Genomic DNA, 103,081 nt, shown 5'->3' with positions numbered 1-103,081 from the left:
TCATGTCGTGTTGCTCCAGCCGGACAGTCCGACGGGTAGCAATTTACGCGAGGCAACAGCTCAACACGGGTAGCAATTCAGCTGAGTCAATGCGGCGGTCAAGATAGTTGACGTCGACCAGACTAGAAATATACGGCTCTGGAAACAGGCGACGATACGAACTCAAGTTGTACAGCCAAGAAGCCCCGACCACCTGTACGTCGCTGCCCAACGTCGCAACTTGTGAAAGAAGCGTGGTGAGTTCCCTTCTGCGCAAACTCTCGTTCGCAATTGAAAGTGGTGATTCCAAAAGATGAGACCCAGCGTGAAAGTGAAGACGAACGCGGTTTGGCCCGAAATGTGCATACGAAAAGCAGCCGACTGAGGCAGCAACTTCGGGGCCTGTAGGCAAGTGGGCGCGCCGCCGGTGGACCTCGTATGTCCACGCCGTAGGATTGCGCGCCGTAGCGAGGGCGGAGACGTATTCGAGCCAATCGGGATTCGTGTGATCAAGCCGTGGCCCCATGCCTAACCGCACGTAGATGTTCGTGTGGCTGCCCACGGTTTCGGTAAACGGCAAGCCCGACAACTCAGCAACCTTGGCAGCGAAACGAAGTTGCAGATCGAAGAAGTCCACGCTGTAGAGATCGGCATTCAGCATCGGATGACTCGCATGCTGGACTGTGACGCCTAACGTGAAAATAACCGCGCCGCAGGCTGCGTGTTGATTGTCATGTTAAACAGTTTGGGGCCATTTGATTTGCACTTTGCGGCTAGTGGTAAGACAGTCACGCAAGTACAAGTTAATGAGACTCTGATACGGAACACCCGCCTCATCGGCCATTCCCTTGAAATATTCCACAACATCTTCTGACAGTCGCATCGTGACGGGCTTCTTCAGCTTGGATGCGTACGGGTTCTTGCGTGACTTCAGTTTGGAGAGATCGTATTCTGCTTTCATGGCTTTGCACCTCGATAGAACGCGCTTTCACGCTTGGTTGCCTTGCGGGCCGAGATGATGCGAATAACTGCACCCTGCCCCCGCTCGCAATGACAGACGATGAGCAACTTTGCCCGCGAGCTCATTCCAAGCATCAGGAAACGCTCTTCGTTGGATGAGTGATCCTCATCGAAGAACTGAACGCCAAATTCATCGAAAAAAATCGACTTGGCTTCTTCAAAAGATATTTGATGCTTCTTGAGATTTGCAGTGGCTTTGGGCTCATCCCATTCGAACTTAATCATAAGTACATTGTATTTATGAGATTGAGCAAGTCAAGTTGCAAAAAGTGAAGCTGTTTAACGTTTGAGTTAAGCTGGCACCGACGGTTTGGCACGCTGGACGGCATGCGCAAGATGGGCCGCAGGCCCAGCGCATGATGGCCGGTGCGACAAGCCGTTGGCGCTCAGCTTGAACGAGGGGTTAGGCCTCACGAAGCTCGCTGCCGACGCTGTTGAGCAGGTGACTACATTGCTCACCTAGCGGCCGGCTGCAGCTTCTTCGGTTTTCCTCGCGCCTCTGATGTTGAGCGCGAACAGCCCGACTTGGAGTGCGATTAGAGCGAAGGCACCGTCGTGCCAGCCCCACAAGACCCACAGAACGTTGCTTGCCATGAAGCACCAGAACGCTCGTTCGCGAGATCGTTCGTTTGAGGACGCTACCAACCATGAAGCCAAGAGCGTGACTGCCATGGCTGGCCATTGAATACCGTCTAAAAGTAAATCCATAAATTGACCGATCTGCATGTAGGTTCCGCCTATTCTGAGGCCCGCCTTGATTGCTCGTGTGTAGCCGGTCTTCCAGCCATCTGCGGGCGTCTCGGATGGGTGTTCCGAAGAGGCGTGTCCTGTGAGGCCTAACGTTGGAGGCCACCGGACGCGCGCAGGCGGGCAGAGCCCGCCGTTGCGCGGTCCGCGTGGGCCGACTTGTTAGACACCATTCCTAGTTGCCTGCCCATACGCCGGAGTCGTACATGAGCCGCATTGTGTAGTTAACTTGAAGGGTGCCATTGACCGGACATCTTATTTCGCTTTCTTTTCCAGATCGAGCGGGTTTCGATACACGTATGAACGACCCTCCCCTCAATGGATCAACAAGGGTGTACCCGTACCCATTGCTCACGAACTCGACAGATGCGTCGCCGTTACCAAAGGAGTTGTAAACGAACGAGCCTAAGGGCGTCTTCTTCTCCGCGGGATACATGAACACGACCTTGCCGCGGCTAAAAGCACGGTACTGCATGTAGCCTGACGTGCGAGTCATGGCCTGAGAAGAGCATAGAGAGTAGACGCGCTTGCCCGTTTGACAGCTCCACAACGTTATCTCGTCCTTGTTGCAGATTGGGGTTTTTTGATACTCGGCACGGTACTACTGCCATGTGGCATCAGTGATGGACGAAACAGGAGTGCGCTCGTGCGCGAGTAAAAATGCAGTAGCTAAGACTAAGGCAACGGCTACGATCTTCATGGTGTCCAACGTAATGTATACCGCAAAACCTGTGCTGGAGATCGACTTGCCATGGCTCACGGAAATCAACCAGCCGACCCGGACCCGGCGCATTCCGTCTGTATTGACCAAAGATGAAGTGGCTGGCCTGCTGGCCGTGATGGAAGGCGAAACCGCATTGCTGGCGCGTTTGTTGTACGGAACCGGCATGCGGCTCATGGAAGGCATGCGTTTGCGGGTGAAAGATGTCGAGTTTGACCGCCACGTGATCATCGTCCGCGAAGCCAAGGGCAACAAGAATCGGGTGGTGATGTTGCCCCGCTCGCTAGCGCCTGCGCTTCGTTTGCAAATACTGGCGGCACGGGCAAGTTGGGAGGCCGACCGGCAGGCGCAGCGCGCCGGTGTGGAGGTGCCCGATGCGTTGGCGGTGAAATACCCCAAGCTGGGGCAGACCTGGGGATGGTGCTGGATGTTTCCGTCGCCCACCTTGTCCATCGACCCACGTAGCGGCATCGAGCGGCGGCATCATCTGTTCGAAGAACGATTGCAGCGCGCGTTGAAAAAAGCGGTTCCGCTGGCGGAGATTGTGAAGCCGGTGTCGGTTCACACCTTGCGGCATAGTTTCGCCACCCATCTGTTGCAGTCGGGTACCGACATTCGCACCGTGCAGGAGTTGCTGGGCTACAGTGACGTCAGCACAACGATGATTTACACGCATGTGATCAAGGCAAGCACAGGCGGCACGGCGAGTCCGCTGGATGCATTGGTTGCGTAGTGATCTTTCCGCTATATTTTTAATAGCTACCAACGCACGTTTTACCTCGGCTAACGGCCTATTTGGCCTGTTAAGACAGCCGAAACAGCGGTTCTAACGTTACCCGCCCCGCGCCGCAATAATCGGAATCACCGTCTGCAGCCGATGGTATTTCTCCCACAGCGTTTCCTTGCTCTCGACGTTTTTCGGATCGACCGGAATGCACGCTACCGGGCAGACCTGTACGCACTGCGGTTCGTCGAAATGGCCGACGCACTCGGTGCATTTCTTCGGGTCGATCTCGTAGATTTCCTTGCCGAGAAAAATCGCCTCGTTCGGGCACTCGGGCTCGCAGACGTCGCAGTTGATGCATTCGTCGGTGATCAGCAGGGCCATGCTCAGGCTTCCTTTGCAGCCTGATGGGCTGCGGCCAGTGCCGAGGCGATGGACGGGCTGACCATCTGGCTGACGTCGCCGCCCAGCTTGCTGATTTCGCGCACCAGCGTGCTGCTGATGCATTGCACGCTCGCGTCGGGCAACAAGAACACGCTTTCGACCTGCGGACGCAGCTTGCGGTTCATCGCGGCCATTTGCGCTTCGTAATCAAAATCCGTCAGGTTGCGGATACCGCGCACCACGGCGCGGGCTTGGTGTTCAGCGCAAAAATCCATGATGAGGCCGTCGAAGCGCAGCACCCTGACGCCGTCTATGTCTCGCGTAGCGGCCTGCACCTGATCGACGCGCTGTTCCAGCGAAAACAGCGTTTTCTTGTGGTGCGCGACGGCAACGGCAATGATGAGCTGGTCGAACAGCCCGGCGCCACGGCGAACCACGTCGTCGTGGCCCAGCGTGAACGGGTCAAAAGTGCCGGAATAGACGGCAATCCGTGGGGTTGGCGGGGTGGTCGACAGGGGGATAGCCATGCCGGAATTATGCGCCGCAGCGCCTGCGCGTACCGGCAGGCCCGCACGGCAACACGGACATTACGGGGATATTACGTGGACATCACGAGTTCAAGTGGCAGGCACGTTCAGTGGCGCCGGCTGCGGCGTTTCTGGCATTTTCGGCATTTCCGGCGTTGAATCGTTTCTGGCCAGCAAATGGAAATGCACGGCGCCAGCCTTGCCGCTGCGGTGCACGCGCAGGCCCAGCGGCTGCAGCTCCGCGTCCTGCCAGGCTTTGGGCGCCTCCAGATACACCAGTCCGCCGGGCGCTATGGCCAGCGCGGCGGCGCTCAGGGCCGACTCAAACAGCTTGGAGTCAAAGGGCGGGTCCAGCAGCACCAGCTGCATGCTGCCTGCGCTCAGGCGACGCAGCAGGCTCACACCGTCGCCGCGCTCTACCTTGACCATGCCGGCCTGCAGCCGCGTCTGCACGGCTTTGAGCTGCAGCACCAGCGCCGCGTCCTGCTCGCACAGCACGACCTCGGTGGCGCCGCGCGAAGCCGCTTCAAAGCCGAGTGCGCCGGTACCGGCAAACACATCGGCACAACGCCAGCCCGTCAGGTCTTGCCCAAGCCAGTTGAAAAGGGTTTCACGCACGCGGTCCGGCGTGGGGCGCAGGCCGGGCTTGCTGGGCACCGGCAGCTTGCTGCGCTTGTACTGCCCGCCAATAATGCGGATTTCGCCGGGCGGCTTGAGGTGCGCCGTACCCTTGGGCTTGGGTGACGGTTTAAAAGCTGGTTTATCGACGGGTGCGTCGGCGGGTTTCGCGGGTTTGAGAAGGGTGTATTTCATGGTGCGGCGCCGAGTATGACAGTCACCATCTTTTCGGGCTGCAGCTTGCGCGCGAACGCCGCCTTGACGTCGGCCACGCTCACTTTATTGACCTGCTCGGTCCAAGTGTCGAGGTAGTCGAGCGGCAGGTTGTTCCACGCAATGCTCGATATGTTGTCGAGCAGCTTGCGGTTGCTGTCGATGCGCAGCGCAAAACCGCCCATCAGGTTGTCCTTGGCGGCTTTCAGTTCAGCCTCGGTCGGCCCTTTCGCGACAAAGTCCTTCACCACCTGGCGCACCAGTTCGACCGCCTGCGCGGTCTGGTCGGGCCGGGTTTGCAAGCCCACGGTAAAACTGCCGGCATGCAGGCCGGGCGCGAAATAGCTGCTCACCCCGTAGGTCAGGCCGCGTTTTTCGCGCACCTCATTGGTCAGCCGCGACACGAAGCCACCGCCGCCCAGAATGTAGTTGCCCAGGGTCAGCGCGAAATAGTCGGGGTCGGCGCGTTTGTAGCCGGGCTGGCCTATCAGCACATGCGCTTGCGCCGAGTCAAAGGCAATGCGCTTTTCCACCGCCTCGGTCAGCGGCGCGACCTCTGCCACGACGGGCGTCGGTGGCAAGCTGGCGCAGTTGACTTGCGGCAGGCGCGACAGCAGGCGCGCGGCAATCGCATCGGCCTGCGCGCGCGTCACCGCCCCCACCATGCTGATGCGCGCGCGGCAGGCGACCACGCCCGCACCATGCGCCGCCTGCATATCGGCCACGCTGATTTGCCCCAGCGTCGCCTCAGTGGTCTCGTAACCATAGGGGTGGCTGCCGTACACTGCCGGGCCATAAGCGCGACCGGCCAGCGTGGCGGGGCGGGTAAGAGACTCCTTGAGCGCCGCCTGCACGCGCTGGCGTTCGCGCAACCAGATGCGCTCGGGGAAGGACGGCTCGGCAATCTCGCGTGCAGCCAGCGCCACAGCCTTGTCCAGCAGCGCCGGGTCGGTCAGCGAACGCAGTGAAAAGTTCATGCGGTCCGCACTGGCGCTGGCGCCGAATTGCGCACCCAGATCAGCCCAGGCTTCGCTCAACGCGTTTTCATCCAGTTCTGGCGCGCCATCCTTGGCCAGCACGCCTTTGTCCAGCATGTCCGCCGTCATGCTGGCCAGGCCCGCCTTGCCGACCGGATCGCGCCGGCTGCCTGCGTCAAAATCGATCTGCACGTCAAGCATGGCGATGGCCGGACTTTGCACCAGGTAAACCTTGGCGCCACTGGCCTGGGTCCAGTGCTCGATGGGGATTGCCGCCATCGCAAAAAATGGAACAAAAAGGCCTGCAGCGCATATAAAACGGGCGCGAGCAGCTATGGTTTTAATAGCAATCATGGGACCTGACGATGGGCTAAAGGATGGACCGAATAGGGTCATAGGTGGGGCGGGGCGGGGCGGCTCAATGGCGCAGCGGCACGGCGGACTTGCGTGGCTTGCGGTTCGGGTCTACCGGCTGCGGCAGCAAAGTCGCCATGCTCAGCTGGTCGTCGCCGAAATACCTGGCGGCGACCGCCTGCACTTCGGCGCCGGTGATGCTGCGCAGCCTGGCGATCAGGCGCGTGCTGGCATCCAGCGGCAGGCCCAGGGTCCAGTTCGATCCCAGCTCACGCGCCTGGCTGAACACCGAGTCGAGCTTGTAGGTTTCGCTGGCGACCCACTGGGTTTTGACGCGATTGAGTTCGGCCTCGCTGACGCCCTCACGCGCAATCAGCGCGACCTGCTGGCGCAGCGCGTCGGCCACCTGCTGCGTCGTTTTGTCCTCGGCCGGAACGCCGTCCAGCGTGAACAGCTGCGGCCCGCGGCCGAGCAAGCCACTGGAGGCGCCGGCGCTGTCAGCGACGCGGCCCTCGCCCTGGATCAGCGCGCGCTCCAGCCGGGCGCCGCTATAGCCGTCCAGCACTGCGGCCAGCACCGTCAGAGCCAGTGCCTCACGACTGGCTGCCGCGGTAGGCAACGCCTCGCTGCCCTCCGCAGCGGCCAGATCCGCCGCTTCCAGCCTGGGCACCTTGAAAGCCATGCTGACATAGGCCTGGCTGGCCGGCGCCTTGAACTCCATACGCCGCATGCCGGTCTGCTCAGGCTCTATGCGCGGCTTGCGCACCGGCACCGGGCGCGCGGCGATGCGGCCATAGTATTTCTCGGCCAGTTTCCTGACCTGCGCCACCTCCACATCGCCGGCCACCACCAGCGCGGCGTTGGCCGGCACGTACCAGCGCTTGTAAAAGTCGCGCGCATCGGCAGGCGTCATGGCGTCCAGGTCGCTCATCCAGCCGACGATGGGGCGGCGCTGCGGCGCGGCGACGAAGGTCATGGCCGACAGCTGCTCATACAGCATGGCGCGCGGCGAGTCTTCGGTACGCATGCGGCGCTCTTCCTTGACCACTTCAATTTCGCGCTTGAATTCTTCATCAGCCCACTGGTTGTTGGCAAAGCGGTCCGACTCCAACCGCATCACGTCTTCCAGTTTGGCGGCTGGAATCTGCTGGTAAAAACCGGTGTTGTCGCGGCTGGTGAAGGCGTTTTCGCGCCCGCCCAGCGCGGCCACCCGCCTGGAAAATTCGCCCGCCTTGACCGTCGGCGTGCCCTTGAACAGCATGTGTTCCAGCACATGGGCCACGCCCGATGTGCCATCGACTTCGTCCACCGAGCCGACGCGCACCCACAGCATGTGGGCGACGGTAGGCGCGCGGTGGTCGGGCTTGACGATGACCGTCAGGCCGTTGGCCAGCGTGAACTGCTCGACCGGAATGGCGGCGGGGGTCTGTGCCAGAGCGTTGGCGCCAACGCAAAGCATCAGCGTGGTTAAAAGCAAAGGGGAAAGGCGGGGGGAAAGGGATACTGAAAGCTTCAAGAGGAGTGCCCCAGGGTGTTTCATAGAATAGGATGACTCCACAAGCATACCCAATGTTCAGTTTTTTCAAAAAAAAATCCCCCACTCCAGCGCCAACGCCAACGCCGGCTGCAACGCCCGCAGCGGAGTTCCTTGCGCCAGCGCCTGCAGCTGCGCTGCCGATCAGCCCGCCAGCTAGCCCAGCGCGCCCGAACAATAGCGGCGGCGGCCTCATTGGCAGCGCGCTGGTCACGCCGATTGCCATTGCGGAGCCCGCTGCGCCGGGCACGGTGCCGCCCGAGCGCGAGCGCTGGCTTGGCAAACTGCAAGCGGGCCTGCGCAAGACCGGCGCCAGCATTTCCGGCGTTTTTACCGGCAGTCGCATTGACGACGCGCTCTACGAAGACCTGGAAACCGCGCTGCTGATGGCCGACACCGGCGTGCTGGCGACCGAACACCTGCTGGCCGACGTCAAGCGCCGCGTCAAGGAAGGCGGCATGACGCATCCTGTGGCCGTCAAAAATGCGCTGATCGAAGCGCTGGCACTGTTGCTCAAGCCGCTGGAAAAGCCCCTGGTAATAGGCCAGTACCAGCCCACGGTGATTATGGTCACAGGCGTCAACGGCGCCGGCAAAACCACCTCGATAGGCAAACTGACGCGGCATCTGGCCAACGAGGGCGCGTCGGTGCTGCTGGCCGCTGCCGACACTTTTCGCGCCGCCGCGCGCGAGCAGCTCAGCGTCTGGGCCGACCGCAACACGGTCGAGATTGTCAGCCAGGCAGGCGGCGACCCGGCGGCCGTCAGCTTTGATGCCGTGACCGCCGGCAAGGCGCGCGGCAAGGATGTGGTGCTGGTCGACACCGCAGGGCGGCTGCCGACGCAGCTGCACCTGATGGAAGAGCTGAGAAAAATCAAACGCGTGGTGCAAAAGGCCGACGCCACCGCCCCCCACGAGGTGCTGCTGGTGCTGGACGGCAACACCGGCCAGAACGCATTAGCCCAGGTCAAGGCCTTTGACGACACCTTGCAGCTGACCGGCCTGATCATCACCAAACTGGACGGCACGGCCAAGGGCGGTGTGCTGGCCGCCATTGCACTGTGGGCGCGCGAGCGCGCGCTGACCAGCCCGCAACTGCGCCCGCTTTCGGTCTACTTTATTGGCGTAGGCGAAAAACTCGAAGACCTGGAAACCTTCAACGCGCGCGAATTTGCCCAGGCCCTGCTGGCTTGACAGGTCAAAAAACCCTCCTTTTTGGAGGATGTGTGCTGCCTCTGGACCGGCCCGCTGTATGTTTTAGTCAGGCTGGTTGCTCAATTGTCTGGTCGCCGCTAATTCAAAGCAGCACGGGAACCACCGCCCCGCTTTGCGCGTCTGACTTGAAAACCGCGCCGCCCGCCTGCATATAAACACCTTAAAGGATTCATACGTGCCCAGCTTTATCAGCAGCGTCTTGCGATTTGTTCTGAAACTGGTTTTCGGCCTGCTCGCCGCCCTCTTTGCCCTCAGCCTGCTGCTGGCGGCCATGATTTACGTGGCCTTCAGCCTGCTCATATCGCTAATCACGGGCCGCCCTTCGACGCCGGCCATGATGTTTGGCCAGTTCCGGCGCTTTCAGCGTTTCTCACCCCAGGGTATGTGGTCAGGCGGCCCTGCCCGCGAAACCTCCTCAGTCAGCCCCGGCACTGGCGAGGTGGTGGACGTCGAAGTACGCGAAGTGCGCAGAGACAGGCGCCTGCCCTGAGGGCTAGGCGTCTGGCTTGACAGGTGCGGGTCTTTTAGAAAGAAAGACGCGCCAGCGCTCCGTCAGTAGGGCTTCAACTGCTTTTTTGTTCAAGAAACAGGCCGCATCGGTGTGATCGGCCTGATCAGTGTGCGCGGTCATCGCGTAAACCATGGGTAAAAACTCAAGATATAGGCACCTCTTTCGTATACGATATTACAAATCCCTTTTTAAAATCCCATGCTGCCCTGGCTCACCGAATCTTCAGCCGCCCGTTTTAACGATGTACGTGACACCTCGCTGTGCAAGCTGGTGCGCGACGACATGCTGGCGCTGATTCTCAAGGGCGTGCTCAAGCCGGGTCAGCGCATCAATGAACCCGATGTGGCGAGCCGGCTGCAGGTCTCGCGGGTGCCGGTGCGCGAGGCCTTGCGCGAGCTGGAAAGCTCGGGGCTGGTGGTGTCGCGCAAGCATTCGGGCGTTTTTGTGCGCCAGCTTGATGCCGCCGAGATTCGCGACCTGTACCAGCTGCGCGGTCTGCTTGACGGCTTTGCCGGACGCTGCGCTGCTGGCTTGCCCGCCGCCCGGCGCGAGCCGCTGCTGGCGCTGCTCGACAGCGCGATGCAGGCCATGCGGCAGGCCGCAAACGATCTCGATGTGCCGCGCTACTACTCCGAAAACCTGCGTTTTCACTGGGCGATTGTCGAGTCGGCCGGCAACCACCAGCTCTCTGACAGCTACCGCGGCATCGTGCAGAAGCTGCATCTGTCACGCCTGAAGAATCTGGCGCAAGACATTGGCATGCAGGCTTCGGTGGCCGAGCATGTCGAGCTGGTGCAGGCCTTGCGCGATGCCGATGCGGCGCGCTGCGAGGCGCTGATGGCGCGCCACGTCGGCGACGCCTACGAGCGTTTGCTGCAGGCCGCGACTTTGAATACGGCCGCCGCGTAAGAAGTCAAAAAGTCAAAAAAAAGGAGACAAATCATGAAACGACGCAGCCTGCTGCGCGCCGCTCCGGCGCTGATGTATGCCCCCAGCCTGGTGTTGGCGCAGAGCGCTCAAGCCGGTTACCCGGCCAAACCGATACGCTACATCGTGCCGGTGGCAGCCGGCGGCGGCAGCGACATGGTGGGCCGCACCGTGACCGAGCGCTGGGGCGCTCTGCTCAAGCAGAGTTTCATCGTCGACAACCAGGGCGGCGGCGGCGGCGTGATTGCCGCGCAGGCCACGGCACGCGCCGCGCCCGACGGCTACACGCTGATGCAAGGTTATGTCGCCACGCACGGAACCAGCCCGGCCACACGCAAGCTGCCTTACGACGCGGTCAAGGACTTCACGCCGATCGGCATGATAGGCGGCACGCCCAATGTGCTGGTGGTCAACGCCGCGCTGCCAGTCAACAACGTCAAGGAATTCATCGAGTACCTGCGCAAAAATCCCGGCAAGGTGAGCTACGGCTCAGCTGGCGCCGGTTCGCTGACGCACCTGACGATGGAGCTGTTCAAGCAGCAGATCAACTCCTTCATGGTGCACATTCCCTACCGCGGCATAGCGCCTGCCTTCACTGACCTGATAGGCGGACAGACCCAGGCCATGTTCCCGGGCCTGGCTGCCGCGCTGCCGCATATCCGCTCGGGCCGGGTGCGGCCGCTGGCCGTGACCGGCATGCAGCGCCACCCGCAGTTCAAGGATCTGCCGACGCTCGACGAGTCCGGCTTCAAGGGTTTTGATGCGCAGCAGTGGTACGGCGTGGTCGGCCCGGCCGGCATGCCGTCGCCAATAGTCAAACAGCTCAACGAGACGCTGGCAACCGTGCTCAAGGCGCCCGACCTGCGCGAAAAACTGTCGGTGGAAGCGGTCGAGCCTATCGTCATGTCACCGGAACAGTTCGGTGAATTCATACGGGCCGACATTGCCCGCTGGAGCAAGCTGGCGCGCGAGCGGAACATACAACTCGACAGCTAACGCGCCAGTCCCCAGAATTTGGAAAAATATTGGCTGCAGCCCATATAGAACGGGCGCAAGCAGCTATGTTTTTAATAGCAAATATTCACTCCTGGCAAGACGATTGCCGAAAGACACCATGGCCCGCAATACCCAGGTCGCTGCCGACCACAACGCTCCCCTCGTCACCCAAATCCTGGCCGAATTCGTTGCCACGCACCCCGGCTATCGGGCCGGCGGCTGGAGCGCTGCGGTGGACCACGAAGCACACCGCACCTTCATGAACTGGCTGGGCTGCGCCGTCGGTGCGGCGCGGCACGAAGCGCTAGAGGCGGCGCTGGCGGCCGTTAACCTGCTGCAGCCGGCGGCGCAGGCCAGCGTACTGGGCCGGCCCGAGAAGGTCGACATGGCCAGCGCGGCGCTGCTCAACGGCATCAGCTCGCACACCTTTGACTTTGACGACACGCACCTGAAAACCATCATCCACCCGGCCGGGCCGGTGGCATCAAGCGTGCTGGCGCTGGCTGAGCACACCAAGGCATCGGGCCGCGATGTCATTGACGCGCTGGTCATTGGCATTGACGTGTCTTGCCGCGTCGGCAACGCGATGTACCCCGAGCATTACGACCGCGGCTGGCACATCACCGGCTCGACCGGCACACTGGGCGCCGCCGCCGCCTGCGCCCGCCTGCTCAAGCTCGATACGCAGCAAACCGCCATGGCGCTGGGCATCGCGGCCTCGCAGCCGGTCGGCATGCGCGAGCAGTTTGGCACCATGACCAAGCCGTTTCACCCCGGCGCCGCCGCGCGTGCCGGCTTGATGTCGGCGCTGCTGGCCAGCCAGGGTTTTACCGCCAGCCCGAAAGCGCTGGAGGCGCCGCGCGGCATGATGCAGACCGTCTCGACCAAAAACGACTGGCTTGAGATCACCGGCGAGCTTGGCCAGCGCTTTGAAATCTCGTTCAACAGCTACAAGCCTTTTGCCTGCGGCATCGTGATTCACCCCAGCATTGACGCCTGCGCGCAATTGCGAGAAATATTTGCCAAAGAAGGCATCGCGCCCGAGCAGGTCGAGCGCATCGAACTCAAGGTGCATTCGCTGGTGCTGGAGCTTACCGGCAAGAAGGAACCGGTCGACGGCCTGCAGGCCAAGTTCAGCGTGTACCACGGCTGCGCCGCCGGCCTGACCTTTGGCCACGCCGCCGAAGAAGAGTTCTCCGACGAGATCGTCAACCGCGCCGACATGGTGACGCTGCGCCGCAAGGTCGTCGCCACGGTCGATGACTCGATTGACGAGGCCAGCGCCGACGTGACGGCGGTGCTGAAGGGCGGCCGGCGCGTGCATGTGTTCGTCAAGCACGCCATCGGCTCGCTGGAAAACCCCATGACTGATGCCCAGCTGGAAGCGAAATTCCATGGCTTGACGGACGCGCTGCTCGGTGCAGCCCGGAGCAGTGCGCTGATCGGCGCCTGCTGGGCGCTTGGTGACTCTGCCGACGTGACTGCCCTGGCTGCGCTGGCGACAGCGCGCGCATGAGCTCGCCTAGGCAATCCAGCCGCCCGCAGATTGTCATCGTCGGCGCTGCCGAGCAGGCGCTGCGCCGCCTTGGCGACTGGCGCGCGATCGAGGCACAAGCTGAGGTGACGATTTACCCCACCCGCTGAGCGGCCAGGCGCGGCTCAACGCTGGTCCGGCCCGCCTATGTCTGCGCACGGGGCAACGGCCAATATATCGAGCAGCTCATGGCGCTGGGTGCGCAGGATGCGGGGGTCTGGCACCTGGCCCAACCAGTCCATCAGGCCCGGGGGCGCTTTCTCGATCCTGCAAGGGCCTTTTTTACAGGCTGTTTTGACGCTGTATGGTTTGCCTCTGGCCGACTCCTCCTTGCTCAGTCGCTTTTAACGGTCTTGAATTTAGCTGCGATAGCCCTGGATTTGAAACGAGTCTGCTATTTAATTAATAGCTGTTGGCGCCCGTACTGTATGGGCTAGAGGCATAAAACACCTTCAAATATCGGTTTTGGTGCGGCGCTGCGGTGTGAGGCTGCCAGCGCGTCAGGTTTACTGGTCAACCCTGACCTGGTACGTCACCGAGAACTGCGCGCTGGGCGCCAGCGCCCCGGTGAAGGTCCATTGCAGGGCGCCCGGCGCGCTTGCTGCGGGAGCGCTCACGGCGGTGCAGATCAGTCCAGCCGGCAAGCTCACGGGACAGAGCGCCGAAGCGCCGAAGTAGGTGGTAAAAGCGGGCGTAGCGTCGCTGATAAGCAGCGGCTTGATCACAGTCGCGTTCAGCGCCCGCGTGCCGTTGTTCACTGCGGTCAAAGTGTATTGAAGCAGGTCGGTCGGTTTGGCATTGACGGCCATGGCCGGCGCGCTGCCTTGCGTGAGGTTGGCGACCAGCTTGGTCAGCAGCAATTCATCTGGCGCCCCGACGCTGGTGATGTCGGTGGCCGTCAGCGTACTGGACAGGGCCGGGCTGGCGCCGGTGTAGCTGAAGGCGGCGCTGAGCATGACGTTGTTCTGCGCGCCCAAGGCGGCCGCCGCGGGAACGAACTGCTTGACGATGAGACATAGCTTTTGTCCTGCCGTCACGCTGACAGGCGCGCTGATCTGCGGCTCGCCGGCATCGAGCACGCCGTTGCAGTTGCCGTCTTGATAAAGCACCTGGCTCCAGGCTGGTGCGGTCGGAATGGCGCTATTGGCCAGACTAAAGGTGACCTGCCCCACGCTTCCGGCCTGCAAGGTGTGGTCATAAAACAGCACGGTGCCGGGAAGCGCGCTTTGGGCGCCGTTGGGCGTCAAGGTGCTAGGCGGCACCAGGCCGAAGTTCACGGCGCTGTAGCTTTGCCCCGCCACTGGTGTGAAGCTCACACCAGGCCGGGTGTAAGTGCCACCCGTGCTGCCAGGTGAGCCGCCGGTGGCCAGATCGCCGCCGGGTGCAGCGGGGGTGACGATAACCGCGCCGGGCGTGGTGGCAGGCACCCACAAGGTGTAGCTGCCATCACCAGCGGTAACGGCGCTTGCAACACCGGCGCTGGCGTTAACGGTCACGCCGGCAATACCGGGTTCCGTGCCGTCTTTGCTACCGTTGTTGCCAATGCCCGCGCCTGCGCCGGTGTCGGCGAACACAATCCCGCTCACGGTTGAGCCGTTGTACCTGCCAAAATTCTGCGCTGGCGGCGGCGAGGTGCCAACATTGAGCTGGATCACGCCGCTGGCGTTTTGCGTGCCAATCCAGCCGGCCGGAAAACCGGCGCTGATATCGGACAAGCTGCTGTTGGTATCCAGAATCAGGCAGTAGCTGCCTTGGGCCACGCTTGGCAAACTGTAGGCGCCGGTGCCGCTGTCGACCGGCACCGCTGCAAAGGCAGGGCTCGAGCAGCTTGCGCCCGAAGACGGCGCCAGCTTGACGAACAACCCAGCCACGCCCGCTCCGGTTTCTGCGCCGTCCTGGCTGGCGTTGTGGTTGGCGTCGGCATACACCGTTCCCCTGATGGCCAGGTTCACGGCGCTGATGACCGGCGCAGCGCAACCGGCGCTGGGGGTGTTGGCCGCCGTGCAGGCAGATGCGTTGGGCGGGCTGGCCGAACCCTTGGGGTCCACGGCCGCGTAGTTGGTCACCGTGGCGTTGCTGGTCGGCGTCACGCTGATCACCACGACTGAGATGCCCGTGGCCGGAGCGATCGTGCCGCTAAAGGTGCAGGTCACAAGGCCCGCTGCGTTGCCGCAACCCCAGTTGCTGCCCACACCGCTCACATAGGTCAGGTTCGCCGGCAACTGGTCCTGGATTGTGGCGGTGTATGCGGGCGTCGTTGCGGTATTACTGACCGTCAGCGTGTAGCTGCTGTTAGAGCCGACCAGCAGCGCCGGGCTGGGGGATGATTTAACCAGGCTCAAGGTGGGCGATAGCGGCGTGATGACCACCGAGCCATTGCTGCCGGGCTGCCCGCCATTGGCTAGGTTCGACGGATCTCCCGGCGCACCCGCGCCACCCGCGCCACCAGCCCCTGCAACGATTGAAAAATTACTGACCAGCGATGCATTTGGGCAGGAGCCTCCCGCGACCGCTGGTAGGCCACTTGGGGCACCCGTTTTGTCTACATGCACATCTCCCCCGGCACCTCCCGCACAGCCACCGCCGCCGCCGCCGCCGGCGCCGCCGTCGGTAACAAAAGAGGACCCCACGCCTCCAGCAGATGCCGCCGCGAGTCCCCCCTGCGCGCTTGAATTCAAGGCCGTGTTGGGTGCGGACATCCAGGATCCGCCCTGACCGCCAGCACCGCTGCCAGCCACCACAAGAGTCACGTTGGCAGCGTTGGCAATTACGCTGGCGCCGCCGCCACCACCGCCGCCGCCAGAGTAGCCTGAGCACCCCGGGGAGCCGCCTACACCACCTGCGAAGCCACCGCTGCCGCCCGCGCTGCCCGCCACACCGGCGGAATCAGTACAACTGCGGCCAAAACTGGAGGTAAAGCCACGCCCACCACCGCCACCCACATAAACTTTGACGACCGTGCCGGGGGGGCCGAAGAAGGTTGCATTGGCCACTGCGCCAGCGCTGCCCACACCGCCTGCCCCGGTGAATCCATTGCCCGACGCATCGCTGCCGCCACCGCCGCCGCCCGCGCCCAGAGCGCGTAGCTGTATGCCGCCCGCGCCAGCTGGAATCGTGTAGGTCTGGACCGCCCCAGTGAAACTAAAGGTGGTCTGCGCGTTGGCGACGCCCGAAAAAGTGAGCTGCAAGCAAACGAACCAGCCAAAAGCCAGCGCTTTCCAATGCCGCGCAAAATCGGGGGATGCAGCGGGCATGTTGGAATAGGTGCGGGCAGATGTCATGGTTTGACTGCAGCGGCACTCGAAACTGGCGAGAGCTGGGCCTTCTCAAGCAAGGTTTCATCAAACTTGTAGCGCATGCGCAAGTACAGGCCGCGCTGCGTGTAGGCCTCGCCAGCCAGCTCGGCAGCCTTGAAGCCCTTGATGTTGTAGCCCACTGAGAACCACATGTTTTTCCAGGCCAGGTAGCCGACTTCCAGCCCCACGGCGGTTTCGGCAGCGCCGTTACCCCAGGTGCGGTAGCCCTGCAGGCCGATATCCCAGCGCTCGGTGAGGTCCCAGGTGGAGCGAGCGCCTATCAGCTGGGTGAAGGCGCGGCTTTCGATGCCGCTGGAGCGGTCGGTGGCCCATTTGGCGGCGTAGCGCCCGCTCAGCAGCCAGTGACGGCTCGGCTGGACATTGACATGGCTGGAGAGCATCCACGAACTCTCGTCGCGGTTCAGCCCAGCGCCCAGCGTGCTGTCCAGATTGCGCTTGTATTCAACCCGGCCCAGCGCATTCCAGACAGCGGACTGTACCGGGCGGTAGGCGAAGCCCGATTGGGCGGTGATCAACTCGCGCTCGCCACCCGTTTGAGCCAGGTTGGTTTGCACGCTGTAGAGGCCACGGTTGAGCAGTGTCCAGTTTTCATCGAGTTTGCCGGCCGTCGCGACGCTGAAAAGCCAGCTGCGTGAGGTGGTCGAGGTCTGCCATTGCGCCTGGCTGGAAGCCTTCCAGTCGGCCGCCGCGGTGTAGTCAACGCCCACCGTGACTGCACTGGAGTCGTCGATGACCACGCCGGACAGCGGCTTGATGCGCTGCACGCTGCCTGACAAGCCGACCCCATTGGACAGACGCAGCAGCCGGCGCAGACCGACGGCCGCCTCGCTGTTGCGCCCGTCGATGCTGTCCCCCATGCGGTATTCGTTGAACAGCTGCGTGCTGTCAGACAGTTCGGTGTTGATGCCGGCCACCGTGCTGTATTGCGATACCTCCGGATTGAGGGTGTAGGGGCCATTCAGGCTGTTGATAAAGTCATGCCGCAGGTACAACTTGGTAGCCGGGTTGACGGCATAGTTGCCGCCTATGCCTATTTCGTGTCCGCCACTGCCGTCAATCGCATATTCAATCAATCCATAGACATCGGCCTCGGGGACGTTGGGCACCGGTACGGTCAGCTTGACACGAGCACTGGTGTAGCCGGCCTGGGCTGCGTTGGCAACCAGTCCTGCGGGTGAGGGCACTACCGGAATCGAAGCGCCGGGCAACGGCAACGCCGACAGCACCGAATAGGCATTGGCGCTGCTGTAGCGTATTCCGACCTCCAGTTTGGCATTGCCCGGCAGGCTGTGCTCCAGCTTGAGCTCGATGCCGGTCTGATCGGCACCCGTCACGCTGTTGGAGGTTTTCAGGCCCTCTGCAACCAGCCGGTTTTTCTCATCAACGTTATAGCCAAGCTTGGCGCCGTACTCCACCTGACCGGCCGACTGCAGGCTGTTGGGGTTGTAAAAACCTTCATCGGTGCGCACGCCCCAGAGCCGCGCCTGCACCTTTGCGTCCTCATGGCGAATCTCGATACGCTGGCCGGAGCCGCTGCCCTTGAGCTCGCTGCTGCTGCGGGCGACTTCGACGGTAGCGAGCGTCTTGTTGCTCAGCTTGACCGTCATGTTGACGCCGCGCAGATTGAGTTCATTGGCTGGGTCGGCATCGCGGATAGCCGTCGCGCCCAGCGTCACCTGATCATTGAGCTGGACGCGCACGTCTGCGCCCGCGACCGAATGCTGGGGTCCGCCGGAATCGACGGAATAACTGACCCGTATAAACACCGGGTTGAGGTCACTGTCCACACTGGGAACCGGGCTCTTGAGCAGAAGTTGGCCGGTGTAGGGCTCGATTTCGTAGTCGATAAATCGTGCCAGCGGCGTGTCTTTGACGATCACCGAGGGCTGGTTGCGGTCGCGCGTGAGCACGTCGACCTGCTGGCTGTTGACTACTCCATTGAGGTTGAGCCGAAACGGCCCCGAGGTGCCGTTGGCCCGGAATTCCTCAATCACCTGCGTGGCAGAAGTACGGCTGGCAAAGCCCTCAACCGTGAGCGCTCCTTTTTGAAGGCGCCCCTTGACGCCGTTGAGCGCGCGCGCGTACTGCGTCAGCTGGCGCGACGGGTTGTCACTCAAGGTGGAATAGTCACCGAGCAGCGCGTAATTGCTGCCGTTTTGCAGCATCACGTACAGCTTGCCGGTGGACTGGGCATCAAAACCGCGGGCCGACGAATCGCCATACACCGGGTAGAACTGGTTGGGCTGGATATCGCGAAACAGCGCGGTGTCTGACGGCTTATCCGAGTCGTAAGCCAGGGTCATCAGGGTAGAGCCAAGCACTTTGCCTTTGAGGAACAGCGCTGCTCTCGCGGCCGCATCGCCTTTGCCGCCGTCAAAGCTGCGCGAGGCCGTCTGTATCTGGCGCTCAAACACGTCGCCGCTCTGGCTCGGCTGCAAGGCCGCAGGATTGAGATTGCGCAGATTGATGGTCCCTTCAATCAGGCCCGCGGCGATCATGGGTCGTAAATTTGGAACGAATTCAATCAGGGTGATGACCTTGACCTTGCCATTGATGGCGCTCAGTTCGCCCTTACCGGGCTGGCTGGGAGGCAACAGCAGGAAACGTCCTTCGCCGCCTTCGACAAATACCTGGGTGCCAGGCTGGTTTGGATCGAGGTCGGGCGTTTGCCACTGACCCAGACTGGCCTGCAAGGTCAGCTGGGTGCGGGCGGCGACCGGCAGTCCTTGCGCATCGCTCAACGAGATGTGTACCGAGATGGCGCTGGCGCCATCGGCGAGCGGCTGTTGCGGCGCAATTATCTGTATCCTGGCAAGAGGGCCAGGCGCGAGCACGGTGATTTGCGCATTTCCCCGGGCGACGCCGAAGCCGTCCTGGGCGCTCACACTTAGCGTATTGCGTCCCGGTTTGAGGTTGATACCGATGTATTCCCAAGCCTGCGTTCCGGTCTTTTCCAGGCTGCTCTTCTTGCCGACCTGACTGACGGACACCGGCTGGCCGTTCACCAGAAGGGTAAATGTGGTGCCCAGCGCGCCTTTGACGCGCACGCGCGTTTGGTCGCCAGCTAGCACCTGGTCATTGCGCAGTCCGATGAAGCCGACCTCGGGGCCAAGCTCAGGCAACAAGTCTTCCAGCGGCTCGGCCATGGCTGCAGTTTCTGGCTGCGCTGCAGCGGCTGCTACTTTCGGCTGCGCAATGTTCGGGAGGTAAAGCGGTTCGGGCAGACCCTGCGCATTCGGCGCGTAGGGTCCACCGATGTCGCTCACTGCGCCCAGTCGGGCTGCAGGCGCGAATGGGGCGATCACGCCGGGAGCAGGTCGTGTTGCATTGCCTGCGCCGCCGGCCGCCAGCGCCCCCGGCAAACCGATGGCACCGCTCGACGGCAAGCTGCGAGCGTCTGCAGTCGCCGCGCCACTGGTGGACGACAGCAAGGCAGCAGCAGCCTGCAGAATTTCGGAAGGGTTGACCAGTGCCTTGCGACGTGCGGCGACCTGCTCGCGAATTGCCGGGCTGCATTCGGCTACGGCGAAATCAACCTTGTGCAGTACGCCATTGGTCAGGTCGGCAAACTGACTGGCCGGGTCCATCGCGTTGCGGTTGTTCAGCACCTCCAGCGTGGCCCCCGGTGGCAGGGTGGTGCTGTCGACCTTGGCAACATGGGTACGTGCAGTCAAGCCATACAGGCTGTACTTGCCCTCCTCGTCGGTCACCGCGTAGGTGCCGTCCTCAAGGTAAATCCGCACGCCCGGAATACCTGGGTCGCCCACCTCCTGCACGCCGCGCTGGCTGCAGTTGGCATACACCTTGCCGATGAGGTAGCCCTTGCTGGAGAACACGCCATCCACAATCTGCACACGCACGCTGGATCGGTTGGACTGCACGCTGCCGCTGACCGCCTGCGCTGTATTTATTCCGTTGCCGCCCTGGCTACCCACGCCAACGCGAACGCGGTAGCTCAGGGCAGGCTGGCTGCCAGCCGCCACGCTTCCCAGCGTGAACTGCAGGCCAGGACCAGCGCCTCCAGATGGATCGGCCTGCAGCGCGCCGTTCAAACGGGCGCTGCCGCGCACATAGGCAAAACCGGCCGGCAGGCGGTCGCTCACCACCGTGCTGGGCAACGTAACCGCCGTGGCGTTGTTGAATTTGATAAGGTAGTCAACGAAGTCGCCCACTTCCGCAGTCGCTTTGTTGGCGGTTTTCTGTATGAACAGACTGCCCGTCTCGACGGGATCGAGCGGCACGTCAAAATGCACGGGCGCGCTGCCGACACCGCCCACGACAAAGAGACCGCCGAAAGAGCCTTGGGCGTCGATGACACGACCTGCGGGCTGAAGAGCCGTTGGCACCCTGGACGGAAATGTATAGCCCGTTGGCGTGGTAATCAGCAGTTTGTAAGTGCTGGACAACACCAAAGGAAATTCGTAGCTGCCGTCTGCGCCCGTCACCACCAAGCTCGGTGCAGGGGTTGTACCGTCGGGCTGAAACACGATGGCCGGACCGCCGGCGTTGCCGCTATTGCCTGCGCCCGTCACATCAATCAGTTGCACGCTGGCACCGGCCACGGGCCGGTTGGTACGACTGTCGTAAACCACGCCGCTAGGGTCTATCAACAGTAAGGTGGTGGCTGACACTGACACCCCGCCGCAGGCCGAAATAGTGGCGGTAACCGTGTCGTTGCGCAGCACTTCGAGTATTCCGTCGCCCGAAGCCACGATGTGGGTGGCCGCGTTGGCGGTCGGCACGTTGGGCTGAATGCGGTACACACCGGTATTGGCGCCCGTCTCCACTGCGGTAAAGGTTTCGGTGTCACCAGTGAGCTGACTGACTACCGTGACAGGCACGGTGTCGGTCTGCGCCAGACTGGCATTGCAGGCCGCAGCGTCTACCTGCAAGAACATGGGATTACCGGGCGTGGTTTGAATCGAAGGGGAGGCGTAATTGGTGCCGGTAAAGAAAGCAATGCGGGCTGGGTACGCGGGCAGTGTCAGCACCACGGTATTACTGGCAATGCTCAAGGGGGCGTTCTGATCGGTCCAGTCGACATAGCTGGTCGCGGAAATCGCGCCGGATGCGTTGGAGTTGACCGTGGCGCTGAACTGGGCCTGCAGGCCGCCGCCTGGGGGCAAGCTGATGAGGCTCCAGACCACAGCGTCGACCGCTGCCCCCGAAGGCACGACGGTGACATAGCTGTTGACCGCGCCACCGGCCAGGTGATAAAGCGTTTGCGCACCCGCATTCGTCGAGGCTTGCGCCGAAGCGATCGTGACATTGGGTGGCACTGGAATACGCAACACCAACAGATTGGCAGCCGCTGCGTTGACGGTCACGGCGCGGGGTGCCGCCGCCGCATTGCCGTTGTTGACTGTATTGGCGAAAAAACTGACCGTCGCTCCGGGTGTTGCCGTGGCGGAAGACGCTGTCAAAGTCACCTGAACGGCAGCACCGTTGGTGAGATTCACGTTGTCGGTGTTGCTTGCAGAGGTGCCCTGCAGCTGGCTCACCGCGCCAATGAAAATCTGCGCGACTTGACCAAGCGTCGCGGTGGCCGGTGCTTGACCTGAAACCAGCAGGTTCGCACTGGCGCCAGGTGCCAACGTCATGAGGCCGCCGCTGGCGATGACAGGCTCACCCGCATCGACACGGCCGTTGACGTTGACATCCTGCACCACCCGAAGATTGAGCGGCGCAAAACCGCTGGCGGGCGCAATGCTGGCCGTGATGAGGTAGCTGGTGAGCGCATTTCCCGTATTCGTCAGCGTATGGCTGATCGTGAACGCCCCCCCGGCGGCAATCAACACGTTCTGGCTGGCCGTCATGGTAAGCGCTTCAAGCGCAGTGACCGCAGTGCTGACCGTGTTGGAGTTCAGCCGAACCGACAGCCCGGTCACTGAATCGACAAAAGTGGCCGTGGCGGTGTTTCGGATCACCGTGCCTGCTGGCGTAGGCGCCCCCTGCGCCGCCGCCCAACAGAGCAGCAGCGGACACAGCGGTAACAGTTTGCGCAGCAGGCGAAACAACATCAGGTTCCGGTTGATTGAGATGGATCAGCGCCAAGCTGTTTTTGCTGCAGCCGCTTTTCGGAAGCCGCAGAAAGGGCGGCGGATTCTGAAAAGCGGAGGGAGGCTCGCGTCCCCCTCCACTAAAAGCGCAGTGCCGTGTTACGGCGTGATCTTCACGCCGAAGGTCACCGCAGCCGTCTGGCCGGGGGTTAGCGTGCCGATGTTGGCGCTGATCGTTCCCGTTGCATTGACGGCCGGACCGGTGACAGTACCCACAGTGGTGGTCGGCGCACTGCTCAGCGTTGTGAAGGCCGGCGTCGAGTCCGACACGACGACCGCGCTAGCATTGGCTGAGCCCAGGTTGGTCGCCGTGATCTGGTAAAGCACGCATTGCCCTGGCTTGGCGCTCAGGACGGCACCGCTATAAACCATGGCGGGGACAGGCCCGGCACAAGTGGCATCGAGCGACTGGTTTTTGGTCAGGCTCAAGTTGCCGGCGACTACCGTGGTGCTGTCAGTGGCTACAGCCACTGCCGGTACGCTAGAAACATAGCTGCCGTTGCTGGTGCTGACCGTGATCGTTGTCGCATTCACGGCACCTGGCACCGCACCGCTGGGAGCGGTCACCTTGTCAAACAAGGTGACGAAGGCGCCCGGGGCCAGGCCAGCTGCCAGAACCGCATTGAGACTGCTGGTGATCTGCGGGTCAGTCGCATCAAGCACGCCGTTGTTGTTCGCGTCGTAGTACAGCACTGAAGTCCAGCCGGGCTGGTTGTTGGCGGTTGACGCAGTGATGGCGCTGACAGGAATGACCAAGCCATTCGCCTCAAGCACGTTACCGGTGTTGGTCAGCGTGTGGGTATAGACAAACGAGCCACCAGGGTAGGTTTGACCGATGCCCGGTGGCGTAAGACTGATGGACCGCACCGCATTGACCGTCAAGGCATCGTGCAGGATGTCGGCAGCGCCCGAGGTAGACGACAGCACGCGGAAGTACAGGTCTGCGGTGCCTGCGACATAACCCGCCGGCACGCTGACCACTGCGCAGACGTTGACCGCATTGACTGCACCCGGCTGCACCGTACCGGTGTTGCTAATGGTGGCACCCGTGGTGGCACAGCTACCGCCGACAGCCGCCTTGAAGGTGACCGTCCAGCCGGCTGGCAGAGCCGCGCCACTAAAGTTGGCAGCAAGATTTGAAGCTAAGTCATAGCTGTCAGGCGTTGCGCCGGAGTTGTTGGCGACCAGCGTGAAAACGGTTGTGTTGCCGGGGTTCACCACGTTGGTGACGGCTACCGCGCCGGGGCCAGGACCAACGCCAGGACCGCCAACGATGTTATTGCTCAGATCAACAGAAGCGCCGGTGATGGCACTCAAGGTGTCCGTTGCCGTCGCAGTCTTGCTCGGATCAATCACCGAGGTCGCCGTCTTGCTCACACTGGAAGGCGTGGCGGTGGCGGGCGCATTCGGTGGCAACGTGGCTTTGAGGATCACGTTGTAGGTGGCGCCAGCGGCCAGCGGCCCCGTGTCAACAATGCCGTCGCTATTTGTATCGACCAGGGGCGTGACGCCATCGTTCTTGAACAACTGGAAGGTGGTTCCCAGCGGGAAGCTGCCAGCTGCCAACGTGATGTTGAAAGTATCGGTGCCATTTCCGGCATTGGTCACCAGGTTGGCGAAGCTCGCCGTAGAACCGGCTGCTGCTGAAGGCGTGGCCACCGGACCCGTGAAAGTGACCGCCGCGGTTTGCGTCACGGTGAAGGGAACCGTGTTGGACGATCCAGTCACCGTGGCAGCGCCATTGTTGTAGGACGTGGTCGCCGTGTTGTTCAAATTGCCCGGCGCGGTACCTGCTGCCACATTGACCTGAAAGCTGATGGTGCCCGACTGGCCAGCCGTGACTTGAGCCATCGTCGCCAGGACAATTTTGCTCCCTGGCGTGTACAAAGAGATCAACGTGTTGGGGGAAGTGCCGGAAGTGCCGCCCGCATCGCTTAGCGCCGTGGCGCCGGTCACGCTCCATTTGCCCGAGCCGGCGACGTAGGCCATGCCGCTCGGAATGACGTCGCTGATTGCGACGCTGGTAGCCGTGCTGTTGCCGGTATTGGTGTAGGTCAGGGTATAGGTGTAGGGACCGGAGCCTGGCGCTCCGCTTGAAGCGCTGACAGCCTTGGTCAAGGTGACAACCGCATTGACAGTCACGGTGGTGACGTCAGTATTGACGGCGGTTTTGCTGATGTCGGTCACGCTCGTTCCCGTCACGGTCACTATATTGGTTTGCCCTGCCGTCGCCGTGGCAGGCAGCGTGTCGACCACGATGAACTTGAAGGCCGAGCCTGCTGGCAGCAAACCGGTAGAGGTGAGAGCCGGGCCGGTAGGCTGACCACTGCCGTTGTCAGCAAATATCTGCACATTGGACATCGTGAAACCACCGGTATTGACAGTTGTGAGGCTGAAGGTGTCAGTCCCGTTGCCAGTGTTGGTCAGCGTGTGTGGGTAGTACGTCACGCTGCCCGCATTGGCGTTCTGGGCGCCGTTCGCGGTCAAAGTCAAGCTGGACACCTGCAGCACCGTGGTTTGCACCACGTTGGAAGTGACCGTGCGCACCACATTGGAACCGTCGGTGTAAGTCGCCGAAGCCTGGTTGCTGATGGACGTGCCCGCCGGTGGCGGTGCGGCATGCGCCGCAAAGCCGGTCAGAACCAGCATCAAAGCAGCTACAAATCCCACGATCCAGTGGGTGAAAAAGTGCGGCAGCCGCAAGGACTGGGGACTCGTGGGATTGGCGTACATGACGGGTATTTCTCCTGATTCAAAAAGATGAATTACGAACAAAAACGAATAGCAAAACCGGCCGGAACCTCACTTGTGATTCAGCGCGTCGGCTCTGAAAAAGGGACAGCCTCAGGGCTTGGCTGCAGTTGCCGCCGTCAGGGGCGCATCGATACGCACACGCAAACTGACGACGGCCATACTGTCAGGGGACAGCGTGCCGACTTCCCAGCGCACGGCGCGGTAGTCGGACAGCGGCACGGGTTCCTTGCGCTCGCTGCCGTCGGACTGTCTGACGGTACGAATCAAAGGCATGGGCGCGAAGCGCGTGCCGTCAGTGGAAGCCTGCGCCGGGGCAGGGTTGCTGCTGCCAGCGATAAAGCTGGTGCCGACGGGCACGGGGATGGTGGCCAGCAGTTTGTCCACTGCCACCGTGCCGCCATTGCGGTAGGTGCCGCTGTATTCGATGATCTCGCCTGGCTTGCCCTCGCCGGCAGGCTTGACGACCGCTTTGCCCTCCCCCATCTCGACGCGCTGGGCGACCAGTTTGGAGGTCACAGCGGTGCCTTGAGCGATGGCAGGTTGCCCCAAGCCCAAGCCCAGGCACACGGCAAAAATACAAAAATACAAATTTGGTTTCATGGGTCGCATCCAGTTGTCAATCGTTCGGGTTGGCCAATTAAATATACATTTAGTTACTTTAAGTGCAAGCACCACTTCTCTCAGCTCCACATGTCTCATCCTTGAAGAATGCGAGTTTATGTTACTTTATGCTACAACAATAAGTAAATTGTAAAAACAAGCTAAAAATTTGTACTACTTTCACTGCAATATTGGTTTTTTATTGGAAATTTTTAGCTCGATTTTCTTAACAAAAAAATGCACCTAGTGCGAGTTGTAACAATAATGCAGAAAATGAACATCAAGAAAACCACGAGTTTCATCGTGTAAAATACATTTAGATACACTTGACACGTGAGCAAATAAAGTTTTTATCGAAATACACCGTCCCGCCTGGTGCTGAGGCCCGGTTAGATGGTCAAGAAGTTGCACAGCGCCAGGCACCCCAGGATCGGCGGGTCTTTTGGCTTTGCGATTGCTGACCCGAACGGGAATTGCGCTTCGCGCAGTGGCAAAACCCGATAGCTAGCGCAGCCAACTCGCTATTAATTCAATAGCTTGATAAGCCTGTATTCATTGCGCAAGAGATAGAAACAGGCTTTTTATGCGGGCACTTTCACGCGGGAAGGGAAAGACCATCACCATGGGTCGCAGCGCGCTTGCCGGAAGGCGCTCAACGGGATTGCTGAACTCACTCAGGGTTCAGCTGGGATGCTGCACTGCTGGCCAGCCGACAGCGTTTGGCTCGCCGCCAGCGTTTCTTACTTCCGCCCGAACGTGTCCAGCGATGGCTGGTTCATTCTTGAAAGTCCAGCACTGCGTTGCGCAGGCCGGAGGTCGTGCGTATGCGTTTGTCCGGCTGGATATGGATTCCGTATATGTCGCGATTCTGAAAGTTCAGAGGAGCAGTAGCAGTGAAAATGTGATGGCTGCTCGGCTGTGGATGACCTCGGCGTAATCGGCGCTCGCAGGCCGCGTCAGGTTCGTCTTCGCCCACCCGAAGAAGCACCCGCCCTCGTCTTCGCCCATCAAGCTCAGTAATTTTTCCAGCGAAGCGACCTGCGGCGCCGGATCGTAACGATGCCATTTCAGCTCCGCTCGCTGCCGGTAGACATTCCAGAGCACGCGGGTCTTGACGTAAGTGGCCTTGGCCACCGGAAGTTCTAGTTTATTTTCCGGCTTGCCCAAACGCGGCCGAATCCCGAACAGCTCCTTGCTCTGCCCATTCATCCGGCCGCCGAGATGCAGCTGCGGCCGGATGTGCGGCGGCGGCCTATGATTTCGCAGGAACACATCCAATGCCTTCTGCGCTTTTTTTTCAAACTCACGCAAGTCCACGGAAAATCGTGTGTCGGTCCGCCCCTGAAAACCGGCGCGCCCGGTCGATGGTGGATGCGCAGCCTGCGCCCCGTTTCGGCGCACATTGAATCACGCCGTCACGAGAAATACCAACCTTTTCAATGGCAGGAAAGCCCTGCGATGCCAGCATGCGAGCGCTTCTGGCATTCCATGCGTTGGGCATCAGAAAGACTTTAGGGCCCGTGTGGAAGGTCGCGCAAGCGCAGGGCTTTGATTCTCTGCGTGTCCATCGCCATCAAGTAGTCGCCATTGCCAGCCCGCGAACCGCCCAGGCACGCGCCATCAGGTCAATCGAGCCATCGCTCGCCATGGGAAGCTTGCCGCGAATCCGCTCTCGCAGGGCAGCACGCCGCTCTTCGCTTAGCGACATCGCGTAGCCAGGCGCAGGACCCTGGCCACCGAGAAACGGCGCCCAGTAATCGTCGAAATCGCGAAATCTGGTCGTCACGTCGATGGCAAGAAGCTGCACCTCACCCAGGCCTGCCTTCGTGAACAGTTCAGCCAGAGGCCCGGGCTGGCAAAGCGGGAAGCGGCGGCCTTCGTCGAGCTCCAAGGCAGCGCTATCTAGTTCGACCGCCGCATCCCAGAAATAGCGCATCAGCTCCATTTTTCCGGCGTAGTCCCAGACGTAAGCGGCCAGCACGCCGTCAGGTCGCACTGCACGCGCCATTTCGCAGACAGCGTGCAAGGGATTTGGCACGAAATTGAGCATCAAACCAGTGACGGCCGCGTCAAACCGCGCGGACTCCACGGGCAGCGACTGCGCGTCAGCCGTGTCAAACGTGACGCGTGGATCGGTGATATGCGCCCGCGCATGCGCGACGAATCCCGCTGAAGCATCGATCCCCACGACTGAGCGCGGCCGGGTTTGCTGAACGATGACCTCCGTCAGCGCACCCGTTCCACATCCGACATCCAGCCAATCCAGGCAGGGCGGTGCCTGCAGCCAGGCCAGAAAATCCTTTGCCACCAGGCGACTCCAGCGCCCCACGTACGGTTCGTAGCGTTTGCCCGCGGCCCAGTTGTCCTTGCACCTTACGCTCATGCGGCCCCCAGATGAAGAGGCCACAGCGGGGCGAAAAGAAGCCTGGCGCACGTTGACGCACGGTTTTCTGAAGTCTCGCGGCCAGCCGCCCTGGCCTGTTGTTTGCCCCGTTGTTTTCATGCCTGACATCGTAGTCACCGCCCTGCCTGCTTGTCAATTTCACGCGTAGCTGGCCATATTCGCTCAAGGCAGCATGGGCGAAAGGGCGCAGCCGGCGTCTGTACAGACGATCTGCGCATCTCGCTGCAAGCGCGCAATCCAGGCTTCAATTTGCCTTTCCAGCGCGGCGCGGCGCACGGGCGTCAGGCTTCTGATGTACTGGGCGTCGTAAGCGAACCATTCGCCGCCATAGCGTTCCATCTCGGCAATCGCGTCTTCAATGCTGGCGCCATTAAAAACCCGGTAGGCCGCAACCATGACGCCGGTCCGGTTTTTTCCTGAGCGGCAGTGGACATAGATGGGTTTGGCTTGCGTGCGCGTGATCGCCAGGAAGTGCGCCACATGCACGTCGACCAGGCCGGGCGCAATCGCCACCAGCGGCTCCCAATCACGAACCCGAAAATAGTCAATTTCCCGCCGGCCGACAGGCGGCACCACCGCATTCTGAAACGCCGGCCGGTCGTCGTGCAGCCATTCAAGGTTGACGATCGTCTTCACGCCAAGCTCGATCAGTTTGGCGGCAGCAACGGCGTCCGGCTTGGCACCTCGCCACAAGGCCTGTGGCGTCACTACGCAAGAGTTCTGGACGGCTGGATCAAGCGGAGTCTCGCATGCGGGGCGCCCGTCCTGGTTGGGCGTTGCAGCGCAGCCAAGCAGCAAGACGCAACAGAAAGCCGTAGTCGCCCAGCTTGCCTGAGAGGATAGGGATAGCGTGCGCATCTTCATCTCCTGCTAAAGCCTGACGAGGCTGTATCCAACCCCGAACTGACACATCAAGCATCCGACCTTTTTCAGTCCTGTCTGGTCTGCCTGCGCCGGCGAAAAAGCAGCGCCAGCAGAGCACAGCCTAGCGCAAGAAAACCCAGTGTGCCAGTGATGTTTTTTGCAAGGGTGACAACGCCGGCGGCGGCCGCCGCCAGTGGCAGATGACCAGGGTAGTTGTGAAGCAGTGACAGCAGCAAGGCATCTTCGGTGTAGTCAAGGGCCATGTTGGCCAGCGGCAGCAAGCCGAGGTATTTCCAGTAAGCACCGGAGAAATTGAGCCGGCGAAACAGCAGCGTGATCGACACACCCAGCAAGCCGCCCAAGAGCGCAGGATAGATGAGGTCGCCCATCAAAATTTTGAAGTAGACCGCCCTACCCTGCGCTTCAAACAGGGCAAGCCGCTGGTAGGCCTGCTCCGCGGTATAAAACAGTTCAACATCCAGAATGCTCGTTCCCTGGGCATACGGTTTGATTCTGCTCAGCCCGAAAGGCACGTCGGCAAAGAAGAAAACGGGCATATAGAAGCCGTAGGCCACGAGCAGCCACAAAAGGCTTTTCCGGCTGGAAAATTGCTGCAGCAGATGATTCAGTTTTTTCAGCACATTCAGGCTCTTTGGTACGGCGTTGCTGACAGGAAACCGGTTGCCCATCGTTTGAGTTGAGCACAGGAGTGCACAAGCTTAATGCTCAGTGCCCTCATAAATCCACATGGCCTGGGTCTGGCCCGCGCGAACGAAACCCAGGGCTTCGTAGAAGCCGACGGCCTTGCCATCGGCGCTCAGCATTTGCTGGTGAAAGCCAGCGTACCTTTCGAGCAGGGCAGCCATTATTTTTTTTCCGACGCCCTGGTTTTGAAACGTGGGGTGCACGAGCAGGTGAGGAAAGTACACAACCAGATGCCCGTCGGAAATGGCGTTGCCAATGCCAATCAATTTCCCCGCACTGCGGACCGTGACCAGGCTGTGCGAGTTGCGCAGGGCTGCCAACAGTTCGTCGGGCTTTTCGGCGGATGACCACTGGTTGGCTTTGTAGAGATCAACCACTTCCTCAATATTGATCGCGTCACTCAGGGATATTTCGATGGGCATGTCCGCTTCTTTTCGATCGTGGCTAAACCAGTGGCGCCAACCGGCCTGCGCGGTTTTATTACGCAGGTCCGGTTGAGCGCAGGCGGCTTGGAAGACCGCTTCAAATAAATCTCAACGCGGGGAGCCGAAACGGAAACCCTTGCTCTGCATGCAATCGGCAATGAGATCCTTCTGCTTGTCGTCGGCAATCTTGTTCAGTCCGACTTGGTATTTGCATTCTGAAAGAGCATTGGTTGCGCCGTCTGGCGCTACGCCGTCCTTGCTCCAGGAAGATCGATTAAAAGCGCAACCTGCCGAGACGGTGAGCAGTGCAACAGCGAGAACGGAAATGAACTTGTGGGACATAAAAACTCCTGGGAGATGTGGATAAAGGCAATCGCTGACAACGAATGCATGCCGAAAAACCAGGGGTTTGATCCGGCGGCTGCGGTTTGATCCAGAGCATGGAATGCTCCAGAAACTGGTTGCCTGCAGGCCTTTCGGTATTTGCAATCCACCGCTGCTGGACCAGGTCCGCGCGCGTAAGCGCTCCTTGCACTATAGCCCTGCCACCGAGCAGCACTGTCTGCAAAAGCCTGGCTTTCTATTCGCTCGCCGGGTTGAGGCCTGCGCAGCAGGCATAACCCATTGCGACGCGCGCCACTTCAGGCCTGGACCAGGGTCGTCACCCGCCGTCGCGTGCGCTCGCGCAGCGAGCATTCGCGCAAAGTGTCGGCCAGCGACTCCAGATTCGGGATGCCAAGAACCATGACTGTTGGAAAGCTGGTGTCTGATGAGCGCAGGTGGAGCACGCATTGACTGACCAGCCGCATGCCCAGCGGCTTGTGCAGGTCGAAGTGGTCAATGCGAAACAACTCGACATTTTCTTTCGCCTTCGAGAAGATGCCGCGTTCCACCCGGACGCGCTGCGTGGTGATCTCGTAGTTTGTCGCGAGGCTGCGGATCCAGTAGAAGACGTAGGCAATGCCTAGCGTGAAAATGACAGCTACCCATTGCCCAAAACTGTAGATGACCACTGGATGGCCGGCGAACAGGGTTTTCTCGATCTCGGCCTCTTTCGCGGCCGCGTAAGCGGACAGATCGGTATTGCAGAACCGGCACTTGATCGCCGCCGACCTGATGTTTTCGCCACATACCGGACATGCTTTTGTTTCATCACTCATCTGTGTTTGCGCCTTACTCTGATCGGGTTGCTTGATTGGATGCATGGCAAGCATAACTAGGACGACATACAGCAGGCGCCGGCTGAACGCCAAGCACCCGAACACGCTATGAATTCAATAGCTGCTTACGCCCGTATTCATTGGACTATAGGCTCAAATCACATCAAACAACGGACAAAACTGTGCTTTACCGCATGCCAGGCGCTGCTAGCGGCCGCAGCAGACTGGCGAGCAGCAGCAGATGAGCGCAGCGTCCGCGCAGGCTCGGCAGGCTGCGAACGATGGAGGAAAGAAAAGCAGCCCGATCCAGAGTGTTGCTGTGCTCGATGCCGCTTTTGCGCAAGGGCTGGGCACGGGAGAAATTGCCGTGCTGTCTTACGCGGCAGAGCGTGCGCTGCTGGCCTTGATCGACGAGCGCCGCGCCCGAGCCATCGCCCTGCGCCTGCGTGTACCCGTCATCGGCAGCGGCGCACTGCGCGCGCAACTCAAGCGTCATGGTCTGATCAACAGCGTCCAAGCTGTTTTTGATGCCTGGAAACTGTACGGCTACTTTGTATCGCAGGCGGTACAAAACGACATTCTGCTGCGCTCCGGCGAGGGATAGACCAGCCCAAAAAATTCAATATGGAAAGCTCATTGACTTCTGGAGTGCAACCGTGACGCTACAGTTTTAATAGCTGCTGACGCACTTACCACATGGGCTACAGGCCAAAATGACCTGGGAAGCGGGCAATAGCCTGCTTTACCGCGTCTGGCAAGCACGCCGGCAAATTTTGGAGGGTCCACTTTCAACATTTGTGCTTACACGGTTTTATGCAATTTGGCAGACCCGACCCCAAACTTTCCTCGATCTCAGGATCAGCTATGCGACAAGGCGGCGCCAAGCCAACCTACTTTTGAAGGCCCGGACGCGACTTCTACACCAGCTCACTTCACCGCATCGCGCAGCCGCGCAAACACCTGCCAGAACGCCGCCTCCTGCGTCGTCGCGAAGTTGATGCGCATCAGGGTGCTGGGCTGGCGCGCTGCGTGAAACAGCGCGCCGGGCGCCAGCAGATAGCCTTCGTCGAGCATGCGCTGCGCCAGGGCGTCGGTGTCCACGCCGGTCTCGACCCAACCAAACAACCCGGCCGGCTCGGCGGCAAAGCTGCAGCCGTGTGCCAGTGCCAGCTTGACGCTGCGCCCGCGCGCCAGATCGAGCCGGGTGCGTATGCGCTCGGCATGGCGACGCAGCTGGCCTTGGTCTATGCACCAGGCCAGCGCTTTTTCAAGCAGGGCGGGCGTAGTCAGGGTGGCGAGCAGTTTGGTGTCCAACAGGCGTTCGACCAGATCGGGCGGCGCGGCCAGAAAACCAACGCGCCAGCCGGGCGCCAGGATTTTGGCAAAACCGCTGACATAGATCGTGCGCTGCAGGCCGTCGAGCGCGCACAGCCGCGTGGCGTGCTCGGGTGCGAGGTGACTGTAGGTGTCGTCTTCAACGATGTGAAAGTTGTGCTGATTGGCCAGCTGCAGCACGCGGTGCGCGCTGCCGGGCGTGAGGCAGTAACCGGTCGGGTTGTGAAACACGCTGACGCTGACAAACAGCTTGGGCTGGTGCGCTTCGCAGTAGCGCGCCATCACTTCCAGGTCGGGCCCGGAGGCAGAGCGCGGCACGGGCAGGATGCGCATGCCGAGCGCTTCAAGCCGGGCAAATTCAATAGCCCAGCCGGGTTCTTCGACCATCACGCAGTCGCCGACGCGCAGCAAGGTGCGGCTGACGATATCCAGCGCGTGGGTGGCGCCTACGCTGGTGATGATCTGTTCGGGCTGCGCGTGCACATGGAGGCTGGCAAGTTTTTTGGACAGCGAACGGCGCAGCCCGCTGTCGCCGGCCGGCTCGCCGTACCGCAGCGAATACTCAAGCAGCGCGCGCGTGCTGGTGACGCGGCGCACCGCTGCGGGCATGAAGCTGGTGTGCAGCCACTCCGGCGGAAACACGCCCATGCCGGGTTGCGGCTTGTCACTGCTGCCGTGAAACATGCCGCGGATCAGCGCCGTCGCATTGACCGGCTTGTGGCCCGGCTCGGCGCTGCCGCGCTGGCTGCCATCTGCTACTAAATAAATAGCTGCTTGCGCCCGTGGATATTGGGCTTGAGGCCTATTTGTCACTGAAAACTCGCGCACGAAGAAGCCCCGGTTCTTGCGCGCCTCAAGCAGCCCCTGCGCCAGCAACTGGTCATAGGCGGCGACCACTGTCGACGCGCTGACGCCTTGCTGCTGCGCGCACTGCCGCACCGAAGGCAGGCGCGCGCCGGGGGCCAGCAGCCGGTCGCGGATGCGCTCGGCAAAAAGCGCGCAGAGCTGCTCGGTCAGGGATTGCGAAGCGGTTTTCATCAACATGGCGCTACCTTGGGTCAGATTGGATGAACTTGGGTCAACTTCGCTCGCCTTAGGTCAGGTGGCCGCACGCTGTGTGCTGCCAAAGTTAACAATACAGTTTGCAAATTTGTACCCTGGTCTGTATTGGTGCTGTACTGCTTTCAACTATAAAGTCATCCACCATGAACTGGCAAGAATTTACTGCGCTGCTGATCTTGACCCTGGCGATGAGCTTCTCGCCCGGGCCCAACACCACGCTGGCAACAGCACTGGCGGCCAACCACGGCATCCGGCGCACCTTGCCTTTCATTTGCGCCGTGCCGGTCGGCTGGGCAGCGCTGCTGGCAGTCTGCACCTTGGGCATTGGCGCGCTGGTGCTGGCCGTGCCGCTATTGGCCTGGGCCGTCAAGCTAGTCGGCCTGGCTTATCTGCTTTGGCTGGCCTGGAAGATTGCCCGGTCGCACCAGCTCAGGGCCGCTGTGGCGCCGCTGCAAGTCACCTTCTGGCAAGGCGCCGCGCTGCAGTTTGTCAACATCAAGGCATGGATGCTGGCACTAGCCATCGTCAGCGGCTGGATCGCGGGACGCGCTAATCCGGGCCTGCGCTTTGCCGTGGTGCTGGGCGTCATGCTGGTCTTTGCCTTTTCCAGCAACCTGAGCTATGCGCTGGCCGGCTCGCTGCTGCGCGACTGGCTGGCGGGTCCGGCGGGCAGCGGCCGACGACTGATGTGGTTTAACCGCGCCATGGCCGCCGTGCTGGTGGCGACTGCCTTCTGGATGCTCTTTGTATGAAGCCGAACCGCCAAATCACCAAAGGCCTGTGGCTGGGCTTGTTGGGCATCGTGATTTTTGCTGCGACGCTGCCCATGACGCGGCTGGCCGTGGGCACACCCGACGCGCCGCAGATGGCAGGCATCTTTGTGGCGATGGGCCGGGCCGTGGTGGCGGCGGCCTTGTCTGCCGGGTTTTTGCTCGCCACGCGCGCGCCGCTGCCGCAGCGCCACGACTGGTGGCCGCTGGCCATTACCGCGGGCGGCGTGGTGTTTGGCTTTCCGCTGTTCACTTCGGTCGCCATGCGGTATGTGGAGGCGGTGCACGCCAGCGTCATCGTCGGCATCTTGCCGCTGGCAACTGCCGCCGTAGGCGCGCTGCTGCACCGCCAGCGCCCGTCCGCCGGCTTCTGGGGGTGCGCCGCGCTGGGCAGCGCGCTGGTGGTGGCGTTTGCCCTGCTGCGTTCGGGCAGCGCCGGCCTGTCGATAAATGCTGCCGACGCGCTACTGCTGGCCGCCATGCTGTGCGCCGCTGTTGGCTACGGCTACGGCGCACGACTGTCGCAGCATATGCGCGCCGAGCATGTGATCTGCTGGGCGCTGCTGATGGCGTTGCCCTTGAGCCTGCCGCTGGCCGTCATCAGCTGGCCGGCCGCGCCGCTCAAGGCCGGCGCTTGGTGGGGCTTTGCCTATGTGGCGGTGTTTTCGATGTGGCTGGGCTTTTTTGCCTGGTACCGCGGCCTGGCATTGGGCGGCACGGTGCGCGTCAGCCAGGTGCAGCTGGTGCAGCCGTTTTTGTCCATGCTGTTTGCGCTGCCGCTGCTGGGCGAAAAGCTGGACGCGCTGAGCCTGGGCTTTGCACTGGCGGTAATTGCCACGGTGTTTATCGGCAAGAAAATGCCGGTCCATGCGCTGGCGGTGCGCAAGGCCGTGTGAATATCGGGAACAATGGCAAAAGCCAGGGCTGCTGCGCATCGGCAGCGCAGAGCGCGAGACGATTAATAGTCGACTGAAACAGTGAAACAGACAAAGGGGAAAGCACTATGAATTGGCAAATGGCCGCACGCGCCCAAAAAATGAACCCCTCGGTGATCCGCGAGATCCTGAAGGTCACTGAAAAGCCCGGCATCATCAGCTTTGCCGGTGGCCTGCCCTCGCCCAAGACCTTTCCGATTGCCGCGTTTGCCGAGGCTTGCGCCAAGGTGCTGCGCGAAGACGGCCAGGCCGCGCTGCAGTACGCCGCCAGCGAAGGCTTTGCGCCGCTACGCGAGATGGTGGCGGACATGTTGCCGTGGCAGGTAGACCCGGCCCAGGTGCTGATCACCACCGGCTCGCAGCAGGGGCTGGACCTGGTCGCCAAAATCCTGATTGACGCGGGCAGCCGCGTTCTGGTGGAAACCCCGACCTACTTGGGCGCGCTACAGGCCTTCACGCCGATGGAGCCCGACATCATCAGCGTGGCCTGCGATGACGAGGGCGCAGACCTGGCCGACCTGACGGGCAAAGCCAGCGGCGCCAGGTTTTTTTACGTGCTACCAAATTTCCAGAACCCGACCGGCCGCACCATGAGCGAGGCGCGCCGCGCTGCGCTCAGCGACCAGGCCGCGTGCCTGGGCCTGCCCATCGTTGAAGACAACCCCTATGGCGATCTGTGGTTTGACACGCCGCCGCCATTGCCCCTGACTGCGCGCAACCCGGATGGCTGTGTCTATCTGGGCTCGTTCTCCAAGGTGCTGGCGCCCGGGCTGCGGTTGGGTTTTCTGGTGGCGCCCAAAGCGCTGTACCCCAAGCTGCTGCAGGCCAAGCAGGCGGCCGACCTGCACAGCCCGGGCTTTAACCAGCGCATGGTGGCCGAGGTGATGAAGGACGGCTTTCTGGCGCACCATGTACCGACCATACGCGCGCTCTACAAGTCGCAGCGTGACGCCATGCTGGTAGCGCTGGCGCGCGAAATGCCCGAAGACGTGCACTGGAACAAGCCGGCCGGCGGCATGTTTTTGTGGGCGCGTTTACCGGAAGGGATGCGCGCGGTCGAACTGCTGCCCAGGGCGGTTGAGAAGAATGTTGCGTTTGTTCCAGGCGCCGCTTTTTACGCCGACCAGGCCGACGAACGCAGCCTGCGCCTGTCGTTTGTGACGGCCAGCGTGCAGCAGATCAATACCGGCGTGGCGGCGCTGGCAGCGGCGATTCGGGAAAGTCGGCCAAGCCGGGCCAGCCCGGCGCAGGAACAGGACGAACGCAATGCAGCCACCGTGGGGGCCAAATAGATGTTAAAAATTTGGGGGCGCATGAGCTCCATCAATGTTAAAAAAGTGGTGTGGACGGCGCAGGAGCTCGGGCTGGACTTTCAGCGCACCGAGGCCGGCGGCCTGTTTGGTGTGGTCAAGACGCCTGAGTACATGCGGCTCAACCCCAACTCGCTGGTGCCGGTGATCGAGGACGAGGACTTCGTGCTGTGGGAGTCCAACGTCATCGTGCGCTACCTGTGCGCCAGGCATTCGAGCAGCGAGTTTTACCCCACCGAATTGCGTGAGCGTTTTAGCGCCGAGCGCTGGATGGACTGGCAGCAGACCACGCTGAACCCGGCCAGCCGCCCCGGCTTCTGGCAGCTGATACGCACGCCGCCCGATCAGCGCAATGCCCAGCTGATTGCCGATTCGAACGCGGCAGTCGAAGCGCTGATGGCGACGCTGGACGCGCACCTGGCGCGCCACGCCTTCATGGGCGGCGAGCGTTTTTCGATGGCCGACATTCCGGTGGCCTGCGAGGTGCACCGCTGGTTCGGCCTGCCGCAGCAGCGCCAGAGCCGGCGCAACATCGAGCGCTGGTACGAAAGCCTGTGCGCCCGGCAAGCCAGCAAGGGCGTGCTCGATCTGGCGCTGATCTGACATTTTTTATTAAGGACGCCGTGACGATGAAGCTCAGATCTTTCAAGCAGGTTGACGTGTTCACCGCTACGCCCTACTTCGGCAACCCGCTGGCCGTGGTGCTGGACGGCGGCGGCCTTGATGACGAAACCATGCAGCGTTTTGCGCGCTGGACCAACCTGTCGGAAACCACGTTTTTGCTGCCACCTGCCGATCCCTCGGCCGACTACCGCGTGCGCATCTTCACGCCTGGCGGCGAACTTCCTTTTGCCGGTCACCCGACGCTGGGCAGCTGCCACAGCTGGTTGCAGGCCGGCGGCCAGCCGCAGGCCAAAGACTTTATCGTGCAGGAGTGCCAGCAGGGCCTGGTCAAAATTCGGCGCGAGCCGCCCTACCTTGAAGGACAGCGGCTGGCGTTTGCCGCCCCGCCGCTCAAGCGCTCGGCGCCCAGCCCGGTACTGCTGGCCCAAGTCGCTGCGGCCCTCGGACTGACGGAACAAGCCCCCACGTTCGGCACTGCGAGTGCCTCCAACGGTGCGCTGCCCCATTTACAAGAAGAAAGGGCTAATTTTTCTGAGGGCGGTCCGTCGGAAAAATATCCGCAAATCATCGCCGCACAGTTGCTTGACAACGGCCCGGTCTGGTTCACGTTGCTGCTCGACAGCCCGGAGACCGTACTGCAACTGATGCCCGACCATCTGCAGCTCAAAAAACTTGACGTCAAAGTTGGCGTGGCGGCAGCCTACCCGCGTGAGGAGGCGCCGCCGCTCATAGGCCGCGCAAACCGCGAAGCACGCGCTTTTGACACGCGCAGCCCGACTGCTGCGGCAGCCGACGAAACGCCTGATTTTGAAGTGCGCGCCTTCGTGTCGTCCGTCGGCGTCAACGAAGACCCGGTGACCGGCAGCCTCAACGCCGCTCTGGCCCAGTGGCTGATGGCTGAAGGCCACGCGCCCGAGCGCTATCTGGCCTCGCAAGGTGTTTGCCTGGGCCGTGCGGGGCAAGTGCACATAGAGCGCGACGCTGCCGGCCAGGTCTGGGTAGGCGGCGAATCGGTGACCTGCATCGACGGCCAACTGGCGCTATAAGCCATGAAAACCGCCGCCCCCTCCGCAGCCGAGCGTGCGCCCCTGACGGCGCAGATCGACCACTTGGTGGTGGCCGCCGCCAGCCTGGCCGAGGGCGTGCAGTGGTGCGAAAGCGTGTTGGGCATCACCCCCGGTCGGGGCGGCGATCATGCGTTGATGGGCACACACAACCGCCTCTGCACACTCGCCTGCGCAGACTTCCCGGCGACTTACCTCGAAATCATTGCTATACATTCAGGAGCACCTTGCGCCCGTGCTACTTGGGCCCGACGCTGGTTTGATCTGGATGACCGGGAATTGCAGGGGCGCCTGGGCAAGACCGGGCCGCAACTGATTCACTTCGTCGCGCGCACGGCGCGGCTGCAGGCCGGCGTGCGCGCGCTGGCCGCCCTGGGACTGGACCGGGGTGAGGTGCTGGCGGCTTCACGCCACACGCCGACCGGTTTATTGAGCTGGAGAATCAGCGTGCGCGACGATGGCCAGCGGCTGTTTTATGGCGCGCTGCCAACGCTGATCGATTGGGGCGGCGATGGCATGGAGCACCCCACGCACAGCATGGCGCCCTCAGCTGTCACGCTGCAGTCGCTGCAGGCGCAGCACCCGCGTCCCGACGCGCTGCGCGCCGCTTACAACGCAATCGGGCTGAGCGGCGTCGCGCTGTCCAGCGGCCCGCCCAATCTGATCGCCACGCTGCAAACGCCGCGCGGCCTGGTCACACTTGAATCCAAAGGAATCTGAATGCTCCAAACCCGGCCGCCCCGGCTACCCAGCCTAGAAGACATTGAACAGGCGGCGCGCGTGGTGTATCGCCAATTCCAGGCGACGCCGCAATACCGCTGGGGCCTGTCGAGCCAGCGCCTGGGCACCGACTGCTGGATCAAGCATGAGAACCACACCCCGGTGGGCGCCTTCAAGATTCGCGGTGGCCTGACTTATTTTGATGCGCTAAAAAAGCGCGGCGCGCTACCCGCGCAGGTCATCAGCGCGACGCGCGGCAACCACGGCCAAAGCATAGGCTGGGCCGCGCGCAGCCACGGCGTGCCCTGCACCATCGTGGTTCCGCACGGCAATTCGCTGGAGAAAAATGTCGCCATGCGCGCACTCGGCGTGACGCTGATCGAGCACGGACGCGACTTTCAGGAAAGCCGCGAGTTTGCCATCGCGCTGGCGGCCGAACGCGGCGCCCACATGGTGCCAAGCTACCACGCTGATTTGCTGCTGGGCGTGGCGACTTACTGGTGGGAGTTCATGCGGGCGGTGCCGCAACTCGATGTGGTGTACGTGCCGATAGGCCAGGGCTCGGGCGTCTGCGCGGCAATTGCCGCCAAACTGGCGTTAAAGCGCAGCCTGCGCATTGTCGGCGTGGTCAGCGCGCATGCCACCACCTACGCTGATTCGCTGGCGGCCGGACGCGTCGTGGAAGCGCCGGTCAGCACGCAACTGGCCGACGGCATGGCTTGCCGCATCGCCGACCAGTTGGCGCTAGCCATCATCGCGCCGCACATCGATCACATCGTGCAGGTCACTGATGACGAAGTGGCGCAAGCCATGCGCCAGCTGTATGCCGACACGCACAACGTGGCCGAGGGCGCGGGCGCTGCCAGCTTTGCCGCCGCCATGCAGCAACGCGACACACTCAAGGGACAGGTGGTGGGCACCACGCTGTGTGGCGGCAATGTAGACAGCGCCACGCTGGCCAGGGTGCTGGGCGGCTGAATCCCCCATTACTCACGATTAAGAATCATATTGGCCTGTAGCCCAATGAATACGGGCGCAAACAGCTATCTATTTGATAGTAATACCAACTTCCCGCAGAGCGTCGACCGGCTGAACCCTATCGGCCTAGCGCAGATTGCCGGTATGGCCCAGCGAATAACGGCCGGGCTGCGGCCACACCGTCAGGCCATGCGGTTCACGGCCAACCTTGATTTTGTCGACCGCGCCCGACTGCGTGTCGATGCGGTAAATCACGTTGTCATAACGCCCTGACAGCCACAGGTGCTGGCCATCGGCGCTGACATTGCCCATGTCGGGGCTGCCGCCGCCGGGGACGGGCCAGTTTTTGACGACGCTGCGGCTGGCGAAATCAATCACAGAGATACTGCCCTTGCCCAGCGGTTTGCCGCGAATCTGGTTGCTGCCGCGGTTGGCCACATACAGGCTTTTACCGTCCCGGCTGGGGTACAAACCGTGGGCGCCCTTGCCGGTTTCAAGAAAGCCGATCTGCCTGAAGCTGTCGCCGTCCACCACATGCACACCGTCGGCCATCATGTCGGCGATGAAAAAAGTCTTGCCGTCGGGCGACACCCGTACATCCTGCGGCATGCCGGGGGTGGTGCAAATGTCGGCGCCTGGCTGGCCCGGGTCGGCAATCCAGGCCGCCTTCTTGCCCGGCGCGGCAATTGCCATCAGCGCATCGGGCCGGTTGAAGTAGCGGCTGAGCTTGGTGGTGGCCGCCACCTGGCGCTTGACCAGGTCAATTTTGGTGAGCGCCCCGCCAAATTCGCAGGTGAATATGGCAAAGCGGCCATCAATGGAAAAATCGGCGTGGTTGATGCCGGCGCAATCGGGCGTGGCAATTGAATAGACCAGCTTCATGCTGTGCGCATCGCGAAAGTCCAGCCGTTTGAAGGCCTCGACCACCACGATTGCCAGCTGCCCGTCGGGCGAGAAGTACATGTTGTAGGGGTCTTCCACCGCAATCGCCGGGCCGGGCTTGCCGGTCTGGGGGTTGATGGGCGTCAGGCTGCCGTCGCTGCGTCCTTCGGCATTGTTGGCCACCCACAGCGTCTTCAAATCCCACGAGGGCACCACATGCTGGGGGTTGACGCCCACCTTAAATTTGTCAACGACCTTGAGCGTGGCCGGATCAATCACCGACACGGTGTTTTCAGCGCGGTTGGGGACGTAAACAAGCGCCAGCGCGCCCGCCGTGGCGGGGCTGAATTTGCCCTTGGTCGTTTCACTGTACAGATTGCGCGGGTCCGGCACCGGCGCCATGCCGGGCACCGTCACGATAGCCTTAGGCGCAGGCGCGGGCACCTCGTCATCCTGTGCGAAGGCGCCCGGCGAAGCGCCACTGACCACAGCCACGGTAGCCACCGTAGCCAGGGCGAAAGCCAAACGGGAATAAACGGACATAAAACGACTTTAAATAAACAAGTTAACGCGCAAGTCGTGGGCCGGTTGACAAGTTTCAGTGGCGCGCCTGCGCGGCCCTGATGGCATCGACGGTGCGCGTAACGATCAGCTCCACGCCCAGTTCACCCAAAGCCGCAGTGGCCTTGCGCGGATCGCCCAGCGTGCCGGCCGCCGCGCCGTCTCTGGCGGCTTCCTCAAAGCGTGCCGGCTGCACCATGCTGGCATCCAGCGCCATCAGCAGTGCGGTGTCGGCCGTGCCGGCATGCGTTCCGATCTGCGAGTCGCTCAGCCCCCTGGCGCGCAAGGCCTCGACATAAGCGGTTTGCGCGACACGGTAGTAGTCCTCGATGAAATGAACCCGCACCGGCGTGGCCGTCCATTCACGGTTCAGGCGCGCGGCGATGGTCTTGAGCTGCGGCTGATAGCCGCCGTGGTCACCGATCAGCACGATGTCCTTGAAACCGTGCTGTTTGAGGCTTCGCGCGGCGCCGTCAATGATGCCGCCAAAAGCTTCGGCCGAGACCGACAGGGTGCCGGCAAAGCGCATATGCCCTTGTGGCGGCGTGATGCCGCCCTCGGGCACGTAGGCGATGACGGGTGCCACCAGCGTGTGGCCCAGGCGGCTGGCGATGCGGCCGGCCAGCGCTTTGACGCGGCTGTTGTGCTTGCCCAGCGCCATGTGCGGGCCGCTTTGCTCGGTGCCGCCGACCGGAATGATGACGGTGGACGACCCCGACTTGAGCGCGCGCTGGACCTCGGTCCAGGTCATGTCGTCAAGCGCGACCGTGGCGGGCTCGGCAGCGGCGGCCTGCAGCCCCAGCAAAGCGCCCAACAAGACAATCCAGACAGCACGCACGATAGCTTCCTTCATTTAGAACCGCGGCTTGAACCCTGCCCACAGTGGCGCCGATTATCACCGCCTTCGAAGGCACGGCTGGCAGCAGCGGCAAAACGAAGCAAGTCGCGCCGTTTTCCGCCGTATGCAGCGCCCTCCTAGGGTTTCCGAGGGGGTATTTCTGGCGATTCAAGCGTGGCCATTTAGCCGTTTATTACCTTGTGGCCTGCATCCGGTTCTAGAGTGAACACCTGATTTCAAAGAGTTTAAAAAGGCCGTCATGTCAAAAATCATCCACAGCATGATCCGGGTGCTGGATCTGGACCAGTCGCTCCGGTTTTATGCCGATTGCGTTGGCCTGACGCCGGCGCACCGGCTCGATTTTCCCGGCTTTTCGCTGGTCTACCTGCGCAACGCGGAAAACGATGCGGAGCTTGAACTGACCTGGAACAAGGGCCGGATTGAGCCCTACAGCCATGGCGATGGCTACGGCCATGTCGGCGTCTGCGTGTCCGATGTGGCGGCCGAGCGCGAGCGGCTGATCGGCCTGGGCTACAGCCCGCTCGATGTCAAGGAGTTCAAGGCGGATGACGGAGCGCTGATTGCGCGCTACTTTTTTATTCAGGACCCCGACGGCTACAAGGTGGAGGTGCTCGAACGCCACGGCCACTACCAATAAACCCCGAGGCGCACGCGCCGCCATCGCGATACCGTATGAAACGTGCGTATGAACGCACCGAAAAATCCACCCCACAGGAGACACCGATGAAAGTCATACCGATTACTTCCCTGAGCCATTCCGTGGCCGACAGCTGCGGCGAAGACAGCGGCGAGGTGCCAAAACTGAAGCTGCCGCTGACGCGGCGCAGCCTGCTGCGTGGCAGTGGCCTGTTGCTGGGTACGCTGGCTGCGGGCGGCGTCTTGAGCGCGCTGGCGCCCTCGCGGGCCTGGGCGGTCGAGCTGAAAACGCTGAGCAGCGCCGAAGGCACCACGCTGATGAAGATGGGCCGTGTGCTGTACCCGCACGCCAAGTTGCCGGATGCCGTGTACGCCTTGCTGGCCAAGGACCTGGACGCAGGCGCCACCAGCGACGCCAAAACGACGACGTTGCTGCGTGGCGGTATTGCCGACCTGGACAAGGCCGCCGGCGGCAACTTCACCAAAGCCACACCAGCCAAGCAGCTTGCGGCCGTCAAGTCGCTGGAAAGCACGCCGTTTTTTGCCGCGGTACGGGGCAAGTGCGTGACTTCTTTGTATGACAACGACATGGCCTTCACAGCGCTCGGCTACCCCGGCTCGTCGTGGGAAAAAGGCGGCTACATCACACGCGGCTTCCAGGATCTGAAGTGGTTGCCCGAGCCGTCGAAAGACGCCAGTCCTGCGGCCTGGATGGGCTGACGCCGTTGGCACATCCTCCCGAGGTCACCTTTTCTTTTTATCAGGACACACATCATGGCAAAAATTGACAGCAACGACGACAGCGTGGTCGTCATCATTGGCTCGGGCGCGGGCGGCGGCACACTGGCCCACGAGCTTTGCATCAAGGGCGTCAAAGTCGTCGTCCTGGAAGCCGGTGCGATGCAGTCGCAGACCAGCTACATCAACGACGAATGGAAGTCCTTCAGCCAGCTGGCGTGGCTGGACAACCGCACCACCTCCGGCACCTGGCGCATTGCCAAAGACTTTCCCAACCTGCCGACCTGGATCTGCAAAACCGTGGGCGGCACCACGACCCACTGGGCCGGTGCCTCGCTGCGCCTGCAAGACCACGAATTTCGCGCCAAAACGCACTACGGCGAGCTCAAGGGCACGAATCTGCTGGACTGGCCCGTCACGCTCAAAGAGCTGGAGCCTTACTACGCCAAGGCCGAAAACAAGATGGGCGTGACGCGCACCAACGGCATTCCCGGCCTGCCAGGCAACAACAACTTCAAGGTCCTGAATGCAGGGGCCACCAAGCTCGGCTACAAAGAAGTGCACACCGGCAACATGGCGATCAACAGTGAACCACGCGATGGCCGCGGTCGCTGCATGCAGATGGGCTTTTGCTTCCAGGGCTGCAAGTCGGGGGCCAAATGGTCCACGCTGTATGTCGAAATTCCGAAGGCCGAAGCCACCGGCAACCTCGATTTGCGGCCCGAGTCGCATGTCTCGCGCATCGAGCACAATGCCGCCGGCAAGGCGAGTGGCGTGGTGTACTTCGACAAGGACGGCAAGGAGCAACGGCAAAAAGCACGCGTGGTCTGCGTCGCCGGCAACTCGATTGAAACGCCGCGCCTGCTGCTGCTGTCGAGCTCGCCGCAGTTTCCCAACGGTCTGGCCAACTCCTCGGGCCAGGTCGGCCGCAACTACATGCGCCACCTCACCGGCACGGTGTACGGGGCCTTCAAGGAACCGGTGCACATGTACCGCGGCACCACGATGGCCGGCATCATCCGTGATGAAGCGGGTCACAACACCAAACGCGGTTTTATAGGCGGGTATGAATTGGAAACGCTGTCGCTGGGCGTGCCCTTCATGGCCGCCTTTTTGAACCCGGGCGGCTGGGGCAGCGACTTCACCTGGTGGATGGACCGCTACACCAACCTGGCCGGCATGTGGATAGTCGGCGAAGACATGCCCCGCGAAAGCAACCGCGTGACGCTGAACACGGCCGTCAAGGACAAATGGGGCAGCGCCGTGCCCAATGTGCACTACGACGATCACGAGAACGACATCGCCATGCGTAACCACGCCTTCACCCAAGGCGAGCGGGTGTACCAGGCGGCGGGATCGATTAAAACCTTCCGCACGCCGCCCTACCCTTCCACCCACAACCTGGGCACCTGCCGCATGAGCGCCAGCGCGCGTGACGGCGTCTGCAACAAGTGGGGCCAGACGCATGACATCAACAATCTGTTCATCTCTGACGGCAGCCAGTTCACCACCGGCGGCGCGGAAAACCCGACGCTGACGATTGTCTCGCTGGCAATTCGCCAGGCTGATTACATTGCCAAACAGATGACGGAAAAAGCGATTTAAGGCATGCTGGCGTCTGTGGAGAAAGGGGCGGGCGGCAGCGGTCGCCGCTCCGTTCTTTTTTCAGACAAGTTGTTCAAGTCTTTCCGTCCGTCCCGGCCGTCAAGGAGCGCTTCATGTGTTACGTCTATGTGCATGCCGACCCGATCCAGTACGAAGCGCGCACGCGTTCCATACGCATCAGCAACGTCGTGACCACCATCCGGCTGGAGAACCTGTTTTGGGACGTGCTGGCGGAGATCGCCGCGCGCGAGGGCAAAACCACTAACCAGATGATCGCCACGCTGTACGAGGAACTCTGCGCGCTGCGCGAAGACAACCCCAACTTCACGTCATTTTTGCGCGTCTGCTGCCTGCGCTACCTGTCTTTGCCGCGCGTCGATGAATCGGCTCAACAGCTCGCCGCCCAGCGCACCACGCTGGCAGCCGCGCCGCCGAATGCTGCGCCAGCCAAGGCGGCGGCACTGCCGCACTAAAAACGCCCGCCAGTCGTCGTCACGCACGCGACAATTTTCAAGGGCTGCTCTGGTCTAATTCGCGCTGTGGGAACCTTATACCTTGTACGCCACGGCCAGGCTTCATTTGGCGCCGACGACTACGACCAGCTCAGCGCCCTGGGGCGGCAGCAAGCCATGCGGCTGGGAGAGTATTTCCGCCTCAAAGGCGTGACCTTCACCAGCGCGATGACCGGCACCCTGAAACGCCAGACCCAGACCCTGGCCGGCATTTGCGAGGGCCTGGGGGTTGAATTCATGGCGCCGGCTAGCCCGACAGGCCATGAAGAAAGCGTAGGGGCACGCGAACGCAGCGACGGCCCGCCCCAAGCAAGTTCAGCCCCCCCGGGGGGCAGCGCGGCACACGCAGTGGCAAGCGTGGGGGCGCACCTCTTCTGGCCTGGCCTCAATGAATACGACAGCCAAGCCGTGATCGGCGCCATCCACCCCCACACGCTGGAAAAACCCGACACGCCCGAGCTCTACCGGCACCACTTTCGCCTGCTAAAAGCCGGCCTGGCGCAGTGGATGACCGGCGCCGTCAGCCCCGTGGGCATGCCCAGCTACCGCGAATTTTCTGCGGGCGTAGCCGCTGCGCTGGCGCACATCCGCACCGAGTGCGAGGGCAACGTGCTGCTGGTCTCCAGCGGCGGCCCGATAGCGACCGCCGTCGGCCAGGTGCTGGGCACCAGCCCCGAGACAACGATTGAGCTGAACCTGCGCATCCGCAACTGCTCGGTCACCGAATTCGCCTTCACGCCCAAACGCCACATGCTGGTGACCTACAACACGCTGCCGCACCTCGATGCGCCCGAATACGCCAGCTGGGTGACCTACGCGTAAAGCCGGCTTTGCCCTGAAGCGGCTTGAAGCAAGATGCTACTGAATAAATAGCTGGTCACGCCCGTCCTGTATGGGCTACAGCCATTTTTAATCCCTGACATCGGGACCAGCGGCTCTTTCAGTTGAGGGACCGCAGCCTGTCCGCCTCGGACGAAATTGCCCCACTTTTTCAGCCAAATTTTTAATCTTTAAATAGCCGTTGCATATACGAATCATTCTTATTACACTTCAATTATTGAACAAACATGACAGGTAAAAATGAAATCTTTCACTGCATCTTCCAACGCCTTGCGCATGGTGGGCGGCGTGGCCGCGCTCTGCGCCTGCACCCTTACCATGGCCGATTCCGAAGCACTGCTGGTGATTAAAAATCACCGTTTCGAGCCGACTGAAATCAAGGTGCCGGCGGGCCAGCGCATTCGCCTGACGGTGCACAACCAGGATGCAACACCCGAAGAATTCGAGAGCCACACGCTGAACCGGGAGAAAGTGGTTCCGCCCGGCGCCAAGGTAGTCATTTTCATCGGGCCGCTCAAGCCCGGAAAGTACGAGTTTGCGGGTGAATACAACGAAGCCACCGCCAAAGGCGTGGTCGTCGCCGAATAGCCATCAAATCAGGACGCCCCATGTTTGCCACCGCCATCATTGTTTTTCGCGAGACGCTGGAAGCCGCCCTGTTTGTCGGCATCGTTGCGGCCGCCACGCGTGGCCTTGCAGGCCGAATGACATGGCTTGCCGGCGGCGTCTTCGCGGGCCTTTTGGGGGCGCTCGCGCTGGCCGCCGGTGCCAGCAAGATCAGCACTCTGGCCGACGGCATTGGCCAGGACCTGGTCAATGTCGGCATCCTCAGCCTGGCGCTGGTAATGCTGGCCTGGCACTGCATCTGGGTCTCCACGCATGGCAGGGAGATGTCGCAGGATGCCAGGCGACTGGGCAGTTCGGTACGAGAAGGCACACGCTCGCCGCGCGCGCTGATCGTAGCCGTCGTGCTGGCGGTGCTGCGCGAGGGCGCTGAAACGGTGTTGTTCGTCGCCGGCCTGGCAACCGGGACGCCTGGCAGTACCTCAAGCATGCTGCTGGGCGCGGCGCTGGGCGTGCTGGGCGGCGTGGCGCTTGGCGTCATGATTTATTTCGGCCTGTCGCGCGTCAAACCGCACAATCTTTTCGCCGTGACCAACGTCCTCATCATGCTGCTGGCGGCGGCCATTGCCAGCCAACTGGCCCGGGCGCTGGCCCAGGCGGGTCTGGTCGACAGGTGGTCGAACTCGCTATGGGATACCTCGGCGGTATTGCGGACCGACTCGCCGTTCGGCGTTTTGCTGCACGCGCTGGCGGGCTACGACGCGCGGCCGTCCGGATTGCAGCTGGCGTTTTACCTCGGCACCCTGATCATCATCGGCCTGGCGACCCGGCAGATGCAGCGCCGCCAACTGCAGCCTCCAGCGCGCCCGGATGCGCTGGCGCAGGCCCGCTAGACCTCGTTTTTCTTTAACCTTCCCCGGAGTTTTATTATGCAAATCGCCACATCGGCGAGGGTGCTGGTCGCCCTATGCCCCTTGCTTTTAACCGTCATGGCGCACGCCGGCCCCAACGAGTACGTGCTCAGCCCGATTGTTGAGCAGGGCGAAAAGGAAATCGACTTTACCCTGGGCTTTGACAAGCACAAAGACCAATCCAGCGGCTACGCCACCTCACTCGGTTTTGGCCTGGGCGTGAATGCATGGTGGGCTACAGAGATCTCCGCCAAGTGGAAACGCGAGCCCGGCCAGTCCAGTTCTTTCGACGCGGTGGAATGGGAAAACCGCTTTCAATTGACCGAAACCGGCAAGTACCCGGTGGATGTCGGCTTTTTGCTGGAGGTAGAGCGCCCCAAAGATCGATCTGAGGGTTATGAGCTCACCTATGGTCCGCTGTTGCAGGCCGAGTGGGGTGCCATTCAAGGCAATTTGAACCTGCTGTTGCAAAAGCATGTGCGCGCCAGCGAGCCCTTCGAGACCGAACTGCATTACCAAGTGCAACTAAAATACCGTGCCTCCGAACAATTCGAATGGGGCGTGCAGGGCTTCGGCTCGCTGGGCCGCTGGAACAAGTGGGCGCCGTCGTCCGAACAGGAACACAAGTTTGGTCCGGCGATCTTCGGCAAAATCAGGCTTTCCGGCAAACAGGCCATCAAATACAACGCGGCGATCCTGTTTGGCACCAACGATGCGTCGCCAAGGACGACGCTGCGGCTGCAGACCGAGTACGAGTTTTAAAAGCATTGCAGCAGCGATGACGCTGTCTCAGAGCGCTATTAATTTAATAGCTGCACGCGCCCTCTATACACGCTCTACAGGCCTTTTTTACCCAAAAATTAAGGCTGATCGACCGGCCCCGCTCATTTGGCCGCGCCGCTGACGCGCCAGACCGCGTTGCCGACATCGTCGGCCACCAGCAGCGCGCCGCGTTTGTCGATCGCCACGCCCACTGGTCGGCCCTGCGCCTTGCCGTCGGCGTTCAAAAAGCCCGTCAGCACATCGACCGGCAAGCCCGCTGGCTTGCCCCCGGCAAAGGGCACGAAGACAACCTTGTAGCCGCTTTGCGGCTTGCGGTTCCATGAGCCGTGTTCGCCCACAAACACGCCGCTGGCCAAGGCTGGCGGCAGGGCATTGCCTTCGGAAAACGTCATGCCCAGCGCCGCGACGTGTGAGCCCAGGGCGTAGTCGGGCGCAATCGCCTTGGCCACCAGGTCGGGCTGCGGCGGCTTGACGCGCACATCAACGTTTTGTCCGTAATAGCTGTAGGGCCAGCCGTAGAAAGCGCCGTCCTTCACCGAGGTCAAATAGTCGGGCACCAGGTCGCTGCCGATCTCGTCGCGTTCGTTCGCCACCGTCCAGAGCACATCGGTTCCAGGTGCCCAGCCCATGCCGTTCGGGTTGCGCAGCCCGCTGGCAAAGACCCGGTGCGTGCCGCTTTTGGCATCGACCTCCCAGATCGCGGCACGGCCCACCTCGGCGTCGGCGCCACGCTCACCGACGTTGCTGTTGGAGCCGACGGTGACATAGAGCTTTGTGCCGTCGCGGCTGGCGATGACGTTTTTGGTCCAGTGGTGGTTGATCGGGCCGGCTGGCAAATCGAGCACCTTGACCGGGGCGGCACTGATGCTGGTCTGCCCGCTCTGGTAAGGGAAGCGCACCAGCGAGTCGGAATTGGCAACGTACAAATCATTGCCGACCAAGGTCATGCCGAAAGGCGAGCTCAGGTTTTGCAGAAACACCGTGCGGATCTCTGCCTTGCCGTCGCCATCGGCATCGCGCAGCAGCGTGATGCGGTTGGCCGATGGCACGCCAGCACCGGCTTTGGCCATGGCTTTTTTCATGAACCAGCCCTTGATGCCTTTGCCGTCTTCTGGCTTGGGCGGTGCGTTGGTTTCAGCCACCAGCACGTCACCGTTGGGCAGCACATAGACCCAGCGCGGGTGTGCCAGCCCGGTTGCCAGCGCCGTGACGCTCAGGCCCGCCATGGCGGTCGGCATGACACCGTCGGACCAGCCTATGGCGGGGGCGATGTCAACGGTTGGAATCAAACTGCTCTTGGGCTGGGGCAGCGTCGGCGTCGCGCCCATGCCTGCAGTGGGCACAAGCGTGGCGCGGTCACCGCAGCCGGCCAAGCCCCCCAGTACAGCGCCAAAAAAGGCCAGACATGCGACTGCAGTAAGCCGTCGGTTCACATGGAAATCGTCAAAGCGCATGGCAAGAGTCCTCCAGAAGGTTGCAGGCGTGCAATCAAACTGCAAACCTTTAGAGTCACTATGCCAGCCCCGCGCGACTGCGGAGTGTAAGCCAAGTCCGTGGCGCGGCGTGGGCGGGGACCGCCAAGCACCTCCAACAATGTGCCAGCAGCGCTTATTGAACGTCCGCTGACGCTTTCAAGCTTGGCCCCGGTCCAGGTTGTTCTTCATTTTGGCCATCGCAATGGCCAGGGCAGCGCCGCCCAACACCTTGATCAGCCCCGAATGCTGGGCATAAAACTGGCTGACCTGATCGACCACGCCGGGCTGCGCCTGCTCGGCCTGGGTGGCAATTTCGCTGACCTGATCGGGCGAGACTTGTGCCGCCTGCTCAGGCGTGAGCTGCGACTGGCCGGGCGCCAGCACCCGGCCCAGCGCGCCACTCGCCAGCGCGGTCGCCGCCGCGGGTCCCAGCGCCGCCAGAATCTGGTTCAGCACGCCGGCTTGCTGCGTGGGCGACGACTGGCCGAACATCTGGGACACCATGCTGCCAAATGGCGGCGTTTCCTTGGACCGCATCGCCTCGGCCAAGCCGGCACCGAGCTGGTCGGGCGGCGCTTGCTGCGCCACCGCGTCGAAATGTTTTTCGGCATTGCCACCGAGGGCTTGTTGCAGCAGATCGAGTAAGCCCATGAGGCGCTCCTGTGAGGGTGGGAAGCCGGATATTACCCCTGACTCAAAGCAACGCGGGTAAACAAAAGCAACACCTGCACGCCATCGCGAACGCCGCGTAGCAATCTTAAATCGCCGTGGCGCTGCGCAGCGTGTCGGGCGGCAGCTGGTCGATTTCGCTCAGCAATTGCGCCAGGCTGCGGCCCATTGCGGCCAGCAGCGCATGGCCTTTTTCCGCAGTTGCTGCCGCCGCGTTACCGACCGCGCCGTGCGCGTTGTAGTCCTGCATTTGCCAGCCCATCTTGGCGCTGCGGCCGTCGCCCAGAATGCTGAATTTTTCGGCCCGGTCTTGCGAGCTGGAATGAAAATTCTGCGCCTTGGCCATGTCAACCTGCTCGGGCTTAAGCGCCAGCATTAGCGAGGTTTCGATCTCGCCGGCATGAATTCCGAAGCGCTGCTCGTGCGCGCTGAAGCGGTCAGTGACCGACGCGCCGCCTTCGCCATTCAACGGCAGGTTGAACGAATTGACGCTGTACACCAGCAGGCCCAGGCGCGCGCGTAGGTCACGCGCCACCACATCGAGCAGCCCGACGTTGCCGCCGTGCGCGTTGAGCAGCACCAGTTTTTTGATACCGGTCAGCGCGACCGATTCAGCAATTTCCGTCCACAGATTGATCACCGTGCTGGCCTTGAGCGTGAGGGTGCCGGCAAAGCGCGCGTGTTCGGGGCTTAAGCCAATCGCCTGCGTCGGCAAAAACAGCAGCGGCAGCGCGGCCGGCAAATGCGGCAAAGCGGCGGCGATCACACCATCGACCAGCGTGGCATCGACGTTGAGCGGCAAGTGCGGGCCGTGCTGCTCAATCGCCGCAACGGGCAGCACGGCGATACAGCGGGCCAGGTCAAGGGCTGCGAAGTCAGGGCTTTTCAGGTCAGCCCAAAAGCGCGGCGCGCGTAGCGTTGAAGAGTTCATGGGCGTATTTTGAACCTGTTGATGGGGTGAAATAGCGGCTGGCGCACATTGGCTAAATACTATCATTTTGATAGCTATTGGCGCACGTTTTATATGGGCTGCAGGTCTATTTGATATCCAAACGAGCTTGGCCTTGACTGTCGTTAGCAGCTTTAGGCCAGCGGCTTCATGCCGCCGCAGCGGCCTTTTGAATCTCGTCGCGGTGCTGGCTGAGGTGCCTGAGCTGCCGCTCGGCACGCCTGTTCTCTTGCGCGCCCATCGGTGGCTTGGCCTGCGCACTGAACAGCGCCGCCAGAGATTGCGGCCGTCCCCGCGCACCGCTGGCGCGGTAATCCGCCAGCAAGGCGGCGCGCACAGTGTCAGCCTGCAAGCCGCGCACCTCGGTGAGGTGCGCATGCAGCAGGTCCACCAGTTTTTCCAGTGCAAACTCATGCGTCTTGCCGGTGGTTTGCCACAGCCAGTCGCTGAAATTCAGAAAGTGATTGAAGGCCGAAGCAGGTGCCAACAGCAGCTTCAGGCTCAGGGCAAATCGCCCCGAGTTGGCGACCATTTCCCAGAAGCGCGCAAAGCGCTGGATGCGCTGCATGGTGGAAAAGTCAATCGTCGAGTTTTGAAGAATCGTGTACGGCGTTTGCGGGTCGTAGGCCATGGCAAAACCGGCCGTGTGCCGCGTGATCGGTGTGCCCCGCAGGCGCTTCAGGATGCCGAACTGAATTTCGTGCGGGCCGAGCGCGTATAGCCGGTCAAAACCGTCGGCAAAGCTTTCCAGCGTTTCACCCGGCAGGCCGAAAACCAGGTCGGCGTGCACATGGGCCTGGCTTTTACTCACCAGCCAGCGCAGATTTTCAGCGGTCTTGGCGTTGTCCTGTTTGCGTGAGATGCGTTGCTGAACCTCGGGGTTGAAGCTCTGGACGCCAACTTCAAACTGCAGCGAACCGGCCGGGAACTGCGTGATCAGTTCTTTCAGGCGCTCCGGCAGGCTGTCGGGCACGACTTCAAAATGCACGAATAAATCGGGCGCCATGCGGTCCAGGAAAAACTGCAGGATGCGCACCGAATGGTCAACTTTCAGATTGAAGGTGCGGTCGACGAACTTGAAGTTACGCGCGCCGCGCCGGTACAGCGCGTCCATCTCGGCCATGAACAGGTCCAGCTCAAAAGCCCAGGCGGTCTTGTCGAGCGAACTCAGGCAAAACTCGCACTTGAACGGGCAGCCGCGCGAGGCCTCGACATAGAGCAGGCGCTTGGCGATGTCTTGCTGGTTGTACTCGCTGTAGGGCATGACCAGCGTTTCGAGGGCGGGCTGTTCGCCGGCGATCACCTTCATCAGCGGTTTGGGGCCCCCGCCTGGTAATTTAAGCAAGGCCCGGCACAGCCTGGGAAAGCTCACATCGCCCCAGCCGGTGATCACATGGTCGGCCAGCCGGCAGATTTCCTGCTGATCGACCTCATGGCTCACCTCGGGGCCGCCAAGCACGATCCTGATGTCGGGCCGCAGTGTTTTCAGCAGGCGCACCACCTGCGTGGTTTCAACGACGTTCCAGATATAGATGCCCAGGCCGATTACGGCCGGCTTGAGCGCCAGCAGCTCTTCAACAATCTGCAGGGGGCGCTGCTGGATGACGAATTCACGCAACTGCGTCTGCGCGCGCAGGCCGGCGCCGCCATGCTTGTCCATATTGGCGAGCAGGTAACGCAGGCCCAGCGAGGCATGGATGTATTTGGCGTTGAGGGTGGCGATCACGATGCGCGCTGACCCGGCAGGCGGGTCGGGCAAAGGTGAAGACGCAGGGCGATTCATGCCAGTATTATCAAACCATGACGCAAACCCTGTTCCGTGAAGACGGCTACCTCGCAGAATGCAGCGCCACGGTGATTGCGCTCACCGAGCACGGCCTGGTGCTGGACCGCACGGTGTTTTACCCGCTGGGCGGAGGCCAGGCCGGTGATGCCGGCTGGCTGCTGCTAGCCGATGGCCGGGAGATCGCCATTGCCGACACGCGCAAAGGCAAGAATGAACAGGGGAAATTCACCGACGCTGTCTGCCATCTGCCCGAGCTTCCGGGCCCAGCGGCCTCTGTGCTGGACCAGTTGCTGCGCACCGGCCTGAAACCGGGTGACAAAGTGACGGCCCGGATTGACTGGGCGCGCCGGCACCGGCTGATGCGCTTTCACACCACGACCCACCTGCTGTGTCATCTGGTGCCGCAGTTGGTCAATGGCTGCTCGATCACGCCCGACTATGCGCGGCTGGACTTCAACATGACGGACCCGCTGGACAAGGACGCGCTGACGGCAGGCATTGCCCGCCTGGTCGCTGCGGCGCATCCGGTTGCAGTGGGCGCCATCAGCGACGCCGAGTTGGACGCCAATCCGGCGCTGGTCAAAAGCATGAGCGTGCAGCCGCCGCGCGGCAGCGGCCAGGTACGCACCATTCGAATAGGCGGAGAGCAGATGATCGATTTCCAGCCCTGCGGCGGCACCCATGTGGCCAATACCGCAGAAATAGGTGCGGTCATCGTCACCAAGATAGAGAAAAAGAGCGCGAGCACGCGCCGCGTGGTGCTGGGCTGGGGCCTTTGATGCGGCCCAGAAACTCCACCGGCGATTCTTTTTTTGCCTGGGAAGGCGAGGTGTTGGTGGTCAATATTCTGGGCAAACCGAGCGCCTCGCGCGATGGCATTGGCAAGCCCAAGGGCACGCAGCTCAAGGTCAGCGTGACCGCCAGCCCGGTGGCAGGCAAGGCGACCGACCACATGCTGCGCTTTCTGGCGCCGCTGTTTGGCGTGGCGGTGGCCGACATCGAGGTGGTGTTTGGCCGCGAAAACGTCAACAAACAGCTGCGCATCAGGGCGCCCAAGAAATTGCCGACGGTTTTTAGTCAGCCAAGCCCGTTGCTCCAGGAAGACTGAGCGCAGCGCCGGGTTTTAGGGTCTTTTCAGCGCCTGTCGCACAATGGGAAGTACTGCCAAACGTTTGTTACATCTCCTTGCACCCGGTTGCGCTCTGGAACTAAACCTGGGGCCACCGCTCACACTAGCACCATGAATTTTTCCCGTTTTTTGCCTGCTATTTTTTTAATAGCTGCTTGTACCCTGTCTGCGGGGGCTTCGGCCCAAGTCAACCTGGTCAACAGCGCCAGCAAAGGCCCCGTCTTCTCGACCGAGCAGGTGCGCGCTGAATTGCTGGCCTGGGCGCCCGAGGGGGTAGAGGCCGGCAAACCGGTCTGGCTGGGTTTGCAGCTGGCGCACCAGCCGGGATGGCATACCTACTGGAAAAACTCAGGCGATTCCGGCCTGCCCACGCAGCTGGAATGGGCCCTTCCGGCAGGCGTAACTGCGGGCGACATTGCCTGGCCGACCCCGCAAAAGTTCCCTTTGGGCAATCTGGCCAACTATGGTTATGGCGACACCGTGCTGCTGCCGGTGCCGCTGACGGTGGCCCCCGGTTTCAGCGGTTCCGCCGCCGCGCAACTCGACGTCAAGCTGAAGGCGACCTGGCTGACGTGTAAGGAAGTCTGCATCCCGCAAGACGGCGAGTTTTCGCTGAGCATTCCGCTCAAGGGCGCCACGGCGATGCATGGCAATGCGTTTCAAGCCACCTTTGCGGTCACGCCCAAGCCCCTGCCCAGCGGCAGCAGCGAAGTCGAGGCCAGCGGCAAGACGCTGAAGGTGTCGCTGGCCGGTCTGCCGGTGGCGCTGCAGGGCAAGACCCTTGCCCTGTACCCCGAAACCGGCAGCGTGATTGAGCCCGCAGCGCCCTGGCAGCAAGCCTGGCAAGGCGCGCTGTGGACCGCGCAGGTGCCGCTGTCCAGTCAACGCAGCACAAGCCCCACGCAGCTGCCGCTGGTCGTGGCTTTTAACGAGAGCGCTTACCGCATCGAAGCACCGTTCAAGGGCGAATGGCCGGCCGTGGCCCCGGTGGCTGCACTGCCGCCAGCGCTGACAACGGCTTTGCAGGCCAATGCGGCTTTGGGCGCCACCCCGCTGCAAAACAGCGCGCCGCCGCTGGGCCTGCTGGCCGCGCTGTTGGGCGCCTTGCTGGGCGGCATGATTTTGAATCTGATGCCTTGCGTGTTTCCGGTGCTGGCGCTCAAGGTGGTGAGCTTTGTGCATGTGAAAAACCAGGCGGCCCGCGTGTCGAACGGACTGGCGTACAGCGCCGGCGTGGTGCTGTCATTTTTAGCGCTGGGCGCTTTGCTGCTGGCCCTGCGCGCCGCTGGCGACCAGCTCGGCTGGGGCTTTCAGCTGCAGAGTCCGGCGGTGATCGCCGTACTGGCGGCGCTGTTCACGCTGCTCGGCCTGAATCTGGCCGGTCTGTTTGAATTTGGCAACTTCCTGCCCGGCAACGTGGCCGGTCTGCAGAGCAAAAATCCCACCATCAACGCCTTCTTGTCGGGCGTCCTGGCAACCGCCATTGCCTCGCCCTGCACTGCGCCTTTCATGGGGGCGGCGCTCGGTTATGCGGTAGCCCTGCCGGCGGGGCAGGCGCTGGCCGTATTTGCCGCAATTGGCGTCGGCATGGCGCTGCCTTTCCTGCTTGCCAGCACGGTGCCTGCCGTGGCGCGCGCCTTGCCGCGCCCTGGTGCCTGGATGGTGACCTTCAAGCAGTTGATGGCGTTCCCGATGTTTGCCACGGTGGCCTGGCTGGTCTGGGTACTGGGCCAGCAAAGCGGCATCGACGGCGCAGCTGCGCTGCTGGCGCTGCTGGTGCTGATGGCGCTGGTGGTCTGGGCCTTTAACCTGCACACCACAGCGCGCCGCGCGCGTACCCTGCTTGCTTCTTTTTCGATAGCGCTTGGCGCCTTTGGGCTCTGGGCTTTAGGCCCGAACGTCATTAAACCCGGAAATCTGCCGACGGTCGCCGCGTCGGAGCGCTGGCAGGCCTGGGAGCCGGGCCGCGTCGACCAGCTCACGGCGCAGGGCCAGAGCGTGTTTGTCGACTTCACCGCCGCCTGGTGCGTGACCTGCCAGTACAACAAGAAAACCACGCTGTCCAACGCCTCGGTGCTGGCTGATATGGATACAAAAAAGGTCGCTCTGCTGCGCGCCGACTGGACGCGCCGCGACCCGGCGGTAACCGCTGCGCTGACGCAGCTGGGCCGCAACGGCGTGCCGGTGTATGTGATTTACAAAGCTGGCCGCGCGCCTGTGGTGCTGTCAGAAATTTTGTCCGTGGATGACGTCAGGGCGGAACTGGCCAAGCTCTGATGTCTAACGCAAGGAGATCAAACCGTGACTGATTCCATCGCTCTTGCCGAGCGCATTCCCCACATCCTCAACCACTGCCGCACCATCGCGGTCGTGGGCCTGTCGCCCAAGCCGAACCGGGCGAGTTTTGACGTGTCGCGCTACATGCAGGCGGCCGGCTACCGCATCATTCCGGTCAACCCGAACGCGACCGAAGTGCTGGGCGAAAAAGCCTATGCCACGCTGCGGGAAGCCGCGCAGCACGAAACCATCGACCTGGTGAACTGCTTTCGCAACAGCGAGGACATTCCGCCCGTCGTTGATGAGGCCATCGCCATCGGCGCCAAGGCCGTATGGATGCAGCTCGGCGTCGCTCATGCCGCAGCAGCGGCCAAGGCCGAAGCGGCCGGCCTGTTGGTGGTGCAAGACCACTGCCTGAAGATTGACCACCGGGTGCTGATGTCCAGCGGCCTGCTGCGGGAAGTGCCTGCGCAGCCGGGCGCGTCATTCTCATAAAGACTCCCTTGGCGGCTTGAACTGCCGGCCGGCCGGTGTCCACAGTCTTTGTCGGCTCTGGCTGTCTTTAAACAATACACATTGTCTTAAGCCTGACGCCTTTACAAAACGCGTGGCACTAAAATCGCTCGCTTCAGGTGCCCGCCGCCGCGAGGCACAGGGGGATTCGGGAAAGCGGCGCAATTGAGCCGTGTGCCCAACGCTGTAAGGACGATGACCCGGCTCAATGCCAGTGACTCATGCCGGGAATGTGCCGAGAACGTACCTGGAAGGCGCCAGGAAGGCGCCGGGGTCAGATGAATCCGAGTCAGAAGGCCGGCCTGAACAAAAAGCAAGCTGCACGGCCAGGCCGTCCCGTTATTTTGATCCAGGGGAATACATGAATACAGCAGCAGCGCCAGCCATCCAGGACATTCACGCCTTCACCGAGCAAGCCCGTGACGCGATCTATCACGCCATTTTTTCGCGCCGCGACGTGCGCGGTCAATTCTTGCCGGAGCCGGTTCCCGATGCGGTGCTCAGCCGCATCCTGACTGCCGCCCACTACGCGCCCTCGGTTGGCTTCATGCAGCCATGGAACTTCATGGTGGTCAAGTCGGATGCCGTCAAGCGCCGGGTACATGAGGCCTTTGCCGTGGCGCACGCGGAAGCGGCGCAGATGTTCGAAGGCGACAAACGCAGCACTTACCAGACACTCAAGCTCGAAGGCATCCTGGAGTCGCCGCTTGGCATTTGCATCACCTGCGACCGGGAGCGTAGCGGCCCGGTGGTGGTCGGCCGCACCCACCTTAAGACGATGGACCTGTACAGCAGCGTGTGCGCGGTGCAAAACCTGTGGCTGGCGGCCAGGGCCGAAGGACTGGGCGTGGGCTGGGTCAGCATTTTTAATCAAGCCGCGCTGCAGCAAGCGCTGGCAATTCCGAAACACATCACGCCAATCGCCTACCTGTGCGTCGGCTACGTCAGTCACTTTTACGCCAAGCCGGAACTGGAAACTGCCGGCTGGCTGCCGCGTCTGCCTATCGAAGAGCTGGTGTATTTCGACCAGTGGGGCCAGCGCGACGACCAACAGCCGCTGATCGGGTATCTACGCCGCGACCAGGCTGCGGCGCAGGGCACCGGAAATTCGAAATGAATGCAGCTAACCCCCAACCCTAAGGAATAGCGAACGGAAGTGGTTTGAATCCACCCCCTTTTCCTTTTTAAACCCTCGCATGCCCCACAACTACCTGCCCCAGGTCAGAAGCCAGTACGAGGCCCTGCCCTACCCGCCGTGCAATCCGCAAGACGATCACCAGCGTCTGGTGAAGACCTGGCTGGAAGACCTGCCCATGATCAACCACTACTGCTTTGCCGGAAAGCAGTCTTTCCAGAACGGCTTCAGGGCGCTGGTGGCGGGCGGTGGCACCGGCGATGCAACAATTTTTCTGGCCGAGCAGTTGCGCGCCACCGATGCTGAAATCGTGCACCTGGACATGAGCCAGGCCAGCATTGCACTGGCGCAGGAGCGCGCGCAGATACGCGGGCTCAGCAACATCCGCTGGGTGCACGATTCGCTGCTGAACCTGCCCGGGCTGGGGCTGGGCCGCTTTGACTACATCAACTGCAGCGGCGTGCTGCACCACCTGGCCGACCCGGATCTAGGGCTGAAGGCGTTGCGCAGCGTGCTTAAAAACGATGGCGCGCATCCTGCAGCCATAGGCCTGATGGTCTACGCCAGCACCGGCCGCACCGGGGTCTACCAAATGCAGGCGCTGATGCGTCTGGTTAACGCAGCTGGCAGCGCCGACGGCGCGCCAAGCGGCGAAGCGCTCGATGCGCAGCGCAAGATTGCCAACACGCGCGACTTGCTGGCCAGCCTGCCGCCCAGCAACTGGTTCATGCGCAGTGAAGAACTGCACCACGACCACAAAGCCGGTGACGCCGGCATTTACGACTTGCTGCTGCATTCGCAGGATCGTTCGTACAGCGTCGGCGAGCTGTTTGACTGGCTGGGTGACGGCGCTGGTGGCGCCGGAGGTCACGGCCTGCACCTGATCTTCACCGATGTCCAGCGCGGCCGTTCGCCCTACTTGCCGCACATGGTGCTGGGCCGCAAACCGCCGGCCATGGCCGCTGCGCTGCGCCAGTTGCCGCGCCGCCAGCAGTATGCAATGGCCGAGCTGATGATTGGCGACATCACCACGCATTCGCTGTACCTCACGCGTGACGCGGCCTGCACCGCCCCTTACGGCAATGCCGACTACGTGCCGTTTTTCTTCCACGAACCGCTGACCGGCGAAATCGCGGCGCAAGTATTTAACAGCAACCGCGGCCAGCCCTTTGTGCTGCAGCACCAGCACTCCGGCGTCTCGGTGGCGGTCAACCCCGGCAAATATGGCGCCAAAATCCTGCGCCTGATCGATGGCCAGCGCAGTTTTGGTGAAATTTTCGAGCAGTTTCGTGCCGACTGGAAAGGTCAGGCCGCCGCGCCCGACGACGCGGCATTGTTCGCCGACTTTGCCGAGTCCTATGACACGCTGAACGCACTGGATCGCCTGCTGCTGAGGCACCGCGAAACCGGGGTTTTCGCCGCGCGCTGAGGGCTTGCTGGAGAATCAGGCGGCCTTGGCAGAAGCGCAAACAGAAGCGCCCTGAGCGGCGCGCGGGGCCGGGGCAGCCTTGCCATGCTCCAACAAAAAAATCAATTCCTTGACTATGCCGAACATCACGGCGCGGTCGGGCGTTGGATGGTCTGCAAAATGAACCACGGTGGCGCCTAAGCGGACCTGGCTTTCGCCAGTTGGCCCGTGCTCGAAGCTCAGCGAGATGCCGTGCGCCGTCATCAGCGGCCCGCAGGCGCCCCAGTCGCGCGTCCATTGCGGCAGGGCTTGGGCGTTATCCCACAGCGTGCCGGCGCTTTCATAGCATTCTTCGATGTGCTGGTGGCCCAGCAGCTGCGCCAGGTGGCGCTCCTTGGCGATGCAGCTGCGAAAATACTCCTGGTCAGTCATGCGCATGGTGTGTCCCTTTTTTTGAGTCGGCAAAAGCTCAAGACACCATGGTAATCCGATGCCAGTCCGCCGCCACGCCCCCCTTGCGATAAACGCTGTAAAAGCGACAAAGGTAATAAAGCTGCCGAAAGCCCTACTCACCAAAAAGTCGCCCGGAAGTCGCCCGGAAGTAGCCTGAAAATAGCCCGCAATGCACACCTGAGACAATCAAGCCATGTTCAAACCTCTTCAAAACGACACTTTTCTGCGTGCCTGCCTGCGTCAGGCGACCGACCACACCCCCGTCTGGCTGATGCGCCAGGCCGGCCGCTATTTGCCGGAGTACCGCGCCACGCGCGCCCAGGCCGGCAGTTTCATGGGCCTGGCCACCAACACCGACTACGCCACCGAGGTGACGCTGCAGCCGCTGGAGCGCTATCAGCTCGATGCCGCCATTTTGTTCAGCGACATTCTCACCGTGCCAGACGCCATGGGCCTGGGCCTGTCGTTTGCGATTGGCGAGGGCCCGAAGTTTGCCACCGCGGTGCGCGATGAAGCCGCCGTGGCCAAGCTTGAAGTACCGGACATGAACAAGCTGCGCTATGTGTTTGACGCCGTCACGTCGATCCGCAAGGCGCTCAATGGCCGGGTGCCACTGATCGGCTTTTCGGGCAGCCCCTGGACGCTGGCCTGCTACATGGTCGAAGGCGCCGGCTCCGACGACTACCGCCTGGTCAAAACCATGCTGTACCAGCGCCCCGACCTGATGCACCGCATTTTGGCGATCAACGCGGACGCCGTGGCGGCCTACCTGAACGCGCAGATTGAAGCTGGCGCCCAAGCCGTGATGATTTTTGACAGCTGGGGCGGCGTGCTGGCCGACGCGGCGTTTCACACCTTCAGCCTGGCCTACACCGCGCGCGTGCTAAGTCAGCTCAAGCGCGAGCACGAGGGCGTGAAGATTCCGCGGCTGGTGTTTACCAAGGGCGGCGGGCCCTGGCTGCAGGCCATGGGCCAGCTCGACTGCGAAGTGCTGGGGCTGGACTGGACCGTCAACCTGGCCCAGGCACGCGCCCTGGTGGGCGAAAACGGCCCCAACGCCAAGGCGCTGCAAGGCAATCTGGACCCCAACGTGCTGTTTGCCAACCCGGCGCAGATTGAAGCCGAGGTGGTAAGCGTGCTGGACAGTTTTGGCGCCCCGCACACCGACCTGAGCCAGCCCGGACCAGCCCACATTTTCAACCTGGGTCACGGCATCAACCAGCACACCCCGCCCGAAAATGTCGAAGTGCTGGTCAACGCAGTGCACGCTCACTCGCGCAGCATGCGCGCAGCCCGGGCCTGACGAGCGGTTCCAGGCTGTCCCCCGGCTGCCGCAAGGCGGCTGGCGACTGCGTTATTTCGCCCACTACTAACACACAAAATGTCTCGACCTTCCGACTTATGCACAAAAGTTGTGTAGCGGGGAGGCAATCCCGGCTTTGTCGCCTATGCTGCGCTATCAAAGCAATAGCGCTCGTAAGTCGTTGATTTATATGGATTCTTTAAATTGCTTTTTTTCCGGGCATTTTAGAAAAAGCGTTTGATTACAAGGCCTCACGGCGGCCCGAGGCTAGCTATCAACAAAGTTATCCACAGAAAATCTGGAAATCTGTAAAGCAGTGAAAAATCAACGACTTAGCGGATTCTCTGGATGTACTTTTGAAGAAGTACCTCTAACTGGCTTCCTGCGATGAGTTTCTGGCTCCAGGTGGTGGTGGCCACGCCCGCGCACAGCGCCATCGCCGGACCGCTGACCTACCGCAGTGAGTCGCCGCTTCTGGCCGGCACTTTAGTGCGTGTGCCTTTGGGCCGGCGCGAAGTGCTGGGCGTGGTGTGGGAAAACCTGCCCGACAGTGGCGAGCTGCCCGAGTTGCAAATCCGCCACATCGCCAGCGTGCTCGACGGCCTTCCCCCCTTGTCGGCGACGTGGCGAAAACTCGTGACCTTTAGCGCCGGCTACTACCAGCGCTCGCTCGGCGAGGTGGCGCTGGCCGCGCTGCCACCGCAGTTGCGCGACCTCAGCAGCGTGCAGCTGGCGCGCCGCCTGAAACGCCCCATGGGGGACACCAGCTGCGCCCCGGACACTACTGATTTGATAGCGCTTAGCGCCCAGCAGGCAAGCGCTCTGGCCCAATTTGATGCGGAAAGCAGCGGCGCCAGCCGGCCTGCCCTGCTGTTTGGCGCCACCGGCAGCGGCAAGACCGAGGTGTATCTGCGCGCCGCCGCCCAGGTGCTGGCGCAAGACCCCGGCGCGCAGGTGCTGGTCATGGTCCCCGAGATCAACCTGACACCGCAATTGCAGGCGCGCTTCGAAGCCCGCTTTGCCCACCTCGGGCGCGAGCGCGTGGTCTCGCTGCACAGCGGCCTGAGCCCGGCGCAGCGTTTGAAAAGCTGGCTGGCTGCCCATTCGGGTCTGGCCCGGCTGGTTCTGGGCACGCGCATGGCGGTGCTGGCTTCGCTGCCCAATTTGCAGCTGCTGGTGGTCGATGAAGAACACGACCCGAGCTACAAGCAGCAAGAAGGCGCGCGCTACTCGGCGCGCGACCTGGCGGTCTACCGCGCCCGGCTGGAGACCAGCGCAGGACACGAAGCGACCAGCTTGGCGGCTCAAAGTGCGGGGGTAGTGGCAGGAGGAGTTCCAACCCAACAGAGGCCGCAGAACCGGCTTAGCCAAGCCGCAGGCGCAGCGCCTCCCGGGGGGGGCAGCGCAGTACGCGAAGCGACAAGCGTGGGGGTCAAAACTTGCCGCGTGCTGCTCGGTTCGGCCACGCCCTCGCTGGAAAGCTGGCAGGCGACGATCACTGGCAAGTACCAGCGGCTGACGATGGGGGATCGGATTGGTGTGGCTCCCACGCTCCCCGCTGCGCGTGGTTCGCTGCCTTTGCAGGGCGCCACGCCGCCAGAGGCGGCGCATCTGCAGGCTGTCCAAGGCCGCGCAGGCGGACTCGGAGCCGCAGCCTTCAGCCCCGAGGAGGCCGCTGCGCCTGCAGCCCGGCAAAGCCGGTTCTGCGGCCCTGGCTTGAATAGTCCCGCTGCGGGCACGGCTGCAGATTCCACCACGCACACGCTTGCCGTGGCGGGCCAATTGCCAACGGTCAAAAGAGTGGACATGAACCACCAGCCCAAGCACTGCGTCATCGCGCCGCCGTTGCTGGCGGCGATTGGCGAGCGCGTGGCGCGCGGCGAGCAGTCACTGATTTTCCTGAACCGGCGCGGCTATGCGCCGGTTCTGGCCTGCCACGACTGCGACTGGAAAAGCGAGTGCCCGCATTGCAGCGCCTACCGGGTGTTTCACAAGATTGACCGCTCGCTGCGCTGTCACCACTGCGGCTTCACCGAGCGCGTGCCGCGCGCCTGCCCGGGCTGCGGCAACATCGACATTGCGCCGGTCGGGCGCGGCACCGAGCGGCTTGAAGAACACCTGGGCGAGCTGCTGGCGGGCGTCAGCCGGCCCGACGGCGGCGCCGTGCGCATCACCCGCATCGACGCCGACAGCACCCGGCTCAAGGGCACGCTGGAAGCGCAACTGGCCAGCGTGCACGCTGGCGAGGTCGACGTACTGGTCGGCACGCAAATGATTGCCAAGGGCCACGACTTTCGCCACATCACGCTGGTGGCCGCCATCAACCCCGACGGCGCGCTGTTTTCCAGCGACTTTCGCGCGCCCGAGCGCTTGTTCAGCCTGCTGATGCAGGCCGGCGGCCGGGCCGGCCGCGACGCCCGGCACAGCGCGGCCAGCGAAATGTGGGTGCAAACCTTTCACCCCGAGCATCCGCTGTTCGCCGCGCTGCGCCAGCACGACTACCCGGCTTTTGCCGCGCAGCAGCTGGCCGAACGCCACGCCGCCGGCCTGTCGCCCTTCGGCTTTTCAGCGCTGGTGCGCGCCGAAGCGAAGGCGCAGGAGGTGGCCCAGGGCTTTCTGAACGCCGCCGCAGCCGCCGCCCCAGCGCAGCTACCGGGCCAGAGCCAAGTCAGTTGCTACCCGGCCGTGCCCATGACGATACAGCGCGTCGCCAATATCGAGCGCGCGCAGATGCTGGTGGAAAGCCCCTCGCGCGCGGCCTTGCAGCGCTTTCTGGCGGCCTGGCAGCCGGTGCTGTTTGAAACGCGCAAGCAAGGCGAATTCAAAAGCCTGGTGCGTTGGGCGATTGACGTCGATCCGCTGGTTATTTAAGACGCCAATATGGCCGCCAGCCCATGCTGTACGGGCGTGACCAGCTACGTATTTTGTAGCAAAGGAGGTGCCCTGCGGCTTCGCGCATACTTCGGTGCACCATGGCCAGCGCGCCCCGCAACACCCCCACCAAGAAAAGCCGCCCAGCCGCCCGAGCGGCGGCCCCGGCTAAACCGCGCGCCAAGAAGCCGCCAGGCACAGCACATACGCCGCGCAGCCACCACTACCACGTCTATGTGATCGAATTGTCCGACGAGGTGTGGAACGCCGGCCGCTTTCGCCGTGCCAACCCGGACTACCAGCTCGGCCAGCCCTTCGTTTACGTCGGCATGACGGGGCTGGACCCGGACGTGCGTTTTGACAAGCACAAGGCCGGCATCCAGTCCAACGTGTATGTGCTCAAGCACGGCATCCGCCTGCTGCCCGGGCTGTACCGCATGTACAACCCGATGCCCTATGAAGGGGCGCGCGACATGGAAGTCGAGCTGGGCATTGCGCTGCGGGAGCTGGGCTATGGTGTGTGGCAGGCCTAACTCCGTTTCCAGATCATCCGTGCACCTTGATGGCTTTGCTTAACCCACGCCTTTTGCTATTAAAACTATAGCTGCTAGCGCCCATGCCTACTGGGTTATAGGCTTATTTAATGCCTATATTCGACACCGGGTGCAAAGGCCGGGTGCGCCGGGCGATGGGCGCGTCTTGCGTCTTCATGGCGCTGCGCGGGTGCCGCGCGCCGCAGCCGCCCGGGCAATGTCCGGCGGCAGGCGCTTGAGCAGCCAGCGGATGGCCAGCGGCACCAACACCAGATCATCGACGATGCCGATCACCGGCAACACGTCGGGGATGAGGTCAATCGGCGAGAGCACGTACAGCACGATCAGCGCGGTGCCCAGCTTCAGCCAGCCCGGTGCGCTCGGGTGGCGCAGCGCAAACCACAACTGCCGGGCGTCACCGCGCAGCACCGCCCAAAGCAGAGTCAAGCGTTTCAGTTTGAACATGGCGGTTTCCTTGCTTGTCGGCTCCGGTGGATCCGTGTCCAGTAGAAATGACGCCGGCCGTGGCTACTGCAAGGGCTGGTGTACGGACGTTACATTTTTCTTTTTAACAAAGGCTGGGCTTGAAAGTACAGCGCCAACGCCGGCGGAAAACTCAAACCAGCAAGGCCACCGCGCCCGAAAAGCTGAAAAACACCAGCATCGTTGACAGCAGAATGATCCGCGCGATGGGCCCGTTGCCGGCGCCAAAGCGCTCGGCCAGTAGGGCGACGTTGCTGGCGCTGGGCAACGCGGCCAGCCGCAGCACTACGGTTAGCGCAAACGCTCCAGCGGCACGCCGAGTGCCATCGCGCCCAGCCCGACGCCGCCCAGGACGTTCAATGCAGTCATGTCGGTTCAATATCCTCAAATCCGGCTGCGAAATCCGGAAACGGTCAGAATTGTCTAACTGTCAATGCCGCCATAGCGCCTATACCAGGTTGGGTCTTGCGGGCATTCAAACGAGCTAGCCAATCACCTATCGAGACCCAAATATGGAAGACAACGAGCGCTGCTGCGGTAGCGGTACCTGCATCATTGATGCTCAGGGGCACTGCTGGTGTGGCCAGCAGTGGGACGGAGAAAAAATGTGCCGGCCCAGCCAGGGCGGTGCGCCGTTTTCCACGCCCAAATGCGCCGCACAATCAGAAAGCAAAACCCCATGACCGCGACAGCACTTAAGAGCCCAACCCCGTGGGCACAGGGGCTCGGCTACGGCGGCTTGATTCCGTTTGTAGGCCTCGCATTGGCTACCTGGTTGCTGGACCCGACAGACAGTGCCGGCAGTAGTACTGCGTTGCTGGGGTACGGCGCAACCATTCTGAGCTTTCTGGGGGCTATTCACTGGGGCTTCGCCATGCGCGATGCGTCTGCGCAGACCAGGAGTTTGTTGGTGTGGGGAGTGATACCCAGCCTGGTTGCCTGGGTTGCGCTACTCGTCAACCCGATAGCCGGTCTGTACTTGATTGCTACAGGATTGTGGGCCTGCTTTGCGGTGGATCGGGTGGTGTACCCCCGCGTTGGAGTGCACACGTGGTTACCGATGCGGCTGGTGCTCACCCTGGTTGCCAGTCTTTCCTGTGTTGCGGGTGCGATGGGAGTGATGCGGTGAATGAGCTGCAGTTGAATGCCAACTTTGCGCAGCGTTGCGCAGTCGACAGCAATACCCTGCCCTGGATGACATCACCGTCACCGCTGGTGCACCGTCGCTTGCTCGAACGTAACGGCGGCGAAGTGGCGCGCGCAACCTCTGTGGTCCGCTACGCCGCTGGTGCCCGCTTCGATTCCCACAGGCACGACCTGGGCGAAGAAATTCTGGTGCTGGAGGGCACGTTGAGTGACGAATCGGGTGTCTATGGCCCAGGCACCTACATCAAGAATCCGCCGGGCTCTGCGCATGCGCCTTTTTCGGAAGGTGGCTGCACCCTGTTCGTGAAACTGCGCCACCTGGACCCGCAGGACCAAGAGCGCGTGGTCGTGCCGACCCGGCAAGCACAGTGGCGCCAGGGTCTGGTGCCGGGGCTCAGCGTATTGCCCCTTGATGAGTTCGGCACCTGTCACACCGCCATGGTCCGGTGGGCGCCTGACACCTATTTCAACCCCCATCGGCATTGCGGTGGCGAAGAAATTTTTGTGGTGGAAGGCGTCTTCTCGGATGAGCACGGCGACTACCCGCAAGGCAGCTGGCTGCGCAGCCCCCACCTGAGCCAGCACCAGCCATTCAGCCGCAAAGGCTGCTTGATACTGGTAAAAACGGGGCATCTTCTGAATGCGTAGCCTTGACGCAGCCATGCCACTGCTCACCGACGCGGACATCTCCCGCATCGTGGAAATGGCCTGGGAAGATCGCACCGCATTCGAGGCGATTGAGGTGCAGTTCGGTTTGAATGAGTCGGCCGTCATTGCGCTCATGCGGCTTCAGATGAAGCCTTCGTCCTTCAGGATGTGGCGCAAACGTATGGCTGGCCGAGTGACCAAGCACGCTGCGCTGCGCGGTACCAAGCTGCTGCGCCATCGCGCAACCCAGACACGTCAGTAAGCTGCGCTTTTGTGATGACGCATCAACGCGCTTTGGTTTGGTTTAAGCGGGATCTGCGTATGCACGACCACGCGCCGTTGGTCGCTGCACAGGCCTACATCGATGCGCTGGCGCTGTTTGTCATCGAACCCGAATGGCTGCAAAGCCCGGACTGCGACGCCAGCCATGTGGACTTTGCGCTGGGTTGTCTGAACGAACTGCGCGCCGCCCTGGCGTTGCGGGGCATGCCGCTGCTGGTGAGGGTAGGCTCTGCCGTGCCGGTGCTGGCGCAACTGCACGCGGAGTTTGGATTCGCGCAACTGCTTAGCCATGAAGAGACTGGCCCTGGCTGGTCTTACACGCGCGATGTGCAGGTGGGCGCGTGGTGCCAGTCGCATCAAGTCGCGTGGCAGGAATTTACCCAGACCGGTGTGGTGCGCCGCTTGCGCAGCCGCTCCGGCTGGGCCGGGCGCTGGCAGGCGCGCATGGATGCGCCCTTGCAATTGCTGGACGGCGGATTCAACGCCGCCGCGCCAATAGACCAACCCGAACTGCCCACACTCGCCAGCCTGGGCTTGGCGTCGCACGGTAAAACCTTGCAAGCTCCGGGTGAGAAAGTCGCACGGCTCACACTCAAAACATTTCTGCAAGAGCGCGGCTATGACTACCGCAGGGCACTGTCCAGCCCGCTCACCGCGCAAGAGGGGTGTAGCCGCCTGAGCCCGCACCTGGCCTTTGGAACGCTGTCGATGCGCACGGTGCATCAGGCCACCGAGGTCGCCATTGCCAACACGCCCGACCGTGCCATGGCTTACGCGCTGCGTGCCTTCGCAGGGCGGCTGCGCTGGCACTGCCATTTCATGCAAAAGCTGGAAGACGAGCCGGACATTGAATTTCACAACTTTGCGCGCGTCTGCGATGGCCTGCGGGAAGACGACTTTAACGACGCAAACTTTGCCGCGTGGTGCGAAGGCCGCACTGGCTTCCCGATGGTGGATGCGTGCATGCGTTCTCTGGTTGCAACCGGTTGGCTCAACTTTCGCATGCGGGCCATGCTGGTGAGTTTTGCCAGCTACCACCTGTGGCTGCACTGGCGCCAGCCGGGTTTGTTTTTGGCACGCCAATTTCTGGACTTTGAGCCCGGCATCCACTGGAGCCAGATGCAGATGCAAAGCGGCACCACCGGCATCAACACGCTGCGCATGTATTCCCCCACAAAACAGGCCCAAGACCAGGACCCCGAGGGCTTGTTCATCCGCCGCTGGGTGCCTGAGCTGGCGCGGGTTCCACTGCCTTATTTGGCTGAGCCCTGGAAAATGGACATTAGCGTGCAGCGCATGGCGGCTTGTGTCATCGGGCGCGACTACCCCGCGCCCGTTGTGGATGACAAGGTGGCGATAAAGGCCGCCAAGGACCGGATGTATGGATTGCGGCAAAGCCAAGAAGCGCGCGAGGAAGCGGGAGCCGTTCAGGCCCGCCATGGGTCGCGCAAAAGCGGCCTGCCATCGTCCGGGCAGCGGCGTAAAGCTTCCGCACAGCGCGCGGCCAAGGCGCCTGTGCCACCAACTTCGCAAGGCGATCTGTTCTCTTGAGCCCCACGATGAAAAACGATTTCAAAGGCAACAAACAATCCCTGCCCAGCAAGCTGTGCCAGGTGTGTGGCCGCAGCATGACCTGGCGCAAAGCCTGGGCCAAGAACTGGGACTCGGTGTTGTACTGCTCGGACGCCTGCCGAGCCAAAAAAAACGAAAAGGTCAAACATGGCTAAAGCCAAAGCAAGTTCCACGTCGCTGCCTGCCAAGGTGCGCCATCTCGTCATCGTTTTGGGCGACCAGCTTGATGAGCAGTCCACCGCGTTAAAGGACTTTGACGCGTCCCAAGATGTTGTCTGGATGGCCGAGGTGGCAGAGGAGTCCACCCACGTCTGGTCGGCCAAGCAGCGCATTGCGGTGTTTTTAAGCGCCATGCGCCACTTTGCCGAACACCTGCGCACGCAAAAGATGCCAGTGCACTACACCCGGCTGGACGATGTGGGCAACCTGGGCTCGCTGCCCCTGGAACTTGGCAAGGCGATAGCGCAGTTGCAACCGGCAGCGCTGATCCTTGCGGCCCCGGGCGACTGGCGCGTGCTGCAAAGCGTGCGCGCCGTGGCAACGCAGCACCAGCTGACTCTGGACTTGCGCGATGACACACATTTCTTCAGCACCGTGCGCGAGTTCGCGGCGCATGCAAAAGACCGCAAGCAACTGCGTCTGGAGTACTGGTACCGCGAGCTGCGGCGCGAACACGGCATCCTGATGGAGGGGAAAGAACCGGTGGGCGGGCAATGGAACTTTGATGCCGACAACCGTGAATCCTTTGGCAAGGCGGGGCCGCAGAACGTGCCGTCGCCAACCCGCTTTGCCCCGGATGCCACCACGCAGGAAGTGATCGCGCTGGTCAACACCCAATTTGCCAGCCACCCGGGTACGCTGCACAGCTTTGGCTGGCCGGTCACCCGCGTCCAGGCCTTGAAAGCCCTGCAAACTTTTATTGCACAACGCTTGCCGCTCTTTGGCCAGTATGAAGACGCCATGTGGTCGGGCGAGGCGTGGCTCTACCACTCCCACCTGAGCAGCGCGCTCAACCTCAAGCTCCTGAATCCGCGCGAGGTGGTTCAAGCCGCCGAAGAAGCCTTGCGGGCGGGAGACGCGCCGCTGGCGGCGGTGGAGGGCTTTGTCCGGCAAATTCTGGGCTGGCGCGAGTTTGTGCGCGGAATTTACTGGACGCAGATGCCCAGCTACCTGGAACGCAATGCGCTGGATGCACAGGCTGCGCTGCCCGCGTGGTACTGGACCGGCAAAACCGACATGGCCTGCTTGAAAGATGCCATTACCCAAACCCTGGAACACGGCTACGCCCACCACATTCAGCGGCTGATGGTGACCGGGCTGTATGCCCTGCTGCTGGGCGTGAAACCGCAGGCGGTGCATGCCTGGTACCTCAGTGTCTATGTTGATGCCGTCGAGTGGGTGGAGCTTCCCAACACTCTGGGCATGAGTCAGTTTGGCGATGGCGGGCTGATGGCCAGCAAGCCCTATGTGGCCAGCGGAAAATACATCCAGCGCATGAGCAACCACTGCAAAGGCTGCCAATACGACCCGGCGCAATCCACCGGCGCAACGGCCTGCCCGTACACCACGCTGTACTGGGACTTTTTGATTCGCCACGAAAGTCTGCTCAAAAAAAACCCGCGCATGGCCATGCAACTAAAAAACCTGGCGCGGCTAGATGTACCGGCGCGCGACGCCATCACCACCCAAGCGACCGCACACCGCCATGCCCAACTTTGAACCCACCCGGCGGGCCGCCCAAGCGCGCCTGGCGGCGGTGCAACCCAATGACTATGCCCGCACCCGCAATGCGCTCGATGGTGCAGTCACCAGGCTGTCGCCCTACCTGACCCACGGTTTTCTGAGCCTGACCGAGGTGTTTGCCGCCGTACAAGCGCGCCATCCGCTGCACGCCCAACACAAGTTCGTGTTCGAGCTGGGCTGGCGCGCCTACTTTCGGCATGTGTGGGCGCAACTGGGCGACGGCATCTGCCAATCGCTGCACCCCGGGTTGCTGCCCGACGATGCCTACCACTACGAAATGCCCGTCGATGTGCTTGAGGCCCGCACCGGCATTCCCGCCATCGATCTGGCGGTACGCGAGCTATACACCACGGGCTATCTGCACAACCATGCCCGCATGTGGCTGGCCAGCTATTTGGTGCACCTGCGCAAGGTGCACTGGCATACCGCTGGGCAGTGGATGCTGGGCCACCTGCTTGATGGCGATGTCGCCAGCAACTCTCTGAGCTGGCAGTGGGTGGCAGGCACCGGCAGCAGCAAACCCTATTTGTTTAATGCCGGCAATGTGGCCAAGTTCGCACCCTCTGACTGGCACAGTCCTGGTACGGTGCTGGACACCAGCTACGAAACCATGGACCGGTTTGCCCGCGACACCAGACCCATCATCAACAAGCAAGATGCACGTCATGCAGGTTCAGGATTGGACGAGCCAGCCCGACGGGTGACGCCACCGCCCCACACAGGGTGGTCACCACCGGACAGCGCTGTAGTGTGCGGCCGCGATGTCTGGCTGCTACACCCCTGGTCGCTGGGCGCTGCCCAAGACCACTTGCCGGTGGATGCCGTGCGTATCGGTGTGGGCTTTGACGCCTGCCATGCCGCCACACCGTGGAGCGAACGCCGCTGGAACTTTGTCACCCAGGGTCTGAGGACTCAAACAGAAAATCTTTGGTGGGGCAGCGTGGAACACATGGCACTCGCACTACAAACTGCCAGGTCGGTGCAATGGCAATCAGACCCGCATGTGGATCCTGCGCTTGAACAGCTTCGCAACCAGTTGAGTGTCGCAAGGCTTATGTCTGCAGCGCCCTACAGGCCGCTTTGCCTGTTCGACCCCGTCAATATGTACTGCCGAAGCTTTTCTGACTGGTGGAAACGAACTCAGATAAGCAGGGCACCCGACACCAGAAATTTTTGAACGACCGGTGACTTGAAATCAATTGGGTTGCCGGTAAGCCGCCACCGACGATCGGCAAAAAACGCTGCAATCCAGTCCTTGACGCGGAAATCGGGACCGACTGCAAGGTGCATTCCCGCCGCTCCAATTTAATCAAGCCGGGAATATGGCTGCAAATAACTCTTAATGCCGAACGGGACCGCCAACGCCAGCGGAAGACTCAAGTCAGCAAGGCGACCGCCGCCGAAAAGCTGAAAAACGCCAGCACCGTTGACAGCAAAATAATGCGCGCGATGCGCCCGTTGTCTGCGCCAAAGCGCTCGGCCAGCATGGCGACGTTGCTGGCGCTCGGCAACGCGGCCACCAGCACCACCACGGTCAGCGCAAAGCGCTCCAGCCTCAAGCCGAGCGCGATGGCGCCCAGCCCGACGCCGCCCACCAGCAGCGGGTGAACGATCAGTTTTATAAGCGCTACAGGCACGTAGCGCCCGTACGGCGTGCTCGACGTGCTATTGATTTGAGAGCGCGCAAGCACCGCGCCAATCGTGAACAGCGCCACCGGCGAGGCGGCATCGGCCAGCAGGCTGAGCGTGTCCATGACAGGTTTGGGCAGCGCAAAACCCAGGCTAGACGCCAGCGCGCCCAAGGCAATGGCCCACGGCAGCGGATTGGCCAGCACGCCCTTGAGTGCCAGCCGCGCGGCCCGGGCAGTGCCATGCTCGTCAGCGCCATCGAGCCGCGACAGCGCAATGCACAGCGAGGAGGTCGCCAGCATGTCGATGACGATGGTCGCGATGGCCGGCCCGGCCGCCTGCGCGCCGAGCAGCGCGACCAGCAGCGGCACGCCCATGAAGCCGGTGTTGGGAAAAGCGGCCACCAGCGCGCCAAACGACGCGTCGTTCCAGCCGATGCTTCCCCTGCGCGTGAGCCAGATGGTCAGGCCGACCATCAGCAGCGCGCAAAGCAAATAGACCGCGATCAGGCTGGCGTCGAGCAGCTGCGCAATCGGCGTGCTGGCGCCAAAACGGTAGAGCATGCACGGCAGCGCGAAATACAGCACAAAGGTGTTAAGCCCGGGAATCGCGGCCAACGGCAGCAAGGCGCGTCGGGCGGCAACGTAGCCGCACAGCACCAGCGCAAAGAAGGGAAAAGTGATCAGGAGGATGCTTAACACAGCGCGTATTGTCACTGGCGGCACTTGCAAAGCAGCGAATCGCTATGATTCCCGCTCGCCTGCCTGATTGTCTGCGCGCCATTGCGCTTGCCTTTTCCAGCATTGCTTCCGTTTCCTCCCCCCGGTAATCCACCCGCATGTCTTCTCCTCCGCCCGTGTCATCGGCCGCGCCATCTGCGGGCGCCGGACTCAACCTGGCCCAGCAGGAAGCTGTCAACTACCTGCACGGCCCCTGCCTGGTGCTGGCCGGTGCCGGTACCGGCAAAACGCGGGTGATCACGCACAAGATTGGCCGGCTGATCCAGTCCGGGCTCAAGCCGGAGCAGATCGCCGCCATCACCTTTACCAACAAGGCCGCCGCCGAAATGCGCGAGCGCGCCAAAAGCCTGATCGGCAAGCCGGCGCGCGGCGTGCTGATCTGCACCTTTCACGCGCTGGGTGTGCGCATGCTGCGCCAGGACGGCGCGGCGCTGGGGCTGAAGCAGCAGTTCTCGATTCTGGACAGCGACGATGTGAGCAGCATCTTGAAAGACGCCGGCGGCAGCACCGACGCGGCCACGGTGCGGCAGTGGCAGTGGGCCATCAGCCGCTGGAAGAACATGGGACTGAACGCGGCGCAGGCGGGCGCCCAGGCCAGCGGCGATGAAGAGCGGCTGCTGGCGCGCATCATGGCGCATTACGAAGAGCGCCTGAGCGCCTACCAGAGCGTTGACTTTGACGACCTGATAGGCCTGCCTTTGAAGCTGCTGCAAGAGCACGAGGCGGTACGCAACAAATGGCAGGCGGCGCTGGGCCATGTGCTGGTCGACGAGTACCAGGACACCAACGCCACGCAGTATGAAGTGCTGAAGCTGCTGGTCGGGCCCAGCGGCCGCTTCACGGCCGTCGGCGACGACGACCAGTCGATTTATGGCTGGCGCGGCGCAACGCTGGACAACCTGAAGAAGCTGCCGCTGGACTACCCGACGCTCAAGGTGGTGAAGCTGGAGCAGAACTACCGCTCGACCAGCGCGATCTTGCGCGCCGCCAACAATGTGATCGGCCCGAATCCCAAGCTGTTCCCGAAAACGCTGTTCAGCGAACTGGGCGAGGGCGAGCCGGTGCGCGTGGTCGATTGCGACAGCGAAGAGCATGAGGCCGAGCGCGTGGTGGCGCGCATTCAGAGCCTGCGCCTAGGGGCCGAACTGCAGGCGGCGGGCAGCCAGTTCAAGGAGTGGAAAGACTTTTGCGTGCTGTACCGTGCCAACCACCTGGCCAAGCCCTTTGAAAAAGCTTTTCGCAAGGCGCAAATACCGTACAAGGTATCGGGCGGGCAAAGCTTTTTTGACCGCGCCGAGATCAAGGACCTGTGCAGCTGGATGGTGCTGCTGGTCAACAACGACAACAACCCGGCCTTCATCCGGTCGGTCAAAACGCCCAAGCGCGGCATTGGCCACACCACGCTGGGCGCGCTGAGCGCCTTTGCCGACACCTACAAGCTGAGCCTGTTTGAATCGCTGTTCAGCAACTCGCTGGGCTCGGTGCTGCCGGCCAAGGCAGTCGGCTCGCTGCAGGAGTTTGGCCGCTATCTGAACGACCTGGAATACCGCGCCAAACGCTGCGTGGGCTTTGAGGCCGCGCGCCTTTTTCTGACTGACTGGCTGAAGGAAATCGATTACGAAAAGCACCTGTATGACGGCGAGGAAAGTGAAAAGGTCGCGGCTGCGCGCTGGAGCAATGTGATGGATTTTTGCGACTGGGTGGCGCAGCGCTGCGGCGGGCAGATCACCGATGCCGCTGGCGCGACGGTGGAAAGAGAAAGCAAGACCATGCTTGAAATGGTGCAGACGATTGCCCTGCTGTCGACCATTAGCGAACGCGAGGGCGAACAGAACGTGGTGACGCTGTCGACGCTGCACGCCGCCAAGGGGCTGGAGTGGCCGCATGTGGTGCTGGCCGGTGTGAATGAAGGCCTGCTGCCCTTCAAGCTGGAAGACGACGACGGCAGCAACACGGAAAACCTGGCGCAACGCCTGCAGGAAGAGCGCCGCCTGATGTATGTGGGCATCACGCGCGCCCAGCGCACGCTGGCCGTGAACTGGCTGCGCAAGCGTAAGAAAGGCCGCGACATGATTGCCGGCGTACCGAGCCGCTTTATTGCCGAAATGGCGCTGGACCAGGCCACCGTCAAGGAAGACCCGCGCGAGAAACTCAAGGCCTTGCGCGCCGAATTTGCCAAAAAATCAGCCGAAACATTGGCTGCGGCGGCGGCTGCGCAAGGGCGCTAGCACTGCCAGCCCTGCTGGCGTTACCGGCGGCTGGGTGGGCGCGCTGCCTTATTGAGTTTGCCCGCGCCTGCGCCTTGGCCAGCGCAATAAGGTTGTAACCATTTTTGGCACGGCGCGAATCGCGTGGTGCGCCGGAATTGACGCGCCAGCTCACCCCCCGTCGTTCACCGCGAACCCGGGTGTGCCGCCTTCGGCCCAGAGCGGTGCAGCTCCAGAAACCAGCGCCAGGACTGCTAGACATTGACGAAAATTGATGCTGCGCCGCTGGCAGCAGGAAGCAAGCCCCAGCCAATATCGAAGTTACAGAAAATTGCAACAGGCTGAGTTTGCTGGTAAGCGAACTTGATAAGCACTGGATTCGTGCGATAGTGCGCAATCACAACAGCTTGCGCAGCGCTTCGATCAGTTTCAGCGCTTGTCTGCTGAATCCCTCACTCAACCTTGCACCGGCTTCCTGCCTACGCGTAGCTCAGCCCCAAACGGGCAGAGCCTGCCGACCGGACCGCCTAATCGCCTGATCCAGGCTGGACCTCCTATTTGCCCATGCCTCAGAATTTTTTTCGTTCTGCTCTATTTTTTATAGCTGCCAGCGCCCTTGCTACCTGGGCTAGCGCCCAAAACACAGCCAAAACAGCATGTCCGCCGGATCAAACCATCAAAGCTGAACAGCTGCATGGCCGCTGGGCCGTGCGTTTTGCCCGACCTCCGGCAGGGCTGCCGGCACGCGCCACCATGCTGCTGGAGCGGCACGCCGAATTTACTGAAAGCCTGGCCGGCACGGTCAGCCGCGAGCTTGGCAAAAAAGCGGGCACGCAAACGCCAGCCGGCCATGCCGCAAAAGCCGCGCTGGCCGGTGACCTGGAAGAAGGCATGCTGCTGCTGGACGAGTCGTCTGACAACATCAGCATCACCGGCACCTGGAATGGCGAAATGGTCGAGGGTTCGTGCGGCAAGGTGTTTCAGGGCACCTGGAAAGACACCAGCCCCGACGCCCCTGATGACGCGCCCGACGTGCCCTTCACACTCACCAAACTTCCCTAAAAAAATCGACCGCAGGTAGCCAGCAGCTTGAACGCGTCGACTACCCGTCATTCCCCCTTCGTCCCTACTGACCTCTGGTCGACACTATGAATCCGCGACTCTTGACCCCACTGGTGCCCCGCCTTGGCCTGCGCCCGCTTTGCACCCACTTGCTTTGCGCCGGCCTGCTGGCCGCTGGCTTGGCCCAAGCGCAAAGCAGCCCTGCGGCGACGCCCGTTGGCAGCGCCACCAGCCTCGACTGGCAAGCTTGCCAGACGCTGAAAAGCGACCCGGCGGGGCAACTGGCCTGCTTCCAGCGCTGGGCCGATGCCCAGACCTCGCCCGACAAGCTCGCGCCTTCGCTGACCACCGCCCCGGCCAATCCGGCCACCGGACAACCCGCTACTCAGGTGCTGTTGTTGCCTACTTTGAACACCGAGGCACCCGACGGCAAACCGGTGGGTTGCAAAGACAGCACGTACTCCGAACTGTCGAAGTTCTGGGAACTGCAGCGCGGCACCGATTGCGACAACTTTGGTCTGCGCGGCTACCGGCCGACCACGCTGGCCGTGATCGCATCGAGCAGCGTGAACGAGCAGCCCACCTCCGACGCGGACGGGCACTCAGCGCTGAAAGCACTGCCCTACAACCGCACCGAAACCCGGATTCAGCTGTCGGTGCGCACCAAGGTCGCCAAGGGCTTGCTTAAAAGCGGCTCGCAGAACGACGACGACCACGATTCAGTGTGGATTGGCTACACCCAGCAGAGCTACTGGCAGCTGTTTAATGCCGACCTGTCGCGGCCGTTTCGCGTGACCGACCACGAACCCGAGGCCCTCTACATTTACCCGCATCAGATCGCGCTGCCCGGTGGCTGGGTCTACCGGCTGTCGGGCCTGGGGATGGTGCACCAGTCCAACGGCCAGGGGCTGCCGCTGTCACGCAGCTGGAACCGCATTTACCTGATGGGCGCGGCGGAAAAGGTATTGAGCCGCGATTCCGGCCTGACTCTGCAGGGCCGCATCTGGGACCGACTGCCCGAGCGGTCGGGCGATGATGACAACCCCGGCATCGAAAACTATGTGGGTCGCGCCGAGCTTTCCGGCAACTGGCAGATCAGTAAATCCAACTCTGTCGGCGTCACGCTGCGCCATTCGCTGCGCAGCATCTCCCGTGGCTCGGCGCGCCTGGACTGGACGATGGCACCGACCTCGTCGCCAAGCTACACCGGCCTGCGCTACCACCTGCAGCTGTTCAGCGGCTACGGCGACAGCCTGCTGGACTACAACCGAAGGCGCCATGTGCTGAGCGTCGGCCTGAGCCTTGTCGACTGGTAGCCCCACCTTGCGGAGCCCGCTATTTGCTATTTTTTTGATAGCTGCTTGCGCATATGGATAAAGGGCTAGAGCCTCATTTCATCATTAACCCGGCAGACGGGCGCGGCCGGCCTGCGCCCGCCACGGCGGCGCACGTCAAGCGTCACGCCAGCGCTGTTGGCCTTAAGCTGTGCGAATGAGTTACCAACTGTTTTGCGCAGGCCCTCGGCTGCGCGCGCCGCGCCGGCCATGACGGAGCCGTCCGACTTCATCGCCGGCAGCATCATCGTCGGCCTGCTGCTGATCGCCATGACGCTGGCCGGCTCCTTCATTGCCCGCCTGCCGCTGAGCGCGGCCATGCTCTACCTGATCGCCGGCGTCGCCATCGGGCCGCTGGGCCTGGGTCTGCTCAAGCTCGACGCCATCAAAAACGTGGTGCTGCTGGAGCGACTGACCGAAGTAGCCGTGCTTATCTCGCTGTTCACTGCCGGCATGAAGCTGGAACTGCCGCTGAAGGACTGGCGCTGGCGCATTCCGGTGCAACTGGCCACGCTGTCCATGCTGGTCACGGTAGGCGCCGTCACTGCGCTGGGCGTGTTTGCGCTGGATTTGCCGGTGGGCGCGGCGGTGCTGCTGGGCGCGATTTTGGCGCCTACCGATCCGGTGCTGGCCTCGGACGTGCAGGTGTCCAACCCGGGCGACCGCGACCGCCTGCGCTTTGGCCTGACCGGCGAAGGCGGGCTGAACGACGGCACGGCCTTTCCCTTTGTCATGCTGGGCCTGGGTCTGCTGGGCCTGCATGAGTTGGGCGAAGGCGGCTGGCGCTGGTGGGCGGTCGATGTGCTGTGGGCCGTGGCGGGCGGCTTGGCTCTGGGCTATTTGCTGGGCACGCTGGTGGGCCGCGCCATCATCTATCTGCGCATGCGGCATCGCGAGGCGCTGGGCTCGGACGAATTCATTGCGCTGGGGCTGATCGCCCTGACCTACGGGCTGGCGCTGCTCACCCTCACCTATGGGTTTTTGGCGGTATTTGCCGCCGGGCTGGCGCTGCGCCGCATCGACGAATCGAAACCGCAGCCGCTGACCGAACCGGCCGCGGAACTCAGCGAATCAGAGCGAGAAGCGACGGGCGCCGAGGCGCCGGCGCACATGATGAACGCGGTGCAGCGCTTTAACAGCCAGTTGGAGAGCTTCGTCGAGGTCGGCATTGTGCTGGCCGTCGGCGTGCTGGTGGCCAGCGTGAAGTTTCGCAGCGAGGTGCTGTGGTTCATCCCGGTGCTGTTCCTGCTGATTCGCCCGCTGGCGGTGTATATAGGCCTGCTAGGCACACCGGTCAGGGGCGCGCAACGCCGCCTGATCGCCTGGTTCGGCATTCGCGGCATTGGCTCGCTGTACTACCTGCTGTACGCCATCAGCCACCACATCAAACCCGCACTGGCCGAGCGCCTGTTGTCCCTGACCCTCGCCGTGGTGGTGGCCTCGGTGATTGCGCACGGCATCTCGGTCACGCCGCTGATGAAGCGCTACGAGGCGCGCAAGCCGAAGGCCCGTGGTCCGCGGGCTGGGGCGGATGGACCGTAGGGAGGCGGAAATGGCGGCTCTCTTGGGCTTACCTGCCACAAAAACCATCAGCGCCGCGCAAGGCCACAGTTCTAGCGACAGTGTCGCGAAGCCACTTGTCTGAACGCTGGCGCGGTTTGCTGCCTTATTGCAAAGAATTATTTAGCGTTTTCAGGTAGCGTGCTTATTGGGCTAGCGGGGGGTTCCCTGAGTGCAGGCTTATTAACGCCTCAGTTAAGTTCGTACTTACGCCGAAGATGCTCTGAAAGTTGAGCAACGCGCTGGCTCACTGTAATATTTCCATCATCCCCATCCGCCTCAAACCGTGCGCTTTCAATTATCTGAAGATGGAGATAGAGGCGTCCATTTACTTTCATGGCGTGACCACCAGGAAACGTCACAGTAAGAAAACCATCGCCTTCATCAGACGGATCTGGCACTGGTGCAACCCGTGCACCGGTTAGAACATTCTCAGCATAGTCTGGCGAAGCGCTGTGATGTCCAGGCAAGAACTGCTCTAGCTGCTGCAATGCGCTGACGATTCGCTGGGCTGTAGTATTCATAAATGTCCTGTTTGATGAGCGGCAATGGTACCGCTTCTCCCCGGCCGCTCAGAGCTGTGCAACTCACGGCTGGGGCGGGCGCGGCTTGGAATAAGTCCGTAGGACGTACTCGGAGACGTCCGCTATGTCCTGATTGGGCAGTATCTGTTGCCCAACGGGCATATGGCCAGGACCGCGCGAAACTGCCGAGAATAACGAAAACCCGCTGACAGACTTGACGAAATCGGCGTCACGAAAGCTTCGAGGATTAATCGAGCCCATCTGCGCGGGGCTGCCGCGCCCATCGCCTTTTTCCCCGTGACACGATTGGCAACTGGCCGAATAAATCGATTGTCCGCGTGACGCGTTGGGCGTGAGGCCGTACGGATAATCCACCGTCTTGACTGTCTCCGCGGAATGGTCATGGCCGGCGTGGACCTGGGCTTTCGGCGCCAACTTTCCGTCCATGAACGTGACAATGACGTAGTCCACCACCGACTCGATCTGCTGGGGGCTAAGGTTGTCTTTGAACGCTATCATGCCCGTGCGCTTTCCCTTTTTTCGCGTGCCCTTATTGAGCACCTCGATCATGTGGGCGCGCGACAACTCTTGCCGCGTTTCTTTAGAGGTGAAATTTTTCGGTGGAGGTTCGAGTACGAAATCTCCGAGGCCCTTGCCGTCGCCTTTCGCGCCGTGGCATGACGAACAATAGTGCCGGTAGAGGGCTTCAGGCTCGTCAGCGCTCAAGTGGCTTTTCCAGGTCTGAGCCCCTGCCGGCCCAACGGCAAACCAAGATGAGAGCAACAGGAATGCGGCTGCCAAATGGATTTTCCTGCGCGCAATGGATACGAATTTATTCGGGTGCATGATATTTCTTTCAATGAAACCAACCCGGTAGTTGCGTTCGCCAGAGCATTTGCAAGAAGCGGTACAACTCAACCCATTAGCGCCGTTGACAGCTGGTTGACACATCACAAAAAAAAACGGGTTACGCATGAAACGTAACCCGTTAATTTAATTAAGAACTTTGGTGGCCTGGGGCGGAATCGAACCACCGACACAAGGATTTTCAATCCTCTGCTCTACCGACTGAGCTACCGGGCCTGAGCGGCAAATTATATATCAGCGGCGAGCGTCTTCGACGCAGTGAAGGCTTGATGTTCAAACGGCGCGCTTGCCGCGCGTGAGATCGACGCCGAGCTGCTTGAGCTTGCGGTACAGATGGGTGCGCTCCAGGCCGGTCTTTTCAGCCACCCGGGTCATGGAGCCACCTTCTTTGGCGAGGTGAAATTCGAAGTAGGCTTTCTCAAATTCGTCACGTGCGTCTCGCAGAGGTTTTTCCAGCAGAAAGCTCTGCGTGGCCTGCGGGCCCAAATCCACCGGCACAGGCAAGATGCCGCCGGTCATGATGGACTCGACGGTGAGGTCGGTCGGGTGCAGTGCGGCGTTCAGGCTCAGGGGTTTGCGCGCTGCCGTTCGGGTCAGGCCTTGCTCCACGGCCTTGAGCAATTTTTGCAGCGTGATGGGCTTTTCCAGAAAGGCCATGGCGCCAATCTTGGTGGCCTCTACCGCAGTGTCTATGGTGGCGTGGCCGCTCATCATGATCACGGGCATGGTGAGCAGTCCGCTGGAAGACCACTCCTTGAGCAGCGTCACGCCATCGGTGTCGGGCATCCAGATGTCGAGCAGTACCAGGTCTGGCCGGGCGCGGCTGCGGGCGGCGCGGGCTTGCGCGGCGTTTTCCGCCAGCTCGATCTGATGGCCTTCGTCATTGAGAATTTCGGAGAGGAGGTCGCGTATGCCCAGCTCGTCGTCGACCACCAGAATGTTTGCCATGATTGAATTGTTGCCCTGCCGTTTATTGCCGATGTTTTGGTCGGATGTGGAGTGTTACTGAATGTTCTGACGGGTGCGTGGCGCAGTACGCTGCTATGCCACTACCGCGAATGATAACGATACTTGCGCGCCCTCTATTTTTCCCTCTGCCATGCGGTTGGAAATGTCGATGCGCGCACTGTGTTCGTCGGCAATTTTTTTGACCACTGCCAGGCCCAGTCCAGTGCCTTTGACCTTGGTCGTCACGTAAGGCTCGAAGGCACGTTTGAGAATGTGCTCGGGGAAGCCGCTGCCGTTGTCGCGCACGCTCAGGCGCACGCGTCTGGAGGTTTCTGAGTAGTCGGTTTTCAACGTGATGCGGCCAGCGTCTTTGCCTTCCAGGGCGTCCTGTGCGTTTTGCAGCAGGTTGTGAATGATCTGGCGCAGCTGCGCGGCGTCGCCCTGAATATGCGGGGCATTGCCATCGAGCTCGGTGTAAATGGGCAGCAATGCGTGGTCGCCGCTGGTGTCATGGAGGTAGAGCTGCAGCACTTCGCTGATGAGCGCATTGAGGTCCAGCGGCTTGAGCTCGGCAGCGGGCAGGCGGGCGTAGTCGCGAAATTCGTTGACCAGCCGCTTCATGGCGTCAACCTGGTCGACGATGGTTTTGACGGACTTGGTGAGCAGCGCCTGCTCGGGCGCGCCGACCTTGCCGGTGAGCTTCATCTCAAGGCGCTCGGCGGAAAGCTGAATGGGCGTCAGCGGGTTCTTGATTTCGTGCGCGAGGCGGCGCGCCACTTCGCCCCAGGCCTGCGCGCGCTGGGCAGAAACCATTTCTGAGATGTCATCGAACACCAGCAAAAACTCTTCGGTGCCTGGCATTTTGGCGCCGCGCGCAATCAGCGTGACGGCGTTATCGGGTGCGCCCGGCATGGCGGCATTGAGCTGAAACGACTGCTGCCAGTGCTCCAGCCCTCGCGCTGCATTTTCACCGAGATAGTCCGCAAACTGCGCCTGGACATCCTTGCCAAACAGCTCCAGACCAGGCACTTCGCCCAGCGCTTTGCCGTGGTATGCAGCCAGCGGCGCGCGCAGTATGCGGGTGGCGCCAGGATTGCTGGACTGGATGCGGCCGCCCATGTCCAGCACGATCACGCCGGCGGTGAGATTGTCCAGGATGGTCTGCAGGTTGGCGCGCGCGGCGTCGACCTGGCTCATGCTTTGCTGCACGGCTGAGCGGGCATCGGCCAGCTGCTGCGTCATGTCGGCAAACGAACGCGTCAGCCCGCCAAGCTCGTCTTTACCCTGCAGCGCGGCCTTGGGCGTGAGGTCGCCCAGCGCTACCTGGCGCACGCCTTCGGCCAGTACCAGCAAGGGCTTGGCCAGCTGGTTGCCCAACAGCACGGCCAGCAACACCGCGCCGAACACGGCCAGAAAAAGGCTGAGCGTGAGTGTGCCTATGTACATTCGGCGCAAGCCGCCACGCGCCAGCGCGCGTTCCTGGTATTCGCGGTTGGCTTCCTGAACGGCGATGGCGTTGGCCACCAAGGCGGCGGGCAGTGCGTCGGTCACCTGCAAAAAGCGCGACTCCCCCAGCACCTTGGCGCTGGAGTTGTTGACCACGGCTATGGCTTTAACGCGTGGCGCCCGGCCGGCTGCATTGGCAGCAGCTGGAGGGCCCGTACCGTTACCGGCCGCCAGCGTGCCCTTGCCGCCGGGCACGACTTCTTCCAGGCCTTCGATCTGCGTGATGACGCGCTGGGCGCGGGCGCTGCGCAGTTGCTGCACCGACGGGCGTTCGGGATTGATCAAAAACCGCGATTCGCCAGCACTGGCGATCATCTGACCGGACGCGCTCCAGAGCACCACGTCGTTGACATTCAGCTGGTCGCGCAGGCGCTCCAGTGCCAGGCCAGCCGAGGCATCGGGGGTCTCTGACAATTGCGTGGCAGCCTGCCGCGTTCGGTTGGCCAGGTCTATGGCTAAAGTGTCTAACGTGGCGCGCCCCAAGCTCAGGCCCGCCGCCAGAGCGCCTTCAACCTCCACGTCAAACCAGCTCTCAATGGAACGGTTCACGAACTGGTAGGACACGACATAAATCATCAGGCCAGGCAGCAGGCCGACCAGCGCGAAGATGGCTGCCAGCTTGACCAGCAGGCGGCTGCCGAAACGCCCGCGGCGCAGGCGCAGCGCCAGGCGCAGCACAATCCAGCCAATCACCAGCAGCAGCAAAGCGGCGACAGCGACATTGAGCGCAAACAGCAGCGCGTAGTTGCGCTCGTAGAGATCGCGGTTGCCGGTGGCCTGCGTCAGCAGGAACAACAGCACCAGACCGAGCGCCGCCATGGCGCCCACGCCAACGCCTACGGTCCAGCGAAAGGCCCGGCTGCTTTTGATCGATGTCACGTTGGCCGGCTGACTCACTTGGCGCTTTCAGTGCTGGCGGACGGCTCCAGTTTGAGCGGTGCAGTGATCTGTGCGGAAATGTCCCATTCGCGTTGCCCTGCCATGCCGATCTGGAAAGGGCGAGGTAACTGGGACAGATCCAGCCGGAAACTGAATTCAAGCCTGTACGCGGCGTCCCGATCCACTTCCGCAGACTCGGCGATCTTCCAGCGGGCGACGCGCTGGATCGCCGACAGCGCTTCGGCCAGGGTGTCGTGGTTTTGATTGAGCGTGGCGCGCAGGCCGGCGGAATTGGTGATCAGGCCGGAGGCAATGTTGACACGCCAGCGTCGGGTCAGGGGCTGATAAGCCAGCCGCATGGTGCGGGCGGCGCTGGCTGCCTGCACGTCGGTCCAGTACCAGCGGTAGCGATAGATGTCGGCTTCGACCACAAAGAACATCGGAATTCCCTTGAGCAGCGCGTCTTCCACCACGGGCGGAAGCTCAAATTGGGCCAGCGCAGACAGATAAACGCCGTCATCGGCGCGCTCCAGGCGCAGCTGGGAGAGCTCGGTGGCCAGGGCGGCGCTTTGGACGGCTGCCGCCAACAGCGCGCCCAGGCACCAGCACCACAGGCAGCGCACTATGCTGCGCGTCGCGCAGCCTATCGTTTCAAGGGCTGCGTTTTTCAAGAAGTGCGTAATAGAAACCGTCATGCTCACGCAGCAAATTGTCCGGGAAGACGGCGGCTCCGGCGCTGACTTGGGGCAGTAAATGCCCGGGCGAGGGCATTAATAAGGCATCCGTGTGGTGCGCAACAAACGTTTGTATCTGGATGTCACACTCTGCGCTGAAAACCGAGCAGGTGCAGTACAGCAGGCGCCCGCCGGGTCTGAGCAGGGGCCACAAGGTGGCTAGCAAATGCGCCTGGATGCTGGCAAGTTGGGCGATGTCGGTGGGACGGCGCAACCAGCGCACGTCGGGGTGGCGCCGCACGATGCCCGAGGCGGTGCAAGGCGCATCCAGCAAAATGCCGTCGTAAAACCGACCGTCCCACCAGCTATCAGGCGCGCCGGCGTCACCCACTTTGATGTCGGCCTGCAGGCCCAGGCGCTGCAGGTTTTGCACGATGCGCCCGCAGCGCTTGGCATCGATGTCAAGGGCGGTCACGGCACAATCGCCCAGTTCCAGCAAGTGGGCGGTCTTGCCGCCGGGCGCAGCGCAGGCGTCGAGGATATTCAAGCGGCCATCAGCGGCGCCAGCCGCCAGCCCCTCCAGCAGCAAAGGCGCGGCCAGTTGGGCGGCGGCGTCCTGCACTGAAAAATGCCCTTCGGCAAAGCCCGGCAAGGCGCTCACGGGGCGTGCGGCGGCCAGGATAACGCCTTGTTTGCCGACTGGAGACGCTACTATATTAATAGCTGCTAGCGCCCGTAGGTATTGGGCTTGAGTCGTTTTTTGTTCATTTATTCGTAAAATCAGCGGAGCCCGGCTGTTGTTGGCGCGCAAGATCACCTGCCAGTGCGTCGGATGGTCTTTGCGCACCCGGTCTATCCACCATTGCGGGTGGTTCCAGACCGCTTGCGGATTGTTTTCGGTCAAGGCCACCAGAGAATCGCGTTCGCGCAAAAAGCGCCGTAGACAGCCATTGATGAAGCTGGCTTGGTGGCGCGTGCCTTCGCTGCGCTTAGCCGCTTCAACAGCCTGGTCGACCAGGGTGTGGGCGGTGTAGGGCGCGTCCTCGTCGGTCCAGATCAGCGCCAGCGCCACACACAGCAGCGCGTCGACCTCGGGTGGCGGCGGGCGCCGGGCCAGTTGCTGGCGCAGCGCTTCGGCGCGACCGAGCCAGCGCAGTGCATGAAAGCCCAGCGACTGCACGCCGGGGCGCAACGCGGCCTCAACGTCTTCCAGCGCGGGCGTCATCGACTGGCCATCCCTAACGGCCATCAGCAAAGAAGCGGCGCCCTGCAGCTGGCGCCATAAGGGGATTTGTGTGGAGGGGACGGGGGTGGGTTGGTCTGGCATCGGTTTCGTAGCGGCCGGCCGAATCAGGGCCCGCGGTAAAACCGTCCTGAAACGGACGGTGCGGCATCTATTAGACCAGCCCCCGCGCGACGGGCCGCCGACACCTAGTTACAGCAGCATGTCGGCCCAGATGTTGTTGGCCCAACTCAAGGCGTATTCCCCTTCCAGCGAGCTCGGGCCGGCGTTGACACCGCCGGCGCCAGCGACCGCCTTGAAGGTTTTTTCCAGCGCCACGTACTCATGCACGCTGGCCACATGGATCACGTTCTGGTTGTCGACAAAGCTGTAGCAAGTGTTGGTCAGCATGGGGGCGGGATTGACCTCCCAGCCCGCAAGCTGCGCCACGATTGCGGCGGCGGCCACCTTGCCGTGGTTGTTGGCCATGTGACCGCTCTTGGGCATGGCCGGCGCCACCTGGATAGCATCGCCCAGCACATGTACATCCTTGGCGGCAGTGGACTCAAAGCTCAGGAAATTCACGCCGCACCAGCGTTGATCGGCCTGGTTGTTGAGCCCCGCCTGCACGGCGATGGCGCCTGCGCGCATTGCCGGCAAGACGTTCAGCACGCTGGCTTTGACGTCGTCCTGCACATCGAACTTGATGAGGCCGGCTTTCGCATCGACCGCTATGACCCTGTGCTGGCTGCGGTACTCGACGATGCCCGGGTACTGCTCAGCCCAGACCTTTTTGAAGAGCGCGCCTTTGGACGTGACGTCCGGGTTAGCGTCGAGAATCAGCACCTTGCTGCGCGGCTTGGCGGCCTTGAAGTAGCCGGCAATGACGCATGCGCGCTCGTACGGGCCGGGTGGGCAGCGGTACGGCGCCTCGGGAATGGCGATGGCATAAACCCCGCCATCGGGCATGGCCTGCAACTGCTTGCGCAGTAGCGCGGTTTCGGCGCCAGCCTTCCAGGCCTGAAGAATCTGCCCGGAGGCGTTGGCCTCCTGCAGACCGTCAACGCTGTCCCACATCAGCTCAACACCGGGCGACACCACCAGCTTGTCGTAGGCCATGCTGGCGCCGCCTGCCAGCGTGACGGTTTTCTTCGCGGTATCAATGGCGCTGGCGCTGTCGCGAATCAGCCGGATGCCATGGTTTCTGCTCAGGCCCGCATAAGACACGGTGAGATCGCTGAGCTGCTTGGCGCCGCTGAGCACCAGATTGGAAAGCGGGCAGGAGATGAACGCGGCCTGCGGCTCGATCAGCACGACATCGATCTGGTGGCCGGACAGCAGACGCAGGTATTTGGCAGCCGTGGCACCACCGTAGCCCCCGCCGATCACCACCACTGTGGCCTTGGCGGGAATGCCGGACAGCTGACCGCCACTACCTCTACTACCGGCGCATCCGGCCAGGCCCAGCAGACTCCAGGCCGCCGTCGCTTGCAACAAGGTGCGGCGCTGGACGCCTGGGCGATCAGCGCGATGAGGAGTCGTGTTCATGGGATCCGTCCTTCAGGCTTATTTTTTCTGGGCGGCAAAATAGCTGGCGAGCGATTCGATCTGCGCGTCGTTAAAGCCCTTGCCGATCTGCTGCATTACCGTGGCCGGGCGGGCGCCGCTTTTGAAGGCGTTGATCTGCGCGACCAAGTAGGCTTTGTCGAGTCCGGCCAGCGCGGGCACGCGTGAGCCTGGCACCGCCCTGCCCTCGGTGCCGTGGCAGTTGGCGCAGCTGGCGGCCAGGCTGGCGGCGTACAGCGCCTGCTGGCCGCCAGCGCTCTGCGCTTGCGCCAGCGGGCTGAGCGCCACACAGATCACTGACAGCGCGAGGCCGCCCAGGGTTTTGCTTTTCATGAAATCTCCTGAAACTTGCACTATCCACTCAATCAACAAGTGCCCGGCGCCATCAGAAAATAACAGCGGGCCGCGTCACGGCCCCATCATCGCGCCGCAGCGACAAGGCCGCCATTGGCCGGCCATAAATGCGGCGTATGCGCTCGGCCAGCGGCGGATGGCTGGCTAACCAGAGCCCTTGGGTGTTGCTGCTGACCAGCAGCATGTGCTGCAGCGCCGGCTGCAGGCTGCGCCGCCTGATGCCTGCGTCTCCATCTGAATCTGACTGCTGGCCCGCCACCTTGCGTAGCACGCCGCCCAGACCGTCTTTGCTGCGGGTGAACTGCACGGCGCGCGCATCAGCCAGAAACTCACGCTGGCGCGACACTGCCGCCTGCAACACCCGACCCGCCAGCCAGCCAAGCGAGCCGGTTGCCTTGATGGCAAAGCCTGGCAGGGCCAGCAAGGAGCGGTGGCCGTCGTCGCCCGGCTCACACATGCTGCAGCCCAGGTTGAAAATCATCTCCAACCCGAACACCATGCCGGTCAGCCGCATGTTCAGCCGGGTATCGCCCTCGCGCAAATGGCTTAACTCGTGCGCCACCAGGCCCTGCAGTTCGTCGCGCGTCAAATGGTCAAGCGCGCCCTGCGTGACGGCCACCACGGCATCGCTCTCGTCCCAGCCGGCGGCAAAGGCGTTGATGCCCTCCTCGCGGGTCAGTACCATGGGCTGGGGTACTTTTATGCTGGCGGCAATCGCCAGCTCGCTGACGATGTTGCAAAACTTCTGCTCGGCCTCGCGGCTGGCCGGCCAGGCCTCGCGGGCGCCAGCGCGACGCGCCAGCGTGACGCCGCCGCCGTGTAACGCCGAGGTCTCCAGCCACCAGCCGCCCAGCACGAACAGCAGCGTCACGGCGCTATTGACAGTAAAAAAATAGGCCGGATAGCCGTTGAAGCCTGGCGCCACCACGCGCCAGGTCAGCGCCAGCGCCGCGTTGACGGCCAGCAGCAATACCAGCAGCGTCAGCCCAAACAGCAGCAGCAGGCGTACGGTTTGCGCCCGGGCTTGTTCTTGTCGGTCAAAAAATCGCATCTGTTAGGCCCCTACGGTCGCTCAGTGCGTGTAGCTTCCTGCCCCCTCGGGGAGCAGCGAACCACACGAAGTGGGGAGCGTGGGGGTCATAACTGGATGCGGACGGCCGCGCGCTCTGCCGCGCTCTCGGTGGCGCGCAGCATGGCCGACGGCACAAAGCCAAACAGGCGGGCGATCAGAACGGCCGGAAATTGCCCTTGCGCATTGTTGTAGTCGAGTACCGCGTCGTTGTAGGCTTGCCGGGCAAAGCCGACTTTGTTTTCGGTGCTGGTGAGTTCCTCGTTGAGCTCGCGAATGGTTTGGTCGGCCTTGAGTTCGGGATAGGCTTCGGCGACCGCAAACAGGCGCACCAGGCTGCCATCCAGCGCCTGCTCCGCCGCACCCAGCGCGGTCACCGCAGCAGCGCTGGCCGGCCGGCTTCGCACCGCGTCGCTGGCGCTGCGCGCCTGGTTGCGCGCAGCGATCACGGCCTCCAACGTGCTTTGCTCATGCTGCAGGTATTTTTTGGCGGTCTCCACCAGGTTGGGAATAAGGTCGTAGCGGCGCTTGAGCTGGACATCAATCTGGCCGAAAGCATTGGCGATGATGTTTTTTTGCCGCACCAGGCGGTTGTAAGCGCCCACTGCCCAGAACACCAGCATGGCAAATACGACGATAGACACCAGGGTATTGCTGGGCATGAGAGGTTCCTTGAAACTGGTTCTGCAATCCAAGAGCGGAGCTGGACATATCGCTTTGCCGTCAGTTGCGGTGAGGTTAACTGGTTTTGCGCGGCCCGGGCCAGCGTGGAGCCTGCAACCGCTGAATCGTCGGCGCACCCGACATGCTATTAATTCAATAGCTGCTCACGCCCGTAATCATTGGGCAAGCGGCCTATTTTATTGGAATTTCAGGCGAATTGACTTGCCGCAACCACCAGCCGCCTCGCTGCACCAAATACATAGGCAAAAAAAAACCCCACACCTTTGCAGGGTGTGGGGCTGGCGCTTTTCAGGGCGCTAGGCGCAAAGACGGCTTACTCGGCCGCAGTGCTTTCGCCGCCGGCTTCAGCCGGAACAGCCAGCGCATCCAGCTCGGCTGCTTCCGCCTCGGCAATGGCACGACGCTCGGCGTCGTCCATCAGGTCCTTGGCTTTGCGCGCCTCGTGGTATGCCATGCCGGTACCGGCAGGAATCAGCCGGCCCACGATCACGTTCTCTTTCAGACCGCGCAACTCGTCGCGCTTGCCCATGATGGCAGCCTCGGTGAGCACGCGGGTGGTTTCCTGAAAGGAAGCCGCGGAGATAAACGAGTCGGTCGACAGCGAGGCCTTGGTAATACCGAGCAGCAAGTTGCTGAAGGTGGCCGCAAGCTTGCCTTCGGCGCGCAGTGCGTCGTTGGTGTCCAAAATGACCGAACGCTCGACCTGCTCGCCGGCGATGTAGCTCGAGCCACCAACGTTTTCGACCACGACACGGCGCAGCATCTGGCGAACAATCACTTCAATGTGTTTGTCGTTGATCTTCACGCCCTGCAGACGGTACACGTCCTGCACTTCGTCGACGATGTAGCGGGCCAACTCCTCCATGCCCAGCAAGCGCAGGATGTCTTGCGGGTCGGCCGGGCCGTCCACAATCGATTCGCCCTTGTTCACCACCTGGCCTTCATGCACCAAAATGTTCTTCTCCTTGGGCACCAGGTCTTCCCAGACTTTGCCCTCCGGGTCGGTAATCTGCAGGCGAACCTTGCCTTTGGTCTCTTTACCAAACGACACGGTACCGGTCATCTCGGCCAGCGTGCCCTTGTCTTTCGGCGTACGGGCTTCGAACAACTCGGCGACACGCGGCAGACCGCCGGTGATGTCGCGCGTCTTCTGGCCTTCGACCGGAATACGGGCCAGCACTTCGCCAGGGCCAACATCCTGACCGTCACGCACCTGAACCAGCGCGCCGATCTGAAAGCCAATCGTCACCGAGTGATCGGTGCCGGGGATCTTGACTTCGTTTCCGTTGGCGTCAATCAGCTTGACCACCGGGCGAATCACCTTGGTGGCGCCGCGGCGCTTCGGATCAATCACCACCAAGGTGGACAGACCCGTGACCTCGTCGACCTGTTTGGCCACCGTAACGCCGTCTTCCACGTTCTCGAACTGCGCCTTGCCGGCGAACTCGGTAATGATGGGACGCGTCAGCGGATCCCAGTTGGCCAGAATGGTACCGGCCTTGATGGTCTGGTCGGCCTTGACAGCCAGAGTTGCACCGTACGGCACCTTGTGACGCTCACGCTCACGGCCATGCTCGTCATGAATGACGATCTCGCCGGAACGTGCAATCACCACCAGTTCACCCTTGGTGTTGGTGACATAACGCATCGGCACGTTGAAACCGATCACGCCGTTGGACTTGGCTTCCACGCTCGATGCTATCGCCGCGCGCGATGCCGCACCGCCGATGTGGAAGGTCCGCATCGTCAGCTGCGTGCCGGGCTCGCCAATCGACTGCGCAGCGATGATACCGACCGCCTCGCCGATGTTGATCAGGCCGCCACGACCCAGATCGCGGCCGTAGCACTTGGCGCACAGGCCAAAGCGGGTCTCGCAATTGAGCGCGGTACGCACCTTGACTTCGTCCACGCCAGCGACTTCGAGTTCTTCGATCAGGTCTTCGTCCAGCATGACGCCAGCCTTGGCCAGCACTGCACGGTTCTCGGGGTGCAGTATGTCTTCGACCGCGGTGCGGCCGAGGATACGGTCGCGCAAGGACTCGATGACTTCGCCGCCCTCGACGATGGCGCGCATCAGCGAGCCATCTTGCGTGCCGCAGTCGTCTTCGGTCACCACCAGATCCTGCACCACGTCGCACAAACGGCGCGTCAGGTAGCCGGAGTTGGCGGTTTTCAGTGCTGTGTCAGCCAGACCCTTACGGGCGCCGTGGGTGGAGATGAAGTACTCCAGCACGTTCAGGCCTTCGCGGAAGTTGGCGGTGATCGGCGTCTCGATGATGGAGCCGTCGGGCTTGGCCATCAAACCGCGCATGCCGGCAACCTGGCGAATCTGCGCAGCCGAACCGCGGGCGCCGGAGTCGGCCATCATGTAGATGGAGTTGAAGGATTCTTGCTCGACTTCCTTGCCGTGGCGGTCAATGACGTTTTCTTTCGAAAGCTGGGCCATCATGACCTTGGAGACTTCGTCGCCCGACTTGCCCCAGATGTCCACCACCTTGTTGTAGCGCTCGCCGGAGGTCACCAGACCGGAGACATACTGCTGCTCGATCTCTTTGACTTCTTTCTGTGCGCGCGCAATGATGTTGTGCTTTTCCTTGGGCACCAGCATGTCCTCGATGCAAATCGAGATGCCGGCACGGGTCGCCAAACGAAAGCCCGACTGCAGCAACTTGTCGGCAAACACCACGGTCTCTTTCAAGCCGCACTTGCGGAAAGACACGTTGATGAGCTTGGAAATTTCCTTCTTCTTCAAGGCCTTGTTGATGTTGGAAAACGGCAGGCCCTTGGGCAGAATTTCGGACAACAGCGCCCGACCGCCGGTGGTTTCCCACAGCTTGGTCGAGGGCACAAACTCAGCCGTTTCCTTATCCTTGGTCCACTCGGTCAGGCGCACGCTGATGCGGGCGTTCAGGTCAAGTTCGCCCGCGTCGAAGGCGCGGCGCACTTCTCCGGTGTCGGAAAACACCAGGCCTTCGCCTTTGCCGTTGGTACGGTCGCGGGTCGTGTAGTACAGACCCAGCACCACGTCTTGCGACGGCACGATGGACGGCTCGCCGTTGGCCGGGAACAGAATGTTGTTCGAAGCCAGCATCAAGGTGCGGCATTCCATCTGCGCTTCCACCGACAGCGGCACGTGAACGGCCATCTGGTCGCCGTCAAAGTCGGCGTTGAAAGCCGAGCAGACCAGCGGGTGCAGCTGGATCGCCTTGCCTTCGATCAGGATGGGCTCAAAGGCCTGGATGCCCAGACGGTGCAGCGTAGGCGCACGGTTGAGCATCACCGGGTGCTCTTTGATGACCTCTTCCAGGATGTCCCACACCACTGGCGTGCCGGATTCAACTTCTTTCTTGGCCGCCTTGATGGTGGTCGCAATGCCCATGGCTTCGAGGCGCGAGAAGATGAAGGGCTTGAACAGTTCGAGCGCCATCAGCTTGGGCAAACCGCACTGGTGCAGCTTGAGCGTCGGGCCCACGGTAATCACCGAACGGCCCGAATAGTCGACGCGCTTGCCCAGCAAGTTCTGGCGGAAACGGCCCGACTTGCCTTTGATCATGTCGGCCAGCGACTTGAGGGCGCGCTTGTTGGCGCCCGTCATGGCCTTGCCGCGGCGGCCGTTGTCAAGCAGCGAGTCCACAGCTTCCTGCAGCATGCGCTTTTCATTGCGGGCAATGATTTCGGGCGCTTTGAGTTCCAGCAAACGGCGCAGGCGGCTGTTGCGGTTGATGACGCGGCGGTACAGGTCGTTCAGATCGGAAGTGGCAAAACGGCCTCCGTCGAGCGGCACCAGCGGACGCAGATCGGGCGGCAGCACCGGCAGCACGTCGAGCACCATCCAGTGCGGCTTGATACCGGACTTCTTGAACGCTTCCATCAATTTCAAACGCTTGGCGTTTTTCTTGATCTTGATTTCGGAACCGGTCAGATCGTTGCGCAGCTTGTCGATTTCAACGTCGAGGTCGAGGCTTTCCAGCAAGTCCTTGATGCCTTCGGCGCCCATCTTGGCGGTGTACTCGTCACCGTATTCTTTGCGCTTGGCGTCGTAGTCGTCTTCCGACATGATGCTGAATTTCTTCAGCGGGGTCATGCCGGGGTCGGTCACCACGTACGCTTCAAAATAAAGCACGCGTTCGATGTCGCGCAGCGTCATGTCAAGCACCAGGCCCAGACGCGAAGGCAGCGACTTCAGGAACCAGATGTGCGCGCACGGTGCGGCCAGGTCAATGTGACCCATGCGTTCGCGGCGGACCTTGGTCTGCGTGACTTCAACGCCGCACTTCTCGCAGATGACACCACGGTGCTTGAGGCGCTTGTACTTGCCGCACAGGCATTCGTAGTCTTTGATAGGGCCAAAAATCTTGGCGCAAAAAAGACCGTCGCGCTCTGGCTTGAAGGTACGGTAGTTGATGGTCTCAGGCTTTTTGACTTCACCGAAAGACCACGAACGGATCTTCTCGGGCGAGGCCATGCCGATCTTGATGGCATCAAAATGCTCATCGGGCGTAAATTGCTTGAACAGGTCGAGTAATGATTTCATGGGTTAAATCCTTTTCTTTCCTGTGAATTAACTGCGTTCCAGCTCGATATCAATACCGAGCGAACGAATTTCCTTGACCAGCACGTTGAACGACTCGGGCATGCCCGCCGTGATCGCGTGCTCGCCCTTGACAATGCTTTCGTACACCTTGGTGCGACCCTGCACGTCGTCGGACTTGACGGTGAGCATTTCCTGCAGCGTGTAGGCAGCGCCATAGGCTTCCAGCGCCCAGACCTCCATCTCGCCGAAACGCTGGCCGCCGAATTGCGCCTTGCCACCCAGAGGCTGTTGCGTGACCAGACTGTAAGGACCGGTCGAGCGGGCGTGCATCTTGTCGTCCACCAGGTGGTGAAGCTTCAAAAAGTGCATATAGCCCACGGTGGTGGTCCGCTCAAACGGGTCGCCGGTACGTCCGTCATACAGCTGGGCCTGGGTACGCGTCGCCGTCAAGCCTTTGGCCTGTGCGATGTCGTCAGGGTAGGCCAGCTGCAGCATCGCCATGATCTCTTCTTCCGAAGCGCCGTCGAACACCGGCGTTGCAAAAGGCACACCGGTCGTCAGGTTGCTGGCCATCTCAAGAATATCGGTATCGGACAGCTTGGCCAAGTCCTCGATGCGACCGGAACGGTTGTAGATGGTGTCCATGAACTTGCGCAATTCGACCACTTTAGACTCGGCCTGCAGCATGTCACCAATGCGCTGGCCCAAGCCTTTGGCGGCCCAGCCCAAGTGCACTTCGAGCACCTGACCGACGTTCATGCGCGAAGGCACGCCCAGCGGATTCAGCACGATGTCGCACGGCGTACCGTCGGCCATGTGGGGCATGTCTTCGACCGGAACGATCTTGGACACAACACCCTTGTTGCCGTGACGGCCAGCCATCTTGTCACCCGGCTGCAGCCGGCGTTTGACGGCCAGGTAAACTTTGACCATCTTGAGCACGCCAGCCGGCAGCTCGTCACCCTGCGTGAGCTTCTTGCGCTTTTCTTCGAAAGACAGGTCGAAACTGTGGCGCGTCTGCTCCATCGAGTTCTTGATGCTTTCCAGTTGCGAAGCGACTTCGTCGTCTGCGGGACGAATGTCAAACCAGTGGTACTTCTCGACGTCGGCCAGGTAGGCCTTGTCAATCTTGGTGCCCTTGGCCAGCTTCTTCGGCCCCCCGTTGGCGACCTTGCCATTGAGGAGTTTTTCGATACGGTCAAACGCATCGGCTTCCACAATACGCAGTTGGTCATTGAGGTCCAGGCGGAAACGCTTGAGCTCGTCATCAATGATCTGCTGGGCACGCTTGTCGCGCACAATGCCTTCACGGGTGAAAACCTGCACGTCGATCACGGTACCCTGCGATCCCTGGCTCACGCGCAGCGAAGTGTCTTTCACGTCGCTGGCCTTCTCGCCGAAGATCGCACGCAGCAGCTTTTCTTCCGGCGTCAGCGTGGTCTCGCCTTTTGGCGTGACCTTGCCGACCAGGGTGTCGCCCGGCTGGACTTCAGCGCCGACATAAATGATGCCGGACTCGTCAAGGCGGTTGAGCTGCTGCTCGGACAGGTTGGGAATATCGCGGGTAATCTCTTCGCAGCCCAGCTTGGTGTCACGCGCCATCACCACAAGTTCCTCGATGTGAATCGAGGTGTAGCGGTCTTCCGCGACGATGCGTTCCGAGATCAGGATCGAATCCTCGAAGTTGTAGCCGTTCCATGGCATGAACGCGATCAGCATATTCTGGCCGATCGCGATCTCACCCAGATCGGTTGATGCGCCGTCGGCGATCACGTCGCCCTTGGCCAGCTTGTCGCCAATTTTTACGATCGGACGCTGGTGAATGTTGGTGTTCTGGTTGGAACGCTGATACTTGATCAGGTTGTAGATGTCCACACCGACTTCACCAGCAAGCGCCTCGGCATCGTTGACGCGAACCACAATGCGGGTCGCATCGACGTAGTCGACCACGCCACCACGGTTGGCGGTCACCACCGTGCCCGAGTCCACCGCCGCCACACGCTCGATACCGGTGCCCACCAGCGGCTTTTCCGGACGCAGCACGGGCACGGCCTGACGCGACATGTTGGCGCCCATCAGCGCGCGGTTGGCATCATCGTGTTCCAGGAAAGGAACCAGCGAGGCAGCCACCGAGACGATCTGCGCCGGTGACACATCCATGTACTGCACGCGCTCTGCGCCCACCAGCACGGATTCACCGTTTTCACGCGCAGACACCAGATCGCCGGTCAGCTTGCCAGCGTCATCGAGCAGCGCATTGGCCTGCGCAATCACGTACTTGCCTTCTTCAATGGCAGACAGGTAATCGATCTGGTCGGTAATCTTGGTGTCCACCACACGGCGGTACGGCGTTTCAATAAAGCCGTACTCGTTGAGGCGGGCATACAAGGCCAGCGAGTTGATCAAACCAATGTTCGGACCTTCCGGCGTTTCAATCGGACAGACGCGGCCGTAATGGGTGACGTGCACGTCGCGCACTTCAAAGCCTGCGCGCTCGCGCGTCAAACCACCGGGGCCAAGGGCCGAAACACGGCGCTTGTGGGTGATCTCGGCCAGCGGATTGGTCTGGTCCATGAACTGCGACAGCTGCGAGGCACCGAAGAATTCCTTCAGCGCAGCGGAGATCGGCTTGCTGTTGATCAGGTCATGCGGCATCAGCGGCTCTTGCTCAGCCTGACCGAGACGCTCTTTCACGGCCTTTTCGATACGCGCCAAACCGGTGCGGTACTGGTTTTCAGCAAGCTCACCGACGCAACGCACCCGGCGATTGCCAAGGTGGTCAATGTCATCTACTTCGCCGTTGCCGTTACGCAAGTCCACCAGGATCTTGACTACAGCGAGGATGTCCTCGTTGGTCATGACCATGGGGCCGGTGGAAGACTCGCGTCCGACACGGGCGTTGAACTTCATGCGGCCAACTCGGGACAGGTCGTAGGTGTCCGGGTTGTAGAACAGACGCTGGAACAAGGCCTGCACGGCGTCTTCCGTCGGCGGCTCGCCTGGGCGCATCATGCGATAAATCGCTACGCGCGCCGCAAATTCGTCGGCCGTCTCATCCGAACGCAGGGTTTGCGAAATGTAAGAGCCCTGGTCCAATTCGTTGGTGTAGAGCACCTGCAGGTCATGTACGCCCGACGTCCGCAACTTCTTGAGCAGTACTTCGGTCAGCTCATCGTTGGCCTTGGCAATGATCTCACCGGTTTCGGCGTCGACGATGTTCTTGGCGACCACACGGCCTACCAGGAAATCTTCAGGCACGCTGATTGTGGTGGTGCCGCTTTGCTCCAGCTCGCGGGTGTGGCGAACCGTGATGCGCTTGTCTTTGGCAACAACTACCTTGCCGGTTTTGTCGGTGATGTCAAAACGGGCAACTTCTCCGCGCATGCGCTCAGCGACGAACTCCATCTGCGCGCCACTGTCCATCAAACGGAAGTTGTCGAACACAAAGAAGTTGGCCAGGATGGATTCGTGGTTCAGGCCAATCGCCTTGAGCAAAATTGTCACCGGCATCTTGCGGCGACGATCAACGCGGAAATACAGGATGTCTTTCGGGTCGAACTCGAAGTCCAGCCATGAGCCGCGGTAAGGAATGATGCGGGCCGAAAACAGCAGTTTGCCCGAGCTGTGGGTTTTGCCCTTGTCGTGTTCAAAGAACACGCCTGGCGAACGGTGCAGCTGCGACACGATGACGCGCTCGGTGCCGTTGATCACGAAAGAGCCCTTGTCGGTCATGAGCGGCACTTCGCCCATGTAAACCTCCTGCTCCTTGACTTCCTTGACGACCTTGGACTGCGAGGTGGACGACTCGCGGTCATAAATGATCAGTTGCACCTTGGCGCGTACCGCCGAGGCGAAGGTCAGTCCACGGGTCTGGCACTCGCGCACGTCGAATGCGGGCTTGGCCAGGTTGTACTCAAGGAATTTCATCTCGACAAAGCCGTTGTGCGAGACGATAGGAAAGGCGTTCTCAAACGCTGCCTGCAAGCCTTCAACAGTGCGCTTTTGCGGTGCACGATCGGCTTGCAGGAACGCTGTGTAAGCGTCCTTCTGCATTTGCAGTAGATAGGGAACGGTCAACACGCTTTCGCGGTTGCCGAAACTTTTGCGGATGCGTTTACGTTCGGTATAAGAATAGGCCATGAGTTCTCCGCGTTGATGGGCTCTGATGACTCTCGTGCCCGAATACACCACGTATTCAGACAGCTTGGTGGTTGGCCACTACCAACCATGGCGGACAGTGACAGATTGCATGTCACCCGAACCAAGGCGTTTTCTGCAGTCGGGGTCAGAAAACACTGGAAAAAAGACTGTGGCAATCTTTTTTCCAGTGTTTCTTGAAACACCAGAAGGGGCATTCGCCCTATTAGGTGTTTCTTGAATACCGCAGAACCGGCCCGAGGGCTTCTTTTGCGGTGTACTCCTTGAAACACGAAAGGCTGGAAGCCCGACTTGGGTCTTCCAGCCTTTGCAAACGCAAGAATTACTTCAGTTCGACTTTCGCGCCGGCATCTTCCAGCTTTTTCTTGGCAGCTTCTGCGTCGGCCTTTGGAATGGCTTCTTTGACGTTCTTCGGAGCGCCATCCACCAGATCCTTGGCTTCTTTAAGGCCCAGACCGGTCAGTTCGCGAACTGCTTTGATAACTTGCACCTTTTGGGCACCAGCCTCAAGCAGCACGACGTTGAAGTCGGTCTTCTCTTCAACGGCCGCAGCTGCACCACCACCGCCAGCTGCAGGAGCCGACATGGCTGCCGCGCTCACACCAAATTTCTCTTCAATGGCTTTCACCAGTTCGTTGAGTTCGAGGACCGTCATGCTATCCAGCGCGGTCAAAAATGCGTCTTTGTCGAATGCCATTTTGATTTCCTAAAAAAGTTGGTACAAATTAAGCCGCTGCGGCTTCAGCAGCAGGCTCGTCCGCCACAGCCACTTCGCCGCCGCCTTTTTTCGCTGCCAGCGCGGCCAGCACAACGGCCGTACGCGATATGGGCGACATCAGCAAGCCACACAACATAGCCAGCAACACGTCCTTCGGAGGAATGCTGGCCAGTTGCTTCACGCCGTTCACGTCCAGGGTTTTGCCACCGAATGCGCCACAGCGAATCACCAACTTGTCGTTGGTTTTCGCGAAGTCAGCCACTACTTTCGCAGCAGCTACAGCATCGGTGGAAAAGCCGTAGATCAGCGGCCCGGTCATCTGGTCGGACACGACTTCGAATGCGCTACCGGCCACGGCACGGCGAGCCAGGGTGTTCTTCAGAACACTCAGGGTCACGCCTCTGTCGCGAGCTTGGCTGCGCAGCTTGGTCATATCAGCGACCGTGATGCCACGGTATTCCGCCATCACGAGCGTTTGAGCTTTAGCGGCGAGTCCTGTCACTTCATCAATGACGGCTTGTTTCTCACTGCGATTGAGACTCAAGGTCTACTCCTTAAAAATGCATCGTCGGGTCTCAGCCTGCTTTCGCCTGCTATTAACCCTTCAACACGCTCAAATTCAGCGACCAACTGTTTTCAGATTCCTTGCAAAACCATTCAAGCAGCGGGACCGCCATCTGCGTTGGCTGTCTTTCGATTAAGTGCCTGGCCCAAAAGTTATTTCACTCAGGTCGGCACACCAACGGTCTTGGATGACCTGCCGGAGAAAACTCCGGCAGCCCACCACATCGAACGACTCTTTCGAGCCGTCCAAATCTTTGTACTTACGCCGAGATGGTCTGCGTGTCGACGCGCACGCCCACACCCATCGTTGACGAAACTGCCACTTTCCTCAAATACACACCTTTGCTGGTAGCGGGCTTGGCCTTGACCAGCGCATCGATCAACGCAGCCAGGTTGCCTTGCAGCTTGGCGGTGTCAAACGAACGACGGCCAATCGTGCCGTGCACGATCCCGCCCTTGTCCACACGGAATTGGACCTGGCCGGCTTTGGCGTTTTTAACCGCAGTAGCGACATCAGGCGTCACGGTGCCCACCTTCGGGTTAGGCATCAAGCCACGGGGGCCCAGAATCTGGCCCAGCGTACCGACAATGCGCATGGCATCGGGGGAAGCAATCACCACGTCGAAATCCATCTTGCCCGCTTTGATGTCGGCAGCCAGATCGTCCATGCCAACAATGTCGGCACCGGCGGCTTTGGCTTCTTCAGCCTTGGCGCCCTGGGCAAACACTGCAACGCGCTTGGTTTTGCCGGTGCCGTTGGGCAACACGACCGCGCCGCGCACGACCTGGTCGGATTTCTTGGCATCAATGCCGAGTTGCACGGCCACATCGATGGACTCATCGAACTTGGCGACGGCAAACTCTTTAACAAGACCCAGGGCATCAAGCAATGCGTACAATTTGTTGCTGTCGATTTTGTCGCCGACAGTTTTTTGACGTTTGGTCAGCTTGCTCATACAACCCCTTCCACCGTCACACCCATGGAACGGGCAGAACCAGCAATAGTACGAACTGCCGCGTCGAGATCGGCCGCAGTCATGTCTTTCATTTTTGTTTTGGCGATTTCTTCCAGCTGAGCGCGGGTGATCTTGCCAACCTTGGCGGTATGCGGCGTCGCCGAACCCTTATCAAGTTTGATGGCTTTCTTGATCAGCGTGACGGCCGGAGGCGTCTTGATGATGAATGTAAAGCTCTTGTCCGCGTACGCGGTAATCACCACGGGCAGCGGCAGGCCTGGCTCGACGCCCTGGGTCTGGGCATTGAATGCCTTGCAGAATTCCATGATGTTCAAGCCGCGCTGACCCAGCGCAGGGCCGATAGGCGGTGATGGATTGGCCTTGCCAGCTGGTACTTGCAGCTTGACGAAGCCGACGATTTTTTTCGCCATACTTTTCTCCTTGCGGGTCATAACGCCTGAACGCTGTACATGACAGGCTCGGGCTCCCCGGGGTTACACAACTCAATAATGATTCAGAAGAATCATCCGCGCCGAGTTGCAAAGCGCGAAATTCCGGAGGGGTGTCAGGTCTTTTCGATCTGACTGAATTCCAGCTCTACTGGTGTCGCACGTCCGAAAATCGTGACCGAAACACGAACCTTGTTCTTGTCGTAGTTGACTTCTTCGACCGTGCCGTTGAAGTCGGTGAACGGACCATCTTTGACGCGGACATATTCGCCCGTTTCAAATTCAACCTTGTGACGCGGCTTCTCTGTGCCTACCTGCATCTGGTTGACGATTTTCTGGACATCTTCTTCAGAAATCGGCGCCGGCCGGTTCTTGGCGCCACCGACAAATCCTGTGACCTTGTTGGTGTGTTTCACCAGGTGCCAGGTTTCGTCGTCCATCACCATCTCGACCAGCACGTAACCCGGAAAGAAGCGGCGCTCCGTGGTTTTCTTCTGTCCGTTCTTGATCTCGACCACTTCTTCGGTGGGCACCAGGAAGCGACCAAACTTGGACTGCATTCCGGCGCGGTTGATGCGCTCAACAATATTGCGCTCGACCGCTTTTTCCATGCCGGAATAAGCGTGTACAACATACCACTGCATGCCGGGGGTCGGCGTGAGGGAGGCACCCGCCGCTACTTGGCTGACCATCGCGCCGTTCAAATCGCTCATCATCTTTTCCATCCCAAGATCAGGTCGTAAAACACCCATTCAAGCGCCTTGTCCGTCAACCACAAAAACAAGGCCATGATCACGACAAAGCCGAACACATAAGCCGTCATCTGCATTGCCTCTTTACGGCTGGGCCAGACAACTTTTTTCACTTCGCGTACAGAGTCCCGTCCGAAGGCCACAAACTGCTTGCCCGACTCCGAGGTCACAAACACCACCACGGCCGCCACCAGGCCCGCAATCAGCGCCCCCCACTGCACAACCTGGCCCTGCTTGCTCAGCAGATAAAAACCCGCTAGAGAAGCCACAACCAACGCAATGGCCAGACCGAGCTTGGCCTTGTCGGCGCTGGTGCTGACGGTTTCAACTTGAGAAGAGGCCATGTTGCCGGATTTCCTGTTCATTCTTCGTGCGTCTTGACAGACGCTTAAGCCCACCTGAAGTTTCACTCCGGGCGGGCTTGCTTGTTATCTTTTCAAACCACCTGCACTGCTGAAACGTTAGCGACACGCATCAAAAGCCGGGTGGCAGGGGCAGTAGGAATCGAACCTACAACCTTCGGTTTTGGAGACCGACGCTCTGCCAATTGAGCTATACCCCTTCATCTCTCAATCAGTGGGGGACAGAACAAAGAAAGCTTGGCTTTTATTGGACTATTCCCAAAAACAAACTCATTACGCGATGATCTTTGCCACAACGCCGGCACCAACGGTCTTGCCGCCTTCGCGAATGGCGAAGCGCAAGCCTTCTTCCATGGCGATCGGGTTGATCAGCTTGACCGTGATTGACACGTTGTCGCCCGGCATCACCATCTCTTTGCCTTCTGGCAACT

90 protein-coding genes, 2 tRNA genes, 2 pseudogenes and 1 riboswitch are annotated in these 103,081 nt (G+C 61.7%); of the genes and pseudogenes, 43 read left to right on the top strand and 51 right to left on the bottom strand.

Annotation, left to right across the window (positions count from 1 at the left end):
- Positions 1 to 43: 43 nt before the first annotated feature.
- The 3 genes from HHJ18_RS18395 to HHJ18_RS18385 all read right to left on the bottom strand — a co-directional run bounded on the left by HHJ18_RS18395 (position 44) and on the right by HHJ18_RS18385 (position 1,224).
- Positions 44 to 640, bottom strand: coding sequence for a hypothetical protein (locus tag HHJ18_RS18395; protein WP_296917566.1), 597 nt, complete (start codon positions 638 to 640; stop codon positions 44 to 46).
- Positions 641 to 715: 75 nt separating this feature from the next.
- Positions 716 to 940, bottom strand: a complete 225-nt coding sequence (locus HHJ18_RS18390; protein WP_296917564.1) for a BrnA antitoxin family protein — start codon at positions 938 to 940, stop codon at positions 716 to 718.
- On the bottom strand, positions 937 to 1,224 hold the full coding sequence (locus HHJ18_RS18385) for a BrnT family toxin (RefSeq protein WP_296917562.1): 288 nt from the start codon (positions 1,222 to 1,224) through the stop codon (positions 937 to 939). The genes HHJ18_RS18390 and HHJ18_RS18385 overlap by 4 nt, the downstream gene beginning before the upstream one ends.
- Before the next feature lie 1,145 nt (positions 1,225 to 2,369).
- Here HHJ18_RS18385 and HHJ18_RS18380 point away from each other — a divergent pair.
- Positions 2,370 to 3,200, top strand: a complete 831-nt coding sequence (locus tag HHJ18_RS18380) for an integron integrase (RefSeq protein ID WP_296917561.1) — start codon at positions 2,370 to 2,372, stop codon at positions 3,198 to 3,200.
- Positions 3,201 to 3,299: 99 nt separating this feature from the next.
- Here the strand turns inward: HHJ18_RS18380 and HHJ18_RS18375 are convergent, their stop codons facing one another.
- From HHJ18_RS18375 to HHJ18_RS18355, 5 genes are all read right to left on the bottom strand, one after another.
- Positions 3,300 to 3,575 carry a YfhL family 4Fe-4S dicluster ferredoxin gene (locus tag HHJ18_RS18375; RefSeq protein ID WP_296917560.1) on the bottom strand — a complete coding sequence of 92 codons (276 nt, stop codon included), beginning with the start codon at positions 3,573 to 3,575 and terminating at the stop codon, positions 3,300 to 3,302.
- 2 nt (positions 3,576 to 3,577) lie between these two features.
- A complete protein-coding gene (gene coaD, locus HHJ18_RS18370) occupies positions 3,578 to 4,102 on the bottom strand; it encodes a pantetheine-phosphate adenylyltransferase (RefSeq protein ID WP_296917558.1) in 525 nt (174 codons plus the stop codon).
- A 90-nt stretch (positions 4,103 to 4,192) separates the two neighbouring features.
- On the bottom strand, positions 4,193 to 4,915 hold the full coding sequence (gene rsmD / locus HHJ18_RS18365) for a 16S rRNA (guanine(966)-N(2))-methyltransferase RsmD (protein ID WP_296917556.1): 723 nt from the start codon (positions 4,913 to 4,915) through the stop codon (positions 4,193 to 4,195).
- Complete coding sequence (locus HHJ18_RS18360) at positions 4,912 to 6,264, bottom strand: pitrilysin family protein (RefSeq protein ID WP_296917554.1); 1,353 nt, start codon at positions 6,262 to 6,264, stop codon at positions 4,912 to 4,914. The genes rsmD and HHJ18_RS18360 overlap by 4 nt, the downstream gene beginning before the upstream one ends.
- A gap of 64 nt (positions 6,265 to 6,328) precedes the next feature.
- Entirely contained in the window at positions 6,329 to 7,723 is a 1,395-nt protein-coding gene (locus HHJ18_RS18355; protein WP_296917576.1) for a pitrilysin family protein, read from the bottom strand.
- Between the two features lie 110 nt (positions 7,724 to 7,833).
- Here HHJ18_RS18355 and ftsY point away from each other — a divergent pair, with 110 nt between their 5' ends.
- From ftsY to HHJ18_RS18325, 6 genes are all read left to right on the top strand, one after another.
- Positions 7,834 to 8,991, top strand: coding sequence for a signal recognition particle-docking protein FtsY (gene ftsY / locus HHJ18_RS18350; RefSeq protein ID WP_296917552.1), 1,158 nt, complete (start codon positions 7,834 to 7,836; stop codon positions 8,989 to 8,991).
- 196 nt (positions 8,992 to 9,187) lie between these two features.
- Positions 9,188 to 9,502 (top strand): hypothetical protein, encoded by a 315-nt coding sequence (locus HHJ18_RS18345; protein ID WP_296917550.1) that lies wholly within the window; start codon positions 9,188 to 9,190, stop codon positions 9,500 to 9,502.
- Positions 9,503 to 9,721: 219 nt separating this feature from the next.
- Positions 9,722 to 10,432, top strand: a complete 711-nt coding sequence (locus HHJ18_RS18340) for a GntR family transcriptional regulator (protein WP_296917548.1) — start codon at positions 9,722 to 9,724, stop codon at positions 10,430 to 10,432.
- 33 nt (positions 10,433 to 10,465) lie between these two features.
- A complete protein-coding gene (locus tag HHJ18_RS18335; RefSeq protein WP_296917546.1) occupies positions 10,466 to 11,446 on the top strand; it encodes a tripartite tricarboxylate transporter substrate binding protein in 981 nt (326 codons plus the stop codon).
- Positions 11,447 to 11,564: 118 nt separating this feature from the next.
- A complete protein-coding gene (locus HHJ18_RS18330) occupies positions 11,565 to 12,962 on the top strand; it encodes an MmgE/PrpD family protein (protein ID WP_296917544.1) in 1,398 nt (465 codons plus the stop codon).
- On the top strand, positions 12,959 to 13,090 hold the full coding sequence (locus HHJ18_RS18325) for a hypothetical protein (RefSeq protein ID WP_296917542.1): 132 nt from the start codon (positions 12,959 to 12,961) through the stop codon (positions 13,088 to 13,090). The genes HHJ18_RS18330 and HHJ18_RS18325 overlap by 4 nt, the downstream gene beginning before the upstream one ends.
- A gap of 396 nt (positions 13,091 to 13,486) precedes the next feature.
- Here the strand turns inward: HHJ18_RS18325 and HHJ18_RS18320 are convergent, their stop codons facing one another.
- The 11 genes from HHJ18_RS18320 to HHJ18_RS18270 form a co-directional block, all read right to left on the bottom strand.
- Positions 13,487 to 16,261, bottom strand: coding sequence for a hypothetical protein (locus tag HHJ18_RS18320; RefSeq protein ID WP_296917540.1), 2,775 nt, complete (start codon positions 16,259 to 16,261; stop codon positions 13,487 to 13,489).
- Positions 16,258 to 22,317, bottom strand: a complete 6,060-nt coding sequence (locus tag HHJ18_RS18315) for a hypothetical protein (RefSeq protein WP_296917539.1) — start codon at positions 22,315 to 22,317, stop codon at positions 16,258 to 16,260. The genes HHJ18_RS18320 and HHJ18_RS18315 overlap by 4 nt, the downstream gene beginning before the upstream one ends.
- 138 nt (positions 22,318 to 22,455) lie before the next feature.
- On the bottom strand, positions 22,456 to 25,089 hold the full coding sequence (locus tag HHJ18_RS18310) for a hypothetical protein (RefSeq protein WP_296917537.1): 2,634 nt from the start codon (positions 25,087 to 25,089) through the stop codon (positions 22,456 to 22,458).
- 111 nt (positions 25,090 to 25,200) lie between these two features.
- Positions 25,201 to 25,710: a hypothetical protein gene (locus HHJ18_RS18305; RefSeq protein WP_296917535.1), complete on the bottom strand. Its 510-nt coding sequence runs from the start codon at positions 25,708 to 25,710 to the stop codon at positions 25,201 to 25,203.
- A gap of 876 nt (positions 25,711 to 26,586) precedes the next feature.
- A complete protein-coding gene (locus HHJ18_RS18300; RefSeq protein ID WP_296917534.1) occupies positions 26,587 to 27,027 on the bottom strand; it encodes a DUF3024 domain-containing protein in 441 nt (146 codons plus the stop codon).
- Between the two features lie 256 nt (positions 27,028 to 27,283).
- Entirely contained in the window at positions 27,284 to 28,093 is an 810-nt protein-coding gene (locus HHJ18_RS18295; RefSeq protein ID WP_296917532.1) for a class I SAM-dependent methyltransferase, read from the bottom strand.
- Between the two features lie 183 nt (positions 28,094 to 28,276).
- Positions 28,277 to 28,972: a tyrosine-protein phosphatase gene (locus HHJ18_RS18290; RefSeq protein WP_296917531.1), complete on the bottom strand. Its 696-nt coding sequence runs from the start codon at positions 28,970 to 28,972 to the stop codon at positions 28,277 to 28,279.
- 71 nt (positions 28,973 to 29,043) lie between these two features.
- On the bottom strand, positions 29,044 to 29,619 hold the full coding sequence (locus HHJ18_RS18285; protein WP_296917529.1) for a hypothetical protein: 576 nt from the start codon (positions 29,617 to 29,619) through the stop codon (positions 29,044 to 29,046).
- Between the two features lie 78 nt (positions 29,620 to 29,697).
- Positions 29,698 to 30,105 carry a GNAT family N-acetyltransferase gene (locus HHJ18_RS18280; RefSeq protein ID WP_296917527.1) on the bottom strand — a complete coding sequence of 136 codons (408 nt, stop codon included), beginning with the start codon at positions 30,103 to 30,105 and terminating at the stop codon, positions 29,698 to 29,700.
- Between the two features lie 111 nt (positions 30,106 to 30,216).
- Positions 30,217 to 30,450 carry a hypothetical protein gene (locus HHJ18_RS18275; RefSeq protein ID WP_296917525.1) on the bottom strand — a complete coding sequence of 78 codons (234 nt, stop codon included), beginning with the start codon at positions 30,448 to 30,450 and terminating at the stop codon, positions 30,217 to 30,219.
- A gap of 299 nt (positions 30,451 to 30,749) precedes the next feature.
- Positions 30,750 to 31,268, bottom strand: coding sequence for a PH domain-containing protein (locus tag HHJ18_RS18270; protein WP_296917523.1), 519 nt, complete (start codon positions 31,266 to 31,268; stop codon positions 30,750 to 30,752).
- A 241-nt stretch (positions 31,269 to 31,509) separates the two neighbouring features.
- Here HHJ18_RS18270 and HHJ18_RS18265 point away from each other — a divergent pair, with 241 nt between their 5' ends.
- A complete protein-coding gene (locus HHJ18_RS18265) occupies positions 31,510 to 31,872 on the top strand; it encodes a hypothetical protein (RefSeq protein ID WP_296917521.1) in 363 nt (120 codons plus the stop codon).
- Positions 31,873 to 32,195: 323 nt separating this feature from the next.
- Here HHJ18_RS18265 and HHJ18_RS18260 read toward each other — a convergent pair whose 3' ends face one another.
- Complete coding sequence (locus HHJ18_RS18260; protein WP_296917520.1) at positions 32,196 to 33,647, bottom strand: PLP-dependent aminotransferase family protein; 1,452 nt, start codon at positions 33,645 to 33,647, stop codon at positions 32,196 to 32,198.
- Between the two features lie 161 nt (positions 33,648 to 33,808).
- Here HHJ18_RS18260 and HHJ18_RS18255 point away from each other — a divergent pair, with 161 nt between their 5' ends.
- From HHJ18_RS18255 to HHJ18_RS18225, 7 genes are all read left to right on the top strand, one after another.
- Entirely contained in the window at positions 33,809 to 34,417 is a 609-nt protein-coding gene (locus tag HHJ18_RS18255; protein ID WP_296917518.1) for a LysE family translocator, read from the top strand.
- Positions 34,414 to 35,331 carry a DMT family transporter gene (locus HHJ18_RS18250; RefSeq protein ID WP_296917516.1) on the top strand — a complete coding sequence of 306 codons (918 nt, stop codon included), beginning with the start codon at positions 34,414 to 34,416 and terminating at the stop codon, positions 35,329 to 35,331. Before HHJ18_RS18255 ends, HHJ18_RS18250 begins: the two co-directional genes overlap by 4 nt.
- A gap of 107 nt (positions 35,332 to 35,438) precedes the next feature.
- Positions 35,439 to 36,662: a PLP-dependent aminotransferase family protein gene (locus tag HHJ18_RS18245; protein ID WP_296917514.1), complete on the top strand. Its 1,224-nt coding sequence runs from the start codon at positions 35,439 to 35,441 to the stop codon at positions 36,660 to 36,662.
- Complete coding sequence (locus HHJ18_RS18240) at positions 36,663 to 37,283, top strand: glutathione S-transferase (RefSeq protein ID WP_296917512.1); 621 nt, start codon at positions 36,663 to 36,665, stop codon at positions 37,281 to 37,283.
- A 26-nt stretch (positions 37,284 to 37,309) separates the two neighbouring features.
- Positions 37,310 to 38,350, top strand: a complete 1,041-nt coding sequence (locus tag HHJ18_RS18235) for a PhzF family phenazine biosynthesis protein (protein ID WP_296917511.1) — start codon at positions 37,310 to 37,312, stop codon at positions 38,348 to 38,350.
- 3 nt (positions 38,351 to 38,353) lie between these two features.
- On the top strand, positions 38,354 to 39,088 hold the full coding sequence (locus HHJ18_RS18230; protein WP_296917508.1) for a VOC family protein: 735 nt from the start codon (positions 38,354 to 38,356) through the stop codon (positions 39,086 to 39,088).
- Complete coding sequence (locus HHJ18_RS18225; RefSeq protein WP_296917506.1) at positions 39,089 to 40,066, top strand: threonine dehydratase; 978 nt, start codon at positions 39,089 to 39,091, stop codon at positions 40,064 to 40,066.
- A 126-nt stretch (positions 40,067 to 40,192) separates the two neighbouring features.
- Here the strand turns inward: HHJ18_RS18225 and HHJ18_RS18220 are convergent, their stop codons facing one another.
- Both HHJ18_RS18220 and HHJ18_RS18215 read right to left on the bottom strand, forming a co-directional pair.
- Complete coding sequence (locus HHJ18_RS18220; RefSeq protein ID WP_296917504.1) at positions 40,193 to 41,491, bottom strand: YncE family protein; 1,299 nt, start codon at positions 41,489 to 41,491, stop codon at positions 40,193 to 40,195.
- Between the two features lie 55 nt (positions 41,492 to 41,546).
- On the bottom strand, positions 41,547 to 42,362 hold the full coding sequence (locus HHJ18_RS18215; RefSeq protein ID WP_296917502.1) for a creatininase family protein: 816 nt from the start codon (positions 42,360 to 42,362) through the stop codon (positions 41,547 to 41,549).
- Positions 42,363 to 42,606: 244 nt separating this feature from the next.
- Here HHJ18_RS18215 and HHJ18_RS18210 point away from each other — a divergent pair, with 244 nt between their 5' ends.
- From HHJ18_RS18210 to HHJ18_RS18175, 8 genes are all read left to right on the top strand, one after another.
- Entirely contained in the window at positions 42,607 to 43,005 is a 399-nt protein-coding gene (locus tag HHJ18_RS18210; protein WP_296917500.1) for a VOC family protein, read from the top strand.
- Between the two features lie 86 nt (positions 43,006 to 43,091).
- Positions 43,092 to 43,724, top strand: a complete 633-nt coding sequence (locus HHJ18_RS18205; protein WP_296917498.1) for a tat (twin-arginine translocation) pathway signal sequence — start codon at positions 43,092 to 43,094, stop codon at positions 43,722 to 43,724.
- Between the two features lie 54 nt (positions 43,725 to 43,778).
- Positions 43,779 to 45,347: a GMC family oxidoreductase gene (locus tag HHJ18_RS18200; protein WP_296917496.1), complete on the top strand. Its 1,569-nt coding sequence runs from the start codon at positions 43,779 to 43,781 to the stop codon at positions 45,345 to 45,347.
- Positions 45,348 to 45,460: 113 nt separating this feature from the next.
- Positions 45,461 to 45,820, top strand: a complete 360-nt coding sequence (locus HHJ18_RS18195; RefSeq protein ID WP_296917494.1) for a ribbon-helix-helix domain-containing protein — start codon at positions 45,461 to 45,463, stop codon at positions 45,818 to 45,820.
- A gap of 66 nt (positions 45,821 to 45,886) precedes the next feature.
- Entirely contained in the window at positions 45,887 to 46,681 is a 795-nt protein-coding gene (locus tag HHJ18_RS18190; RefSeq protein WP_296917492.1) for a histidine phosphatase family protein, read from the top strand.
- Positions 46,682 to 46,939: 258 nt separating this feature from the next.
- Positions 46,940 to 47,287, top strand: a complete 348-nt coding sequence (locus tag HHJ18_RS18185) for a cupredoxin domain-containing protein (RefSeq protein ID WP_296917490.1) — start codon at positions 46,940 to 46,942, stop codon at positions 47,285 to 47,287.
- A 20-nt stretch (positions 47,288 to 47,307) separates the two neighbouring features.
- Positions 47,308 to 48,156 carry an FTR1 family protein gene (locus tag HHJ18_RS18180; protein WP_296917489.1) on the top strand — a complete coding sequence of 283 codons (849 nt, stop codon included), beginning with the start codon at positions 47,308 to 47,310 and terminating at the stop codon, positions 48,154 to 48,156.
- A gap of 36 nt (positions 48,157 to 48,192) precedes the next feature.
- Positions 48,193 to 48,936, top strand: a complete 744-nt coding sequence (locus HHJ18_RS18175; protein WP_296917487.1) for a hypothetical protein — start codon at positions 48,193 to 48,195, stop codon at positions 48,934 to 48,936.
- Positions 48,937 to 49,058: 122 nt separating this feature from the next.
- Here the strand turns inward: HHJ18_RS18175 and HHJ18_RS18170 are convergent, their stop codons facing one another.
- The 4 genes from HHJ18_RS18170 to HHJ18_RS18155 form a co-directional block, all read right to left on the bottom strand.
- Entirely contained in the window at positions 49,059 to 50,411 is a 1,353-nt protein-coding gene (locus tag HHJ18_RS18170) for a sorbosone dehydrogenase family protein (protein ID WP_296917485.1), read from the bottom strand.
- 177 nt (positions 50,412 to 50,588) lie between these two features.
- The gene (locus HHJ18_RS18165; protein ID WP_296917484.1) at positions 50,589 to 51,083 is read right to left on the bottom strand and encodes a hypothetical protein; all 495 of its coding nucleotides are present in this window, start codon (positions 51,081 to 51,083) and stop codon (positions 50,589 to 50,591) included.
- Between the two features lie 106 nt (positions 51,084 to 51,189).
- The gene (locus HHJ18_RS18160; protein ID WP_296917482.1) at positions 51,190 to 52,032 is read right to left on the bottom strand and encodes a creatininase family protein; all 843 of its coding nucleotides are present in this window, start codon (positions 52,030 to 52,032) and stop codon (positions 51,190 to 51,192) included.
- Positions 52,033 to 52,198: 166 nt separating this feature from the next.
- The gene (locus HHJ18_RS18155; RefSeq protein WP_296917480.1) at positions 52,199 to 53,833 is read right to left on the bottom strand and encodes a DUF4080 domain-containing protein; all 1,635 of its coding nucleotides are present in this window, start codon (positions 53,831 to 53,833) and stop codon (positions 52,199 to 52,201) included.
- A 17-nt stretch (positions 53,834 to 53,850) separates the two neighbouring features.
- Between HHJ18_RS18155 and HHJ18_RS18150 the strand changes: the two genes are divergently transcribed.
- The 6 genes from HHJ18_RS18150 to HHJ18_RS18125 all read left to right on the top strand — a co-directional run bounded on the left by HHJ18_RS18150 (position 53,851) and on the right by HHJ18_RS18125 (position 60,319).
- The gene (locus HHJ18_RS18150) at positions 53,851 to 54,615 is read left to right on the top strand and encodes an alanyl-tRNA editing protein (protein ID WP_296917479.1); all 765 of its coding nucleotides are present in this window, start codon (positions 53,851 to 53,853) and stop codon (positions 54,613 to 54,615) included.
- Positions 54,615 to 54,944, top strand: coding sequence for a DUF167 family protein (locus tag HHJ18_RS18145; protein ID WP_296917477.1), 330 nt, complete (start codon positions 54,615 to 54,617; stop codon positions 54,942 to 54,944). Before HHJ18_RS18150 ends, HHJ18_RS18145 begins: the two co-directional genes overlap by 1 nt.
- Before the next feature lie 132 nt (positions 54,945 to 55,076).
- Positions 55,077 to 57,242 carry a thioredoxin family protein gene (locus HHJ18_RS18140; RefSeq protein WP_296917475.1) on the top strand — a complete coding sequence of 722 codons (2,166 nt, stop codon included), beginning with the start codon at positions 55,077 to 55,079 and terminating at the stop codon, positions 57,240 to 57,242.
- A gap of 24 nt (positions 57,243 to 57,266) precedes the next feature.
- Positions 57,267 to 57,737 (top strand): CoA-binding protein, encoded by a 471-nt coding sequence (locus tag HHJ18_RS18135; protein ID WP_296917473.1) that lies wholly within the window; start codon positions 57,267 to 57,269, stop codon positions 57,735 to 57,737.
- Between the two features lie 118 nt (positions 57,738 to 57,855).
- Positions 57,856 to 58,076: riboswitch (cobalamin riboswitch) on the top strand.
- Positions 58,077 to 58,116: 40 nt separating this feature from the next.
- Complete coding sequence (gene bluB / locus HHJ18_RS18130) at positions 58,117 to 58,872, top strand: 5,6-dimethylbenzimidazole synthase (RefSeq protein WP_296917471.1); 756 nt, start codon at positions 58,117 to 58,119, stop codon at positions 58,870 to 58,872.
- 79 nt (positions 58,873 to 58,951) lie between these two features.
- The gene (locus HHJ18_RS18125) at positions 58,952 to 60,319 is read left to right on the top strand and encodes a class I SAM-dependent methyltransferase (RefSeq protein ID WP_296917469.1); all 1,368 of its coding nucleotides are present in this window, start codon (positions 58,952 to 58,954) and stop codon (positions 60,317 to 60,319) included.
- A gap of 15 nt (positions 60,320 to 60,334) precedes the next feature.
- Here the strand turns inward: HHJ18_RS18125 and HHJ18_RS18120 are convergent, their stop codons facing one another.
- The gene (locus tag HHJ18_RS18120) at positions 60,335 to 60,736 is read right to left on the bottom strand and encodes an aminoacyl-tRNA synthetase (protein ID WP_296917468.1); all 402 of its coding nucleotides are present in this window, start codon (positions 60,734 to 60,736) and stop codon (positions 60,335 to 60,337) included.
- A 208-nt stretch (positions 60,737 to 60,944) separates the two neighbouring features.
- Here HHJ18_RS18120 and hemE point away from each other — a divergent pair, with 208 nt between their 5' ends.
- The 3 genes from hemE to HHJ18_RS18105 all read left to right on the top strand — a co-directional run bounded on the left by hemE (position 60,945) and on the right by HHJ18_RS18105 (position 65,458).
- Positions 60,945 to 62,054 (top strand): uroporphyrinogen decarboxylase, encoded by a 1,110-nt coding sequence (gene hemE / locus HHJ18_RS18115; protein ID WP_296917466.1) that lies wholly within the window; start codon positions 60,945 to 60,947, stop codon positions 62,052 to 62,054.
- A 387-nt stretch (positions 62,055 to 62,441) separates the two neighbouring features.
- Positions 62,442 to 64,925 carry a primosomal protein N' gene (gene priA / locus HHJ18_RS18110; protein ID WP_296917464.1) on the top strand — a complete coding sequence of 828 codons (2,484 nt, stop codon included), beginning with the start codon at positions 62,442 to 62,444 and terminating at the stop codon, positions 64,923 to 64,925.
- Positions 64,926 to 65,161: 236 nt separating this feature from the next.
- Positions 65,162 to 65,458, top strand: a complete 297-nt coding sequence (locus HHJ18_RS18105; RefSeq protein ID WP_296917575.1) for a hypothetical protein — start codon at positions 65,162 to 65,164, stop codon at positions 65,456 to 65,458.
- A gap of 174 nt (positions 65,459 to 65,632) precedes the next feature.
- Here HHJ18_RS18105 and HHJ18_RS18100 read toward each other — a convergent pair whose 3' ends face one another.
- On the bottom strand, positions 65,633 to 65,923 hold the full coding sequence (locus HHJ18_RS18100) for a YkvA family protein (RefSeq protein WP_296917462.1): 291 nt from the start codon (positions 65,921 to 65,923) through the stop codon (positions 65,633 to 65,635).
- Between the two features lie 151 nt (positions 65,924 to 66,074).
- Positions 66,075 to 66,271, bottom strand: a pseudogene (locus HHJ18_RS18095) (AEC family transporter); the annotation flags it as partial.
- Positions 66,272 to 66,620: 349 nt separating this feature from the next.
- Between HHJ18_RS18095 and HHJ18_RS18090 the strand changes: the two are divergent.
- Genes HHJ18_RS18090 through HHJ18_RS18060 form a run of 7 tightly spaced genes read left to right on the top strand, consistent with a single transcriptional unit; the run spans position 66,621 to position 72,509 of the window.
- Complete coding sequence (locus HHJ18_RS18090; RefSeq protein WP_296917460.1) at positions 66,621 to 67,070, top strand: DUF3429 domain-containing protein; 450 nt, start codon at positions 66,621 to 66,623, stop codon at positions 67,068 to 67,070.
- 5 nt (positions 67,071 to 67,075) lie between these two features.
- Positions 67,076 to 67,735, top strand: coding sequence for a cupin domain-containing protein (locus HHJ18_RS18085; RefSeq protein WP_296917573.1), 660 nt, complete (start codon positions 67,076 to 67,078; stop codon positions 67,733 to 67,735).
- Positions 67,736 to 67,748: 13 nt separating this feature from the next.
- Positions 67,749 to 67,997, top strand: coding sequence for a TIGR03643 family protein (locus HHJ18_RS18080; RefSeq protein WP_296917458.1), 249 nt, complete (start codon positions 67,749 to 67,751; stop codon positions 67,995 to 67,997).
- 14 nt (positions 67,998 to 68,011) lie between these two features.
- Positions 68,012 to 69,568, top strand: coding sequence for a deoxyribodipyrimidine photo-lyase (locus tag HHJ18_RS18075; protein ID WP_296917457.1), 1,557 nt, complete (start codon positions 68,012 to 68,014; stop codon positions 69,566 to 69,568).
- A gap of 8 nt (positions 69,569 to 69,576) precedes the next feature.
- A complete protein-coding gene (locus HHJ18_RS18070; RefSeq protein ID WP_296917455.1) occupies positions 69,577 to 69,744 on the top strand; it encodes a DUF2256 domain-containing protein in 168 nt (55 codons plus the stop codon).
- A complete protein-coding gene (locus HHJ18_RS18065; RefSeq protein WP_296917453.1) occupies positions 69,737 to 71,308 on the top strand; it encodes a cryptochrome/photolyase family protein in 1,572 nt (523 codons plus the stop codon). Before HHJ18_RS18070 ends, HHJ18_RS18065 begins: the two co-directional genes overlap by 8 nt.
- Positions 71,295 to 72,509 (top strand): FAD-binding domain-containing protein, encoded by a 1,215-nt coding sequence (locus tag HHJ18_RS18060; protein ID WP_296917451.1) that lies wholly within the window; start codon positions 71,295 to 71,297, stop codon positions 72,507 to 72,509. Before HHJ18_RS18065 ends, HHJ18_RS18060 begins: the two co-directional genes overlap by 14 nt.
- A 199-nt stretch (positions 72,510 to 72,708) precedes the next feature.
- On the opposite strand, the gene HHJ18_RS18055 is transcribed toward HHJ18_RS18060, so the two are convergent.
- Positions 72,709 to 73,662 (bottom strand): AEC family transporter, encoded by a 954-nt coding sequence (locus tag HHJ18_RS18055; RefSeq protein ID WP_296917449.1) that lies wholly within the window; start codon positions 73,660 to 73,662, stop codon positions 72,709 to 72,711.
- A 137-nt stretch (positions 73,663 to 73,799) separates the two neighbouring features.
- On the opposite strand from HHJ18_RS18055, the gene HHJ18_RS18050 reads away from it, so the two are divergent.
- From HHJ18_RS18050 to HHJ18_RS18035, 4 genes are all read left to right on the top strand, one after another.
- Positions 73,800 to 75,929 (top strand): ATP-dependent helicase, encoded by a 2,130-nt coding sequence (locus HHJ18_RS18050; RefSeq protein WP_296917447.1) that lies wholly within the window; start codon positions 73,800 to 73,802, stop codon positions 75,927 to 75,929.
- 687 nt (positions 75,930 to 76,616) lie between these two features.
- Positions 76,617 to 76,970, top strand: a complete 354-nt coding sequence (locus tag HHJ18_RS18045; RefSeq protein WP_296917445.1) for a hypothetical protein — start codon at positions 76,617 to 76,619, stop codon at positions 76,968 to 76,970.
- Positions 76,971 to 77,056: 86 nt separating this feature from the next.
- Entirely contained in the window at positions 77,057 to 78,286 is a 1,230-nt protein-coding gene (locus HHJ18_RS18040) for a phospholipase A (RefSeq protein ID WP_296917443.1), read from the top strand.
- A 228-nt stretch (positions 78,287 to 78,514) separates the two neighbouring features.
- Positions 78,515 to 79,846 carry a cation:proton antiporter gene (locus HHJ18_RS18035; RefSeq protein WP_296917441.1) on the top strand — a complete coding sequence of 444 codons (1,332 nt, stop codon included), beginning with the start codon at positions 78,515 to 78,517 and terminating at the stop codon, positions 79,844 to 79,846.
- Between the two features lie 209 nt (positions 79,847 to 80,055).
- Here HHJ18_RS18035 and HHJ18_RS18030 read toward each other — a convergent pair whose 3' ends face one another.
- From HHJ18_RS18030 to tuf, 21 genes and pseudogenes are all read right to left on the bottom strand, one after another.
- Entirely contained in the window at positions 80,056 to 80,388 is a 333-nt protein-coding gene (locus HHJ18_RS18030; RefSeq protein WP_296917439.1) for a hypothetical protein, read from the bottom strand.
- Between the two features lie 63 nt (positions 80,389 to 80,451).
- Positions 80,452 to 81,234, bottom strand: coding sequence for a c-type cytochrome (locus HHJ18_RS18025; RefSeq protein WP_296917437.1), 783 nt, complete (start codon positions 81,232 to 81,234; stop codon positions 80,452 to 80,454).
- A 161-nt stretch (positions 81,235 to 81,395) separates the two neighbouring features.
- Positions 81,396 to 81,471 (bottom strand) — tRNA-Phe (locus tag HHJ18_RS18020).
- 57 nt (positions 81,472 to 81,528) lie between these two features.
- Positions 81,529 to 82,203: a response regulator gene (locus HHJ18_RS18015; RefSeq protein WP_296917436.1), complete on the bottom strand. Its 675-nt coding sequence runs from the start codon at positions 82,201 to 82,203 to the stop codon at positions 81,529 to 81,531.
- 93 nt (positions 82,204 to 82,296) lie between these two features.
- A complete protein-coding gene (locus HHJ18_RS18010; RefSeq protein WP_296917571.1) occupies positions 82,297 to 84,528 on the bottom strand; it encodes an ATP-binding protein in 2,232 nt (743 codons plus the stop codon).
- A 74-nt stretch (positions 84,529 to 84,602) separates the two neighbouring features.
- Entirely contained in the window at positions 84,603 to 85,259 is a 657-nt protein-coding gene (locus HHJ18_RS18005; protein WP_296917434.1) for a DUF4390 domain-containing protein, read from the bottom strand.
- A complete protein-coding gene (rsmB, locus tag HHJ18_RS18000; RefSeq protein ID WP_296917432.1) occupies positions 85,240 to 86,589 on the bottom strand; it encodes a 16S rRNA (cytosine(967)-C(5))-methyltransferase RsmB in 1,350 nt (449 codons plus the stop codon). The genes HHJ18_RS18005 and rsmB overlap by 20 nt, the downstream gene beginning before the upstream one ends.
- Before the next feature lie 108 nt (positions 86,590 to 86,697).
- Entirely contained in the window at positions 86,698 to 88,032 is a 1,335-nt protein-coding gene (locus tag HHJ18_RS17995; RefSeq protein WP_296917430.1) for an NAD(P)/FAD-dependent oxidoreductase, read from the bottom strand.
- Positions 88,033 to 88,050: 18 nt separating this feature from the next.
- Entirely contained in the window at positions 88,051 to 88,383 is a 333-nt protein-coding gene (locus HHJ18_RS17990; RefSeq protein ID WP_296917428.1) for a c-type cytochrome, read from the bottom strand.
- A gap of 52 nt (positions 88,384 to 88,435) precedes the next feature.
- Positions 88,436 to 89,455, bottom strand: coding sequence for a M48 family metalloprotease (locus HHJ18_RS17985; RefSeq protein WP_296917426.1), 1,020 nt, complete (start codon positions 89,453 to 89,455; stop codon positions 88,436 to 88,438).
- 86 nt (positions 89,456 to 89,541) lie between these two features.
- Positions 89,542 to 90,135 (bottom strand): LemA family protein, encoded by a 594-nt coding sequence (locus tag HHJ18_RS17980; protein ID WP_296917424.1) that lies wholly within the window; start codon positions 90,133 to 90,135, stop codon positions 89,542 to 89,544.
- A 335-nt stretch (positions 90,136 to 90,470) separates the two neighbouring features.
- Entirely contained in the window at positions 90,471 to 94,691 is a 4,221-nt protein-coding gene (gene rpoC / locus HHJ18_RS17975; RefSeq protein WP_296917422.1) for a DNA-directed RNA polymerase subunit beta', read from the bottom strand.
- 27 nt (positions 94,692 to 94,718) lie between these two features.
- Positions 94,719 to 98,831, bottom strand: a complete 4,113-nt coding sequence (gene rpoB, locus HHJ18_RS17970) for a DNA-directed RNA polymerase subunit beta (RefSeq protein ID WP_296917420.1) — start codon at positions 98,829 to 98,831, stop codon at positions 94,719 to 94,721.
- A gap of 340 nt (positions 98,832 to 99,171) precedes the next feature.
- Positions 99,172 to 99,546, bottom strand: a complete 375-nt coding sequence (gene rplL / locus HHJ18_RS17965) for a 50S ribosomal protein L7/L12 (protein ID WP_296917418.1) — start codon at positions 99,544 to 99,546, stop codon at positions 99,172 to 99,174.
- 28 nt (positions 99,547 to 99,574) lie between these two features.
- The gene (gene rplJ, locus HHJ18_RS17960) at positions 99,575 to 100,111 is read right to left on the bottom strand and encodes a 50S ribosomal protein L10 (protein ID WP_296917416.1); all 537 of its coding nucleotides are present in this window, start codon (positions 100,109 to 100,111) and stop codon (positions 99,575 to 99,577) included.
- 280 nt (positions 100,112 to 100,391) lie between these two features.
- On the bottom strand, positions 100,392 to 101,087 hold the full coding sequence (rplA, locus tag HHJ18_RS17955; protein WP_296917415.1) for a 50S ribosomal protein L1: 696 nt from the start codon (positions 101,085 to 101,087) through the stop codon (positions 100,392 to 100,394).
- Positions 101,084 to 101,518 carry a 50S ribosomal protein L11 gene (rplK, locus tag HHJ18_RS17950; protein WP_011485322.1) on the bottom strand — a complete coding sequence of 145 codons (435 nt, stop codon included), beginning with the start codon at positions 101,516 to 101,518 and terminating at the stop codon, positions 101,084 to 101,086. Before rplK ends, rplA begins: the two co-directional genes overlap by 4 nt.
- Positions 101,519 to 101,652: 134 nt before the next feature.
- Positions 101,653 to 102,228 (bottom strand): transcription termination/antitermination protein NusG, encoded by a 576-nt coding sequence (gene nusG, locus HHJ18_RS17945; RefSeq protein ID WP_296917569.1) that lies wholly within the window; start codon positions 102,226 to 102,228, stop codon positions 101,653 to 101,655.
- Positions 102,229 to 102,248: 20 nt separating this feature from the next.
- Positions 102,249 to 102,632, bottom strand: a complete 384-nt coding sequence (secE, locus tag HHJ18_RS17940) for a preprotein translocase subunit SecE (RefSeq protein WP_296917413.1) — start codon at positions 102,630 to 102,632, stop codon at positions 102,249 to 102,251.
- 142 nt (positions 102,633 to 102,774) lie between these two features.
- Positions 102,775 to 102,850 (bottom strand) — tRNA-Trp (locus HHJ18_RS17935).
- Between the two features lie 73 nt (positions 102,851 to 102,923).
- Positions 102,924 to 103,081: pseudogene (gene tuf, locus HHJ18_RS17930) on the bottom strand (elongation factor Tu); the annotation flags it as partial.

This window comes from Polaromonas sp., from assembly GCF_012927455.1.
Lineage (GTDB): Bacteria > Pseudomonadota > Gammaproteobacteria > Burkholderiales > Burkholderiaceae_C > Polaromonas.
The sequence above is the reverse complement of the archived record's forward strand: the minus strand, read 5'-3'. Positions and strand labels throughout refer to the sequence as shown.

Bases quoted from the DNA above. Each gene is read 5' to 3' on its own strand.
- HHJ18_RS18395 (WP_296917566.1), bottom strand. From the start codon at position 640: ATGCTGAATGCCGATCTCTACAGCGTGGACTTCTTCGATCTGCAACTT.
- HHJ18_RS18390 (WP_296917564.1), bottom strand. From the start codon at position 940: ATGAAAGCAGAATACGATCTCTCCAAACTGAAGTCACGCAAGAACCCG.
- HHJ18_RS18385 (WP_296917562.1), bottom strand. From the start codon at position 1,224: ATGATTAAGTTCGAATGGGATGAGCCCAAAGCCACTGCAAATCTCAAG.
- HHJ18_RS18380 (WP_296917561.1), top strand. From the start codon at position 2,370: ATGGACGAAACAGGAGTGCGCTCGTGCGCGAGTAAAAATGCAGTAGCT.
- HHJ18_RS18375 (WP_296917560.1), bottom strand. From the start codon at position 3,575: ATGGCCCTGCTGATCACCGACGAATGCATCAACTGCGACGTCTGCGAG.
- coaD (WP_296917558.1), bottom strand. From the start codon at position 4,102: ATGGCTATCCCCCTGTCGACCACCCCGCCAACCCCACGGATTGCCGTC.
- rsmD (WP_296917556.1), bottom strand. From the start codon at position 4,915: ATGAAATACACCCTTCTCAAACCCGCGAAACCCGCCGACGCACCCGTC.
- HHJ18_RS18360 (WP_296917554.1), bottom strand. From the start codon at position 6,264: ATGATTGCTATTAAAACCATAGCTGCTCGCGCCCGTTTTATATGCGCT.
- HHJ18_RS18355 (WP_296917576.1), bottom strand. From the start codon at position 7,723: ATGCTTTGCGTTGGCGCCAACGCTCTGGCACAGACCCCCGCCGCCATT.
- ftsY (WP_296917552.1), top strand. From the start codon at position 7,834: ATGTTCAGTTTTTTCAAAAAAAAATCCCCCACTCCAGCGCCAACGCCA.
- HHJ18_RS18340 (WP_296917548.1), top strand. From the start codon at position 9,722: ATGCTGCCCTGGCTCACCGAATCTTCAGCCGCCCGTTTTAACGATGTA.
- HHJ18_RS18335 (WP_296917546.1), top strand. From the start codon at position 10,466: ATGAAACGACGCAGCCTGCTGCGCGCCGCTCCGGCGCTGATGTATGCC.
- HHJ18_RS18330 (WP_296917544.1), top strand. From the start codon at position 11,565: ATGGCCCGCAATACCCAGGTCGCTGCCGACCACAACGCTCCCCTCGTC.
- HHJ18_RS18325 (WP_296917542.1), top strand. From the start codon at position 12,959: ATGAGCTCGCCTAGGCAATCCAGCCGCCCGCAGATTGTCATCGTCGGC.
- HHJ18_RS18320 (WP_296917540.1), bottom strand. From the start codon at position 16,261: ATGACATCTGCCCGCACCTATTCCAACATGCCCGCTGCATCCCCCGAT.
- HHJ18_RS18315 (WP_296917539.1), bottom strand. From the start codon at position 22,317: ATGTTGTTTCGCCTGCTGCGCAAACTGTTACCGCTGTGTCCGCTGCTG.
- HHJ18_RS18310 (WP_296917537.1), bottom strand. From the start codon at position 25,089: ATGTACGCCAATCCCACGAGTCCCCAGTCCTTGCGGCTGCCGCACTTT.
- HHJ18_RS18305 (WP_296917535.1), bottom strand. From the start codon at position 25,710: ATGAAACCAAATTTGTATTTTTGTATTTTTGCCGTGTGCCTGGGCTTG.
- HHJ18_RS18295 (WP_296917532.1), bottom strand. From the start codon at position 28,093: ATGAGCGTAAGGTGCAAGGACAACTGGGCCGCGGGCAAACGCTACGAA.
- HHJ18_RS18290 (WP_296917531.1), bottom strand. From the start codon at position 28,972: ATGCGCACGCTATCCCTATCCTCTCAGGCAAGCTGGGCGACTACGGCT.
- HHJ18_RS18280 (WP_296917527.1), bottom strand. From the start codon at position 30,105: ATGCCCATCGAAATATCCCTGAGTGACGCGATCAATATTGAGGAAGTG.
- HHJ18_RS18275 (WP_296917525.1), bottom strand. From the start codon at position 30,450: ATGTCCCACAAGTTCATTTCCGTTCTCGCTGTTGCACTGCTCACCGTC.
- HHJ18_RS18270 (WP_296917523.1), bottom strand. From the start codon at position 31,268: ATGAGTGATGAAACAAAAGCATGTCCGGTATGTGGCGAAAACATCAGG.
- HHJ18_RS18265 (WP_296917521.1), top strand. From the start codon at position 31,510: ATGAGCGCAGCGTCCGCGCAGGCTCGGCAGGCTGCGAACGATGGAGGA.
- HHJ18_RS18260 (WP_296917520.1), bottom strand. From the start codon at position 33,647: ATGTTGATGAAAACCGCTTCGCAATCCCTGACCGAGCAGCTCTGCGCG.
- HHJ18_RS18255 (WP_296917518.1), top strand. From the start codon at position 33,809: ATGAACTGGCAAGAATTTACTGCGCTGCTGATCTTGACCCTGGCGATG.
- HHJ18_RS18250 (WP_296917516.1), top strand. From the start codon at position 34,414: ATGAAGCCGAACCGCCAAATCACCAAAGGCCTGTGGCTGGGCTTGTTG.
- HHJ18_RS18245 (WP_296917514.1), top strand. From the start codon at position 35,439: ATGAATTGGCAAATGGCCGCACGCGCCCAAAAAATGAACCCCTCGGTG.
- HHJ18_RS18240 (WP_296917512.1), top strand. From the start codon at position 36,663: ATGTTAAAAATTTGGGGGCGCATGAGCTCCATCAATGTTAAAAAAGTG.
- HHJ18_RS18235 (WP_296917511.1), top strand. From the start codon at position 37,310: ATGAAGCTCAGATCTTTCAAGCAGGTTGACGTGTTCACCGCTACGCCC.
- HHJ18_RS18230 (WP_296917508.1), top strand. From the start codon at position 38,354: ATGAAAACCGCCGCCCCCTCCGCAGCCGAGCGTGCGCCCCTGACGGCG.
- HHJ18_RS18225 (WP_296917506.1), top strand. From the start codon at position 39,089: ATGCTCCAAACCCGGCCGCCCCGGCTACCCAGCCTAGAAGACATTGAA.
- HHJ18_RS18220 (WP_296917504.1), bottom strand. From the start codon at position 41,491: ATGTCCGTTTATTCCCGTTTGGCTTTCGCCCTGGCTACGGTGGCTACC.
- HHJ18_RS18215 (WP_296917502.1), bottom strand. From the start codon at position 42,362: ATGAAGGAAGCTATCGTGCGTGCTGTCTGGATTGTCTTGTTGGGCGCT.
- HHJ18_RS18210 (WP_296917500.1), top strand. From the start codon at position 42,607: ATGTCAAAAATCATCCACAGCATGATCCGGGTGCTGGATCTGGACCAG.
- HHJ18_RS18205 (WP_296917498.1), top strand. From the start codon at position 43,092: ATGAAAGTCATACCGATTACTTCCCTGAGCCATTCCGTGGCCGACAGC.
- HHJ18_RS18200 (WP_296917496.1), top strand. From the start codon at position 43,779: ATGGCAAAAATTGACAGCAACGACGACAGCGTGGTCGTCATCATTGGC.
- HHJ18_RS18195 (WP_296917494.1), top strand. From the start codon at position 45,461: ATGTGTTACGTCTATGTGCATGCCGACCCGATCCAGTACGAAGCGCGC.
- HHJ18_RS18185 (WP_296917490.1), top strand. From the start codon at position 46,940: ATGAAATCTTTCACTGCATCTTCCAACGCCTTGCGCATGGTGGGCGGC.
- HHJ18_RS18180 (WP_296917489.1), top strand. From the start codon at position 47,308: ATGTTTGCCACCGCCATCATTGTTTTTCGCGAGACGCTGGAAGCCGCC.
- HHJ18_RS18175 (WP_296917487.1), top strand. From the start codon at position 48,193: ATGCAAATCGCCACATCGGCGAGGGTGCTGGTCGCCCTATGCCCCTTG.
- HHJ18_RS18170 (WP_296917485.1), bottom strand. From the start codon at position 50,411: ATGCGCTTTGACGATTTCCATGTGAACCGACGGCTTACTGCAGTCGCA.
- HHJ18_RS18165 (WP_296917484.1), bottom strand. From the start codon at position 51,083: ATGGGCTTACTCGATCTGCTGCAACAAGCCCTCGGTGGCAATGCCGAA.
- HHJ18_RS18160 (WP_296917482.1), bottom strand. From the start codon at position 52,032: ATGAACTCTTCAACGCTACGCGCGCCGCGCTTTTGGGCTGACCTGAAA.
- HHJ18_RS18155 (WP_296917480.1), bottom strand. From the start codon at position 53,833: ATGAATCGCCCTGCGTCTTCACCTTTGCCCGACCCGCCTGCCGGGTCA.
- HHJ18_RS18150 (WP_296917479.1), top strand. From the start codon at position 53,851: ATGACGCAAACCCTGTTCCGTGAAGACGGCTACCTCGCAGAATGCAGC.
- HHJ18_RS18145 (WP_296917477.1), top strand. From the start codon at position 54,615: ATGCGGCCCAGAAACTCCACCGGCGATTCTTTTTTTGCCTGGGAAGGC.
- HHJ18_RS18140 (WP_296917475.1), top strand. From the start codon at position 55,077: ATGAATTTTTCCCGTTTTTTGCCTGCTATTTTTTTAATAGCTGCTTGT.
- bluB (WP_296917471.1), top strand. From the start codon at position 58,117: ATGAATACAGCAGCAGCGCCAGCCATCCAGGACATTCACGCCTTCACC.
- HHJ18_RS18125 (WP_296917469.1), top strand. From the start codon at position 58,952: ATGCCCCACAACTACCTGCCCCAGGTCAGAAGCCAGTACGAGGCCCTG.
- HHJ18_RS18120 (WP_296917468.1), bottom strand. From the start codon at position 60,736: ATGCGCATGACTGACCAGGAGTATTTTCGCAGCTGCATCGCCAAGGAG.
- hemE (WP_296917466.1), top strand. From the start codon at position 60,945: ATGTTCAAACCTCTTCAAAACGACACTTTTCTGCGTGCCTGCCTGCGT.
- priA (WP_296917464.1), top strand. From the start codon at position 62,442: ATGAGTTTCTGGCTCCAGGTGGTGGTGGCCACGCCCGCGCACAGCGCC.
- HHJ18_RS18100 (WP_296917462.1), bottom strand. From the start codon at position 65,923: ATGTTCAAACTGAAACGCTTGACTCTGCTTTGGGCGGTGCTGCGCGGT.
- HHJ18_RS18090 (WP_296917460.1), top strand. From the start codon at position 66,621: ATGACCGCGACAGCACTTAAGAGCCCAACCCCGTGGGCACAGGGGCTC.
- HHJ18_RS18080 (WP_296917458.1), top strand. From the start codon at position 67,749: ATGCCACTGCTCACCGACGCGGACATCTCCCGCATCGTGGAAATGGCC.
- HHJ18_RS18075 (WP_296917457.1), top strand. From the start codon at position 68,012: ATGACGCATCAACGCGCTTTGGTTTGGTTTAAGCGGGATCTGCGTATG.
- HHJ18_RS18070 (WP_296917455.1), top strand. From the start codon at position 69,577: ATGAAAAACGATTTCAAAGGCAACAAACAATCCCTGCCCAGCAAGCTG.
- HHJ18_RS18065 (WP_296917453.1), top strand. From the start codon at position 69,737: ATGGCTAAAGCCAAAGCAAGTTCCACGTCGCTGCCTGCCAAGGTGCGC.
- HHJ18_RS18060 (WP_296917451.1), top strand. From the start codon at position 71,295: ATGCCCAACTTTGAACCCACCCGGCGGGCCGCCCAAGCGCGCCTGGCG.
- HHJ18_RS18050 (WP_296917447.1), top strand. From the start codon at position 73,800: ATGTCTTCTCCTCCGCCCGTGTCATCGGCCGCGCCATCTGCGGGCGCC.
- HHJ18_RS18040 (WP_296917443.1), top strand. From the start codon at position 77,057: ATGAATCCGCGACTCTTGACCCCACTGGTGCCCCGCCTTGGCCTGCGC.
- HHJ18_RS18035 (WP_296917441.1), top strand. From the start codon at position 78,515: ATGACGGAGCCGTCCGACTTCATCGCCGGCAGCATCATCGTCGGCCTG.
- HHJ18_RS18030 (WP_296917439.1), bottom strand. From the start codon at position 80,388: ATGAATACTACAGCCCAGCGAATCGTCAGCGCATTGCAGCAGCTAGAG.
- HHJ18_RS18025 (WP_296917437.1), bottom strand. From the start codon at position 81,234: ATGCACCCGAATAAATTCGTATCCATTGCGCGCAGGAAAATCCATTTG.
- HHJ18_RS18015 (WP_296917436.1), bottom strand. From the start codon at position 82,203: ATGGCAAACATTCTGGTGGTCGACGACGAGCTGGGCATACGCGACCTC.
- HHJ18_RS18010 (WP_296917571.1), bottom strand. From the start codon at position 84,528: ATGGCGGCGCTCGGTCTGGTGCTGTTGTTCCTGCTGACGCAGGCCACC.
- rsmB (WP_296917432.1), bottom strand. From the start codon at position 86,589: ATGCCAGACCAACCCACCCCCGTCCCCTCCACACAAATCCCCTTATGG.
- HHJ18_RS17995 (WP_296917430.1), bottom strand. From the start codon at position 88,032: ATGAACACGACTCCTCATCGCGCTGATCGCCCAGGCGTCCAGCGCCGC.
- HHJ18_RS17990 (WP_296917428.1), bottom strand. From the start codon at position 88,383: ATGAAAAGCAAAACCCTGGGCGGCCTCGCGCTGTCAGTGATCTGTGTG.
- HHJ18_RS17985 (WP_296917426.1), bottom strand. From the start codon at position 89,455: ATGCGATTTTTTGACCGACAAGAACAAGCCCGGGCGCAAACCGTACGC.
- HHJ18_RS17980 (WP_296917424.1), bottom strand. From the start codon at position 90,135: ATGCCCAGCAATACCCTGGTGTCTATCGTCGTATTTGCCATGCTGGTG.
- rpoC (WP_296917422.1), bottom strand. From the start codon at position 94,691: ATGAAATCATTACTCGACCTGTTCAAGCAATTTACGCCCGATGAGCAT.
- rpoB (WP_296917420.1), bottom strand. From the start codon at position 98,831: ATGGCCTATTCTTATACCGAACGTAAACGCATCCGCAAAAGTTTCGGC.
- rplL (WP_296917418.1), bottom strand. From the start codon at position 99,546: ATGGCATTCGACAAAGACGCATTTTTGACCGCGCTGGATAGCATGACG.
- rplA (WP_296917415.1), bottom strand. From the start codon at position 101,087: ATGAGCAAGCTGACCAAACGTCAAAAAACTGTCGGCGACAAAATCGAC.
- rplK (WP_011485322.1), bottom strand. From the start codon at position 101,518: ATGGCGAAAAAAATCGTCGGCTTCGTCAAGCTGCAAGTACCAGCTGGC.
- nusG (WP_296917569.1), bottom strand. From the start codon at position 102,228: ATGGTCAGCCAAGTAGCGGCGGGTGCCTCCCTCACGCCGACCCCCGGC.
- secE (WP_296917413.1), bottom strand. From the start codon at position 102,632: ATGGCCTCTTCTCAAGTTGAAACCGTCAGCACCAGCGCCGACAAGGCC.